The 115,343-nt window shown below is 70.3% G+C and carries 94 protein-coding genes (2 of these 94 running past the window's edge); 46 read left to right on the forward strand and 48 right to left on the reverse strand.

Annotated elements, in window-relative coordinates:
* The 3 genes in view from ACIBEI_RS18620 to ACIBEI_RS18630 are tightly spaced (each overlapping or abutting the next) and all read left to right on the forward strand, a layout consistent with a single transcriptional unit that may run on beyond the window.
* Positions 1-457 carry the end of an MFS transporter gene (locus ACIBEI_RS18620; RefSeq protein ID WP_398890001.1) on the forward strand. 746 nt of this gene lie to the left of the window's left edge, so only the last 457 of its 1,203 coding nucleotides appear in the window; the start codon falls outside the window, past its left edge; the stop codon is at positions 455-457.
* Positions 445-2,340, forward strand: a complete 1,896-nt coding sequence (locus tag ACIBEI_RS18625) for an IucA/IucC family protein (protein ID WP_398890003.1) — start codon at positions 445-447, stop codon at positions 2,338-2,340. The genes ACIBEI_RS18620 and ACIBEI_RS18625 overlap by 13 nt, the downstream gene beginning before the upstream one ends.
* The gene (locus tag ACIBEI_RS18630) at positions 2,337-3,599 is read left to right on the forward strand and encodes a type III PLP-dependent enzyme (protein ID WP_398890005.1); all 1,263 of its coding nucleotides are present in this window, start codon (positions 2,337-2,339) and stop codon (positions 3,597-3,599) included. Before ACIBEI_RS18625 ends, ACIBEI_RS18630 begins: the two co-directional genes overlap by 4 nt.
* 50 nt (positions 3,600-3,649) lie before the next feature.
* Here the strand turns inward: ACIBEI_RS18630 and ACIBEI_RS18635 are convergent, their stop codons facing one another.
* The 4 genes from ACIBEI_RS18635 to ACIBEI_RS18650 form a co-directional block, all read right to left on the reverse strand.
* Positions 3,650-4,147, reverse strand: a complete 498-nt coding sequence (locus ACIBEI_RS18635) for a hypothetical protein (RefSeq protein WP_055610485.1) — start codon at positions 4,145-4,147, stop codon at positions 3,650-3,652.
* Positions 4,148-4,408: 261 nt separating this feature from the next.
* Positions 4,409-7,474 carry an ATP-binding protein gene (locus ACIBEI_RS18640; RefSeq protein ID WP_398890007.1) on the reverse strand — a complete coding sequence of 1,022 codons (3,066 nt, stop codon included), beginning with the start codon at positions 7,472-7,474 and terminating at the stop codon, positions 4,409-4,411.
* A 110-nt stretch (positions 7,475-7,584) separates the two neighbouring features.
* The gene (locus ACIBEI_RS18645; protein WP_398890009.1) at positions 7,585-8,007 is read right to left on the reverse strand and encodes an ACT domain-containing protein; all 423 of its coding nucleotides are present in this window, start codon (positions 8,005-8,007) and stop codon (positions 7,585-7,587) included.
* A gap of 9 nt (positions 8,008-8,016) precedes the next feature.
* Positions 8,017-8,610 carry a CGNR zinc finger domain-containing protein gene (locus ACIBEI_RS18650; RefSeq protein ID WP_398890011.1) on the reverse strand — a complete coding sequence of 198 codons (594 nt, stop codon included), beginning with the start codon at positions 8,608-8,610 and terminating at the stop codon, positions 8,017-8,019.
* Between the two features lie 67 nt (positions 8,611-8,677).
* On the opposite strand from ACIBEI_RS18650, the gene ACIBEI_RS18655 reads away from it, so the two are divergent.
* The gene (locus ACIBEI_RS18655; protein WP_398890014.1) at positions 8,678-9,358 is read left to right on the forward strand and encodes a pyridoxal 5'-phosphate synthase; all 681 of its coding nucleotides are present in this window, start codon (positions 8,678-8,680) and stop codon (positions 9,356-9,358) included.
* A 217-nt stretch (positions 9,359-9,575) separates the two neighbouring features.
* Here ACIBEI_RS18655 and ACIBEI_RS18660 read toward each other — a convergent pair whose 3' ends face one another.
* The 5 genes from ACIBEI_RS18660 to ACIBEI_RS18680 form a co-directional block, all read right to left on the reverse strand.
* Positions 9,576-9,818 (reverse strand): DUF397 domain-containing protein, encoded by a 243-nt coding sequence (locus tag ACIBEI_RS18660; protein WP_055617755.1) that lies wholly within the window; start codon positions 9,816-9,818, stop codon positions 9,576-9,578.
* 83 nt (positions 9,819-9,901) lie between these two features.
* Positions 9,902-11,068 (reverse strand): thiolase domain-containing protein, encoded by a 1,167-nt coding sequence (locus tag ACIBEI_RS18665; protein ID WP_398890016.1) that lies wholly within the window; start codon positions 11,066-11,068, stop codon positions 9,902-9,904.
* Positions 11,065-12,129, reverse strand: a complete 1,065-nt coding sequence (locus ACIBEI_RS18670; protein WP_398890018.1) for a thiolase domain-containing protein — start codon at positions 12,127-12,129, stop codon at positions 11,065-11,067. The genes ACIBEI_RS18665 and ACIBEI_RS18670 overlap by 4 nt, the downstream gene beginning before the upstream one ends.
* Positions 12,130-13,071, reverse strand: coding sequence for a Zn-ribbon domain-containing OB-fold protein (locus ACIBEI_RS18675; protein ID WP_398890019.1), 942 nt, complete (start codon positions 13,069-13,071; stop codon positions 12,130-12,132).
* Positions 13,072-13,174: 103 nt separating this feature from the next.
* Complete coding sequence (locus tag ACIBEI_RS18680; RefSeq protein ID WP_398890021.1) at positions 13,175-13,975, reverse strand: crotonase/enoyl-CoA hydratase family protein; 801 nt, start codon at positions 13,973-13,975, stop codon at positions 13,175-13,177.
* A 187-nt stretch (positions 13,976-14,162) separates the two neighbouring features.
* Here ACIBEI_RS18680 and ACIBEI_RS18685 point away from each other — a divergent pair, with 187 nt between their 5' ends.
* Together ACIBEI_RS18685 and paaK are read left to right on the forward strand one after the other, a co-directional pair.
* Positions 14,163-15,785 (forward strand): acyl-CoA synthetase, encoded by a 1,623-nt coding sequence (locus ACIBEI_RS18685; RefSeq protein WP_398890023.1) that lies wholly within the window; start codon positions 14,163-14,165, stop codon positions 15,783-15,785.
* Positions 15,786-15,984: 199 nt separating this feature from the next.
* Positions 15,985-17,280, forward strand: coding sequence for a phenylacetate--CoA ligase PaaK (gene paaK, locus ACIBEI_RS18690; protein ID WP_398890024.1), 1,296 nt, complete (start codon positions 15,985-15,987; stop codon positions 17,278-17,280).
* A gap of 78 nt (positions 17,281-17,358) precedes the next feature.
* Here paaK and ACIBEI_RS18695 read toward each other — a convergent pair whose 3' ends face one another.
* Both ACIBEI_RS18695 and ACIBEI_RS18700 read right to left on the reverse strand, forming a co-directional pair.
* Positions 17,359-19,467, reverse strand: a complete 2,109-nt coding sequence (locus tag ACIBEI_RS18695) for a sulfatase (RefSeq protein ID WP_398890026.1) — start codon at positions 19,465-19,467, stop codon at positions 17,359-17,361.
* 166 nt (positions 19,468-19,633) lie between these two features.
* The gene (locus tag ACIBEI_RS18700; RefSeq protein WP_398890028.1) at positions 19,634-21,136 is read right to left on the reverse strand and encodes an acyl-CoA synthetase; all 1,503 of its coding nucleotides are present in this window, start codon (positions 21,134-21,136) and stop codon (positions 19,634-19,636) included.
* Between the two features lie 284 nt (positions 21,137-21,420).
* Between ACIBEI_RS18700 and ACIBEI_RS18705 the strand changes: the two genes are divergently transcribed.
* A complete protein-coding gene (locus ACIBEI_RS18705) occupies positions 21,421-22,755 on the forward strand; it encodes an acyltransferase family protein (RefSeq protein ID WP_398890030.1) in 1,335 nt (444 codons plus the stop codon).
* A gap of 48 nt (positions 22,756-22,803) precedes the next feature.
* Here the strand turns inward: ACIBEI_RS18705 and ACIBEI_RS18710 are convergent, their stop codons facing one another.
* On the reverse strand, positions 22,804-24,354 hold the full coding sequence (locus tag ACIBEI_RS18710) for an acyl-CoA synthetase (RefSeq protein WP_398890031.1): 1,551 nt from the start codon (positions 24,352-24,354) through the stop codon (positions 22,804-22,806).
* Complete coding sequence (locus ACIBEI_RS18715; RefSeq protein ID WP_398890033.1) at positions 24,351-25,460, reverse strand: NAD(P)H-dependent flavin oxidoreductase; 1,110 nt, start codon at positions 25,458-25,460, stop codon at positions 24,351-24,353. Before ACIBEI_RS18715 ends, ACIBEI_RS18710 begins: the two co-directional genes overlap by 4 nt.
* Before the next feature lie 208 nt (positions 25,461-25,668).
* On the opposite strand from ACIBEI_RS18715, the gene ACIBEI_RS18720 reads away from it, so the two are divergent.
* Entirely contained in the window at positions 25,669-27,456 is a 1,788-nt protein-coding gene (locus tag ACIBEI_RS18720) for a serine hydrolase (RefSeq protein ID WP_398890035.1), read from the forward strand.
* A 107-nt stretch (positions 27,457-27,563) separates the two neighbouring features.
* Here ACIBEI_RS18720 and ACIBEI_RS18725 read toward each other — a convergent pair whose 3' ends face one another.
* The 3 genes from ACIBEI_RS18725 to ACIBEI_RS18735 all read right to left on the reverse strand — a co-directional run bounded on the left by ACIBEI_RS18725 (position 27,564) and on the right by ACIBEI_RS18735 (position 34,336).
* Positions 27,564-29,129 carry a phytoene desaturase family protein gene (locus ACIBEI_RS18725; RefSeq protein ID WP_398890037.1) on the reverse strand — a complete coding sequence of 522 codons (1,566 nt, stop codon included), beginning with the start codon at positions 29,127-29,129 and terminating at the stop codon, positions 27,564-27,566.
* Positions 29,130-29,349: 220 nt separating this feature from the next.
* Positions 29,350-31,572 (reverse strand): tetratricopeptide repeat protein, encoded by a 2,223-nt coding sequence (locus ACIBEI_RS18730; protein ID WP_398890039.1) that lies wholly within the window; start codon positions 31,570-31,572, stop codon positions 29,350-29,352.
* A 556-nt stretch (positions 31,573-32,128) separates the two neighbouring features.
* A complete protein-coding gene (locus tag ACIBEI_RS18735) occupies positions 32,129-34,336 on the reverse strand; it encodes an MMPL family transporter (protein WP_398890041.1) in 2,208 nt (735 codons plus the stop codon).
* 210 nt (positions 34,337-34,546) lie between these two features.
* Between ACIBEI_RS18735 and ACIBEI_RS18740 the strand changes: the two genes are divergently transcribed.
* Both ACIBEI_RS18740 and ACIBEI_RS18745 read left to right on the forward strand, forming a co-directional pair.
* The gene (locus ACIBEI_RS18740) at positions 34,547-35,953 is read left to right on the forward strand and encodes a flavin monoamine oxidase family protein (RefSeq protein WP_398890043.1); all 1,407 of its coding nucleotides are present in this window, start codon (positions 34,547-34,549) and stop codon (positions 35,951-35,953) included.
* A 46-nt stretch (positions 35,954-35,999) separates the two neighbouring features.
* Entirely contained in the window at positions 36,000-36,485 is a 486-nt protein-coding gene (locus ACIBEI_RS18745; protein WP_398890045.1) for an SRPBCC family protein, read from the forward strand.
* Positions 36,486-36,560: 75 nt separating this feature from the next.
* Here the strand turns inward: ACIBEI_RS18745 and ACIBEI_RS18750 are convergent, their stop codons facing one another.
* Positions 36,561-37,184, reverse strand: coding sequence for a TetR/AcrR family transcriptional regulator (locus ACIBEI_RS18750; protein ID WP_398890047.1), 624 nt, complete (start codon positions 37,182-37,184; stop codon positions 36,561-36,563).
* Between the two features lie 235 nt (positions 37,185-37,419).
* Here ACIBEI_RS18750 and ACIBEI_RS18755 point away from each other — a divergent pair, with 235 nt between their 5' ends.
* The 15 genes from ACIBEI_RS18755 to ACIBEI_RS18825 all read left to right on the forward strand — a co-directional run bounded on the left by ACIBEI_RS18755 (position 37,420) and on the right by ACIBEI_RS18825 (position 53,786).
* Complete coding sequence (locus tag ACIBEI_RS18755) at positions 37,420-38,667, forward strand: MFS transporter (protein WP_398890049.1); 1,248 nt, start codon at positions 37,420-37,422, stop codon at positions 38,665-38,667.
* A gap of 141 nt (positions 38,668-38,808) precedes the next feature.
* The gene (locus ACIBEI_RS18760) at positions 38,809-39,966 is read left to right on the forward strand and encodes an ABC transporter substrate-binding protein (protein ID WP_398890051.1); all 1,158 of its coding nucleotides are present in this window, start codon (positions 38,809-38,811) and stop codon (positions 39,964-39,966) included.
* Positions 39,967-40,073: 107 nt separating this feature from the next.
* On the forward strand, positions 40,074-41,267 hold the full coding sequence (locus ACIBEI_RS18765) for a sensor histidine kinase (protein WP_398890053.1): 1,194 nt from the start codon (positions 40,074-40,076) through the stop codon (positions 41,265-41,267).
* On the forward strand, positions 41,264-41,938 hold the full coding sequence (locus ACIBEI_RS18770) for a response regulator (protein ID WP_398890055.1): 675 nt from the start codon (positions 41,264-41,266) through the stop codon (positions 41,936-41,938). Before ACIBEI_RS18765 ends, ACIBEI_RS18770 begins: the two co-directional genes overlap by 4 nt.
* A 433-nt stretch (positions 41,939-42,371) precedes the next feature.
* Positions 42,372-43,403 carry a hypothetical protein gene (locus tag ACIBEI_RS18775; protein WP_398890057.1) on the forward strand — a complete coding sequence of 344 codons (1,032 nt, stop codon included), beginning with the start codon at positions 42,372-42,374 and terminating at the stop codon, positions 43,401-43,403.
* A gap of 89 nt (positions 43,404-43,492) precedes the next feature.
* On the forward strand, positions 43,493-44,761 hold the full coding sequence (locus ACIBEI_RS18780; protein ID WP_398890059.1) for an FAD-dependent monooxygenase: 1,269 nt from the start codon (positions 43,493-43,495) through the stop codon (positions 44,759-44,761).
* A 112-nt stretch (positions 44,762-44,873) separates the two neighbouring features.
* Positions 44,874-46,271, forward strand: coding sequence for an MFS transporter (locus ACIBEI_RS18785; RefSeq protein WP_398890061.1), 1,398 nt, complete (start codon positions 44,874-44,876; stop codon positions 46,269-46,271).
* Between the two features lie 55 nt (positions 46,272-46,326).
* Positions 46,327-47,175 (forward strand): FAD binding domain-containing protein, encoded by an 849-nt coding sequence (locus ACIBEI_RS18790; RefSeq protein WP_398890063.1) that lies wholly within the window; start codon positions 46,327-46,329, stop codon positions 47,173-47,175.
* Positions 47,172-49,535 (forward strand): xanthine dehydrogenase family protein molybdopterin-binding subunit, encoded by a 2,364-nt coding sequence (locus tag ACIBEI_RS18795; protein ID WP_398890065.1) that lies wholly within the window; start codon positions 47,172-47,174, stop codon positions 49,533-49,535. Before ACIBEI_RS18790 ends, ACIBEI_RS18795 begins: the two co-directional genes overlap by 4 nt.
* Positions 49,532-50,098 carry a (2Fe-2S)-binding protein gene (locus ACIBEI_RS18800; protein WP_398890067.1) on the forward strand — a complete coding sequence of 189 codons (567 nt, stop codon included), beginning with the start codon at positions 49,532-49,534 and terminating at the stop codon, positions 50,096-50,098. Before ACIBEI_RS18795 ends, ACIBEI_RS18800 begins: the two co-directional genes overlap by 4 nt.
* Positions 50,099-50,101: 3 nt before the next feature.
* Positions 50,102-50,794, forward strand: a complete 693-nt coding sequence (locus ACIBEI_RS18805) for an SRPBCC family protein (protein WP_398890069.1) — start codon at positions 50,102-50,104, stop codon at positions 50,792-50,794.
* Positions 50,791-51,453 carry an isochorismatase family protein gene (locus ACIBEI_RS18810; RefSeq protein ID WP_398890071.1) on the forward strand — a complete coding sequence of 221 codons (663 nt, stop codon included), beginning with the start codon at positions 50,791-50,793 and terminating at the stop codon, positions 51,451-51,453. Before ACIBEI_RS18805 ends, ACIBEI_RS18810 begins: the two co-directional genes overlap by 4 nt.
* Before the next feature lie 54 nt (positions 51,454-51,507).
* On the forward strand, positions 51,508-52,362 hold the full coding sequence (locus tag ACIBEI_RS18815) for an alpha/beta fold hydrolase (RefSeq protein ID WP_398890073.1): 855 nt from the start codon (positions 51,508-51,510) through the stop codon (positions 52,360-52,362).
* 92 nt (positions 52,363-52,454) lie between these two features.
* The gene (locus ACIBEI_RS18820; RefSeq protein ID WP_398890075.1) at positions 52,455-52,937 is read left to right on the forward strand and encodes a MarR family winged helix-turn-helix transcriptional regulator; all 483 of its coding nucleotides are present in this window, start codon (positions 52,455-52,457) and stop codon (positions 52,935-52,937) included.
* Positions 52,938-53,015: 78 nt separating this feature from the next.
* A complete protein-coding gene (locus ACIBEI_RS18825; protein ID WP_398890077.1) occupies positions 53,016-53,786 on the forward strand; it encodes an aspartate/glutamate racemase family protein in 771 nt (256 codons plus the stop codon).
* Between the two features lie 26 nt (positions 53,787-53,812).
* Here ACIBEI_RS18825 and ACIBEI_RS18830 read toward each other — a convergent pair whose 3' ends face one another.
* Genes ACIBEI_RS18830 through ACIBEI_RS18840 form a run of 3 tightly spaced genes read right to left on the reverse strand, consistent with a single transcriptional unit; the run spans position 53,813 to position 57,198 of the window.
* Positions 53,813-54,679, reverse strand: a complete 867-nt coding sequence (locus ACIBEI_RS18830) for a carbohydrate ABC transporter permease (RefSeq protein ID WP_398890079.1) — start codon at positions 54,677-54,679, stop codon at positions 53,813-53,815.
* A gap of 26 nt (positions 54,680-54,705) precedes the next feature.
* Positions 54,706-55,701 (reverse strand): carbohydrate ABC transporter permease, encoded by a 996-nt coding sequence (locus ACIBEI_RS18835; RefSeq protein ID WP_398890082.1) that lies wholly within the window; start codon positions 55,699-55,701, stop codon positions 54,706-54,708.
* Positions 55,702-55,710: 9 nt separating this feature from the next.
* On the reverse strand, positions 55,711-57,198 hold the full coding sequence (locus ACIBEI_RS18840; RefSeq protein ID WP_398890084.1) for an ABC transporter substrate-binding protein: 1,488 nt from the start codon (positions 57,196-57,198) through the stop codon (positions 55,711-55,713).
* Positions 57,199-57,536: 338 nt separating this feature from the next.
* Here ACIBEI_RS18840 and ACIBEI_RS18845 point away from each other — a divergent pair, with 338 nt between their 5' ends.
* Together ACIBEI_RS18845 and ACIBEI_RS18850 are read left to right on the forward strand one after the other, a co-directional pair.
* Positions 57,537-58,574: a LacI family DNA-binding transcriptional regulator gene (locus tag ACIBEI_RS18845; RefSeq protein WP_398890086.1), complete on the forward strand. Its 1,038-nt coding sequence runs from the start codon at positions 57,537-57,539 to the stop codon at positions 58,572-58,574.
* Positions 58,571-60,532 (forward strand): DUF2264 domain-containing protein, encoded by a 1,962-nt coding sequence (locus tag ACIBEI_RS18850; protein WP_398890089.1) that lies wholly within the window; start codon positions 58,571-58,573, stop codon positions 60,530-60,532. Before ACIBEI_RS18845 ends, ACIBEI_RS18850 begins: the two co-directional genes overlap by 4 nt.
* Positions 60,533-60,679: 147 nt before the next feature.
* Here the strand turns inward: ACIBEI_RS18850 and ACIBEI_RS18855 are convergent, their stop codons facing one another.
* Both ACIBEI_RS18855 and ACIBEI_RS18860 read right to left on the reverse strand, forming a co-directional pair.
* A complete protein-coding gene (locus tag ACIBEI_RS18855) occupies positions 60,680-61,672 on the reverse strand; it encodes a glycoside hydrolase family 6 protein (protein WP_398890091.1) in 993 nt (330 codons plus the stop codon).
* 110 nt (positions 61,673-61,782) lie between these two features.
* Positions 61,783-64,026, reverse strand: coding sequence for a glycoside hydrolase family 9 protein (locus ACIBEI_RS18860; protein WP_398890093.1), 2,244 nt, complete (start codon positions 64,024-64,026; stop codon positions 61,783-61,785).
* A gap of 310 nt (positions 64,027-64,336) precedes the next feature.
* On the opposite strand from ACIBEI_RS18860, the gene ACIBEI_RS18865 reads away from it, so the two are divergent.
* Together ACIBEI_RS18865 and ACIBEI_RS18870 are read left to right on the forward strand one after the other, a co-directional pair.
* Positions 64,337-65,674 (forward strand): GH1 family beta-glucosidase, encoded by a 1,338-nt coding sequence (locus ACIBEI_RS18865; RefSeq protein WP_398890278.1) that lies wholly within the window; start codon positions 64,337-64,339, stop codon positions 65,672-65,674.
* A 97-nt stretch (positions 65,675-65,771) separates the two neighbouring features.
* Entirely contained in the window at positions 65,772-66,773 is a 1,002-nt protein-coding gene (locus ACIBEI_RS18870; RefSeq protein ID WP_398890094.1) for a LacI family DNA-binding transcriptional regulator, read from the forward strand.
* Between the two features lie 61 nt (positions 66,774-66,834).
* On the opposite strand, the gene ACIBEI_RS18875 is transcribed toward ACIBEI_RS18870, so the two are convergent.
* From ACIBEI_RS18875 to ACIBEI_RS18885, 3 genes are all read right to left on the reverse strand, one after another.
* The gene (locus tag ACIBEI_RS18875) at positions 66,835-67,506 is read right to left on the reverse strand and encodes a TetR/AcrR family transcriptional regulator (protein ID WP_398890096.1); all 672 of its coding nucleotides are present in this window, start codon (positions 67,504-67,506) and stop codon (positions 66,835-66,837) included.
* Positions 67,503-68,174 carry a DUF998 domain-containing protein gene (locus tag ACIBEI_RS18880; RefSeq protein ID WP_398890098.1) on the reverse strand — a complete coding sequence of 224 codons (672 nt, stop codon included), beginning with the start codon at positions 68,172-68,174 and terminating at the stop codon, positions 67,503-67,505. The genes ACIBEI_RS18875 and ACIBEI_RS18880 overlap by 4 nt, the downstream gene beginning before the upstream one ends.
* Before the next feature lie 249 nt (positions 68,175-68,423).
* Positions 68,424-69,113, reverse strand: coding sequence for a TetR/AcrR family transcriptional regulator (locus ACIBEI_RS18885; protein WP_398890100.1), 690 nt, complete (start codon positions 69,111-69,113; stop codon positions 68,424-68,426).
* A gap of 560 nt (positions 69,114-69,673) precedes the next feature.
* Between ACIBEI_RS18885 and ACIBEI_RS18890 the strand changes: the two genes are divergently transcribed.
* Entirely contained in the window at positions 69,674-70,969 is a 1,296-nt protein-coding gene (locus ACIBEI_RS18890) for an MFS transporter (protein ID WP_398890102.1), read from the forward strand.
* A 130-nt stretch (positions 70,970-71,099) separates the two neighbouring features.
* Here the strand turns inward: ACIBEI_RS18890 and ACIBEI_RS18895 are convergent, their stop codons facing one another.
* The 6 genes from ACIBEI_RS18895 to ACIBEI_RS18920 all read right to left on the reverse strand — a co-directional run bounded on the left by ACIBEI_RS18895 (position 71,100) and on the right by ACIBEI_RS18920 (position 75,603).
* On the reverse strand, positions 71,100-71,318 hold the full coding sequence (locus ACIBEI_RS18895; RefSeq protein WP_398890104.1) for a hypothetical protein: 219 nt from the start codon (positions 71,316-71,318) through the stop codon (positions 71,100-71,102).
* Positions 71,319-71,367: 49 nt separating this feature from the next.
* The gene (locus tag ACIBEI_RS18900; RefSeq protein WP_398890106.1) at positions 71,368-72,108 is read right to left on the reverse strand and encodes a hypothetical protein; all 741 of its coding nucleotides are present in this window, start codon (positions 72,106-72,108) and stop codon (positions 71,368-71,370) included.
* Between the two features lie 225 nt (positions 72,109-72,333).
* On the reverse strand, positions 72,334-73,311 hold the full coding sequence (locus ACIBEI_RS18905) for an NAD-dependent epimerase/dehydratase family protein (RefSeq protein WP_398890108.1): 978 nt from the start codon (positions 73,309-73,311) through the stop codon (positions 72,334-72,336).
* On the reverse strand, positions 73,281-73,886 hold the full coding sequence (locus ACIBEI_RS18910; RefSeq protein WP_398890110.1) for a dTDP-4-dehydrorhamnose 3,5-epimerase family protein: 606 nt from the start codon (positions 73,884-73,886) through the stop codon (positions 73,281-73,283). The genes ACIBEI_RS18905 and ACIBEI_RS18910 overlap by 31 nt, the downstream gene beginning before the upstream one ends.
* Positions 73,887-73,891: 5 nt before the next feature.
* Positions 73,892-75,412, reverse strand: coding sequence for an FAD-dependent monooxygenase (locus tag ACIBEI_RS18915; protein ID WP_398890112.1), 1,521 nt, complete (start codon positions 75,410-75,412; stop codon positions 73,892-73,894).
* Positions 75,409-75,603, reverse strand: a complete 195-nt coding sequence (locus ACIBEI_RS18920; RefSeq protein WP_398890115.1) for a hypothetical protein — start codon at positions 75,601-75,603, stop codon at positions 75,409-75,411. Before ACIBEI_RS18920 ends, ACIBEI_RS18915 begins: the two co-directional genes overlap by 4 nt.
* Positions 75,604-75,828: 225 nt before the next feature.
* Between ACIBEI_RS18920 and ACIBEI_RS18925 the strand changes: the two genes are divergently transcribed.
* The 5 genes from ACIBEI_RS18925 to ACIBEI_RS18945 all read left to right on the forward strand — a co-directional run bounded on the left by ACIBEI_RS18925 (position 75,829) and on the right by ACIBEI_RS18945 (position 81,015).
* Positions 75,829-77,475 carry an FAD-dependent monooxygenase gene (locus ACIBEI_RS18925; protein ID WP_398890117.1) on the forward strand — a complete coding sequence of 549 codons (1,647 nt, stop codon included), beginning with the start codon at positions 75,829-75,831 and terminating at the stop codon, positions 77,473-77,475.
* Positions 77,460-78,215 (forward strand): SDR family NAD(P)-dependent oxidoreductase, encoded by a 756-nt coding sequence (locus ACIBEI_RS18930; protein WP_398890119.1) that lies wholly within the window; start codon positions 77,460-77,462, stop codon positions 78,213-78,215. The genes ACIBEI_RS18925 and ACIBEI_RS18930 overlap by 16 nt, the downstream gene beginning before the upstream one ends.
* Positions 78,216-78,277: 62 nt before the next feature.
* On the forward strand, positions 78,278-79,216 hold the full coding sequence (locus ACIBEI_RS18935; protein WP_398890121.1) for an SRPBCC family protein: 939 nt from the start codon (positions 78,278-78,280) through the stop codon (positions 79,214-79,216).
* Positions 79,209-80,696 (forward strand): class I adenylate-forming enzyme family protein, encoded by a 1,488-nt coding sequence (locus tag ACIBEI_RS18940; protein WP_398890123.1) that lies wholly within the window; start codon positions 79,209-79,211, stop codon positions 80,694-80,696. The genes ACIBEI_RS18935 and ACIBEI_RS18940 overlap by 8 nt, the downstream gene beginning before the upstream one ends.
* A 34-nt stretch (positions 80,697-80,730) precedes the next feature.
* Positions 80,731-81,015: an antibiotic biosynthesis monooxygenase family protein gene (locus ACIBEI_RS18945; RefSeq protein WP_398890125.1), complete on the forward strand. Its 285-nt coding sequence runs from the start codon at positions 80,731-80,733 to the stop codon at positions 81,013-81,015.
* A 63-nt stretch (positions 81,016-81,078) separates the two neighbouring features.
* Here the strand turns inward: ACIBEI_RS18945 and ACIBEI_RS18950 are convergent, their stop codons facing one another.
* The 5 genes from ACIBEI_RS18950 to ACIBEI_RS18970 form a co-directional block, all read right to left on the reverse strand.
* Positions 81,079-81,531 (reverse strand): nuclear transport factor 2 family protein, encoded by a 453-nt coding sequence (locus ACIBEI_RS18950; RefSeq protein ID WP_398890127.1) that lies wholly within the window; start codon positions 81,529-81,531, stop codon positions 81,079-81,081.
* 146 nt (positions 81,532-81,677) lie between these two features.
* Positions 81,678-82,772, reverse strand: coding sequence for a methyltransferase (locus ACIBEI_RS18955; RefSeq protein ID WP_398890129.1), 1,095 nt, complete (start codon positions 82,770-82,772; stop codon positions 81,678-81,680).
* 5 nt (positions 82,773-82,777) lie between these two features.
* On the reverse strand, positions 82,778-83,563 hold the full coding sequence (locus ACIBEI_RS18960; RefSeq protein ID WP_398890131.1) for a cyclase family protein: 786 nt from the start codon (positions 83,561-83,563) through the stop codon (positions 82,778-82,780).
* 6 nt (positions 83,564-83,569) lie between these two features.
* Positions 83,570-84,793, reverse strand: coding sequence for an FAD-dependent monooxygenase (locus ACIBEI_RS18965; RefSeq protein WP_398890133.1), 1,224 nt, complete (start codon positions 84,791-84,793; stop codon positions 83,570-83,572).
* Between the two features lie 12 nt (positions 84,794-84,805).
* Positions 84,806-85,585, reverse strand: a complete 780-nt coding sequence (locus tag ACIBEI_RS18970; protein ID WP_398890135.1) for an SDR family oxidoreductase — start codon at positions 85,583-85,585, stop codon at positions 84,806-84,808.
* A gap of 251 nt (positions 85,586-85,836) precedes the next feature.
* On the opposite strand from ACIBEI_RS18970, the gene ACIBEI_RS18975 reads away from it, so the two are divergent.
* Positions 85,837-86,874 carry a methyltransferase gene (locus ACIBEI_RS18975; RefSeq protein ID WP_398890137.1) on the forward strand — a complete coding sequence of 346 codons (1,038 nt, stop codon included), beginning with the start codon at positions 85,837-85,839 and terminating at the stop codon, positions 86,872-86,874.
* 218 nt (positions 86,875-87,092) lie between these two features.
* Here ACIBEI_RS18975 and ACIBEI_RS18980 read toward each other — a convergent pair whose 3' ends face one another.
* The 9 genes from ACIBEI_RS18980 to ACIBEI_RS19020 form a co-directional block, all read right to left on the reverse strand.
* Positions 87,093-87,905, reverse strand: a complete 813-nt coding sequence (locus tag ACIBEI_RS18980) for a BTAD domain-containing putative transcriptional regulator (protein ID WP_398890139.1) — start codon at positions 87,903-87,905, stop codon at positions 87,093-87,095.
* 197 nt (positions 87,906-88,102) lie between these two features.
* The gene (gene rfbB, locus ACIBEI_RS18985) at positions 88,103-89,086 is read right to left on the reverse strand and encodes a dTDP-glucose 4,6-dehydratase (RefSeq protein WP_398890141.1); all 984 of its coding nucleotides are present in this window, start codon (positions 89,084-89,086) and stop codon (positions 88,103-88,105) included.
* A complete protein-coding gene (locus ACIBEI_RS18990; protein WP_398890143.1) occupies positions 89,083-90,147 on the reverse strand; it encodes a glucose-1-phosphate thymidylyltransferase in 1,065 nt (354 codons plus the stop codon). Before ACIBEI_RS18990 ends, rfbB begins: the two co-directional genes overlap by 4 nt.
* Before the next feature lie 14 nt (positions 90,148-90,161).
* Positions 90,162-91,577: an acetyl/propionyl/methylcrotonyl-CoA carboxylase subunit alpha gene (locus ACIBEI_RS18995; RefSeq protein WP_398890145.1), complete on the reverse strand. Its 1,416-nt coding sequence runs from the start codon at positions 91,575-91,577 to the stop codon at positions 90,162-90,164.
* A gap of 6 nt (positions 91,578-91,583) precedes the next feature.
* Complete coding sequence (locus ACIBEI_RS19000; protein WP_398890147.1) at positions 91,584-92,114, reverse strand: acetyl-CoA carboxylase biotin carboxyl carrier protein; 531 nt, start codon at positions 92,112-92,114, stop codon at positions 91,584-91,586.
* A gap of 4 nt (positions 92,115-92,118) precedes the next feature.
* On the reverse strand, positions 92,119-93,819 hold the full coding sequence (gene accA / locus ACIBEI_RS19005) for an acetyl-CoA carboxylase carboxyl transferase subunit alpha (RefSeq protein WP_398890149.1): 1,701 nt from the start codon (positions 93,817-93,819) through the stop codon (positions 92,119-92,121).
* Positions 93,816-94,073, reverse strand: coding sequence for an acyl carrier protein (locus ACIBEI_RS19010; RefSeq protein ID WP_398890151.1), 258 nt, complete (start codon positions 94,071-94,073; stop codon positions 93,816-93,818). The genes accA and ACIBEI_RS19010 overlap by 4 nt, the downstream gene beginning before the upstream one ends.
* Positions 94,074-94,110: 37 nt before the next feature.
* Complete coding sequence (locus tag ACIBEI_RS19015) at positions 94,111-95,334, reverse strand: ketosynthase chain-length factor (RefSeq protein WP_398890153.1); 1,224 nt, start codon at positions 95,332-95,334, stop codon at positions 94,111-94,113.
* Positions 95,331-96,599 (reverse strand): beta-ketoacyl-[acyl-carrier-protein] synthase family protein, encoded by a 1,269-nt coding sequence (locus tag ACIBEI_RS19020; RefSeq protein WP_398890154.1) that lies wholly within the window; start codon positions 96,597-96,599, stop codon positions 95,331-95,333. Before ACIBEI_RS19020 ends, ACIBEI_RS19015 begins: the two co-directional genes overlap by 4 nt.
* 209 nt (positions 96,600-96,808) lie before the next feature.
* On the opposite strand from ACIBEI_RS19020, the gene ACIBEI_RS19025 reads away from it, so the two are divergent.
* Genes ACIBEI_RS19025 through ACIBEI_RS19060 form a run of 8 tightly spaced genes read left to right on the forward strand, consistent with a single transcriptional unit; the run spans position 96,809 to position 109,982 of the window.
* Positions 96,809-97,852, forward strand: a complete 1,044-nt coding sequence (locus ACIBEI_RS19025) for a methyltransferase (protein WP_398890156.1) — start codon at positions 96,809-96,811, stop codon at positions 97,850-97,852.
* Positions 97,853-97,906: 54 nt separating this feature from the next.
* Positions 97,907-98,938 (forward strand): ketoacyl-ACP synthase III family protein, encoded by a 1,032-nt coding sequence (locus ACIBEI_RS19030; protein WP_398890158.1) that lies wholly within the window; start codon positions 97,907-97,909, stop codon positions 98,936-98,938.
* Positions 98,935-104,157 (forward strand): type I polyketide synthase, encoded by a 5,223-nt coding sequence (locus ACIBEI_RS19035; RefSeq protein WP_398890159.1) that lies wholly within the window; start codon positions 98,935-98,937, stop codon positions 104,155-104,157. The genes ACIBEI_RS19030 and ACIBEI_RS19035 overlap by 4 nt, the downstream gene beginning before the upstream one ends.
* Positions 104,154-105,827 carry a (2,3-dihydroxybenzoyl)adenylate synthase gene (locus tag ACIBEI_RS19040; protein WP_398890160.1) on the forward strand — a complete coding sequence of 558 codons (1,674 nt, stop codon included), beginning with the start codon at positions 104,154-104,156 and terminating at the stop codon, positions 105,825-105,827. Before ACIBEI_RS19035 ends, ACIBEI_RS19040 begins: the two co-directional genes overlap by 4 nt.
* 4 nt (positions 105,828-105,831) lie before the next feature.
* The gene (locus tag ACIBEI_RS19045) at positions 105,832-107,262 is read left to right on the forward strand and encodes an NDP-hexose 2,3-dehydratase family protein (RefSeq protein ID WP_398890162.1); all 1,431 of its coding nucleotides are present in this window, start codon (positions 105,832-105,834) and stop codon (positions 107,260-107,262) included.
* On the forward strand, positions 107,241-108,272 hold the full coding sequence (locus tag ACIBEI_RS19050; protein WP_398890164.1) for a Gfo/Idh/MocA family protein: 1,032 nt from the start codon (positions 107,241-107,243) through the stop codon (positions 108,270-108,272). The genes ACIBEI_RS19045 and ACIBEI_RS19050 overlap by 22 nt, the downstream gene beginning before the upstream one ends.
* Positions 108,269-108,898, forward strand: coding sequence for a flavin reductase family protein (locus ACIBEI_RS19055; RefSeq protein ID WP_398890166.1), 630 nt, complete (start codon positions 108,269-108,271; stop codon positions 108,896-108,898). The genes ACIBEI_RS19050 and ACIBEI_RS19055 overlap by 4 nt, the downstream gene beginning before the upstream one ends.
* A complete protein-coding gene (locus ACIBEI_RS19060) occupies positions 108,795-109,982 on the forward strand; it encodes an acyl-CoA dehydrogenase family protein (RefSeq protein WP_398890168.1) in 1,188 nt (395 codons plus the stop codon). Before ACIBEI_RS19055 ends, ACIBEI_RS19060 begins: the two co-directional genes overlap by 104 nt.
* A gap of 58 nt (positions 109,983-110,040) precedes the next feature.
* On the opposite strand, the gene rfbH is transcribed toward ACIBEI_RS19060, so the two are convergent.
* From rfbH to ACIBEI_RS19075, 3 genes are read right to left on the reverse strand one after another with little or no spacing between them, the layout of a single operon-like run.
* A complete protein-coding gene (rfbH, locus tag ACIBEI_RS19065) occupies positions 110,041-111,336 on the reverse strand; it encodes a lipopolysaccharide biosynthesis protein RfbH (protein WP_398890170.1) in 1,296 nt (431 codons plus the stop codon).
* 4 nt (positions 111,337-111,340) lie between these two features.
* Positions 111,341-112,273 carry an NAD-dependent epimerase/dehydratase family protein gene (locus ACIBEI_RS19070; protein ID WP_398890172.1) on the reverse strand — a complete coding sequence of 311 codons (933 nt, stop codon included), beginning with the start codon at positions 112,271-112,273 and terminating at the stop codon, positions 111,341-111,343.
* Between the two features lie 11 nt (positions 112,274-112,284).
* Entirely contained in the window at positions 112,285-113,478 is a 1,194-nt protein-coding gene (locus ACIBEI_RS19075; protein WP_398890174.1) for a nucleotide disphospho-sugar-binding domain-containing protein, read from the reverse strand.
* Positions 113,479-113,711: 233 nt separating this feature from the next.
* Between ACIBEI_RS19075 and ACIBEI_RS19080 the strand changes: the two genes are divergently transcribed.
* Both ACIBEI_RS19080 and ACIBEI_RS19085 read left to right on the forward strand, forming a co-directional pair.
* Positions 113,712-114,644 (forward strand): ATP-binding cassette domain-containing protein, encoded by a 933-nt coding sequence (locus ACIBEI_RS19080; RefSeq protein WP_398890176.1) that lies wholly within the window; start codon positions 113,712-113,714, stop codon positions 114,642-114,644.
* Positions 114,641-115,343, forward strand: the 5' portion of a protein-coding gene (locus tag ACIBEI_RS19085) for an ABC transporter permease (protein ID WP_398890178.1). It continues 107 nt past the right edge of the window; only the first 703 of its 810 coding nucleotides appear in the window; the start codon lies at positions 114,641-114,643; the stop codon falls past the right edge of the window. Before ACIBEI_RS19080 ends, ACIBEI_RS19085 begins: the two co-directional genes overlap by 4 nt.

Consider the following 115,343-nt stretch of genomic DNA (forward strand, 5'->3'; position numbering starts at 1 on the left):
GACGCTGGCGGGCGTGCTGTTCGCCGTGCCCCACCTCTGTTACCTCATGGCCGCCATGCCCGTACACACCGCCTTCCGGGACCGCGCCCGGGCCGGGATCGTGTTCGGATTCGTCTGCGTCGCGATCGGACTGGCCGGTCACAGTGTGGCCGACTCCCTCCCCACTCTCATCGGCGTACGGCTGATCCTCGGTGTGGGCCTGACGCTCGGCCTGGTGTGTCTGTCGGTGCTGACCGCCGACTGTGTCAAGGGCCGTTCCCCCGGCGGGCTGTTCGGCTCGCTGGAGTTCTTCTCCAAGGCCGGCGCGGTCGCCGCCGGCGTGGCCGCGGCGGCGGGCAGCGCCCGCTACGGCCCGACCGCACCGTTACTCACCGGCGCGGCCGTCGCACTGATCACCGTATGCGCGACCATCCTCCGCTCTCTTTGCACCCGCTGGAGCCACACATGCCCTCGCTGACCGAGTCGCTCGGTAGCACCCGCGCCTCCACCACCGCGCCCGCCTCCCGGGCCGAACTCCCGTCCCCGGACGAGGCCGTGGCGCACACCCTCCTCAACTGTCTGCTGCGCGAGGTGACGGCGCCCGAGCGCCAGACCGCCCTCACCGATGGCCGTCTGCTGCTGCGGCTCCCCCGCCGCGGTGTGCTGCTGCGCGTCGCCCTGCGCCGTACGTCGCTGCTCGGCGCGCACCGCTTCGCCGGCCCGGTGAGCGAGCGGACGGCCGACGGTGGCTGGCACGTGGTCGGCTGGCGGCGGCTGGCCGAGTACACGCGGGACGAGCTGTCCCTGCGTACCGGTGTGCGCAACGAGGAGTTCCTCGAACAGATCGACTCCAGCCACCGGACCATCGCCGCCTCTCTAGCCGTACGGGCCGGGAACGGCCCCCGTCCTCTCTCCGCGCAGGCCGGGCCCGGCGCGAACTCGCTCGCCGCCGTGCAGGTAGCGGTCGACCCGAGCGCGATCCCCGTACGGGCGGATGCGGACTCGCTGTCGGCTGACACGCCCGTCGCCGCCTACCTCGCGTCCGAGCAGTCGCTGCTGTTCGGGCACCGCTTCCACCCCACGCCCAAGGCGCGCACCGGAGACGCGGACTCCTGGCTCGCCTACTCGCCGGAGGCCGGCGCGGCCTTCCCCCTGCGCCACCTGGCCGTACGCGAGCACCTGATCGCCGAAGAGGCCACGGAGCCCGGTGCCCTCGATGCGCTCGACGCGCTCGACCGGCGGGACCGGCAGGGCCGTAGGAGCGGAACAGACGTGCCCGACGGCTTCCGGCTGCTGCCCGCCCACCCCTGGCAGTACGCGATGCTCCGCGAGCACCCCGCACTGCGCGCGGCCCTCGGGCGCGGGGACATCCTCGACCTCGGCCCGGGCGGCAGGCCCTTCGCCGCCACGGCGTCCGTACGGACGCTGTACGACGGCGAGTCGTTCCTGAAGTTCAGCCTGAACGTCCGGATCACCAACTGCCTGCGCAAGAACGCGAGTTACGAGTTGTCCGGGGCCGTCGCACTCACCCGTGCCCTGGACCCGGCCCTGGCCGACCTGGCCGAGCGTTTCCCCGGCAGCGCGGTGCTCCGCGAGCCCGCGTACCGCAGCCTCGCCCTGCCCGGACCGGACGGCACCCCGGACCGCGAGCTGCTCGAAGGCTTCGGCGTCATCGTCCGCGAGGGCCTGACCCGGCACCTTCTGCCCGGCACGACCCCGCTGCTCGCGGCGGCCGTCGCGGACGAGTACCCGACGAGTCCCGCACACGTCTCCCACCTTCTCGACGCGGCTGGTCCGCATGCCGCGCTCGACTGGTGGTCGGCCTATCTCAGGCTGCTCGTGCCGCCGGTCCTCGCCGCCTACTTCGACCACGGTCTGGTGCTGGAACCCCATCTGCAGAACGTGCTGATCTGCGTCGACGGCGACGGCATGCCGGCCCAGGTCCTCTTCCGCGACCTGGAGGGCACCAAGCTCGTGCCCGAGCACCACGCCGAGACCCTCGCCGCGCTGCCGCCCGAGGTCGCGGGCCCGATGACGTACGACGCGCAGCGCGGCTGGGACCGGGTCGTCTACTGCCTGCTCGTGAACCACATCGCCGAGCTGCTCGCCGCGCTCGCCGATCTGCACCCCCATGCCGAGGCCGCGCTGTGGGCCGAGGTCCGCCTCACGCTCCAGAAGTACGCCGACCGGCACGGCTGCCCGCCGCCGCTGGCCGCTCTGCTCGCCGGAGTACCGCTGCCCGCCAAGGCGAACCTCCTCACCCGCTGGGAGCGCAAGGCCGACCGCGAGGCCGGATACGTCCGCCTGCCCTCTCCGCTCGGCGAGGACATCCTCCGCCACACGACCGGGAGCACTCGATGACCAACCCCACCACCGACGTACGGGACCGCGTGCTCTCCCTGCCTTCCGGCGAACTCCCCGCCTACGTCTACGATTTGGCGGCACTGCGCGAACACGCCGCGACCGTGCGGGCCGCCCTGCCCGAGCGGGTCGAGCTGTATTACGCGGCCAAGGCCAACCCTGAGCCGGAGATCCTGGCCGCGCTGGGCCCGTACGTGGACGGCTACGAGGTCGCTTCGGGCGGCGAACTCGACCATGTCGCCAAGGCGGTTCCGGGCCGCTCGCTGGCCTTCGGTGGTCCGGGCAAGACGCCCGACGAGATCACGGCCGCGCTGGAGCTGGGCGTGGAGCGTTTCCATGTGGAGAGCGAGTACGAGCTGCACATGCTGGCCGAACTGGCCCGGCGGGCCGCGCCCGGCAGCCGGGTCGCGGTCCTGCCGCGCTTCAACCTCCCCGTGGCGTCCGGCTCGTTGGCCGCCGGCTCGCTGGCGATGGGCGGCCGTCCCACGCCCTTCGGCCTCGACCCGTCAGAGGCGGACTCGGTGATGCGTCTGCTCACCGACGGCACGTATCCGCACCTCGAACTCCGGGGCATTCACGCCCACTTGGCCAGTGGGCTCCGGGCTGCGGAGCAGCTCGCGGTGGCCGAGTCCATCGTGAAGTGGGCCGTGGGGCTGGCTGAACGGCACGACGGGGTGCGGCTCGCCGAGGTGAATGTCGGCGGGGGCATGACGGTCGACTACGCCGCTCCGGAGGAGCGATTCGACTGGGTCACGTACGGCGAGGGGCTCGCCGAACTCGTCTCCCGGTACCCGGATCTGACGTTGCGTATCGAGCCGGGGCGGGCGCTGACCGCTTACTGCGGCTGGTACGCCACCGAGGTGCTGGACGTGAAGCAGAGCCACGGGGAGGAGTTCGCCGTGGTGCGCGGTGGCACGCACCACATGCGCACGCCCGCGACCAAGGGGCACGACCAGCCCTGCACCGTGCTCGCGGTGCAGGACTGGGCTCATCCTTGGCCGCGGTCGGCCGCGAGACGCGAACTCGTCACGCTCACGGGCCAGTTGTGCACCCCGAAGGACGTGTTGGCCCGGAACGTCCGGGCGCCGGGGCTGAGGGCGGGCGACCGTGTGGCGTTCGCGCTGGCCGGCGCCTACGCGTGGAACATCTCCCACCACGACTTCCTCATGCACCCTCGGCCCGGGTTCCACTTCCTGGACGACGTGGATACCGAATCGGCCGGGGGTGAGGGGGCGCAGGGCGAGGGGTTCGCGCATTGAACGTGGTCTCGCCGTCCGCCGGCGGTTCGGTTCGCCGCGGGCGGCGGGGTTCAGCCCTGCTGGAAGAGCTCCGCGGGCAGGGGCTTCAGGAGCGCGTAGAGATCGTCGGTGATGGGGCGGTCCCAGGCGGCGATCGTCACCAGGACGTTGTCGCTGCGGTCGAACTGGACGCAGGAGATCCGCGTCTCGGAGAGCTTGAGGCGGCGCACGATGAGGAGGTTGTCGCCCTGCATCACCGGCATGTCCTCGGCCCCGACGACCGTGACCTCTTCCTCGTTCTCCAGGGCCAGCAGCAGCTGCGCGACCTCGAACGGGACCTCTCCCTCGGCGACGTCCCGGGCCGGTGAGCCCTCCGGCAGATTGCCGATGATCATCGCGGGGCCGCGGCCGCCGAACAGGTCGTAGCGCAGGAACACGCCCTGGCAGCTTCCATCGGGCGCGGGCAGCAGGCCCGCGCCGAGATTGCCGGGCCAGTCGCCCGGGTCCATGGCCAGAACGTCGAATTCAGGCCCGGCGGGAGTGGCGCTGCGGCGGCGGAGGAAGGACATGCCGCAATGGTACGTGCCCCGAGGGGTGGACGGGCGTGGGGTCGACGGCCGTTGGCCAGCGAACGTTGGCCATCACGCGTTGACTGGGGCCGGTCCACCGACGGGCGTTGACCATCGCATGGCGACTTCGAGCCGTTTCCGTCACCGACTGTTTGCCAACGCTCGTTGCCCCGGCCCCGGCGCACACCACCGAGCACTTGCCAACAAGCGTTTGCTTTGCCTCCGCCTGTTGCCCCACACCCGTGGGCCCACACCCGTTGACTAGCCCTTCGCCCCCGCTTCCGATCCCTCTCCCCCCGTCTCCGCGCTCTCCGCTGCCCCCACCTCGTCCAGCGCCGCCCGCAGCCCCGCCCGGTCCGTGCCCACCTTCCGGTACACCGCCGACAGCAGTCGCACCACCGCCGGCTCCTCGGTGTGCAGCTCCTCGGCGACACCCGCCAGGGTGCGACCGCGCACGGTGAGTGCCGCGGCCGCGCGTTCGCGGGCGGTGAGCGTGTCCGTCTCGGTGCTGTGGAGACGGCGCGGCCGCAACCCGGCGGCGGCCAGTTCGTCGCGCGCGGTCTCGACAAGCCCGTCGGCGCCGCACTGCACCGCCGCCTCCAGCCCCTGGTAGAGGCGCTCGGCGGCTTCCTTCGGGCGGCCCGCGTGCCGCAGCTCCGTGCCGAGGGCGACGAGGGCACAGGCCAGTTCGTACGCGGCCGGGGAGCGTTCCAGGTGGCCGACGGACTCTTCGAGGAGTTTCACGCGGGTCGAGCCCGAGGAGACGTCGGCCGCGGCACGCAGTGCCTGGCCGATCGCCGACGGGGCACCGAAGAGCCGGGCCCGGCCCACTGCCTCGAACGCCGTGGCCACGGCCCGCTCCGGCGCGTCGTGGCTCTCAGCGCGGGCGAGGTGCAGCTGCCAGGGGCACCAGGACGGATTCCGCATACCGCGCGGGTCGAGGCGGCGCCCGGCGGCGGCGAGTTCGACGGCGGCGTCCTTCGTCAGCCCCCTGGCCAGCAGCAGCTCGCCGTGCACGGTCTGGGCGTCCGGAAAGACGACGGCGGCGGGGAACGGTTCCCCGAAGGCGTACTCCTCGGCGGTCCGGGTGGCCTCGGTGATCCGGCCCCGGGCGAGGAGGATCTCGATGAGGGTGCCGACGGCGTACCAGTGGGCGGGCGTGCCGGGCCCGACGCGTTCGGCCAGCCGGAGCCCCGCGCGTACGAAGTCCTCGGCCTCGGCGAGACGGCCGCGGCGGAAGCGTACGTACGCGAGGAGGGTGTAGCCGAAGGACAGGTGGGCCCCGTGCCAGCCCTGCCGTTCGAAGTCGGCGATCCCGGCGGCGAAGAGTTCCTCGGTGCGCCCTGGCCGGTCCGCGTACATGAAGGTGAGGGCGACCAGGACGGGGACCTCGAAGCCGCGGTCGGCCTCGGCCCAGCCGAAGCCGCCGGCGAGGGCGCGTTCGGCGTGCCGGACCGCGATGTGGGCGGGTTCGCCGCGCAGGGTGGCGTCCCAGGCCCGCAGGCCGATCACATAGCGCTCGGTGAGGTCGCGGCCGGTCAGCCGGTCGGCGAGCCGGGTGAGGCGGCGGGAGCGGGCCGGTGAGTCGGGCTCGTCGGCGCGGAAGGCGTCCCACATGAACTGCTCGGACTGCATGCGCAGCCGTACGCGGGCGTCGCCGGTCACCTTGATCTCGCGGGAGAGCGCGTCGGAGGCCTCGGCGAGGCGGTCGCTGTGGGCGAGGACCTGGGAGAGCCGGTAGACGATGTTGTGCCGCAGTTCGGTGTCGGCGATGGGCTCTTCGAGGGCGGCCCGCAGGTGGTTGACGGTGGTCGCGGGTTCGGTGAGCAGGGAGGCGCTGCCGAGTTCGTACAGCACGGCGGCCCGTTCCCCGGCGGGCGGGGGTTCGCGCAGCGCCCGGGCGAGGTGGCGGCGGGCGGCGTCGGGGGCTCCGGCGCGCAGGGTCTCGCGGGCGGCGGCGCGCAGCTGCTGGACGACCCAGACGTCGCCGTCGGGGTGGGTCTCCATGAGGTGCCGGGCAGCGGCGGCGGAGCCGAGGCCGGCGTCGACGACGCACCAGGCGGCCTGGCCGTGCAGGGCCACCCGTACTCCCCGGGGAATGGCCCGGTAGACGGCGGTGGCGATGAGCGGGTGGACGAATTCCAGGGTGTCCGCGCCGGTGAGGATGCGGGCGCCGCGCAGGGCGTCCGCCGCGTCGGCGGCCTCCTCCGAGCCGAGGCCCGCCACGGCCGCGGCCAGCGCCGGAGGGATCTCGGTGCCGAGGACGGCGCAGGCCCAGGCGAAGCGGACGGTGGAGGTGCCGAGGCGTTCGAGGCGGGCGACGAGTCCGCTGCCCTTGACCGCGGCGGCCAGGTCGCGCAGCAGATGTGCCCCGGCCTCGGTGGGGGTCAGACCGCGGTCGCGTACCTTCGCGGTGAGTTCGACGGCCTCGAACGGGTTGCCCGCGGTCACGGCCCAGCATTCGCGGCAGAACGCGTCGTCCGCCTGGGTGCCCAGAGTCTCGCGCACCAGATGGGCGACGGCGACCGCGCTGAGCGGTTCCAGGTCCAGGGGGCGCCCGCCTGCGCGGCCGGGCAGGTCCCTGAACGGCTCGGCGTGGTCCGGGAGTTCGTCGGGACGGTAGGCGACGACGAGCAGCAGGGGCAGTTCCTCGGCGCGGGGTGCGAACGCGGCGAGCCACTGCAGTGACTCGGCGTCGGCCCAGTGCGCGTCGTCGAGGACGAGCACCATCGGGGCGCGCCGGATCGCGAGGTGCGTGAGCACCCAGTCGAGGCCGTCGCGCAGGCCCTGTTGGTCGGGCGGCGCGCCCTCGGCGGGGGCGCACAGGCCCAGTGCGGGCCCGACGATGGCGTACCAACTGCCCAGCGAGGCACGGAGTTCGGCCTCCGGGACGCCCGCGAGCTGGGGCTGCAGAAGCTGGCGTGCGACGTGGAAGGCGACACGCTGCTCCTGTTCGCCGCCGCGCGCGGACAGCACCGTGCAGCCCATGGTGGTGGCGCGACGGCGTACTTCGGCGAGAAGGGTGGTCTTGCCGATTCCGGCGCGTCCGGCGAAGGCGAGCAGGCCCCCGCGGGGCCGGTCGTACGGTTCGGTGAGGTCCTGACCGGGCCCGATGCCGCCCCGACGAGAGTCGGCGACGTCTCGACGAGGGCCAGTGGCGTCTCGACGAAGGCCAGTGGCGTCCCGACGAGGCCCGGTGCCGTCCGAAAGCGGGCGTCCGCCGTCCGTTCCCAGCCCGGTGACTTCGGCCAACGCCTCGTCCACAGCCGCGAGTTCACTCTCGCGCTCGAAGAGTGTCCTTCTGCTCCGCATGCCGCGCTGACCCATGCCGCACCCCCTGCCACGGTGGTGCGACCGGCGCGGGGAGACGGTGCGCTCCGTGACCTACAGGCACCTCAGCGTACGCCCGGAGCCAGTGGCGTGGACCCGTTCGGCCGTTACCGACCGGAGCGGTCGGCCAGCCGTTCCAACAGGGCCACGGCCTCGGCGGCGCGCTCGTGCGGCACGAAGAGGTGATCGTGGTGGAAGCCCGCGACGACGTTGCAACTCAGACCCGCTTCGGCCAGTGCCTGGGCCACGGCGGCAGTGAGGCCGACGGCGTCCAGCGCTGAGTGGATGCGCAGGGTGATCCAGCCGGCCACGAAGTCGTACGTCAGACGCGCGGCGTCGGCGTCCTCCTGCTCGACGACGAGAGTGAGGCCCTCGTCCTCGACGACGGTGACGACCGGTGAGAGTCCTGGGGGCGCGGTGGTCCCTGGAACGGTGGTGAAGACGAAGCGGCCGGGATGCAGGGCGGGTGCCATACCGCTCAGCAGTCGACCGAGATCACGTTCTGCGCTCTTACCGCCAGGACCGCCCATACGCGAAGGCTATGCCGTTTTCTTGTGTCGTTCGTGGTGGCGGGCGACACGGGCACGGTTGCCGCACGAGGGCTTGCACCACTCCTGACGGGGGTGGTCCTTGAGGAAGTAGCGCACACAGCGCGGCGCGTGGCAGGCGCGCAGCCGCTGCCGGTCGGGGCTCGCGAGGAAGGCGATGGCCGCGCGGGCGAGGGCCGCGGTGAGCTCGGCGTCGCCGTGCGCGGGTTGCTGGCGTACGACGGGGTCGGCGCCCTCCGTCCACGACAGGACGGGGACGGTCGGAGTCAGGGCCGCGCGGGTGTTGAGCCGCTCGACGGCGTCCCGTACGGGCATGAGCCGGGCGGCGTCGGCCGGGCTCGGTTCACCGGGAAGTACGGCGCGGGCGAACAGGGCACGCACGGCGGCGCGCACATCCCGTACCGCGGCCAGGTCCGTGTCGTCGGCGTCGAACCCGTGGGCGCCGGTCTCCGGACGCTCGCGCACCCAGGCGGTGAGGCCCTCCGCGGTGGCGAGGTCGTCGGCGACTCCGCCGTGGCCGTCGTGGCGGATGGTGAGAGCGAGGTCCAGGGCGAGGCGGGCGTCCGCGCCGATCGAGACGTTCATGGGCTAATGATACGGTCAACCGCATCCATTAGCGCACGGGCACTCTCCTTGGCGCCCGAGCGCGTCCATGAGCGCCCGAGCGGGGAGTGTGCCGGTGGAGGATCTGCATCAACTGCTGCGCGGCCTGGAAGTGTTCGCGGGCGAGCTGCCCGTGTTCGACCCGTCCGAGGCCCCGGACACGCCGACGGAGCTGTTCGCCGAGTGGCTGCTCGCCGCCGTGGACGCCGGGGTGCGCGAGCCGCACGCCATGACGGTCTCCACGGCCGGTGCCGACGGGAATCCCACGGCGCGGACCCTGATCCTCAAGGGGCTCGGTCCGGACGGCTGGCGGTTCGCGTCGGACGGCGGCAGCCTCAAGGCCCGGAATCTGGCGGAACGGCCCTACGCGGCGCTCACCTTCTACTGGTCGCGGCTCGCACGACAGATCCGGGTACGTGGACCGGTCGCGCCGGAGAGTTCCGAGGACAGTGCGGCCGACTTCCTGGCACGGAGTGCCGGTGCCCGCGCGGAGGCTCTGCTCGGCCGTCAGTCGCAGCCTCTCGCGGACCTCGCCGAGCGCGACACGGCGGTGAAGGAGTCGCTGGCCCGGCTGGAGGCCGAGCCGGATCTCGTGGCGCCCGGCTGGACCCTGCACTCGGTACGCCCCGAGTCCGTCGAGTTCTGGCAGGGCGACAAGGAGCGACGGCACACACGGCTGGTGTACGTGCGCTCCGGGGAGGGCTGGGACAAGCAGTTGCTGTGGCCCTGAAGGATGGCCGTGAAGGAGGCGGCTGCCGCGCAGCCGTGACGAGACGGCCTGCGTACGGCCGTGACCGGGCCGAACGCCCGCGAACGGCCCGTCGGCGACCTCGGTTTCCCGGGGTCGGCCTCGCTCAGGCCTCACCCCGGGAAACAGCCGAAGATCGCGTGCCCGGACAGAGGAGAAGGAACGCCCCGCCTGTCGGGTCAGGCTCCCCCACGTCCTCTCACGTGAGGTCGAACTCCCCTTCCCGCGCCCCCGACACGAACGCGCCCCATTCCGCGGGCGTGAAGATCAAGGAGGGGCTTTCCGGGCGGCCACTGTTGCGCATCGCGATGAAGCCTTCGACAAAGGCGATCTGGACATCCCCCTGTCCGCGGCTGCTGGAATGCCAGTCGGCGCTGCTGAGGTCAAGCTCCGGCTTGTCCCAGCCCGCGAGCGGGTGCTGCTGGATGGTGCTCTCGGCCACGTCCGTGCTCCTCCCGGTTCGTCGTCCGCGGCCAGCCTAGCTTTCGGTCCCTGCCGCGCACAGGCCACGTGAGGGGGACAGCTTCAGGAGGTGGGCGGCGTGGCTCCGACCAGCCACATCGAGAAGAACTGGGACCCGCCGCCGTAGGCGTGTCCGAGGACCCGGCGGGCGCCGTCGACCTGGTGATCCCCGGCCTGTCCACGCACCTGAAGTGCGGCTTCCGCGAACCGGATCATCCCGGAGGCCCCGATCGGGTTGGTGGAGAGCACCCCGCCCGACATGTTCACCGGCAGGTCCCCGTCCAGTTCCGTGACGCCGGATTCGGTGAGTTTCCATCCCTCGCCCTCGGCGGCGAAGCCCAGGTTCTCCAGCCACATGGGCTCGTACCAGGAGAACGGGACGTACATTTCCACCGCGTCGATCTCGCGGCGGGGGTCGGCGATGCCGGCCTGCCGGTACACGTCGGCCGCGCAGTCCTTGCCGGCCTGTGGCGAGACGAAGTCCTTGCCCGCGAAGAGCGTCGGCTCGCTGCGCATCGCGCCGCCGTGCATCCAGGCGGGCGGGCGCGGCGAACGGGCCGCTCCCGCGCGGTCGGTGAGGATCATCGCGCAGGCGCCGTCGGAGGACGGGCAGGTCTCCGAGTAGCGGATCGGGTCCCAGAGCATGGGCGAGGCCTGGACCTTCTCCAGGGTGATGTCGTGCTCGTGGAGATGCGCGTAGGGGTTCTTGAGCGCGTTGCGGCGGTCCTTGTACGCCACGAGGGAGCCGACCCCGTCGGGGGCGCCGGTGCGCCGCATGTAGGCGCGCACGTGCGGGGCGAAGAAGCCGCCCGCGCCGGCGAGCAGGGGCTGCTGGAAGGGGATCGGCAGGGACAGGCCCCACATGGCGTTCGACTCGGACTGCTTCTCGTAGGCGAGGGTCAGTACGGTGCCGTGGACGCGTCCCGCGATCAGGTTCGTGGCGACGAGCGCGGTGGATCCGCCGACCGAGCCCGCTGTGTGGACGCGCAGCATGGGTTTGCCGACCGCGCCGAGGGCGTCGGCGAGGTAGAGCTCGGGCATCATGACGCCCTCGAAGAAGTCGGGCGCCTTGCCGATGACGACGGCGTCGATGTCCGCCCACGTCAACTCGGCGTCCGCGAGCGCGCGTTGGGCTGCCTCGCGGACAAGTCCCGCGATCGACACGTCCCTTCGGGCCGCGACGTGCTTGGTCTGGCCGATCCCGACGACGGCCACGGGCTCCTTGCTCATCGCGGGTCTCCCTCCAGTACGGCGACCAGGTTCTGCTGCAGACACGGACCCGAAGTGGCGTGCGCCAACGCCCTGTTGGAGTCTCCGCGCTGGATCCGGGCGGCCGCCTCACCGATGCGGATGAGTCCCGCGGCCATGATGGGGTTGGCGGCGAGCGGTCCCCCGGACGGGTTGACGTCGACGCTGTCGTCCAGCCGCAGGGCCTTGCGCAGCACCACTTCCTGCGAGGTGAACGGGGCGTGCAACTCGGCGGTGTCGACGGGCCGTTCGAAGGCCCCGGCCCGTTCCGCCGCCAGTCGCGAGGACGGCGAGTCGGTCAGGTCCCGCACGCCGAGACCGTGTGCCTCGATGCGGTGGTCGATGCCCCGGATCCAGGCGGGCCGCTCGCACAGGTCACGGGCCCGCTCCCCCGCGGCGAGGATCACCGCGGCGGCCCCGTCGCCGATGGGCGGGCAGTCGCCGGTACGCAGGGGACGTACGGCGTAGTCGCCCCGCGGCACCGAACCCCTCAGCTGGGCATGGGAGTTGTCGGCGGCCGAGGCGCGGTTGCGGGTGGCGACGGCGGCCAGCGCGGGCTCGTCCGTGTCACCCGCGTCGATGAGGGCCTGAGCCTGCAGAGCGGCCAGGGCTATGGAGTCGGGCCACAGGGGCGCCACGTAGTAGGGGTCGAGTTGCCGCGTCAGCACGTCCCTCACCGACCCGGGGGACGACTTGCCGTACGCGTACACGAGGGCGGTGTCGGCCTCGCCGGTGAGGAGCTTCGTCCAGGCCTCGTACAGCGCCCACGCCCCGTCCATCTCCACGTGCGACTCGGAGATCGGCGGCCAGGCGCCGACGCCGTCGAGTGCCATCGTGAAGGAGAAGGCGCGGCCCGCCAGATAGTCGGTGGAGCCGGAGCAGGTGAAGCCGATGTCACTGGTCTTCAGCCCGGTCCGCTCCATCACCTCGTGCAGGACGGGCATGAGCATCTCCACCTCGGAGAGCTCGTCGGAGGTGCGCAGATGGTCGGTCTGGGCGAAGGCGACGACGGCGATGTCCCTCAGCGGCCTCGGCGCGGACATCTACACCAGCTCCTTGTACGTGTCGTAGTCCGCGTCGGGTTCGCCGGTGGGCCGGTAGTGGTCGGGGAAGCGGCCCCCGTCCGTCCACACCGGCTCGACGCGCAGGCCCATTCGCACCTGGTCGTAGGGGATACCGCCGATGCGGCCGTGCAGGGCGAGGTCGGCGCCGTCCAGGGCGATGTGCCCGTAGACGTAGGGCACTTCGATGTCGAGGTTCTTCGCCTTGATGTTGACGATGCAGTACGTGGTGAGTGTGCCGCGCGGTCCCACCTCGACCTGCTCCGATGTGGCCACACCACATGTGGGGCACGCACCCCTCGGCGGGACGTACACCTTGCGGCAGGACGGGCACCGCTCGCCGACGGCCCGCCGGTCCGAGAGCGCGTTGATGTAGCCGGACTGGGCTCGGCCGGGCGAGTAGGTGTAGTCGAGGCGGGCGGGTGCGACAATGCCGGTCACCATGTCCTCGAACCGGCCGTCGCTGCCGGTGAGTTCGGCGCTGTCCCCGTCGTACGGTTCGAAGCAGGCGATGTCCGTGATGGCCCCCGAACGCTCCTCGGCCCAGCGGACCCGGACCCGCATCCCGGTGTGTACGGCGGCGGGGCCCGGGGCGTCGAGAGCGTGCAACAGGCCGGTGTCGGCGCCGTCCAGTTTCACCAGGACCCAGGCGAACGGCCTGTCCAGCGGCTGGCCCCGGCGGGGTTCGTGGTTCCAGGCCCACGTGGTGACGGTCCCGGTGGACCCGACCTCGACCAGCTCACCGATCTCTTCCGAGGTGACGGGGTCGTACTCGACGGGCGGCACCAGGGTCCGCCCGTCCCGGGTCTTCACCGCGAGCACGACCCGCTCACGCAGCCCGGTGAGAAACGCGCTCTGGACGGGACCGAGGGATCGGGTGAAGGGAAATTCGACAACCAGGGGTGCTTTGAGGACTTCGGGCACGGGTTCTCCTCACAGGACAGGGGGCTGCGCCCCGTGAGGGGCGCGGGGAACTGCGCGACCAGCCGCAACGAGCCCGCAGCTTCAAACCGGCCGCACGCGGAGCTCACTCCCTCCGAAACACCGGCGGACGCCGCTCCGCAAAGGCCCTCGCTCCCTCCTTCGCATCGGCCGTATCGAAGACCGGCCACCCCCTCTTCAGCTCGGCCGCGAGCCCGTCGGCCTCGCTCATCTCGGCGGTCTCGTACACGGACGCCTTGACGGCCTCGACGGCGAGCGGACCGCAGTCGTTGATCTGCCCGGCGATCGCGAGGGCCTTCTCCAGAGCCGTCCCGTCGGGGACGACATGCCCGATCAGGCCGATGTCGGCGGCTTCCCGGGCCGAGTAGGGACGGCCGGTGAGCAGCATCTCCAGCGCGTGCGTCCGCGGAATCTGCCGCTGGAGACGGACCGTCGAACCGCCGATCGGGAACAGCCCTCGCTTCACCTCGAAGAGCCCGAACGTGGCGGACTCCCCCGCGACCCGGATGTCGGTCCCCTGAAGGATCTCGGTACCGCCGGCCACGCAGTAGCCCTCGACGGCGGCGATCACGGGTTTGCGGGGCCGGTGATGCCGCAGCATCGCCTTCCAGTGCAGATCCGGGTCGGCCTTGAGGCGGTCCCGGTACTGCTGGCCCTCCATCCCCTTGCCCGCGAGGGCCTTGAGGTCCATGCCGGCGCAGAACGCGCCGCCCGCACCGGTGAGGATGATCGAGCGGATGGCGTCGTCCGCGTCGGCCCCGACCCAGCCGTCGTACAGGCCGACCAGCATCGGCAGCGAGAGCGCGTTCTTGGCCTCGGGCCTGTTGAGCGTGAGCACCAGTGTGGCGCCTTCGCGCTGCACGGTGAGGTGTTCCGTCCCACCCATTGCCGTCCTCCCGTCTCAGGAACGAGAACAGGTTGCAGGAGCGGAGGGGCCAGTTCAAGAGTTTTCTGACAGCCAGTCAGATTTCTTCTGCGCGGACCCTTCACAGTTGTGGCGGGCTTTGCTCTGATGACCGGCGAAGCGATGACGCACGTCCAATCGTCGAAGCTTGCCGGGGTCAGGAGGAGCGGTGGAGTACAACCTTGCCGACCTGTTCGAGTCGGTCGTCGACGTGGTCCCCGACCGCGAGGCGCTCGTCTACATCGACCACCCCGGTACGGGTGCGGAGCGCCGGCTCACCTACGCGGAGCTGGACGCGGCGGCCAACCGCGTCGCCCACCACCTGATCGACAGCGGCATACGCCCCGGCGAGCATCTCGGGCTGCACCTCTACAACGGCATCGAGTACCTGCAGACCGTCCTCGGCTGCCTCAAGGCCCGGATCGTGCCGGTCAACGTCAACTACCGGTACGTGGAAGAGGAGTTGGTCTACCTCTACCGGGACGCGGATCTGGCGGCACTGGTCTTCGACACGGAGTTCACCGAACGGGTCGCGGCGGCCCTGCCGCGCACGCCGGCGCTGCGGCATCTCGTACGGGTGGGCGCTCCGGCCCCTGACGCACCCGCGCTGCCGACGGTGGTGGACTTCGCCGACATCGAAGCTTCCGGATCGTCCGGGCGCGGCTTCCCGCCCCGCTCCCCCGACGACCAGTTCATCATCTACACCGGCGGCACGACCGGGATGCCCAAGGGTGTGATGTGGCGTCAGGAGGACCTGTTCTTCTCGGGGTTGGGCGGTGGCGCTCCGACCGGTGAGCCGGTGAAGACGCCGGAGGAGGTCGCCGAGCGGGTCGCGGCCGGCGGCGAGGGGATCACCTTCTTCCCCACGCCCCCGCTGATGCACGGCACCTCGACCCTGACCGCCTTCATCGGCTTCAACTTCGGCCAACGCATCGTGATCCACCGCAAGTTCGTGCCCGAGGAGGTGCTGCGGACCATCGAGAAGGAGAAGGTCACCAGCGTGTCGCTGGTCGGCGACGCGATGCTGCGGCCCCTCATCGACGCGCTGAACGGGCCCATGAAGGGCACCGACACCTCGTCCATGTTCAGCGTCTCCTCCTCCGGCGCGATCATGTCGGAGACGGTGCGCGCGCAGTTCCAGGCGCTCATTCCGAACGTGATGCTGCTCAACAACTTCGGCTCCTCCGAGTCCGGCTTCAACGGCACGGCCACGGAGGACTCCGGCCCCGACCGCGGGTTCCGGATCCGCGTCAACTCCCGTACGCAGGTGGTGGATCCGGCGACGTACGAGCCGGTCCCCGTCGGCGAGGTGGGGCGCGTCGCCCAGCGCGGCCATGTGCCCCTCGGCTACTACAACGACCCCAAGAAGACCGCCGAGACCTTCTTCGAGAAGGACGGCGCGCGATGGGTGCTGCTCGGCGACATGGCGACCGTCGACGAGGAGGGGGTCGTCACCGTCCTCGGGCGCGGTTCGCAGTGCATCAACACCGGCGGCGAGAAGGTGTACCCGGAGGAGGTCGAGCAGGCGCTCAAGTCGCATCCCGATGTGTACGACGCGCTGGTCGCCGGAGTGCCCGACGAGAAGTGGGGCAACCACGTGGCAGCCGTGGTCCAGCTGCGTACAGGCGCCGGACGGCCGTCCCTGGACGACATCCAGACGCACTGCCGCACCCATCTCGCGGGCTACAAGATCCCGCGCCAGCTGGTGATCACGGACTCCATCCAGCGCTCCCCGAGCGGCAAGGCCGACTATCGATGGGCACGCTCGGTGGCCGCGGAGGCCGCCCGCTAGAGCTGCCGAAACAAACAGCGCAACAGGACGGTACGGCGGCCGCTCCCTCCGCCGTACCGCCGCGCACAGGACCCACCTGTCCCTACCCTGTGGCCGCCGCATGCCTTGACGACGGCCCGTACCCCTGAATTACTGATCCAGAGCAGAGCGACCGAATGATCGGTCGCCTGGAATGGCACGTTTGGTGAGGGAGCTCCCCATGGCGGATTCGACGGACCTGCTGGACGAGGGCGAGCGGCTCGACGCGGAGGGGCTGCGCGCACTCCAGCTGGAGCGGCTGAGGGCATCGCTGCGGCACGCCTACGAGAACGTGCCCTTCTACCGGGACTCCTTCGACAAGGCGGGGCTCCGGCCCGAGGACTGCCACTCGCTCGCCGATCTGGCACGCTTCCCGTTCACCACGAAGGCGGACCTGCGCGAGAACTATCCGTACGGGATGTTCGCCGTGCCGCAGGACCGTATCCGCCGCATCCACGCGTCGAGCGGTACCACCGGGCGGCCCACGGTCGTCGGCTACACCGAGAACGACCTTTCCATGTGGTCCGACATGGTGGCGCGCTCGCTCCGCGCGGCCGGCGCCCGGCCCGGTGACACGGTGCATGTGGCGTACGGCTACGGGCTGTTCACCGGCGGGCTCGGCGCCCACTACGGCGCCGAACGGCTCGGCTGTACGGTCATTCCGGCGTCCGGCGGCATGACCGCCCGCCAGGTGCAGCTGATCCAGGATCTGAAGCCCGGGATCATCATGGTGACGCCCTCCTACATGCTGACGCTCCTCGACGAGTTCGAGCGGCAGGGCGTGGATCCGCGGGGCACCTCCCTCCGGGTGGGCGTCTTCGGTGCCGAGCCCTGGACCGAGGAGATGCGCCGGGAGATCGAGGAGCGCTTCGCGATCGACGCGGTCGACATATACGGGCTGTCGGAGGTGATCGGCCCGGGAGTGGCCCAGGAGTGCGTCGAGACGAAGGACGGCCTGCACATCTGGGAGGACCACTTCTACCCGGAGATCGTGGACCCGATCACCGGCGAGCTGCTGCCGGACGGCGAGGAGGGCGAGCTGGTCTTCACCTCGCTCACCAAGGAAGCCATGCCCGTGATCCGCTACCGGACCCGGGACCTCACACGGCTGCTGCCCGGCACGGCCCGGAACTTCCGCCGGATGCAGAAGATCACCGGGCGCAGTGACGACATGGTCATCCTGCGCGGTGTGAACCTCTTCCCCACCCAGATCGAGGAGATCGTCCTGCGCACACCGGGCGTCGCCCCGCACTTCCAGCTGCGGCTGACCCGCGACGGCCGCCTCGACGCGCTCACCGTGCGCGCCGAGGCCCGGGCCGGCGCCACGCCCGAGATCCGCGACGAGGCCGCGCGCTCCATCACGGCGGCCGTGAAGGACGGCATCGGCGTCTCGGTCACCGTCGAGATCGTCGAACCGGAGTCACTGGAGCGGTCGGTGGGGAAGATCAAGCGGATCATGGACCTGCGCCCGCGCTAGACCTGCCGCCCGCACCGGCAATGGCACTGGCACAGGCCCCGCGGTCCGGGACCTGTGCCTGTGCCGACGGCAACCCCGCTACCGCTTGGCGGGCGTCGAACCGTACGCGGTCAGGAAGCGGTCGCGGAACGAGTCCATCCGCCACACCGGTGCCGACTTGTCGGGCTTGATGCCGTCCGTCCAGCCCCAGTCGTCGATCTTGTCGAGCACGGACTTGTCGTGGGCGACGATCGAGACGGGCACGTCCCGGCTGGCGTTGCTGCCGCTGACGCTGGCCAGCGGCTGGTGGTCGCCCAGGAAGACGAGCACGGTGTTCTTGCTGCCGTACTTCACCACGTAGTCGATGAGGGAGTTCACCGAGTACTGGATGGACTTGCCGTACTCCTCCTTGACCTTCTTGGAGTCGTAGAACACGTCCGCGGGGTCCTTGCCGGCCTTCTGGATGCCCTCGTAGACCGAGCCGTCGCCGACCTGGTCCCAGGGGATCATCTTGGGGATCGGGGCCCAGGGCTGGTGGCTGGAGGTCAGGATGATCTCCGACATCAGCGGCTTGTCGCGCTTCTTGCCGTGCTCCAGACGCTCGAAGGCGCTCAGGGCGTACTGGTCGGGCATGGTCGACCAGCTGAACTTCGGTCCCTCGTAGCCGAGTTCACGGGAGTCGTAGACGTTGTCGAGGCCGTAGAACTTGCCCTCCGGCCAGTTCTTCTGGATGCCCGGCATGACGCCCACGGTCCGCCAGGCACCGGTGCGCTGGAAGGCGCCGGTGAGGGTCAGGTGCTCGCCCGCGGTGACGGTGCGATAGCGGTTCTGGTTGTTGATCCACAGGCCCGACAGGAAGGTCGAGTGGCCGAGCCAGCTGCTGCCGCCGTACGTCGCCGAGGTGAGCCAGCCGCTCTTGGCGGAGTAGCCGGCCTTGGTCAGTGCCTCGTTCTTGGCAGTGAGCGTCGCGTCGACGCCCGCGGCGGTCGCCTCGTCCTCGATCGCGCTGCGGCCGTAGCTCTCGATGAAGGCGATCATCACGTCCTTGCCGCGCAGGTCGGTGAGGAGCTGGTCGCCCGGAGTGCCGCCGAAGGCGTCCTTCTTTGCCTCCTTGGCGAACGCCGCCTCGTCCTTGAGGGTCGCCTGCACCCTGTTCACGCGGTCCTCGACTCGGGCGACCGTGGTCCTGGCCGCGATCCCGGGACCGGACAGCTGCAGGCCGAGCGCCGCGCAGGTGACCCAGGCGGTGCCGACCACCAGGGTGACGCGGCTGGCCGCGTCGCGGTTGCGGGTCATGACGTTGCTCACTCGGAGCACCGCCAGGGTCATCAGGACCAGCACGATGAGGACGAGGGCCACGACCGCGATCACGGCGCCGATCGCGCCGCCGTTGCCCATCGTGTCCTTGAGGTAGGACTGCGCGTCGTCGAACAGGACCCAGTCGAGGACCACGTTGAATCCACGGCCGAGGAACATGTTGAAGCCGACGTCGAGGAGGTTCAGGACGGTCAGTACGCCGAGGATCGCGCCGGACAGGATCGCCACCGCTATCCGTGGCCTGCGCGGCAGGACGATGAGGACGGCGGCGCCGAGGACCGCCTCCACCGGGATGCGCAGGAACACGCCGGGCGTGAACTTGGGGGCGGAGGTCGGCATGAGGAGCGCGAAGCAGACGAGCAGGAGGGACAGGCCCGTGACGGTCCATCCCACGTTGCGTGCGGCAACCGGGTGCCGGTCCCGCCACTTGCGGGGAGCGACGGGCTCGTCCGGGGGCTCGACGGGGCCGTCACCGGCGGAGGTGTCTTCGTCGGTTCCGGTGTCGCCCTCGTCTACGGGGTCCATCTCGGCGGCCGGGCTCTCTTCGACCGCGGGGTCCTTCGCGGCGGCCTTGCTCTCCTCGACTGCAGGAGCCTCCCCGGAGGGCGTCTCCTTCTCCCCCGCGGAAGCCTCTTCGGCAGGCGCCTCCCCCGCAGCCCCCTCTTCGGCGGCGGTGGCCTCCTCGGCCCCGTCCCTCTCAGAGCTCTCAGAGCTCTCAGAGGAAACGGCGTGCTCGGCCGCAACACCCTTTGCGGGGGCGGCCTCTTCGAGAGGGGTGCTGTGCTGGATGTCGTCGGGCGTGTCCGCCGGGGAGGCCTCCGGCGTCACGTCGGGCTCCGGGGTTGTCCGGTCCATGTCCGGCAGCTGGCGAGAGTTCGTGGTGCGCGACAACCCGAAGGTCCTTCCGTGCGAAACCCGGTGGTGATGCGGCGGGCCTGGCTCGGGTAGCCGGGCCGCCGTTACTGGTACGGCTCACCGGCGGATTCAGTTCACCGACCGAGGATCCGACCACCAGGGATTCAACCACCGGGAGTGCAACCGTCGCGCCCGGCCAAGGTCAAGCCTCTCCCAACCGGTCCCGCAGCTCCCGCTTGAGGATCTTCCCGCTGGCGTTGCGGGGCAGTTCGTCCACGAACAGCACCCGCTTGGGTGCCTTGAAGTGGGCGAGGTTCTCGCGCGCGTGGGCGACCAGTTCGTCCTCCGTGACCGTGCCGCGGGGGACGACCACCGCCGTCACGGCCTCGATCCAGCGGTCGTCCGGCAGCCCGATCACAGCGACCTCGGCCACCCCGGGATGCGTGTAGAGCGCGTCCTCGACCTGCCGTGAAGCGACCAGGACGCCACCGGAGTTGATGACGTCCTTCACCCGGTCGACGACGGTGAAGTACCCCTGGGCGTCCCGCACCACGAGATCGCCGGAGTGGAACCAGCCGTCCCGGAAGGCCTCGGCCGTCTCCTCGGGCTTGTCCCAGTAGCCCTCGCACAACTGCGGTGACCGGTAGACGACTTCGCCGGAGGTGCCGTCGGGCACGTCCTTGCCGTTCTCGTCGACCACTCTGGCGTCCACGAACAGCACCGGCCGACCGCAGGAGTCCAGGCGTGCCTTCCGGTGCTCGTTCGGCGCGAGGACCATCGACAGGGGGCCGATCTCGCTCTGGCCGAAACAGTTGTAGAAGGCCAGCTTGGGAAGCCGTTCCCGCAGCCGTTCGAGGATGGGCACCGGCATGATCGACGCCCCGTAGTACGCCTTGCGCAGCCCGCTCAGGTCGCGGGTCGCGAAGTCGGGGCGGTTCGACAGGCCGATCCACACGGTGGGCGGTGCGAACAGGCTGTCCGCGCGGCCGGCCTCGATCAGGTCGAAGAGCTGCTCGGCGTCGGGTGCGTCGAGGATGGTGTTCCGCGCGCCGACCGCGAGATACGGCAGCAGGAACACATGCATCTGCGCCGAGTGGTACAGCGGCAACGAGTGCACGGGCAGGTCGCCCGCACTCAGATCGAGCGCGGTGATCGCACTCAGGTACTCGTGCACGAGCGCGCGGTGCGTCATCATCGCGCCCTTGGGCAGGGCCGTCGTACCGGAGGTGTAGAGCAACTGCACCAGATCCTCGGTACGCGGCTCCGGACCGTCGTACGGAGGTGTCGACTCCAGCCGCGCGAGCAGCGAGTCGTCGGCGTCGCGCAGCGCCATCACCCGTACGCCGTCGGGGAGTCGGTCCGCGAGGTCGGGGTCGGCCAGGACGAGCGCGCTGCCGGACTGGCCGACGATGTACGAGAGGTCGTCGCCCGTCAGGTTCTGGTTGACCGGCACGTGCACGAGCCCGGCCCGGGAGCAGGCCAGGAAGCCGATGAGGTACGCGTCCGAGTTGTGGCCGTAGGCGCCGACGCGGTCGCCGGGGGCCAGGCCCGAGGAGGTCAGCACCCGCGCCGCGCGGGAGACGGCCTCGTCGAGTTCGGCGTAGGTCCAGGAGCGGTCGCGGTAGGTGACCGCCGTGCGCTCGGGGGTACGTCGGGCACTGCGCCGCAGCACCCCGTCGACCGTGCTGCCGTGTCCAGGCGTCATGACCATGATCCTCGTTCCGTTCCGCGAGCGGGGTCAAGTCCCGTACCAGGAGGTCAGACCCAAAGCGCGGGCCCGGCGTACACCGTTGTCACGCTCGACCGCCCTCGAGTCGCGGGACCACACGCGTGCGCACCCGCCCCGAGCCGTCGTTGACCAGCAGCGACAAAGGGCGCGTAATGGTATTTATGGACATCAGGCCCGCAATCCGGCCTTCAACCCTGGAACGGTCACCCTCCGTATCCGAACCACTACCCACACCTCGGACATCGGCCGGTCCACCACGGTTGGCCTGGCTGGACGCGCTGCGTGGCATCGCGGCACTCGTCGTGGTGTTCGAGCACGCGTCGTACTCCTTCATGGCGGAGTTCCGGCAGGAACTGATGCCGCAGTTCAACACCGGCCGGTACGGAATCCTGGTGTTCTTCCTGGTCAGCGGCTACATCATCCCCGCGTCGCTGGAGCGCCGTGGCTGCGTCCGGACGTTCTGGATCGGGCGGGTGTTCCGCATGTACCCGCTGTGGGCGACCGCCGTCGCCGCCGTCCTCGCCGTCAATCTTCTGGGCCTCTCGAACATGCGCGACTTCGGTGGCCAGGGCGCGGCCACGGTGTCCGTCGCCCATGCCGGACTGCTTCAGGAGTTGCTGGGGACGCCCAGTGTGCTGCTCGTCCTGTGGACGCTCTCGTACGAGATGGCCTTCTATCTGCTGGTCGTCGCGCTCTTCACGGTCCAGCTGCACCAGCGGTCGGCGGCGGTCGCCGTCACCCTGGCCGTGCTGGCCGCCGTGAGCGTGGCGGCAGGAGTCACGCTGCCGGCCTCCGCCTTGTCCGGCCTGGTCGGCACTGGCCTGTTGATCGGACTGGCCTCGGGCGCCCTGGTCGTCGCGATCTGCTGCGCCAGTTCCGGGTCACCCGCGCTTCGCGTGTTCGGCGGGGTGCTGGGCGGTGTGCTGGCGCTCGTCCTGGTCCCGTTCAACGGCACGGTTCCGCCGTGGGAGGGCCTGATCATCCTCGCCGTGATGTTCCTCGGCACCGCCGTCCACCGGGCCGAGAAGGGGCAGAGTTCCTGGTGGTGGGCGGGCTGCACGGCCGCGGTGGTGGTCGCCTGCGCCGTGGTCAGCGCCTACTGGAACAGCGACGAGGCCCCCTTCACCCGGCAGGGCTGGATCCTGGCGTTCCTGCTGGCCGTGCTCACCTTCGGTGTCGCGCTGGCCTCGCGCCACCGGCGCATCCCGCGCGGGCTGATCTGGCTGGGCCTGATCAGCTACTCGGTCTATCTGCTCCACCCGGTGCTGCTGGCGGTGAGCGACGGCACGATCGGCCGGTGGCCGCGCGACAATCCCGTACTCGTGCTGGCGTTCTTTGCCGTGCTCCTGCCGCTGTGCGCGCTGACCTATCGGTACATCGAGGCTCCGAGCCAGGCATGGGGCCGGAAGCTGGCCCGCCGCGTCGCCCCGTCACGACGGGCACCCGTCGAGCACGTACACCCCAAGAAGCCGCAGGTACGTCCCGAGAACTCGACCGTTCCCGAGACCGAGGCAGCACCTGAGACCGAGGCAGCACCTGCGGCCGAAGCAGCGCCAAAGACCGAGGCCGAGGCCGAGACGCACGCGCCGGTCTGAAGGCGCTCGCTTCCCGGCCCGACCCACGTACCGTCCGGCCCGCCCGCCTCACACGGGCCGGGTCCGCCCCTCCCAGTACGGGTCCCGCAGTCGCCGCTTGTACAGCTTCCCGTTGGGATCGCGTGGCATCGCCTCGATGAAGTCGACACTCCGGGGCCGTTTGTACCCGGCCAGCTGCTGCTCGCAGTGCTCCAGGATCGCGGCGGCCAGGGCCTCGCCCGCCTCGAAGCCGGGGGCCGGTTCGACGACGGCCTTGACCGCCTCGCCCCAGTCGTCGTGCGGAATCCCGAAGGCGGCGGCGTCGGCGACGGCGGGGTGGGTGAGCAGCGCGGCCTCGATCTCGGCGGGGTAGATGTTGACCCCACCCGAGATGATCATGTCGATCTTGCGGTCGCGGAGGAAGAGATAGCCGTCCTCGTCGAGATATCCCAGGTCACCGACGGTGAAGAAGTCCCCGATGCGGTTCTTCTTCGTCTTGCTCGCGTCCTTGTGGTACGAGAATCCGCCCGTGCTCATCTTCATGTAGACGGTGCCCAGTTCACCGGGCGGCAGCCTGTTTCCGTCGTCGTCGAAGACGGCCAGCTCGCTGATGGGCCAGGCCTTTCCGACCGTGCCGGGCTTCTTCAGCCAGTCCTCGGCGGTCGCGAAGGCACCGCCGCCCTCACTGGCCGCGTAGTACTCCTCGACACTGTGGCCCCACCACTCGATCATGGCCCGTTTCACGTGGTCGGGGCACGGGGCGGCGCCATGGATGGCGTGCCGCATGGACGACACGTCATAGGCCGCCCTCGTTCGGTCCGGCAAGGCGAGCAGGCGGTGGAACTGGGTCGGGACCATATGGGTGTGCGTGCACCGATGGGCGTCGATGAGCCGGAGCATCTCCTCGGGCGTCCACTTGTCCATCAGCACCAGTCGGTGCCCGATGTGCAGGGACGCGCCCGCGAACTGGAGGACCGCCGTGTGGTAGAGCGGCGAGCACACCAGATGCACGTTGTCGTCGAACGGCTTGATGCCGAAGATGCCGAGGAAGCCCCCGAGGTAAGTCTCCTCGGGGAGCTTGCCGGAGAGGGGTCGCCGGATGCCGCGCGGGCGGCCGGTGGTCCCGGAGGTGTAGTTCATGACCCAGCCGAGCGTGCGGTCCTCGGGCACCGAATCGGGCTGCCCGTCGAGGAGTTCGACGTACGGCCGGAAGCCCTGAACCGCACCGACCGCGTACCGCCGCTCCTCGGGGAGCTTCGCCTCGTCGGCCGCGTGGCGTGCCGCGTCGGCGAACCGCTCGTGGGCGACGAGCACCTTGGCACCGGAGTCGGAGACGATCCAGGCGATCTCGGGGCCGACGAGATGGTGGTTGACGGGCACGAGGTAGAAGCCGGCCTGCGAGGCGGCGAGGTACGCGGTGAAGAACTCGACGCCGTTGGGCAGCACGACGGCGAACGCGTCGCCGCGTTCGAGCCCGGCGGCGCGCAGTCCGTGCACCAGCCGGTTGGTCTCGGCGTGCAGGCGTCCGGCGGTCCACTCCTCCCCGTCCGTAGCGATGAGCACCGTGCGCTCGGGGTCGGCGGTGGCCTGGGCCCAGAAGCCGTTGGGGGGCTGGCTCACTCGGGGCTCCTTCCGGCGATGCGGTTGAGTCGGTCGACGGCCTTCTCGAAGTCGCGGGTGAGGTCGTCGACGACTTCCTGGACGCTGCGTTCGCTGTTCATCCGGCCCACGATCTGTCCCACGGGGGTCCCGAGCAGCGGTTCGACCTCGTGCCGCTGGATCCGCGAGACCGCGTCGGCGACCAGCAGCCCCTGCAGGGGCATGGGGAGGGTGCCGGGCCCGTTGGGGTCGTCCCAGGCGTCGGTCCATTCGGTACGCAGCTGGCGCGCGGGTTTCCCGGTCAGCGCGCGCGAGCGGACCGTGTCGCCCGACCCGGCGGCGAGCAGCTTCCGGGTCAGGGCACGCGAGTGCATGTCCGCCTCGGTGACGGTCAGCCATATGGAGCCGAGCCACACACCCTGGGCGCCGAGAGTGAGCGCGGCGGCCATCTGCTGCCCGCTGCCGATGCCGCCCGCCGCGAGCACGGGCAATGGGTCCACGGCCTCGACGACTTCGGGCGTCAGGACCATCGAGGCGATGTCACCGGTGTGGCCGCCGGCCTCGTAGCCCTGCGCGACGACGATGTCGATGCCCGCGTCGGCGTGCTTGCGCGCGTGCCGGGCGCTGCCGGCGAGCGCGGCGACGAGCACGTTCTGGTCGTGGGCGCGCTGGATCACGTCGGCGGGCGGTGAGCCGAGCGCGTTGGCCAGCAGCTTGATCGGATAGTCGAAGGCGACGTCCAGCTGGGTGCGGGCCACCTGTTCCATCCAGCCCGTGATGCGCCAGCCGGAGGCCTCGCCCTCGGCGAGTTCGGGCACGCCGTACTTGGCCAGGGTGTCCTTGACGTACTGGCGGTGCCCCTCGGGGATCATCGCCTCCACGTCCGCCTCGGTCACGCCCTCGACCTTCTTGGCGGGCATGACGACGTCCAGTCCGTACGGCATTCCGTCCACGTGCGACTCGATCCAGTCGAGGTCGCGTTTGAGGTCGTCGGGGGCGGTGTAGCGGACCGCACCGAGCACGCCGAACCCGCCCGCCCGGCTGATGGCAGCGGCGACGGCGGGGAACGGCGTGAAGCCGAAGAGGGCGTGCTCGACTCCCAGTTTCTTGCTCAGCTCCGTCTGCATGGGCGCAGGATGCCGCAGTCCTCCGGACGAGGGAAGACCTTTTCTGATGGACCGTCAGTTTCCAGCGGTTTTCTCGAACCGGGACCGGTCCGGACGGCACCGTTGACACGTCCCCCGTCCGACACAAAAGTTTCACCGAGCACGGCGAACTCCGAAAGATACTTTCAGGCGGCCAAAGCGGCACAGCGTCTCAACGGAAGGCTCCTCGATGACGGACAGAGCGGGCGGCGGGCCGACCCGACGTCAACTGGGCCGGGGTTTGACGGCGTTGGGCGGCGCGCTGATCCTTGCGCCCCTCCCCGCGGCGTCGGCGGCACCCGGCGCAGACGCGAGCAACGGCGACGCCCACCGCCGCCCGACCCTGCGGCACGGCTCCGCCGAACGCGCCGGACTGCTCCCCGCCCAGCTGCGCCAACTCGTCACCGACGCCGAGGCGTTCCTCGGCCCCTCCCCCAAGTACCCCTGGTACGCGGGCGCCGTGCTGCTCGCGGGACGCGGCGGCACGGTCGCGCTGCACCATCCGATCGGCAAGGCGGTGCGCTACTCGGCGTACGACGAGAAGACCGACACCGCCGTCGAGTTCCCCGCCGACCAGCAGATCGCGATGGCCAAGGACACGGTCTTCGACCTGGCTTCGGTGTCGAAGCTGTTCACATCGATCCTCGCCGTGCAGCAGATCGAGCGCGGCGAGTTGGAACTGGAGGGGAAGGTCGCCTCCTACCTCCCGGACTTCGGCGGCGCGGGCAAGCAGGACATCACGATCCGTCAACTGCTCACGCACACCTCGGGGTTCCGCGCCTGGATCCCGCTCTACAGCGCGCCGACGTACGAGGAGAAGCTCCAGCTCATCTGGAAGGAGGCGCCACTCAACCCGCCGGGCACCAGGTACCTCTACTCGGACCTCAATCTGATCTCGCTCCAGCTCGTCCTGGAGAAGATCACCGGTCGCGCCCTGGACACCCTGCTGCGCAGCGAGATCACCGACCCGCTCGGGATGCGCCGCACCCGCTTCAACCCGCCCGCCTCCTGGAAGCCGAGGATCGCCGCCACCGAGGACGCCCGCAAACCGTGGTCGGGGCTCGACCGCGGCCTCGTATGGGGCGAGGTGCACGACGAGAACGCGTACAGCCTCGGCGGTGTGGCGGGCCACGCCGGGGTCTTCTCCACGGCGTGGGACCTGGCGGTCCTCGGCCGGACGCTGCTCAACGGCGGTGTGTACGGCAGGGCGCGCATCCTGGAACCCGAGTCCGTGGAGTTGATGTTCACCGACTTCAACACGGCCTTCCCCGGCGACGAGCACGGCCTCGGCTTCGAGCTCTACCAGCACTGGTACATGGGCGCGATGGCCACACCGCGCACCGCGGGCCACACCGGCTTCACCGGCACCTCGCTCGTCCTCGACCCGACGACCGACTCGTTCCTCATCGTGCTCGGCAACTCCGTTCATCCCGTGCGCAGTTGGCGGTCGGGATCCGCCCCTCGGGTGGCCGCCGCCAACAACCTGGCCCGCGCCGTGCCGGTCCGGCCCGCGCGAGGACGTACGGCCTGGTTCTCCGGCATGGCGACCGCCACGTCCGCCACGCTGACGCTGCCCGCGCTGGACCCCGGCACGGGAGGCCGTCTCCACTGTGCACTGTGGTGGGACACCGAACCGCAGGCGGACGCGCTCTTCCTGGAGTCCTCGACGGACGGCGGCACGACGTGGCGGCCGGTGCCGTTCACCACCGTCCGGCACGGCGGGGCCGCCCAGGACCATCCCGCAGGTTCCGTCACCGGCTGGTCGGGCCGGGCCTGGCACCGGCTCTCCGCGGATCTCCCCGAGGCCCGCCAACTCGTCCTGCGCTGGCGGTACACGACGGACCGGCTCTACGTCGGCCGAGGCGCGTACGTGGACGCGCAACGCGTCGCGGACGACGACCGGATCGTGTTCGACGAGGCCAGGCCCACGGACGCGGCACGGATCGAGGCGGCGGGCTGGACGCCGGCCAAGGACTGATCGGCGCCGCGGACAACGGCGACGGCGACGGCGACGGCGACGGCGACGGCGTGAACGAGCCGTCGCCGGGCGCTACTTGGCGGCCACTGAGACGGTCACGGAGAGGGTCACGGAGACGCCTCCAGCAGCGCCATGGCCGCATTGTGTCCCGGCACCCCGCTCACCCCTCCGCCGCGCACCGCGCCCGCGCCGCACAGCAGGACGTTGGCGTGCGCGGTCTCCACGCCCCAGCGGCCCGTGCCCTCCTGCGCGTAGGGGAAGGCGAGGTCGCGGTGGAAGATGTTGCCGCCGGGCAGCCGCAGGTCGCGCTCCAGGTCCAGCGGTGTCTTGGCCTCGATGCAGGGGCGGCCGTCCGCGTCGGTCGCCAGGCAGTCGGCGAGCGGTTCGGCGAGATGCGCGTCCAGTTGCGCGAGCGTCGACTTGAGCAGTTCCTCGCGTACGCCGTCGTTGTCGTGGGCGAAGAGCCGGGCGGGAGTGTGCAGACCGAAGAGGGTGAGCGTGTGATAGCCCTGCTGCACCAGGTCCGGGCCGAGGATCGTCGGATCGGTGAGCGAGTGGCAGTAGATCTCGGAGGGCGGCGCCTCGGGCAGCGCACCGGCCTCTGCCTGGGCATGTGCGGTCGCCAACTGCTCGTATCCCTCGGCGATGTGGAAGGTCCCGGAGAAGGCCTCGCGCGGATCGACGGACGTGTCCCGCAGCCTGGGCAGCCGCTTCAGCAGCATGTTCACCTTGAGCTGGGCGCCCTCGGCCGGGGCGGGCGGCTCGTCGCCGGTGAGCCGGGCGAGCTCCTGCGGGGAGGCGTTGACGAGGACGTGCCGGGCCGAGATCGTCCGCTCGCCGTCCGCGGTCCGGTAGGTGACCTCGGCGGCCCGTCCGTCGGTCTCCACGCGGACCGCCTCGTGGCCGGTGGCGACGACCGCGCCGGCGGCACGCGCGGCTCCGGCGATCGCGTCGGTGAGCGCGCCCATGCCACCGACCGGCACGTCCCACGCACCCGTCCCACCACCGATGACGTGGTAGAGGAAGCAGCGGTTCTGCCGCAGGGACGGGTCGTGGGCGTCGGCGAAGGTGCCGATGAGCGCGTCGGTGAGGACGACGCCGCGTACGAGATCGTCGCTGAAGTTGTCCTCGACGGTCACCCCGAGCGGCTCCTCGAAGAGGATCTTCCACGCCTCCTCGTCGTCAATGCGGCGGCGCAGCTCGTCGCGGGTGGGCAGCGGTTCGGTGAGGGTGGGGAACACCTTCTTGGCGACGCGGCCGGTCATCCCGTAGAAGCGCTGCCATGCCTGGTACTCGCAGGCGGACCCGGTCAGCCTGGCGAAGGCCTCCCGGGTGCGCCGTTCGCCGCCTCCGACGAGCAGTCCGGTCGGCCGTCCGTCACGTTCTGTGGGGGTGTACGAGGACACGGTGCGGCCGCGGACCCGGAAGTCCAGGCCGAGGTCCCGCACGATCTTCCGGGGCAGCAGGCTGACCAGGTACGAGTACCGCGACAGCCGGGCGTCGACACCGGCGAACGGCCGGGTCGACACGGCCGCCCCACCGGTGACCCCCAGTCGCTCCAGAACCAGCACGGACTTCCCGGCCCGCGCCAGATAGGCGGCGGCGACCAGCCCGTTGTGCCCCCCACCAACGATGACGACGTCCTTCTCCCGGTGTCCCTCGTATGCGCCCATGCTTCTTGGTAACACGCAACGATCTAGGTCAGCCAGACACACGCGGCAACCGGCCCCGTAAGGGACGCGGGCCACGAGCGGGCCGAGCCCCCGTAAGGGGGCCGAGGCCCCGTAAGGGGCGCGGGGAACTGCGCGCCCAGCCACGGCCGACCTGCAGCCGAAGAGCAACCGGGATCCGGGGCACAGCCCCGGTCTCGAACCCGCGCACCCCAGCGGAGCGTCACCGCTGGCGCAAAGCCGCCACCCTCCGATACAACTCCACCGCCTCCGCCCCCCGCCCGAGCTGCTCCAGGCAGTGCGCCTCGTCGTTGCGGCTGGCCAGCGCGTCGGGGTGGTCGGGGCCCAGCACACGCTCGCGCGCGGCGGCCACCTGGCGGTACTCGGTGAGCGCGTCGGCCCACCGGCCGAGCCAGCCGAGCCCGACGGCGACCTCGCGTCGGCTGACCAGGGTGTCCGGGTGGTCGGGGCCGAGCACGCGCTCGCGGATCGCGCACACGTCACGGGACTCGGCCAGCGCCTCTTCCCACCGGCCGAGCCGGCCGAGGTTGACGCCGAGTCCGTGCCGGGCGCGCAGGGTCTCGGGGTGGGCGGGGCCGTGGACACGGGTGCGGTCGTCGATCAGGGCGCGGTACAGCTCCAGTGCCTGGGCGCTGCGCCCGAGCCGGCCGAGGCTGATGCCGACCTCGTAGCGCGCGGCGAGCGTGTCGGGGTGGTCGGGGCCGAGGGCCTGCGCCCGCGCCTCGGCGACCTCCTGGTACGTCTGCAGTGCCTCCGGCCAGCGGCCCAACTGCCCGAGCGCGTACGCGACTTCGTACCGGGTGACGAGGGTGTCGGGATGGTTCGGGCCGAGCACCCGGGCGCGGGACGCGGCCACCTCGCTCGCCATCCGGTACGAGTCCTCCAGGCGCCCGAGTCTGCTGAGGTTGAAGGCGAGGTTGTGGCGGCAGCGCAGGGTGTCGGGGTGCTCGGGCCCCATGGCGCGTTCCCGGGCCGCCAGTACGGCCGTGTAGACCTGGTGTGCTTCGAAGTGGCGGCCCAACTGGCCCAGTACATAGGCCATTTCCTGGCGGGCGGCCAGGGTGTCCGGGTGGTCGGGGCCGAACACGTGCTCCCTGGCCTGGGCCACGTGCCCGTACTCGCGCAGCGCGTCGGCGGGCCGGCCGGTGCGGCTGAGGGTGAAGCCGACCTCGTAGCGGCTGGCCAGCGTGTCGGGGTGGTCGGGGCCGAGGGCGTGTTCACGTTCGGCGGCGACCGCGCGGTGCACCTCGCCCGCCTCCGCCCAGCGGCCGAGCCGCCCCAGGCTCAGTCCCGCGTTGTGCCTGCCGGTGAGGGTGGTGACCAACTCCGGTGAGGGTGTGGGCCGTTCGGCGGGAGCCGGATCCGGGGTGCCGCGCGTGTCGGTGCGGGCGATCCAGTCGCCGGTGAGGCCCGCGGCGGCGTCGGGCGGTGTGGTGCGCAGGCCCGCGCCGGTCGCCTTGTGACCGGTGGTCATGCCGCGGGTCCAGGAGGGCAGCCGCTCCTCGCGGGCGGCGGGCCGCTCCGGCGCCGCGGGCCGCACCGGGGGCGACACCACGGTCGGCACGTACGCCGGAGCCGTGCGGCCCGCGCCGATGCGGCGGCCCAGCTCACGGGCGTCGTGCGGCCGCTGCTCGGGTTCCTTGGCCAGCAGGTCAAGGATGATCCGGTCCAGGAACTCGGGGAGTTCGGCGCGATGGCGGCGCGGCGGCTCGGGGGCCGTGTCCCGGTGGCCGACCAGGACCGCCCACGCGTCGTCGAGGTCGAACGGCGGGGCCCCGGTGGCGATCTCGTACAGCACGCAGCCGAAGGAGTAGAGGTCGCTGCGGTGGTCGACGTGGTCGCCGCCGATCTGCTCCGGCGACATGTAGTGCGGGGTGCCCATGGCGATGCCGGTGCCGGTGAGTCTGGAGGTGAAGCCGATGTCGTGCCCGAGGCGGGCTATGCCGAAGTCGCAGATCTTCACCGTGCCGTCGCCGAGCCGCATGATGTTCGCGGGCTTCAGGTCCCGGTGCACGATGCCCTGTTGGTGGGTGTACGCGAGGGCGGCAGCCGCCTGTTCGCCGATCTCCACGATGTCTGCGACGGGCAGCGGATGCTGTTTGTTGTCCTCCAGGAGCTGGCTGAGGTTGCGCCCGTCCAGCAACTCCATCACCAGATAGAGCACACCGTCCGACTCGCCGAAGTCGTGGACGACCGTCACCCCGCGGTGCTGGAGGGCCGCCGCCACCCGCGCCTCGCGGCGAAACCGCTCCCGCAGGACACGGGTGAACGAGTTGTCGTGGTGCTGTCCCAACGGTTTGAGGCACTTCACGGCGACCTGTCTGCCCAGCGACTCGTCCCGGGCACGCCACACCTCACCCATCCCCCCTCGACCGATCAGGTCGAGCAACCGGTACCGGCCCTGGATCAGCCTGGTGTCCCCCATCTGCTGCGATCGCCCCCGTCGTTCGGCCCCGCCCTCCCCTGGCCCGTCCAGTATGGCGAGCTGTCGTCCGACTTTGTACGGGGCCGCGCGCGAGCCGGGTCCGAGCCGTGACATCGCGCGGATAATGTGTTTGGGCTGCAGTTGCCGACGTAGACGTGCGGGAACGCAGTGCAACACGGTGCCGGTGAGTCGCGGTCGCCGCGTCGCCGCGTCGGGCGACCGTACGGATCTTCCGTACAACTCATGGGCATACGGCGGCAGTGAGGCGTACGTCCGCTGCGCCACCCGCCGCCACATCGGCGCACGCTGCGGGACGAGCGGCGGATGACGGGTCGGCCGCCGGTGCGGGGTGTCGTCGATGTCCCGCGTTTCCGCGCGTCGATCCGGTGCCTCGGTCCCGTGCCGGGGCCGGTCGCCGTGAGCATCGTGTGAATCTTCCGCACGCGTGCACCGACTTCCTCAACGGCCTCCCGCGTCCCGTACGTACGTGGTGGTGCCGGCGCGGTGTGCGGCCGCACACCGTCCCGCGGGTGTGCGGCCGCTCGCACTGTCGGGCTCAGGAGACGGGCTCGAGTTCCTCGCGGTCCGCCGGTGCCGCCTTCTGGAGGCTGCTTCCCTCGACGTCGAGGTCGGGCAGGAACCTGTCCAGCCAGCCGGGCAGCCACCAGGCGCCCCGGCCGGCGAGAGCGAGTACCGCCGGTACGAGTGTCATGCGGACGGCGAAGGCGTCGATGGCCACGCCGACGGCCAGGGCAAACGCGATGGGTTTGATGAGGGAGTCGTCCAGCGGGAAGAACCCGGCGAAGACGGTGAACATGATCAGGGCGGCGGCGGTGACGACCCGCACGCTGTGGCGGGCTCCGTCGACGACCGACTGGCGGGCCCGGCCGGTGTGGGCCCATTCCTCGCGCATCCCGGACACGAGGAACACCTCGTAGTCCATGGCGAGTCCGAACAGAACGCCGATCAGGATGATCGGCAGGAAGCTGACGACAGGACCGCTGTGGGGCACCCCCAGGACGTCGGCCAGCCAGCCCCACTGGAAGACGGCGACGACCAGGCCGAGCGAGGCGCCCACCGAGAGCAGGAAGCCGACGGCGGCCTTGACGGGGATGACCAGGGACCGGAACACGACCATCAGCAGGAGCAGGCTGAGACCGACGACGATGGCGACGAAGGGCAGCAGGGAGTCGCTGAGGCGGTTGGAGACGTCGATGTTGACGGCGGTGGTGCCGGTGACCGCGACCGTGGCACCGGTGGTGCCGCGGAGGCCGGTCGCGGCCTCGCGGATGTCGCGGACGAGGCGGTCGGTGCGGACACTGTCGGGGCCGGAGGCGGGCAGGACCGTGATGACGCTCTGCGTCGGGTCGCTGGTGGACTGGGGCGGCAGGACGGCCTTGACGTTCTTGAGAGTGCGCAGTTCCTCGGCCACCTGGGCGCCGGCCCGCGAACTCGTGGCAGCCGTACCGTTGTCGGTCTCGGCCAGTACGAGCAGTGGGCCGTTGAAGCCGGGCCCGAACTTGTCGCTGATGGTGTCGTAGGCCTTGCGTTCGGTGGCGGTGTGCGGGGCGGAGCCGTTGTCGGGAAGCGCCAGGCGCAGGTCCGTGACAGGCAGCGTGAGAGTCACCAGGACGCCCGCGACGGCGAGCACGGTCAGCAGCGGCTTGGCGATGACCCACTTGGTCCAGCCGGTGCCCATGGTGGTGCGGCCGGTGGCCCCCTCGGCGTCGGCGGCCCGCCGGGCGGCGCGGCTGCCGGGCTTGGGGGCGAGTCGCGAGCCGGCGAATCCGGCGACGGCGGGGACGAGGGTGATCGCGGCCAGTACGGCGACGAGGACGGCTCCGGCGGCCCCCAGACCCATCGTGGTCAGGAACGGGATGCCGATGACGCTCAGCGCGGCGAGCGCGATGATCACGGTGACACCCGCGAACACCACGGCGCTTCCGGCGGTACCGACGGCCAGTGCGACGGATTCCTTCGGGTCGGCACCACGGGCGAGTTGCTGTCGGTGGCGCGAGAGGATGAACAGGACGTAGTCGATGCCGACGGCCAGGCCCAGCATCAGGGCGAGCGTGACGGCCGTGGAGGAGATGTCGGCCGCGGGCGTGAGAGCGAGCAGCCCGGTCAGACCGACTGCCACGCCGATCAGCGCGGGCAGCAGTGCCATGCCGGAGGCCAGCAGCGACCCGAACGTGACGACGAGGACGAGCAGCGCCACGGCCACGCCGATGATCTCCGAGGGACCGACGTGGACGCCCTTGCTGCTGTAGACGGAACCACCCACCGACGTCCGCAGGCCGTCCTGCTCCGCCGCCCGGGCCGCGTCCTCGATCGCGTCCACGGATGACGTACGGACCTGCGCGTTCTGCACGGGGTAGTGGACCTGGACGATCGCCGTCGTCCGGTCGCCCGAGACGGCGCCGGAGGACCGGGGGTCGAGGACCTCGGTGACCTGGGGCGCCTTCTCGGCCTCCGCCACGGTCCGGGCGATGGCCGCTGTGTAGGGGGCCTCGGTGACCCGGTGACCCTCGGGCGCGGTGAAGACGATCTGGGCGCTCGCGCCGGAGGCTTCCGGAAGGGTCTTGCTCAGGCTGTCCAGCGCCCGCTGCGACTCGGTGCCCGGCACCGAGAAACGGTCGTCGAGCCTGCCGCCGAAGACGCTGACGCACGTGATGAGTGCGGCCAGGACGAAGAGCCATATACCCAGGACGAGCTTGCGGTGTCGGTAGGCGCTGTGGCCCAGCCGGTGGAGCAGGACGGCCATGACGAACTCCCTCGAACGGTTTCGATGAGGCGACTTTATCATCTGCTCAAGTCGATCGAACGAGTCAGCCGACCTCAACCTCCCAAGTAGCACCATAAGCGCAGCTCAAGAGGTGTATGCGGACGATAAAATCGCTCGACCTTGTCGGTTGACAATGTCACGTGTACGTTGTTCATCGACCGCTTCGCCGTCGGCAGCCAGGGAGTGACCATGAGCAGCACGCACAGCACGCAGACCGCCGAAAGGCGCTGGAGTCGCGAGGCCGACGTCGTCGTCATCGGCGCGGGACTGGCCGGACTGACCGCGGCGCGCGAACTCGTCGCGGCAGACAAGTCCGTGGCTGTCCTGGAAGCCCGTGACCGGGTCGGCGGACGGCTGCTCAACCACGACCTCGGTGACGGCCGAGTGACCGAGATCGGGGGGCAGTTCGTCGGCCCGACCCAGGACCGCGTCCTGGCGCTGGCCAAGGAGGTCGGCGTGGCCACGTACGAGGCCGCCGTTCCCGGGGACCGGGTCTACGTCCGCGACGGCAGGGCCAGGCGGTTCTCCGGGCACACGCCCCCGGACCTGCTGGCGTTGCCCGACATGGGCATCGCCCTGGCCCGGATAGGCCAGGCGGCCGGCAAGGTGCCCCCGGCGGCGCCGTGGCGGGCCCCGAACGCCCGTGACCTGGACGGAATGACGTACGAGACCTGGTTGCGCAAGGCCGAAATCACCGGCGACGCCGTCGACTTGATCAACATCTTCCTCAACTCCGCCTACGGCGGGGAGGCGCGCGACGCTTCGGCCCTGTTCAGCCTCTGGTACGTCTCGACCTTCGGTGACGAGACCCACCCGGGCACCATGGAGCGCGGTACCGGTACCTCCGGCGGCGCCCAGGACAGCCGGTTCGTCGGCGGTTCACAGCTGGTCGCGACACGGCTGGCCGAGGAACTCGACGGCCGTGTCCATCTGTCGGCCCCGGTGCGCCGCATCAGCCAGGACGCGGGCGGGGTCACCGTGGTCTCCGACGCCGGCGACTGGCGGGCCGACCGGGTGATCGTCGCCGTACCGCCGCTCGTGGCCTCGCGGATCGTCTGGGACCCGCTGCTGCCGCCGCAGCAGGACCAGCTGTTCCAGCGGCTGCCCTTCGGCACACTCATGAAGTGCGTGGCGGTCTACGACACCCCGTTCTGGCGGGCCGAGGGGCTGTCCGGCATGGGCCTGCTGAAGGGCGGGTCGCCGATCCGCGAGGTGTTCGACAACAGCCCGCCCGACGGTGGACCGGGCGTGCTCATGGGATTCCTCGGCGGCAAGGAGTGGCGCAAGTGGGCTCACCGCCCCGCGGGCGAACGCCGTGGCGCGGTGCTGCGCTCCTTCGCCCAGGTCGTCGGGGAACGGGCCTACGACACCGTCGACTACGTCGAGCAGGACTGGACCGCCGAGCAGTGGACCCGGGGCGGGCCCACGTCCGTCGCCGCCCCCGGAGTGCTGACCGAGTACGGGGAGTGGCTGGGCCGGACGTTCGGGCGCGTGCACTGGGCCGGGTCCGAGTTCTCCCCGTACTGGAACGGCTTCATGGACGGCGCGGTCCGCTCCGGCGAGCACGCCGCCACCGAACTCCTGCACCGGAACTGAGCGGACACAGAACGAACTGAACAGACACAGAAGAGGAGAACCAGCCATGACCAGCTTCCACGTCACCGAACACGCCGTCATCGACGCTCCCGTCGAGCGGGTCTGGGAGATCGTCTCCCGCACCGACCGGTACGCCGAATGGGTCGCCGGCGCGATCGAGGTCACCGACCACCACGGCATCGCCACCGTGGGCAGGACCTACGCCGAACGCAACCGCACCCTCGGCCCGCTGCGCACCGACTCGGTGTGGACCGTGGTGGAGATCGATCCGCTGATCCGTCGCGTCGACACCGGGGTCGGGTTCGCCCCGCTGAAGGCGGTGACCAGCATCTTCGAGTTCCAGCCGGTCAGGGGCGCAGAAGGGAGGGACGCGACGCGGATGACGTACAAGGTGGAATACGCCATCGGCCTCGGCCCCGTCGGGCTCGTGCTCGACCGGATACAGCGACCGGGCATGCGCGCGAACATGCGCACCTCGATGGCCAACCTGAACACCTTGATCCGCTCCGAGACTCTCAACGCGCGACACTGACCACGGCCGCTGGTCACGGGTGCCGACAACGGTGCGGGGCGCACTCGTCACGTACGAGTGCGCCCCGCGCTGTTGTCAGTTCGCGGGTACGGGCACCAGGTCCAGCCGCCCGCCGGCCATGGCCACGACGGCGGACACGAGGGCCTGGAGGCAGGTGCGCTCGGCCTCCTCGGCGGGGAGCGAGAGGTGTTGCAGCGTGAGCCCGTCGAAACCGGCGAGGAAGAACCGCGCGATCGTCTCCACGGGCTGGGCCAGGGGCCGGCCCGTACGCTCGGCCGCCTCGGTGATCAGCCTCGCGGTCACCTCGGTCACGCCACGGTAGTGGGCTTCGAGGGCCTCGCCGAGGGCTGGGGAGCGGAGTGCGAACATGGTCAGTTCCGTGAGGAGTTGATGGCTCGCGGGCTGTTCACGCACCGTCCGCCAGAGCGCGGCCGCCAGAGCGCCGACCGTCTCCTCGAAACCGCCGTCGGCCGGCGCGGCCGCTTCGACCTGCGCCAGCAGATCCTGCGTGAGCTGCTCCATGACGGCGCGGTACAGGCCTTCCTTCGTGCCGAAGGTGTAGTGCACCGTGGCCTGGGCCACCCCCAGTTCGGCGGCGATCGCCCGCGTACTGCCGGCCGCGACTCCCTCCCTCGTCATGAAGTCGATGGCCGCTTTGATCAGCTGAGGACGGCGCTCGGCCGCGGAGACATGAGCCATGACTCCATCATACCGACTGAGTCTCACGAACAAGTCGTCCGAACAAGTCAGGCTTCACGGAGACCGGTTCCGAGGTTGCGCGGCCCCCGAGGTCCGGCCCCGGCCCTGCGGGCGTAACCGGCACGGGCATGACCCTTCGCACGGGCATGACCGTTCGCGCGGCTGGCCCCCGAAGTCCCCTGTGCGGCCCTTCGCGTCCTGCGTCGACCCTGTCACGCCTGGCTACGTTGTGGGCATGACCTTCAGCGCTCCAGGCCGGGCGGGGGCCGGGCGCCCCGCCGCCAGGGCCGGCGCCCGAAGGGTGACGACCCTCGCGTTCGCCGCGCAGGGTGTGGCCGTGGCCGCCGTGTACACGACCGTCCCCGCAGTCACCGAACACCTGAGGCTCTCTCCCCTCCTGACGACCACCCTGATGGTCACGGTGGCGCTGACGGCCGGGGGCGGCAGCTTCCTCGGGCTGGTCGCGGTCCGTCGCGCCGGTCCCGTGGCCACGATGCGCGGGGCCCTGCTGACGGCCGCCGCCGCGCTGACGCTGATCGGGTGGGCCCCCGGCCAGGCTGCCGTCGGCTGCGCGTACATCCTCTTCGGGATCGCTGTCGGCGCCCTCGACGTCGGGGTCAACACCCGGGCAGCGGCGATCGAACGCGCCTACGGCCGCAGTGTCTTCGGCTTCTTCTACACGGCGTGGAGCGTGGGTGGTGTCGTCGCGGCCCTGCTCACCGCCGGGGCGGCCCGGCTGGAGTGGCCGGTGGCGGACGGACTGAACCTTCAGGCGGGCATCCTGCTCGTCCTGGCCCTCTGTATCCGCACGCACGCCCTGCCCGCCTCCTCCGAAGAGCCGTCGGACACTCCGGCGGAGCCGCCGCTGGGGCGCCGTGTGTGGATCCGGCTCCTTCCCTTCGGCCTGGTCCTCCTCGTCGTCTACGTCGTGGACTCCACCGTCTCGGCCTGGTCGGCGGTCTATCTGCGCCAGACCCTCGCCGCGTCACTCACGGTCGCGCCGATGGCGTACGCGGCCTACCAGGCGGGCACGGTCGTCGGCCGCGCCGCCACCGACCGGCTCGTGCAGAGGATCGGAGCGGTCGCCGTCGTCCGCATCGCCGCACTGTTGGTCGCGGGCGCCCTGGCGGGCATGGCGGCGGCGCCGAGCTGGCCGTTCGCCGTGTTCTCGGCCGGGGTGGTGGGCCTGGGGGCCTCCGTCCTGGCGCCGCTGTGTCTGGCCTCCGCCGCACGGCTGCGTCCCGCTGCCTCGGAGGCGATCCTGGCCCGTCTGAACCTCTTCAACTACGCGGGCGTGGTGACCGGTGGGGCGGTGAGCGGGCTCCTGGGCTCCACCGGCGATTTCCGTCTCGCCTACGCGGCACCGGCCGCCCTGGCGGTTCTTGTCCTCGCCTGCGCCCGCCATTTCACCCGGCCGCCGAGCCCGGTCCGTACCGATTGTTCTCCGCAGGCCGCAAGGAGCGCCGTTCCACCGAAGGGTTGAACGGGGTGCGTGCTTATGGGCGATGCGTCGGCACGCGCCGCGGCCGGAGACTCGTCTCGTCCGCGGTCGCCCCGGATCGAAGCCGGGGCCGCGACGTGCGAGACCCACGCCCAGCAGGCGGAGAAAGGACCCACCCCACTCATGTCCAGCAACATCAGCAGGCGCAACGTTCTCGCGGTCGGTGCCGGAGCGACACTGGCCGCAGCGACCGGGGCCGCCACGGCGAGCGCCGCGGAGACCGGGCGCGGCAACAGCGCCCGGTCGTCCTCCGGCGCCTCCGGCCGCGAGGAGACCCGTTCGCTCGACCAGCTGTACGAGGCCGCTCTCGCCGAGGGCGGAAAACTCGTCGTCTACGCGGGCGGTGACGTCGACGACCAGCTGGCCGGCGTCAGGGCAGGGTTCAGGAGCAGGTTCCCCGACATCGATCTGACGATCGTCGTGGACTACAGCAAGTTCCACGACGTACGGATCGACAACCAGCTCGCCACGGGCACCCTGGTCCCGGATGTCGTCCAGCTCCAGACCTTGCAGGACTTCACCCGCTGGACCCGGCAGGGCGAACTGCTGCCCTACAAGCCCGCCGGGTTCTCCGCCGTCCACTCGAAGTTCAAGGACCCGGGCGGTGCCTGGACGGCGGTCATGGCGGTCGCCTTCAGCTTCGTCTACAACGTGGCGGCGGTCGGCGCCGACGTGCCCCGTACACCGCTGGACTTCGTCGACCCGCGGTGGAAGGGCGCCATCGCCTCCTCGTACCCGCACGACGACGACGCGGTGCTCTATCTGTTCTCGCTCTACGTGCGGAAGTACGGCTGGGAGTGGGTCGCGAAGTTCGCCGGGCAGCAGCCGCAGTTCGCCCGCGGCTCCCACAAGGCGGGCGTCGCGGTGGGCGCCGGGCAGAAGAGCGTCGGCGTCGGTTCGTCGGGCAGCCTGCTCGCCACCGGCGGGGCGTCGCGGTGGGCTCTTCCCAGCGAGGGTCACCCGTTCATGGCGTGGGGCCAGCGGGCCGCGATCCTGCGGCAGGGCGCCCACCCCACGGCCGCCAAGCTGTACCTGAACTGGATGCTGTCCCCCGAGGTCCAGGGGTCGTCGTACAGCGGCTGGTCGGTCCGTACGGATGTCCCGCTGAAGAGCGGTCTCAGGCCGATCTGGGAGTACAAGGACGCCAACCTCGACGGGTTCCCGGTGTTCATGGAGGACCGCGCGAGGGTCGAACAGCTCAAGCAGACCTTCGCGCTGTACTTCGGCGAGGTCCAGGGCGCCCCCTCCCCCGGGGTCCTCGGCCTGCACCCGGGCCGCTGACGCGGATGGCCTCCTGCGGCTCCCTGCCGGTTTACGCCGGTCACACACAGGTTCGGGTTAAAGTCTGCCGCCCTGTCATGACCGTCACCCAGCAGGGAGCCGCTGCCGTGTCCCCCTCTCGTTCCGCCCTGCGCAGGCTGTCCCTGTCGGCGTGGCACCTTCCGCACCTGGTCTTCCTGACCGTCGTCGTCGGCACCCTCGCCCGGCTCTTCGCCGTGCACACGTGGCTGTGCTGGATCGTCGCCCCGCCCATCGTGCTGCTGGCCCTGGCGTACGTGGGCGGGCTGGCGCGATGGGACCGGCTCGGCACCCGGGGCAGGCCCGCCTGGCTGGGCCTGCTCCTGCTGCTGTGGGGGTACGTCTGCTGGGCCCTTCCGTCCGGACTCGCCACCGGGTACGTCTGGTTGGCCGTCCCCCTGGCCGTCGTCGCACAGCGCATGCCCGGACGCCGGCTGCCTCTCGCGGGGCTCTGGCTGACGACCGCGCTGCTCGTGGCGACGCTCACCAGGACCGGCGGCGGGTTCGACCTCGAACTCGTCGCACCGCCGACCGCGGCCATCTGGGCGACCGTGGCCCTGCACCGCGCCCAGGACCGGCTGATGCGCGAACTGACCGCCACCAGAGGCGAGTTGGCGGCACGACAGCGCGAGGCCGGGCGCCTTGCCGAGCGGGCCCGCCTGGCCCGCGACCTGCACGACACCCTGGCCCAGGAGATCGCCGGGAGCCGCATGCTGCTCCAGGCCGCCGACCGGGACTGGGAACGCCGGCCGGACGCGGCCAGGCGACAGGTGCGGACCGTTGTCGACGCGCTCGGCACGCATCTCGCGGAGACCCGCGGCATCATCCACGACCTCACCCCGCCCGGCCTGGAACGCGACGGCCTGGAGACGGCACTGCACGACCTCTGCGCTCGCGCCGACGCGGCTCCGGGAGCTCCCGCGGTCTCCGTCTGCACACGGGGTGAGGCCGGTCCCGTACCCGCCGACCGGGCCGTCGCCCTCCTGCGCGTGACCCGCGGGCTGCTGGCGAACGCGTGCGAGCACGCCCGCGCCACGCATGTCCGGGTCACGCTTCACCACGCGGACGGGGCCGTGGCGGTCGAGGTGAGCGACGACGGAACGGGTTTCGACCCGGCGGCCACGCTCCCCGGAAGGGAGGGGCGTGGATTCGGACTGACCGCCGCACGCGACCGGCTGGCCGAGCTGGAAGGCACGCTCACCGTCGACGGAGTGCCCGGCCGCGGGACCCGGGCCAGAGCCACCGTCCCGGTGCGGGCGCGCGTCACCGCGGGCGCGGCGTGAGCGAGGCTCCCGCGGTCGGGGTACGGATCCTGATCGTGGACGACCATGCCGTGGTACGAGCCGGTCTGCGGGCCCTGCTGGAGGGCGAGCCCGGTTTCGACGTGATCGACGAGACGGGCGACGGCGAGCAGGCCGTGCTTCTCGCCGGCCGGCACCGGCCCGACGTGGTCCTGATGGACCTGCGGCTGACGCAGGACGGCGGCACGGGTTCCGACGCCGAGGTGGGCGGCATCACCGCGACACGCCGGATCACGGCCGCCGTTCCCGGCGCGAACGTCGTCGTCCTGACCAGCTACGGCAACAGAGGCGACGTCGTCCGTGCCATGGAGGCCGGCGCCCGTGGCTATGTCCTCAAGGCGGGCCCGCCCGAGGAACTCTTCCGGGCGGTACGCGCCGCCGCGGCCGGAGGCATGGGCCTGGCCCCGGAGGCCACCGCTCAGCTGATCGGCGGGACGATGAGCGGCGGCCCGGTGCTGAGTGAGCGGGAACTCGGGGTCATCAGGCTTCTCGCCCAGGGACACAGCAACCGGGCCATCGCGGGAGCCCTGCACCTCTCCGAGGCCACGGTCAAGACGCATCTCGTCCGCATCTACCGCAAGCTCGGCACCGAGAATCGGGCCGGCACGGTGTCGGAGGCCGTCCGGCGCGGACTGCTCGAAATCGGCGGATGAGGCGTCCGGCCGTCGCCCCCACACGCCCGCCCGCACAAGCCCTCCCTCAGTCGACCGGGGCGTGACGAGCACCCGGGAACCGTGCGCGAGCGAAGCCGAGGCTGAGCCGGAAATGCCGGATTTACCTGACGGGCCGTCATGAAATAACCGTGTTAACTCGGCGCGCGACCCCTTGCCAAGCCGAGATAGTACGTGTTCGGATTATCTCTGTCGGGCGGCACCCCACCGTCCCGAAACCGCTGCTCAACTCATGCGCAGCAGGGTCTGTCCCCCCTGCCTCCGCTCCCCGTCTCCCCTTTTTCGCTCTCCCTTTCCGTCCTCTCCCCGACTGTCGCTCTCCCCTTCCGTCGCCGTGCCCGGAGCGTGTCTGCGCCATGCCCGCAGCCCGCAGTGGACGCGATCGGAACCCCCCAGCGAACCCCGGAGGAAGCCCGTGTTCGATCTTTCGTCCGTCGATCTGCTCGACGCCTTCACCCGCGAGCTGAAGCTGTGCAAGGTGCGCAGCGGCGAGCACGTCGTGGTGCTGTCCGAGCCCGGCAGCCGCGGTGACTACATCGCGGCCGCCTTCGGCGCCGCCAAGGCGTGCGGGGCGCATGTCATCTCCGCGACCGTGCCCGGCGGCAGCCCCGCGCCGATGCCCAGCACCCACACCGGTGCGGGTCCGGGCCTGGTCTCCGTACTCAACGACACCACCGCGCAGGATCTGCTGAAGTCGGCCGACCTGGTCGTCGACCTGACCCGCGAGGGCTTCATCCACGCGCCGGTCCAGCAGGAGATCCTGCGCGCCGGCACCCGCATCATCTTCGTCTGCGACGCCCCCGACGTGCTGATCCGCAACCTCCCCAAGGAGGGCGACAAGGCCGAGGTGCTGGAGGGCGTCGACCTGCTGAAGCGGTCGTCCGTCATGCGGGTCACCTCTGACGCGGGCACCGACCTGACCGTTCAACTCGCCGGATCCAAGCCGGAGTTCCAGTGCGGCTTCGCCGACGACCCGGGCCGCTGGGACCACTGGCCCAGCACCATGGTGCTGTGCTGGCCGGAGATCTCCGACGGGCAGATCGTGCTCGCCGAGGGCGACATCCTGCTGCCGTTCAAGGAGTACGTCCGATCCCCCGTCACCCTGCAGATCGCGGGCGGGCACATCGAGAAGGTGTCCGGCGGCGCCGAGGCCGAGCTGCTGTCGACCTTCTTCGAGGACGCCCAGGACGAATGGGCGCGCAGCCTCTCCCACATGGGGTGGGGTCTGATGCGTACGGCCGACTGGTTCGCCACGGCGATGTACGGCAAGGACGACCTGATGGGCATGGACGCCCGCGCCTTCGCCGGGAACTTCCTGTGGTCGACGGGCCCGCATCCGGTCCTCGGGCGTGAGTCGTACGCCCACCTCGACATCGCGATGCGCGGCTGCACCGTCACCGTCGACGACGTCGAGGTCGTCACCGGCGGAAAGCTCACCGACGGCTGACCGCGCCCACCCTCGCGCCGGCCCTCACGGTCGCCGCGCGACCGGACCGCGCACGAACCACCCGTACACGCCCGCCAGTTGGAGGAAGAGTGGCGTCCAGTCAGTCGTACGAAGTCACCGTCGTCGGGGGAGGTCTCGGCGGGCTCACCGCCGCGCTGGCCCTTCGGCAGCGGGGCCTGCGGGTCACCGTCCTGGAGCAGGCGGCCGAACTCGGCGAGGTCGGCGCGGGCATCCAGACGGCACCCAACGCGAGCCGGGTGCTGATGGGGCTGGGGCTGCGCCGGCAGATGGAGGCCATCCACACCGAGCCGCTCGATCAGGTGCGGCGGCGGTGGAAGGACGGCGGCATCGTCGGCCTGACCTCGCTGGGGCAGCGCGTCAAGGAGCAGTTCAACGCGCCGTACTGGCACTACCACCGGGCCGATCTCCACCGCATCCTGCTGGACGCGTGCGTCGACCCCGCCGGCCCCGGCCCCGTCGTGGAGGTGCACACCGCCAGCAAGGTCGTCGAGCTGGACCGCACGGACCCCGAGCGTCCCGTGGCGATCACCGACGACGGGCGCCGCCACGTCGGCGACGCGCTCATCGGCGCCGACGGCATCCGCTCACAGACACGTGACCTGATGGGCCTCCCCGACACCCTGGAGTTCTCCGGCGAGATGGCCTTCCGGGCGCTGATCCCCGGCGATCTGATCGCCGCCGACCCGGCGACGCGCTGGCTCATGGACCGCTTCCAGAGCACCATCTGGTACGGGCCCGACCGGCACCTCGTGCACTACGTGATCCGCGGCGGCGAGTACCTCAACGTCGTGGCGTGCGTGCCCTGCACGGACGAGGTCGCCGAGAAGTGGAGCGTGTCCGCGACCGCGCAGGATCTCGTGGACGCCTTCCCCGGCTGGGACGACCGCGTACCGGCCATGCTGTCCAAGGCGAAGGAGGACGTCTCCGCCTTCGCGCTCCACCACCGGCGCCGTGACCCGGTGTGGATGGACGGCCGGGTCGCCCTCCTCGGCGACGCCTGCCACGCGATGCTCCCCTACCAGGCACAGGGCGCCTCGCAGGCCATGGAGGACGCCGCCGTGCTGGCCGAGGAACTCGGCGCGGTCACGGCCGCCGGCATCGAGGGAGCGCTGCGCCGCTATGTCGACCGGCGCGCCAAGCACGCCGGAATGGTCCAGGAGGCGTCGCTGCGGAACAAGGCCTTCTACCACCTGCCCGACGGCCCCGAGCAGCGGGCCAGGGACGAGAAGCTCAAGAACTTCGACGGGGAGTCGGACCTGTCCTACGACTGGCTGTGGTCGGGCACCCCGCTCAACGACCCGGATCTCGGCGCGTTCTCCTACCAGTTCGCCCGCTGAGGCCCTAGGAACCGCCACCCCCCTCACCATCCGGTCCGCACGCCGGAGCCCCGCGAAAGACGCGTCCGCAATCGTGCGGCACGTACCAGACACGCAACACCGTGGAGCGAACGTGAAAACAGGCGATCAGATAGTTCAGGAACTCCCCTGGAAATGGCCCGTCCAGGGAAAGATCTTCATCATCGGCGGCCTCGGCTACCTGTTCGACGCGTACGACATCGCCCTGAACGGCTTCCTCATGCCGCTCGTGGGTGAGCAGTTCGACCTCTCGCTGAGCGATCGCGGGCTCGTCGCGACCGCCAACCTCGTCGGCATGGCCGTGGGCGCCATCGCCTGGGGCTCGGTCGCGGACCGGATCGGCCGGAAGAAGGCCTTCAGCATCACATTGCTGATCTTCGCCCTGTTCTCCGTCCTCGGTGCCCTCTCGCCCACGTACCCCGTCTTCCTCGCACTGCGTTTCCTCGCGGGCATCGGCCTCGGCGGCTGTATCCCCGTGGACTACGCGCTGGTCAGCGAGTTCTCGCCGCGCAAGTACCGGGGCCGGATACTCACCGGGCTCGACGTGTGGTGGCCGGTGGGCGTCACGCTGTGCGGGTTCGTGTCGACGGCGCTGCTGACGGTCGACGGGAACTGGCGGTGGATGCTCGCGACGATGGTCCTGCCCGCGCTGCTGCTGTTCTGGGCGCGCCGTGGCATCCCGGAGTCGCCCATCTACCTGACGAAGAAGGGCCGCGAGGTCGAGGCCCGGAAGGTCATCGACGACCTGGTCGCCCGCACCGGCGCCCCGGTCGTGCCGTACACGATTCCGGAGCCCCCCGCCGAGACCGGGCCACGCGGGGTGGCCGCCGCGGCCGAGCAGCTGCGCCGCATCTGGAGCTTCAGCCCGCGCATCACCTCCGCGGCCTGGGCGCTGTTCGCCACCATCATGCTGGTCTACTACGCGGCCCTGAGCTGGATGCCGACCATCCTGCGGGAAGAGGGTCTCGGTGACACGGCGGCCTTCATGAAGACCACCCTCATGAGCGGGGTCGGCATCGTCGGTGTGCTGGTGTCCACGGCCCTCGTCGACATCGTCGGCCGCAAGTGGATCATCGGGATCTCGGCACCGGTCGCGTCCCTCGCGCTGGTCGTGTTCGCCCTGGTCATGGAGATGCCGACCGGGTCCGTCGTGGCGATCGCCGTCTTCGGCTTCCTGATCCAGCTCACGATTCCCGTCCTGTACGCGTACGCCTCGGAGCTGTATCCCACCGAACTGCGGGCCAGCGGCTTCGGCTGGGCCTCGTCGGTCAGCCGGGCCCTCACCGGATTCGCCCCGATGATCTTCGGATCGCTCATGTGGCCCCTGCTGGGGCTGCCGATGACCTTCGCGGTACTGGGGATCGCGGTGCTGCTGGCCGTCGTCTGGATGGCGTTCGCGGCACCGGAGACGAAGGGCCGGGTCCTCGACGCCGACGAGGAGGAGACGCCGGCCGCCACGGCCCAGGCCGTCCCCGAGCAGGCGGCGATCTGAACCGTCCGGGACAGCGCCCGCGCTCGGGTACGACGGAACGTACGACAGGAGGACCATGAAGCCCGCCCCCTTCCAGTACCACCGGGCCCGTGACGTCGACGGAGCGGCGCGGCTGCTGGCCGAGCTCGGCGACGACGCCAAGGTCATCGCCGGCGGACAGAGTCTCGTCGCGATGATGAACTACCGGCTGGCCCGGCCGCGCCACCTCGTCGACATCGGCGGGCTGCGGGAACTGGACCGGATGCGCCGGGACGCCGACGGCGGACTGCGCATCGGGGCGCTCACCACCCATCACACGGTGGAGACCGACCCGGCCGGGGTGCTGGGGGCGGGCTTCGAGGTCCTCAGGAAGGCCATGCCCTGGATCGGGCACCTGCCGATCCGCACCCGAGGCACGGTCGGCGGCAGCATGGCGCATGGCGACGCCACCGCCGAGTGGTGTCTGCTCGCGATGACACTCGGCGCGGAGTTCGTGGCACGCGGGCCGCGGGGAGAGCGTGTGATCCCGGCCGGGGACTTCTTCCTGGGCTACTACACAACCGCCCTCGACCCGGACGAGCTGCTCGTCGAGGTCGTCTTCCCCCGTCCCGCGCCGCACGCCGCGCTCACCGAATTCGCCGAGCGACGCGGGGACTTCGCCCTCGTGGCCGCCGCCGTGGACCTCGATGTGGAGGACGGCGAGGTGCGGTCGGGCCGGGTGGCGCTCGGCGGGGTGGCGTCCGCTGCCGTCCGTGTGCCGGAGGCGGAGGCCGTACTGGCCGAGGGCGGCTCCTTCGAGGCGTGCGCGTCCGCCGCGGCCGAGGCGGTCGAGCCTCCCGCCGACGCGTCCGGCAGTACGCATTACCGCAAGCAACTCGTGCGGACCCTGGTCCGGCGCGCCTGTGAGGAGGCCACGACCTCATGAACGAACGGAAGTTGGTGGGCAGGGCGGTTCGCCGTCGCGAGGATCCGCGCCTGCTCGCCGGGCGCGGCCGGTTCGTCGACGACATCGCGCTGCCCGGCATGCTGCACGCCCAGTTCGTACGCAGCACGGTCGCGCACGCCGAGCTGGCCTCGGTGGACGTGTCGGCTGTGCTCGAAGTCCCGGGCGTCGTCGCGGCGTTCACGGCCGAGGATCTGGAGCTGGGCGACATCGTCGCTCAACTGGGGCGCCCGCTCTCGGAGTTCGTCCCGACCGCGATGCCGGTCCTGGCCCGCGACAAGGTCCGTTACGTCGGGGAGCCGATCGCGATCGTCGTGGCCCGCGACGCGTACGCGGCGGAGGACGGTCTGGAGGCGGCGAAGGTCTCGTACGCCACGCTGCCCCCGGTGATGTCCGAGGAGGCGGCGTTCGCGGACGGCGCTCCGCTCGTCCACGCCGACGCGGCGCACAACACCCTGGTGGACGTCTCGCTCTTCGCGACGGACGGCATCGACCGGATCTTCGACTCGGCCGCCTGTGTCGTCGAGGTCGACGCGAGGACCGGACGGCAGAACGCGCTGCCGCTGGAGACGCGGGGCGCCGTGGCGGACTGGGACGACCGCGAGGAGCAGCTCGTCCTGCACACCTGCACCCAGATCCCGCACCAGGTGAGGACGGTGGCGTCCCGCTGCCTGCGCCTCGACGAGCGTGCCGTCCGGGTCGTTGTGCCGGACATGGGCGGCGGGTTCGGCCAGAAGTGCGTCGTGGGCCGCGAGGAGATCGCCGCAGCCGCTGCCGCCCTGCGACTGCGTCGACCGGTCAAGTGGATCGAGGACCGCAAGGACGCCCTGACCGCGTCCTTCCTGGCCCGCGAACAGCACTACCGGGCGCGCGCGGCCTTCGACGCCGAGGGCAGGATCCTCGCGCTCGACACGGACGTGGTCTGCGACATGGGCGCGTACTCCTGCTACCCCTTCACGGCCGGCATCGAGCCGCTGATGGCGTCCGCCGAGATGCCCGGCGTCTACAAGGTGCCCGCGTACCGGGTGCGGGGCCGGGCGGTCACCACCAACAAGGCGCCCACCGGGCCGTATCGGGGGGTGAGCCGGCCGCAGTACGTCATGGTCATGGAGCGGCTCTTCGAGCGCGCCGCCCGCGAACTGGCCCTGGATCCGGTCGAGATCCGCCGCCGCAACGTCATCACCGACTTCCCGTACACGGGCGTCAACAGCATCACCTACGACCCGGGCTCCTATCTGGAGTCGCTCAATCTGTGCGAGCTGCTCGTCCGGGAGGAGGGCTGGTACGAGAAGCAGGCAGCGGCGGCGGCCGAGGGCCGGCACCTCGGCATCGGCTACTCGTGCTTCAGCGAGCGCACCGGGTACGGCTCGGCGGCCTTCGCGCAGCGCAAGATGAAGGTGGTGCCCGGCTTCGACATCTCCGAGGTACGGATGGACACCAGCGGCACGGTCACCTTCACCACTGGCACCATGAACCACGGACAGAGCCACGAGACGACGATGGCGCAGATCGTCGCCGACGAACTCGGCCTGGACATCGCCAAGGTGAGGCTCCATCAGGGCGACACCGACCGCATCACCTACGGCTTCGGCACCTTCGCCAGCCGGTCCATCACCATCGGCGGCAGCGCGGTACGCCTGGGCGCTGCGAAGCTCGGCGACAAGCTGCGCGCGATCGCCGCCTCTCGCTGGGGAGTTGCCCCGGACGAGGTGGAGCTGGCGGACGGCGCCGCCCGTCGCCGCAACGCGGCCGACGTCCTCACCTACGAGGAGATCGCCGACATCGCCTATCTCCAGGCCCACTTGCTGCCGAAGGACATCGAGCCGGGCCTGTCGGTCACGGCCACCTTCGACGTCTTCAACGACGGGACCTTCTCCAACGCCACCCACGCCTGTGTCGTCGAACTCCACGCGGACACCGGGCAGGTGGAGATCCTGCGGTACGTGTGCGTCGAGGACTGCGGGGTCGCCATCAACCCGCAGGTGGTGGAGGGGCAGTGCCGGGGCGGCATCGCGCAGGGCATCGCGGGTGCGCTGTTCGAGCAGGTGACGTACGACGCCCAGGGCGAACCGTCGGCGACCGGCTTCATGGACTACAAGGTGCCGACCGCGCACGAGATCCCCGACGTGCTGATCCATCACCTGGAGACGCCCTGCGCGTTCACCGAGACCGGCGCGAAGGGGGCCGGCGAGGGCGGCACGATCGGGGCGCCCGCCGCCGTACTCAACGCAGTCAACGACGCCCTGCGCCCGACCGGCGTCGAGCTCGACCACACGCCGATCACCCCCGAGACCGTGCACCGCGCCCTCAACAGCGCCCCGATCCTGGAGTTGTCCTCATGAACACCGACCCCGTGGTGACCCACCCGGACCTCCAGCTCATCACTCTCGACGTCAACGGCGAGCGGCACGACGTGGTCACCGAACCCCGCCGCACCCTGGTCGACGTACTGCGGCACGACCTGCGGCTGACCGGGACGCACGTCGGATGCGAGCACGGCATCTGCGGCGCCTGCACGGTGCTGGTCGACGACAGGCCCGTCCGCGCCTGCCTGATGTTCGCGGCGCAGGCCGAAGGGGCGCGGATCCGCACGGTCGAGTCATTGTCAGCGGGCGGCGACGGTGATGGCGGTGATGGCGGTGAACTCAACGATCTGCAACGGGCGTTCAGCGAGCACCACGCGCTGCAGTGCGGGTTCTGCACTCCCGGGTTCCTGATGCTCGCCGAAGGGTTCCTCGCCGAGCATCCCGAGGCGGACAAGGAGGAGATCCGCGAAGTGGTCGCCTCGAATCTGTGCCGGTGCACCGGCTACCAGACCATCGTCGAGGCGATCGACGCCTGCGCGACGGCCCGCCGCGGGGCCTGCGCCAACCTCTGTGACAGCTCTGCCACCAAGGAGCACTGACGCATGCAGCTCACCAACACAGTGCCGATCAAGGCCTCCCCCGACGACGTCTTCGCCCTGCTGAACGACGTCGAACGGGTCGCGTCCTGCATGCCGGGCGCCACGCTCGACGGGCAGGACGGCGACACCTGGCGGGGCCGGGTGAAGATCCGGGTCGGTCCCATCAGCGCGTCCTACGCGGGCACCGTCCGCTTCCTGGGGACCGACGCCGAGAAGCGGCGCCTGCGGGTGCACGCCCGCGGTACGGACACCCATGGCAGCGGGGACGCGGAGGCGGAGGTCGCTCTCGAGATCCTCGCGGCGCCCGAGGGAGCGCTGCTCCAGCTCTCCACGGACCTGGTGATCCGGGGCAAGATCGTCCAGTTCGGCAAGGGCGCGATCGTCACGGTGTCGGACCGCATCCTCCAGCAGTTCGCGCGGAACCTGGGGAGCCTGCTGGACCAGGACCGGGCCGTCGGAGCCGCCTCGCCAAGTGCCTCACCACCCACGACGGCATCTTCATCCGCTCCCGCCGCCGCGCAGCCGGCCCTCGCGCAGGACTCCGACCTCGACGGCCTGGCGATGTTGCTCGGCCCGCGAGCCGCCAAGTACGGCCTGGTGGCCGGGGCGTTCGCCTTCGGTGTCCTGGAGGGCTGGCTGCTCGGTCGACTGGGCGCCCAGGCACGGGAGTTGCGAGCCCTACGGAGGACGTCATGAGCGACGCCCAGTACGGGCAGGAGACGGAACGGACCTACGAGCGGGCCGGGTTCGGAGCACCCGTGCGTCGCGGGAGCCGTCCCGCGGTCATCGTCGTCGACCTCACGCGCGGCTTCACCGAACCGGGGTTCCCCTCGGGAGCCGACCTCACTGAAGTCGTCGGCGCCACGGGCGAGTTGATCGCGGCGGCGCGTCCCGCCGGCGTACCGGTGGTGTTCACCGCGATCGCCTACACACCTGCCGAGGCAGCGGGCGACGCTGTCACCTGGCTGCAGAAGGCACAGGGCATGCGGAGCCTCGTAGAAGGCAGCGAGGAGGTCGCTCTCGACCCGAGGCTGCCCCGGGCACCGCAGGACCATCTGATCGTGAAGAAGGGTGCCTCCGCGTTCTTCGGCACATCCCTGGCCGCCCTGCTGACCGGACTCGGCTGCGACACGGTGCTGGTGTGCGGGGCGACGACGAGCGGCTGCGTACGGGCCACCGCCGTGGACGCCGTGCAGTCCGGTTTCTCGGTGCTGGTGCCGAGGGAGTGCGTCGGCGACCGTGCCCCCGGTCCGCACGAGGCGAACCTCTTCGACATCCAGGCCAAGTACGGCGACGTCATCGGCCTCAAGGACGCCGTCGGCTACCTCGACGGGCTGCCGAGGACAGCCTCGTAGTCCCGTCTGCCCCCCCCCTTTCTCCCGCACCACACCTCGACGGAGGACCACCGCATGCCCCCACCCCCGCCCACCCGCCTGCTGGCGCAGTCCGCGCTGGCCGATCTCGCGGACGTCCCCGCCACCAGCCGTTGGGTTCTCTCCGGCGGCACACGCCTGCACGTCCTGGACTACGGCGGTGACGGCGTCCCGCTGGTCGTGCTGCCGGGCATCACCAGCCCGGCCGTCGCGATGGACTTCGTGGCCCGTGAACTGACCTCTCTCGTAAGGCCGTTGGTGGTCGACGTCCGTGGGCGCGGGCTGTCCGACGGCGGTGGCTCGTACGGGCTGGAGGAGTACGCCGAGGACACCGAGGCCGTCGTCGCGGGCCTCGGCCTCCACCAGCCGGTCCTCTTCGGGCACTCCATGGGCGCTCGGATCGCGGCCGTGACCGCCGTCCGGGCCAAGGTGGGGCTGCGGGGCACCGTGCTGGGCGATCCACCGATGAGCGGCCCCGGACGCGGGCCCTATCCCACTCCGCTGGACGCCTTCCTCGACCAGCTGGCGCAGGCGAGGCGCGGTACCGACGCGGACGAGGTGGCCCGGTCCTGGCCGCGCTGGCCGCGCCGCGAGCAGGAGTTGCGGGCGCGCTGGCTGGCAAGCTGTGACACCGAGGCCGTCACGGCCACGCACCGCGGCTTCGAGAGCGAGGACTTCTTCGACTGGTGGCCGTCCGTGCCCGGACCCACGGCGCTGTTGTACGGCGCGGACAGCCCCGTCGTCACCGCGGAGGGCGCGGCGGAGGCGGCCCGGCTGCTGCCGTCGGCCGTACTGACCGAGATCCCGGACGCCGGCCACATGCTGTTCTGGGACAACCAGACCGCCGCACTCACGGCCCTGCGCCAGGTACTGCGCCCGATGCTGGCATGACATCGGTGCGCGGGTTCACATCTGCGCGTGGGTTCCCGAAGACCGCAGGTCCGGCTAACGACTCGATCAAGTGCCGTGCTTAAGTGGGCTCCATGGGTGACGAAACCTCAACCCCGACGTCCACGCCTCCCGGACCTCCGCCCGCGCTCACCGCCGCGCCCGGCTACCAGGTCCGCCGCCTCTACCAGGCGTATCTCGCGGCCTGGATCCGTGCCGTCGATCCGACGCTCACGGGCCCGCAGTTCGCGGTGCTCCAGGCTGTCGAAGCGGCGCCGGGGAGCGACCAGCGCTCCATGGCGTCCGCGGTCTCCCTGGACACGTCGACGATGGCGGACGTCGCCCGGCGGCTGGAGAACCGGGGCCTGATCGTGCGCAGGACGGCCGCCGACGACGGCCGCCGCAAGCTGCTCCATCTGACGGAGGAGGGCGAGCGGACGCTCCAAGGCGCGAACCACCGCGCGCGCCAGCTCGACGAACGCCTTCTCGGACCGTTCGGGCCCGAGCGGCGCGAAGAAGTCATGCATCTGCTCACGTCCCTCGCCGACCACTGGGAGGGACTGGCCGAGGACTCGTAACCCGCCGCCGCGGACAGCGGTTCCCCGGTCGCCGACCACCGTACGTATCCCACGTACGCCGGACACCCGGAGGACCCTGTGACCGACCACCGCATCGGCATGATCGTGCCCAGCTCGAACCTGACCATGGAGACGGAGCTGCCGCGCATGATGCGGCAGCGCGAGTCCGCGGTTCCGGAGGACCGGTTCGTCTTCCACAGCAGCCGCATGCGGATGCGGCACGTCACTCCCGAGCAGCTGCGCGCCATGAACGCGCAGACCGGGCGTGCGGCGCTGGAGCTGGCCGACGCCCGGCCCGACGTGGTCGCCACGGCCTGCCTCGTCGCGATCATGGCGCAGGGGTCGGGGTACCACTGCACGGCCGAGGACGAGATCACCGGTGTGCTGCGCGCCGAGGGCTCCCAGGCCCCCGTGGTGTCGAGCGCCGGCGCCCTGCTCGACGGCATCAAGGCCCTGGGCGCCGGGCGGGTCGCGATCGTCACGCCGTACCTGAAGCCGCTGACACAGCTGGTCGCGGACTACATCGAGGACGCGGGTGTCGAGGTCGTGGACGCGCTGAGCCTGGAGGTGCCGGACAACCTGGCCGTCGCCCGTCTCGACCCGGCCGATCTGCGCGAGCACTGGAAGCGGCTCGACCTGTCACGGGCCGACGCGCTCGTCCTGTCCGCCTGTGTCCAGATGCCTTCGCTGCCGTCGATCCAGCCGGTGGAGGACGCGGCGGGGCTGCCGGTGCTCTCGGCGGCCACCGCCACGGCGTACCGCATCCTCGTCGAACTGGGTCTGCCCACGGTCGTTCCCGGCGCGGGCAGCCTGCTCGGCGGCCAGGTCCCCGGCCCGGCGGGCGCCTGAGCCGATACGGGACATCGTCCTCGCTCCTACTTGACCGCCCCGGCCAGCCCGTTGATGAAGAACCGCTGCAGTACGACGAAGATCAGCACGATGGGCAGCAGGGTGATGACCGATCCCGCGCACACCAGGGTCCAGGCGGTGGAGTTCTGGCCGATGAAGTTGAACATGCCCACCGACAGTGTGTGCAGTTCGGGGCGGGAGAGGGTGAAGACCAGCGGGATGAAGAAGCTGTTCCAGGCGGTGATGCAGGCGAACAGGCCCACGGTCGCCAGCATCGGCCCGGACAGCGGCAGCATGATCCGCCAGAAGATCTGGTGGAAGCTCGCCCCGTCCACGCGAGCCGCGTCCTCCAGGCCCCGGTCGATCGTCGTGAAGTAGCCCATGAAGAGGAAGGTGCCGAAGACCATCCCGCCCGCCGACTGGACGATGATCACCGACCAGAGGGTGTTGAGGAGATGGAGCCGCTGGATCAGGTCGAAGACCGGGATGATCGTGTAGCCGTGCGGCAGGAAGAGGGTGACTCCGACCAGGCCCAGCCAGATCTTCTTGCCGGGGAAGTCGGTGCGGGCCAGGACGTAGCCCGCCATGGAGGTGGCGAGGAGCGTGACGACGACCGTACCCATGGCGAACAGGACCGTGTTGACGAAGAAGCGGCTGAAGTCCGCCTGCGTCCACGCCTCGCTGTAGTTGGACCAGTGGAACTCGGAGGGGATCGGGTTCAGTCCGCCGGAGAAGAAGCCGTCGGTGCTCTTGAGCGAGCTGCCCAGCGCCCACAGGAACGGGTAGAGCCAGATGACTCCGCCGCCGAGCAGCGCGAGATAGAGCAGGCCGCGCCGGCCCTGGCGCAGGCTCGGCCGCGTTCGCGGGTGTGGACGCGTGGACAGTGTGGTCATCGACGGAACCCCTTCACTGGACCCCTTCACTGATGGGCGGCCGTGCGCCGACGGCTGATCTGGCGCAGGGCGAGGACCTGCAGCGCGGAGAAGACGATGAGCAGCAGTCCGTAGAGGAACGAGGCCGCGGAGGCCAGGCCGATGTCGGGTTGGGCGGCGGAGCCCGGGGAACCGCCGAAGGCCAGGTGGTAGATGTACGTGTTGACGACCTCGGTGGCGAAGTACGGGCCGCCGCCGGTGAGGACCTGCACCAGGTCGAAGACCTGGAAGCTGCCGATGAAGGCCAACACCACGATGACGACGCCGACTTGGCGCAGCATCGGGACGGTGATGCGGAAGAAGGACTGGACGGGGCCGCAGCCGTCGAGCTTCGCCGCCTCGTACAGCTCCGCCGGGATGGTCTGCAGTCCGGCGAGGAAGTAGACGAGGTTGTAGCCGAGGGTGTGCCAGATCCCGATCGCGATGATCACGGCCAGGGCGGTGTTCGGGTCGCCGAGCCAGTCGACGCGCCCGTTGGTCACCCCGGTCTTGGCCAGCAGACTGCCCGCCGAGTCACCGAAGTTGGCGAGCATGAGCTGGATGACCACGCCGACGACCGCGGCCGAGGTGACGACGGGGATGAAGTAGACGGTCCGGAAGAACAGCGCGAACTTGAGCTTCGGGTTGTTCAGTACCAGTGCGAGCGCCAGCGCCATCACCAGTTGCACCGGGACGAGCACGAACGCGTAGACGAAGGTGTGCTTGACGGCGCCCCAGAAGATGCCGTCGTGCAGGATCTGCCGGAAGTTGGCCAGGCCCACATAGTCGCCCGGTGAGCCGATGCCGTTCCAGCGGTAGAAGGTGTAGCCGAAGGACGCGAAGATCGGGTAGATCACGAAGGCCAGCAGCAGCACGGCCATCGGGGCGAGATAGAGGTACGACCACTTGGCGGCGCGGATGCGCTGCCAGAGGCTCCTCCGGGCGGCGGCCGGCGGTGCGGTCGGGGGCGTTCGCCGACGCTCTCGGGTTTCGAGGAGTGACATCGTGGCTGCTCACGCCTTCTTCGTGGTGTACGGCTTGGTGGGGTCCCAGTCCGCGAAGACGTAGTCGGACGTGCTGACCTTCTTGCCCTTCTTGGCCGCCGCGGCGACCGCGTCCGAGAGGATCTGGAACTTCTTGTCGGCCAGGCTGCTCAACGCGCCCTGGACGTCCTTGATCTGGCCGGTGTAGATGCCGGTGACCACATCGGTGATGTCCGGCTTGGGCGCGCCGGGTGCGACGCCGGCCAGCTCCGGGTTGCGTACGAGGGGCACCGGACCGGACAGCACCTGCTCGGTCATGCCGACGAAAGCGGCGAAGGGCTTGGAGTCGATGCCGTCCGGGTTGTTGTTGGCGGGGTGGGCGGAGACGCCGTTGAGGTCCTCGACCCAGCGGCGCCCGGCGGCGGGGGACGTCAGCGCGTCCAGCCACTGGAAGGCCTCGCGGGCCTTCTTGCTCTTGGCGGAGACCGCGGCGAAGGCGCCGTTGCCGACCGGGTCCGCGTAGTAGTACCCCTTCGGGGTCGCGGTGGGCGAGGGCAGCGTGACCAGGCTGTAGTCGGTGAACTTGTGCTGGGTCCACTCGGGCTGGTTCCAGACACCGCCGACGGTCATACCGAACTTGCCGCGCTCGAAGAAGGCGCGGGCCGCCTCGTCGGAGAGGCTGACGGAGTTGGGGTGGAAGAAGCCGCGCTTCTTCCATTCGACGAACAGCTCCAGGAAGTCGGCGTACGCCCGGTCACTGCCGTAGGTCCACTTGCCGACGCGGTAGTCCATGCCGGTGGCCGCACCGGTCAGGGCGCCTCCGGGGGCTCCGGCGCCGCGGACGAACAGGTCCAGCCACCAGGCGAGGACGCCGATGCCGTCGGCGTTGCCGAAGCCGAAGCCGTACGACTTGCCGCCGCTCTTCTTGGTGATCGTCTGGGCGGCGCTGGTCACCTCGTCCCAGGTCCTGGGTATTTTGACGCTGCCGTCACCGTTCGTCAGTCCGGCGGACTTGAAGACGCCGTGGTGGATGTAGAGCTGAAGCTGCGGGCCCGAGCCCTTCAGCGGGGCCGAGTAGACCTTGCCGTCGAAGACGTTGGCGCCTTCCAGGAAGGTGCCCTCGGGGAAGCGTGACTGCCACTTGGGGGTGGCCCACTCGTCGAGCGGCATCAGCCAGCCCTTGGCGACCTGTTCGGCGACGGTGGGCACCTGCGGGATCATGAAGACGTCCGGCGGGTTGCCGCTGCGGTTGGCGAGCGCGACCAAGTCCGCGTATTTGGCGTTCTGTTGGGTGGTCTTCTTGACGCTGACGCCGCTGTGGCCCTTCTCGTAGAGCTCGATCTCCCTGTCGACCCAGGGGGCCTGGGTGACGTACCAGTCCCAGTAGGTGAGTGCGTCCGCCGACGCGGAGGGGGAGCCGGAGCCGCATGCGCTCAGGCCGCCGCCCAATGCCATGGTTCCGGCGCCCAGTGCGGCGGTGCGCAGGAGGCCGCGTCTGGAGACGTTCGACGAAGTCATCTGGTGTTCCTCCGAGGCGGAGAAGAGGGATGCGAAGAGGCATGCAGAGGGATGCGGTGGGATGCCGAGCCGCATGTAACGTTCACTGAACCGTTTACAGTAACCGGGACGTTAAGGCGGCGTCTCACGGCCGTCAAGAGGTTCGACGAGGCTTTACGGGACGATTTCCGCGACCGCGGCAAGCGCGGCAGACCCGACCTCTGCCTGGGCGTAGAGAAACCCGGGCCAGTTGTGTAACTTTTTCATCGGTGTTACTCACATCGGCTGTTCACCGGGGCAAGGAGAAGCAGAGCATGGCTCAAGGTCGGGGTTCCGCAGGTCGGGCGACGATTCGTGACGTGGCGTCGCGCGCGGGAGTGTCCGTCGCCACCGTCTCGCGGATCCTCAGCGGGGCGTACACCGCTCCCCCGGCGACGCACGAGCGGGTCATGCAGGCCGTTCAGGACCTCGACTACGTGGTCAACGCCAACGCCCGCTCCCTCAACACCGCTTCGGGGATGGTGGCGATGGTGGTCAACGACATCACCTCGCCGTTCTTCATGAACGTCGCCTCCGGGGTGGAGGAGCAGGCCGTCGCCGACGGGCGGGTCTGCCTCGTCTGTTCCACCCAGGGCGTCCCGGAGCGCGAGCTGTCGGTGATAGACCTGATGCGCCAGCGGGGTGCGGAGGCGATCATCCTGGTCGGCGGCATGGCCGAGACCGAGGAGCACCTTGCCCAACTCACCGCCGCCGCCGAGGGGTTGGACCGAGCCGGCGCCCGTCTGGTGCTCTGCGCCCGGCCGTGGAAGGGCGGCGCGAAGGCACCGGTGGACGTGGTGGAGTGCGACATGGAGAGCGGCGCCTTCGCCGCCACCAGCCATCTGCTCTCCGCCGGTCACACCCGGGTGGCCCATCTGGCGGGTCCGCACGAGTTCAGCGTGGCGGGCCAGCGCCTCGAAGGGTACGAGCGTGCCCTGCGCGCGCACGGCGTCAAGCCCGATCCGGCGCTCGTCGCCGAGAGCGACATGACACGCGAGTCCGGCTACGAGGCGGCCTGCCGACTCCTGACCGACACGGACGCCACCGCGATCTTCTGCGCGAGCGACATGAGCGCGGCCGGCGCCATCGCCGCCGCCCGTGACCTGGGCCGCTCGGTCCCCGACGACCTCTCCGTGGTCGGCTTCGACGACATCCCGCTCGCCGAGGACCTCTACCCCCGGCTGACCACGGTGCACGTCCCCCAGCAGGAGCTCGGCCGCTCCGCGACCCGCCTCGCCCTGCATCGCCGCCCCACCGATCCGCCGAGCCGCCGTGTGGTGCTCGGCTCGCACGTCGTCGTACGCCAGTCGGTGTCGCCCCCGGCCCGCCTCAACACCGTTGGAAAGGTGGACAGTTGATACCTGAGGACCGGCTCCTCTCCCCGTACACCGGCTGGACGCGTACGCACTGGGAGGGGCTGGCCGACGCGCAACTGGCCGCCGTCCGCCCGTACGCCACCGACCGGCACGCCCTGCTCCATCTGCCCGGCCCCGCCAGCCGCAACGGCCGGCACAGCGACGGCCTCGAAGGCTTCGCCCGTACCTTCCTGCTCGCCGGCTTCCGCCTGGCCCAGTCCGGCGACACCGACCCTCGCGGTCATGCCGACTGGTACGCCGAGGGCCTGGCCGCCGGCACCGACCCGGACTCCCCTGAACATTGGCCGAGCATGCGCGAGTGCGGGCAGGCCAAGGTGGAGTGCGCGTCGGTGGCGATCGCGCTGCACGAGACGCGGCCCTGGATCTGGGACCGGCTGGACGACGGCGTACGGCAGCGGATCGTCGCCTGGATGACGGACCTGCTCGGCAGCGAGGTCTCCGACAACAACTGGGTCTGGTTCAGGGCGATCACGTCGGCGTTCCTGCGCTCGGTCGGCGCCCCGTGGAGCGCGCCCGACATCGACCACGCGATCGCGCGGACGGAGGACTGGTACGCGGGCGACGGCTGGTACTCCGACGGGAACGGCACGGGCGGCCCGCTGCGGCACTTCGACCACTACTCGGGCTGGGCCATGCAGTACTACCCGCTCTGGTACTGCCGCATCTCCGGCGCCGACGCCGACCCCGCACTGCTCCCCCGCTACCGGGCCCGGTTGCGCCGCTACCTGGACGACGCCCAGCACCTCGTGGCGGCCGACGGCGCCCCGCTGTACCAGGGCCGCTCGCTCACGTACCGCTACGCGACACTCTGCCCGCTGTGGACCGGCGCCGTCTTCGACGCCACTCCCCTGCCGGCGGGCCGCACCCGCCGTCTCGCGAGCGGAGTCCTACGACACTTCACCGAGGCCGGCTGCTTCGACGAACGCGGGCTCCAACCGCTGGGCTGGCACGGGGAGTTCGCGGCGATCCGGCAGCCGTACTCCGGGCCCGGTTCCCCGTACTGGTCGAGCAAGGGCTTCGCCGGACTGGTGCTGCCCGCCGAGCATCCGGTGTGGACGGACAAGGAGGAGCCGCTGCCGATCGAGACCCGGGACGTGCGGCGAACGCTGACCGCCCCGGGGTGGCTCGTCTCCGGCACTGCCGCGGACGGGGTCGTACGCGTCGTCAACCACGGCAGCGACCACGCCTACGGCGACGGCGTCGCCCCCGAGGCGGACGACCCGGTCTACAGCCGCCTCGCCTACGGCTCCCACGCCGCCCCCGACAGCACGGAAGCGAGTCTCAACGACCCGCTCGACTCGCACATCGCCCTGCTCGACGCCGGCGGACGCCCTTCCCACCGCCGTCCGCTGACCAGGTTGCACCTCGGTGTGCGCACCGCCGTCTCCCGCCACCGCGCCCACTGGCCGCTCGGCCCGGTGCCTGCCCCGTACGCCCACGACCCCGCGCCCTCCTTCCGTACGGGTCCGTGGATCACGACGGCGTCGGTGCTGAACGGGCCGCTGGAGCTCCGGCTGACCCGGGTCGACGGCCTGGTTCAGGAACCGCTGCGGCTGCGGCTCGGCGGCTACTGCCTGGCCGCCGCCGAGCCCCCGTTCACGCACGAAGAGACCGGGCCCGGCGCCTGGGTGCGCCGCCCGGACGGCCTGTTCAGCACGGTGGCCGCGCTGCGCGGTTTCGACGAGGCGGGCATCGCCACCGCACAGGATGCCAATGCCCTCGGCCCGCACTCGGCGACACCCTGGCTCGCCACGACGGCCGAGGTCCAACTGGGCACGGTGTACGCCGCGTTGGTCTGCCTCTCCGGAGTGGTCGAGGGACCGGCCGCGGCCGACGGCGTCTGCCTGGAAGTCTCCTACGACGGCGACGGGACCGCCCTCGCCTCCGTCACCTGGCCCGACGGCACCAAGGACACGGTCCGCCTGGAGTCGCCGCGCTGACGAGCCTGACGAGCCCGACGAGTGGGTACGGTGTGAGGCGCGGGTGTCAGGGGCCCGCGCCCCACACCGGGATCAGGTGCCGTACGCCGCGATCGGCGACCAACGCCGGAATCAGGCGACGCCGGAATCAGGCGACGTACGCCGCAATCACGTGCCGTCGATGAGCCGGACGGCGATCGCGGGGCTGAACTGTCCGGCGGGGACGGTCGGGGCTATGCCGCACTGCCCGTCGGAGTTGCCCGGTGTCTTGACCCACAGCAGCAGGTCCTCGCCCCCGCCCACTCGCGGGGTGACGCCGAGTTTGCGCCCGGCCGGGTTGCACCACTCGCCGTTGGAACCGTTGCCGTTGCGGCTGGTGTCCACGACGAAGTGGGACCCGCCGCCCAGCGACGAGTTGATCGAGTTGCCGTAGGTCTCCGAGGACCCGGTGGAGTAGAAGTTCGAGACGTTCAGGGAGTAGCCGCGAATGTTGCGCACGCCCGCGGAGTTCAGCCGGCTCGCCATGGTCGCCGGGGCGACCCAGTTGGTGTGTCCGGCGTCCAGATAGGCCCAGGTGTTGGGTGCCTTCTGCTGGAACATCTGGGTGGCGTACGCGAGCATCGCCAGACGGTCGCTGACCTGCGCGCTGCTCAGACAGCTGAAGTCCGACAACGCGTCCGGCTCGATGACGACCACGGCGGGGCGGGTACCCACCGCCGCCGCGAAGGTAGAGATCCAGGTGCGGTACTCGGCCACACTGCCCGCGCCGCCCGACGAGTGTCCGCCGCACGCGTCCCGGAGCGGGATGTTGTACGCGACGAGGACCGGCAGCTTGTCGCGGCTGTCGGCGGCGCCGACGTAGTTGGCCACGGCCGGCCCGATCCCTCCGCTCTCACCGCCGGTGTACCAACGGGCGATCGCCTGGGACGCGATGGACGACTGGATGCGCGCGGCGCGCGCGTCGGAGGGATTGTTCCGGACCCAGACGGCCGGGCCGGAGTCGGGGTTGGAGTAGAAGCCGCTGGTCAGGGAGATCGGACTGGCGGCGGCCGCAGGACCGGCCGTCGCGAACGACAGCGGCAGGGCGACCAGACAGATCAGAGCGACTCTGGGCAGAGCGGTCTTGAACAGGGCAGTCCTGAACAGGGCGTTCCATCGCATGGCGAGTCCCTTTTCTGTGGGGGCGGGGCTGCCGCGGGCCCCTCGGCTCGGCTCCCGCCCGCGCTCGTCCGGCGCGGGCGGGGCCACGGCGGTGCTGCGGAGACCGGCTCTCAGCGCGCGGAGTCAGTGGCGAAGGCCGCCACCCAGGCGAGTGCGGAGTTCCAGTTGATGGCGATCTCGTTGGTCGAGTACGAGTAGATGTCGTCGATGTAGCAGGTGGCGGGGGCGCAGCCGACGAGGTTCTGTTGCGCGACCGGATCCTGGAGGGCGGAGTCGGGGCCGCCGGCCAGCGAACCGGGCGGCGGGGTCGGCAACTTGGGGTCGATCTGATGGGCCCAGATGCGGTTGTGCTGGTTGTGGCTGTCCTGGGTGCCGTATCCGGTGACGAAGGACTGGTTGAGGGCGTTGCGGCCGAAGAGGTAGTCCAGCGACTCCAGCACGGCACCGCGGTAGACGTCGCGGTGGGTTAGGTCGTAGGCGGTCGCGATGACCAGGGCGTTGTTCGCGGTGACGCTGTTGGAGCCCCAGACGTAGACGCCGTCGGCGGGCAGGCTGGGGTTCGGGTAGCCCTGCGACCGCTGGTCCCGTACGAAGCCGTCCGCGACGGCCAGGACCCGCTTGCGCGCGGCGGCGACCATCGGGGCGGGGAACCGGCTCGGCAGGCGGACGACGGTGAGGTCGGCCAGCGCGCCGGTGTCCCGCCAGGAGAACCCGGCCGAGGTGATCTTCGTGTCGATGCGGGACAGATAGGCACGGTCGTGCGTGGTGGCGTACAGCTCCGTGGCGGCCCATGAGAACTCGTCGGTGACGTCCGTGTCGGCGTACGCTCCCCCGCCGACACTGCTGCTGCTCGGGGCGTACACGTCGGGACGGGCGAGTGCGGCCTTCCAGGCGGTCTCGGCGGCGGTCAGGCAGGTGCGTGCGAAGACCTCGTCGTAGCGGGCCCACACCCGGGCGCACTGGGCGCCCGCGGCGGCGAGGTTGAGGGTGGCGGCCGTGGACGGCGGGTGCAGATAGCGGGGCTGGGAGTCCTTCTCGGGCTGGGTGGGCAGGGCGGTCCAGGCCAGGTCGTGGATCTTGTGGTGGGCCATGCCTGCCAGCGGTTCACCCTCCGGTACCTGCATGCTCAGCAGGAACTCCGTCTCCCAGCGCGACTCGTCGAGCACGTCCGGGACGCCGTTGTCGTTCTCGGGGATGCTCAGCAGTCCGTCGCGCAGCCCGGCGGCGTCGCCCTGGCCGCGGGAGCGTTCGTAGGAGTCCATCAACTGCCAGGCGGCGATGGCGCCGTTGACGACGTACTTGCCCTGGTCGCCCGCGTCGTACCAACCGCCCCGGACGTCCAGCGAGTAGTCGCAGGTGCCGGGCAGGCAGGGCACGTCCGTGTCGCCCTTGTTGGGTGCCACGCCGACGTGTCCGGCGGGCCGGGCGTAGGCGTCACCGGCGTACCGGGCCTCGATGGGCGTGCCGCTGCGGACGGCGTAGAAGTAGTCGAGCGCGTCCTTGCGCAGGGCCGAGTACGGGTTGTCCGCGATGGCGAACGGGAAGCTCGACGCGTCGCCGACCGCGAGCGTGTAGCCCGTACCGGCCTTGCGCACCGAACTGAAGTCGGCGATGTGCACATGGTCGCCCGAGGCGGTGTCCTTGCCCTGGACATCGGTGCGTCCGGTCTTCACGACCGCGCCCGAGGCATCGAGCAGGCGCCAACGCACGGGCTTCGTCGAGGAGTTGACGATGGACGCCTTCTTGGGGCCGTGGACGGCGTAACCGTACTGATTCGTGCGCACCGGGGAGCCGAAGTCGCGCCCGCCGCCAGGGGGTATCGCGCCGCCGGTGAGGGAGACGTCGTCGAGACACAGGGTGAACGGCTGGGCGGCGCCGCCCTGTTGGAACTGCAGCTGTGCGTGCAGGCCGACGGTCGTGGAAGTCCCGGTGAACTGGAAGGACTTGGGCGTGGTGGTGACGGCGACGGTCTTGTTCAACGTGGCCGGAGCGGCGGGCAGTTGCACCACGGCGCGGATGGACACGTCCCGGGTGGCGGAGGCGGTGAAACGCAGCGTGTAGGGCTGGCCGGCCTCCAGCGGGATGTCGTTCTGGCCGATCATCGAGTCCCATGGGTTGACGGTCCCCGCGGGCACGTCGGCGCACAGGCGGCCCAGACTGACGGCGGACGGCGAGTTGCCGCTGCTCCACCAGGGGCTCTTCACGGTGTCGAACGTGCCGTTGAGCACTCGTTCGTACGCCGGTTCCGCTGCCGGTTCCGCTGCTGCTTGCGCGGTGTGCGCGGGCGTCGCGCCCAGGGCGACGGTCAGGACGGGTGCGAGGAAGACTGCACCCCATCTGGCTCTGTGGGACATGCCGGGCCCTTCTCGGTGGCAGGGTTCCCGGCTCTGTGCGGCGTCAGTGCCAGATGTTCGGCGTGGGCATCGTGGCTGTCAAGCCTTCACGCACATCAGTCTTTTCTGCGTCCGAACCCTTCACAGATTGAACGCCGCACTTCTAGTCTGCGACCGTAAGCGCTTCCAGTTTTGATCCGAACCATCACGCAGAGACCGGCCGAGCTGCGGCGTCAACCCAGTTCACCAGCGATATTCGAATCAAGGACGAGAGCATTCCGATTGTTAGCGCTCTCGGAAATCCCACCGGTGGAGGTTCAACTCAGTGAGCATGTTCGATCCCGGCTTCCTGTGGGGCGCCGCCACATCGGCCTACCAGATCGAGGGCGCGGTCGCCGAGGACGGCCGGGGTGCCTCCATCTGGGACACCTTCGCGGCGACTCCTGGCGCCATCCAGGGCGGTGACACCGGAGCCGTCGCGGCCGACCACTACCACCGCTTCCCCGGGGACGTGGCGCTGATGGCCGAACTCGGCCTGCGCGCCTACCGGCTCTCTCTCGCCTGGCCCCGGATCCAGCCCACCGGCTCCGGGCCGGTCAACCAGCGCGGCCTCGACTTCTACCGCCGTCTCACCGACACCCTGCTCGACCGGGGCATCCAGCCCTGGCCGACCCTCTATCACTGGGACCTGCCCCAGCCGTTGGAGGACCGGGGCGGCTGGCCCGCCCGGGACACCGCCGAGCGGTTCGCCGAGTACGCCGCCCTCGTCCACGAGGCGCTGGGCGACCGCGTCACCCACTGGACCACCCTCAACGAACCGTGGTGCTCGGCGTTCCTCGGCTACGCCACGGGCCGCCACGCCCCCGGCCGCCGCGAACCCGCCGCCGCCGTACGCGCCGCCCACCACCTGCTGCTCGGCCACGGCCTGGCGGCGGAGGCGATACGGGGCGACGACTCGCACGTCGGCATCACCCTCAACCTCACCCACGTCACCCCGGTCAGCAGCGAACCCGCCGACCTGGACGCGGCCCGCCGCATCGACGGCATGCAGAACCGCCTCTTCCTCGACCCGCTGCTGCGTGGCGCGTACCCCGACGACGTACTCGCCGACCTCCGCGAGGTAACCGGCTTCGGGCACATCCATGACGGTGACCTGAAGCGGATCGGGGCACCGCTGGACCACCTCGGCGTCAACTACTACGCGCCCATGCTGGTCGCCGGCAGCACGACACCGACCCAATCCGCTTATGTGGGCTCGCCGTTGGTGCGTGTCGCCGACGGTGGCCGGCCGAGGACCGCGATGGGCTGGGAGATCGACGAGAGGGGACTCCTGGAACTTCTCCTTCGCCTCAAGGACGACTATCCGGCCGTACCCCTCTACATCACGGAGAACGGGGCGGCCTTCGACGACGTGGTGGAGCACGACGGCGTGCACGACACGCACCGCGTTGCCTACCTGGACGGCCATCTCCGCTCCTGCGCCCGGGCGATCGGCCACGGTGTGCCGCTCAAGGGCTACTTCGTCTGGTCGCTCCTCGACAACTTCGAGTGGTCCTTCGGCTACGGGCCCCGCTTCGGCATCGTGCACGTCGACTACGCGACCCAGCACCGCACGCCCAAGGACAGCGCCCGCTGGTACGCCGAGGTCATCCGGCGCGGCGGCCTGTGACGACGCCAGCTCCGTTCGCGCTTACAGTGCTGCTACTGCCCACCCCATCCGTACGCACTATGCCCACTCCATCCGTACGAATCAGGAGCCGCCCCACATGACCAGACGGCCACCGACGCTCGACGAGGTGGCGCTGCGCGCCGGGGTGTCCGTCGGAACCGTCTCGCGGGTGATCAACAACCGTCAGCACGTCAGCAAGAAGGCGCGGCAGGCGGTGGAGAGTGCCGTGGCGGAGCTGGGCTATGTGCCCAACGTGGCGGCCCGTTCGCTCGCCTCGCAGCGGCGCGGCGCGGTGGTGCTGGCGATCTCCAGCGACGATCCCGCGCTGTTCGCCAACCTCTTCTTCGCCGAGGTGATCACCGGCGTCAACGCGGTCATCGAGGAGACGGACCTCGAACTGCTGCTGGTCCTGGCCGCCTCCGAGCGGGGCCGGGCCCGGCTGGCCCGCATCCTCCAGTCCCGGGGCGCGGACGGCGTCATGCTGCTGGCCCTGCGCGAGAACGATCCGCTGGCGAAGGTGGCCGAGGCCGGAGGCGTGCCCGTGGTGCACGGAGGCCGCCCCCTGGACCGGGCCCCGCGCTGGTACGTGGACGCCGACAACCGCGGCGGGGCCCGCCAGGCCGTGGATTACCTGATCTCGACGGGCCGCCGCGCCATCGGTACCGTCACCGGCCCGCAGGACATGCACGCGGGTGTCTCCCGCTACCTGGGCTTCCGGGAGGCGGTCGCACTGGCCGGGCTGAAGGACCATCGCGTGGCCCACGCCGACTTCAGCGAGGCGGGCGGCGCGGCGGCGACCGCCCGCCTGCTCGACGAACACCCGGACCTGGACGCGGTGTTCGTCGCCTCGGACGCCATGGCGGCCGGCGCCCTGCGCGTCCTGCGCGAGCGCGGCCGCGCCGTCCCGGAGGACGTCGCGGTCGTCGGGTTCAACGACATCCTCACCGCCCGGCACACCCAGCCGTCCCTGACGACGATCCACCAGCCCATCGTGGCTCTCGGCCGCGAGATGACCCGCATGCTGGTGCGCGTGCTGGGCGGTGAGGAGCCGACGCCCCTCATCCTGCCGACGGATCTGGTGATCAGGGAGTCCGCGTAGCGCGACCGTGCGACCGTGGGTGGCACGCTCAGCCTTGCGCCTACCGCGCTCGGCCCTGTGCCTACGCCTCCCCGGCGTCACCCGGCGGCAGCGCGGACGGCACCGGCCAGGTCCGGCGAATCTGGCCGTCGGTCATCGAGGACGTGTGCTCCGCCGGGCCCTGTTCCAGGCCGAAGCCCATCAGCAGGGCCTCGGCGTAGCGGCGCCAGGCCTCGGGGGCGATGTCCTCGGTGCGGTCGGCGATGGCGCCGATCATGTGGAGGAAGGCGTACACGTCGGGACTGGCGAAGTCCGCGCGGACGGCGCCCGCTGCGACCGCGCCTTCCACCAGGCCGTCCACGTGGCGGCCGAGGTCGTCGCGCATCCGGGCGATGGACCTGTCGTCCATGCTCGCGTGGGCGAGGATGACGTCGAGGGCCCGGTCGCGGGCCCGCCACTGGGCCGCCGCGAGCAGGTAGTGGCGCAGAGCCTGTCCCGGGTCCGGTTGCTGCTCGGCGTCCGTCGCGAGCTGCAGGAAGGTGGTGAACCGTTCGGTGAACAGGGCGTCGATCAACACTTGCAGGTCCGGGAAGCGTCGATAGACCGTGGCGACTCCGACCCCGGCCTCGCGCGCGATCTCGTTGAGGGTGACGGCGGAGCCGCGCTGGGCGAACATCCGGTCGGCCGTCTCCATGATCAGCCTGCGGTTTCGTTCGGCGTCCGCGCGCAGCGGGCGTTGCGTTTCCCGGGTCACGCCGAGACATTCTCCACCACGGCGGGGCGGCGCACGTACTTGGCCAGGATCAGGACTCCCGTCACGACGCTCCAGAGCAGCCAGGAGTAGACACTGCCCCGCTCGAACACCCCGGCCATGCTCGCCGAGACGCCCACGGCTGCCACGCTCACCATGCCCAGGACGCCGACCGTGACGCTGAAGACGCGGTACTCCGAGGGAAGACCGAGGCTGCGAAGCGACCCCGCCAGGATCGCCAGCGTGTTCGCGCAGAGGATGCCCACCCCGGCTCCCCCGACATGAGCGGCGAGTCCGAGAGACGGGCCGCCCTCGGAGCCGTGGAACAGGCCGACCAGCACCATCCCCACGCCGTGCGCGACCGCGAGGGCGATGACCACACGACGTGCGCGGCCCTCCACCAGCCGGGCCAGCAGCAGTACACCCGTCGCGAACAGGATCCCCTCGAGCATGAACGACGTGTTCATCAGCGCATGGTCCGGGGAGCAGATGTCGCGGCCCTGGAACCGAGTGCCGCAGTCGGGTACGCCGAGGTCGCTGATGTAGTTCCGGGCGTAGCTGTAGGGCGGACTGGTCCAGGCGGCCGCGGTGATCGCCTCTGCGACGACCCATTGCACCGCGTTCACCACGAGGATCACTGCTCCCAGCGGAATCCACGTTCTGCGAGACATCGGGAACCCCTCTCACGACGCCGTGTGGCGACGTCGACGGATACCAACGTAGCAGCAAGTGGATAGATCTATCCAGTTATCGAATGTGGCCATCTTCCCCCGGCCCGACATCAGGTCACCTGCCATCACCCCCCGGACCGAGAACCGTGACCCCTGCGATCACGCCGAACATCGTGGACGCAGCCGTGCGAGCACTATGTGGAGAAAGTATCTCCACATAGTGCCGATGGCAATGGCCGTGCGGGACCGCTACTCCTGGGCCGTGGCGGGCCTGGCGGCCAGGCCCATCAGCTCCTCCACCGTCTCGTTGCCCAGGCTCTCCGTCGTCAGCGCCCGGTTGCCGGGGCGCTGCCGGAGGCCGTCCAGCAGGATCTCGATGTAGCGGCGCCAGATTTCGGGCCGCCTGCCCTGCGTGAACTGGACGGCCGCGCTGAGCATCTGCTGGATGACGGGGATGTCGGAGGGAGTCACCTCCGCACGGAGGTCTCCGCTCTCCTGGGCGCGGTGGATCAGGGCCTCCAGGAAGGGGAGCATGCCGCCCCGAGCCGTCTCGATGGGTCCGGAACTATGGCTCCCCAGCATGATCACTTCATGGAGGCCGCGGTTCTCGGCGAGGTCGGCCGTCATCTCCATCAGGAAGTCGACGAACCCCTGCCATGGGTCGGGGTGCGCGAGTGCCCTCCGCGCGGAGAGCTGCCGCAGCTCGAGATCCTGCTCGAACAAGGCCCGTACGAGGGCTTCCTTGGTGGGGAAACGGCGGTACACCGTACCGACGCCGACTCCGGCCTCGTGGGCCACGTCGTCGAGCGTGACCCCCAGCCCGCGCCGACCGAAGATCTCGCGCGCGGCGCGCAGGATCCTCTCCCGGTTGAGCGCGGCATCGCGCCTCAGGGGACGGCCACCGCCCTTGTCGCCCATGGACCGGGAACCGTCATTCATGGCCCCAGAGTAGCCCCGTTGATCACCTGGACGGTTCGGGACGGCAGGGGCGGACGCGGTCGCGCACAGTGCGCCGAGCACGTTCCGGGGCCTGCTCGTCGAGGTCCGGCGGCCACCTCGGCGAGTCGAAGTGCGCATGAATTTCCACCCGTTCCGCCCTCTTGACACGGGTTGCGGGGCTGCCTTTACTTACCAACCATCAAACGACCAATCGTTCGGTCGGTACTCCTGGGGCGACAGCAGCCGTGCGGCCCGAGGGGTCTGCGCCGACGCGAGGTACGGCCTGGTCGTCGTGCTCATCCCACCTGCGCGCAAGCCCGTCCGGAGGCCGGCCCCACCCTGCCCGCCGACAGGACCCCCGTCGTGAGCTGAGGCAAGGAAGACAAGGAAGAACTGCCTCGATCCGTACGCCAACCCGTACGTCATCCCGTACGTCATCCCGCACGCCAACCCGTACGTCAACCAAGCGCGGATGTCCCCCGGTTCACTCAGGCATGTCTCCGTTCGCCATGCCTCGATGAGAGCTGCGACCGCGTCATCCACCCTGTCAGGAGACAGCAGTGACCATCGATCGAAATCTCTCCACGGCCCCCGCTCAGAAGCGGGTTCGCCCGATGCGAGTCGCTACGGCCAGCTTCATCGGCACCGCAATCGAGTGGTACGACTACTTCATCTACGGCATGGCCGCGGCCATCGCGTTCGGGCCGCTGTTCTTCCCTTCCGTCTCCCCGGCCGCGGGGACGCTGGCGGCGTTCGCCACGTATTCGGTCGGATTCGCGGCCCGCCCCATCGGCGGAATCATCATGGGGCACTTCGGTGACCGGGTGGGCCGCAAGTCCATGCTGGTGATCTCGCTGCTCACCATGGGGCTCGCCACCGTGGGGATCGGGCTGCTTCCGACGTACGAGACCGTCGGTGTCTGGGCACCGGTTCTGCTGGTGACCCTTCGGTTCGTCCAAGGACTCGGGGTCGGTGGGGAGTGGGGCGGGGCGGTGCTCATGGCGGTCGAGCATGCCCCGGACCGGAAGAAGGCCTTCTACGGCAGCTTTCCGCAGATGGGTGTGCCGGGCGGGCTCATCGTCGCCAACCTGGTGTTCCTGGCCCTCACGAACAATCTCAGCAACGAGGCGTTCCTGGCGTGGGGTTGGCGCATTCCGTTCCTGGCGAGCGCCGTCATGGTCGTGGCGGGCCTCGTCATTCGTCTCACCGTCACGGAGAGCCCCGAATTCCAGGAGGTCAAGAAGGCGGACTCCGGGCAACGGATGCCGATCGTCACCGTATTGCGCGAGAGCTGGAAAGAAGTCCTCCTGTCCGCCGGGGCCTTCATCGGCATCAACGCGGTCGGCTACATCTTCATGGCCTACCTGCTGTCCTACACAACCGCCGTACTCGGACTGAGCAGGAACCTCATCCTCACCTTCACCCTGATCGCGTCCACGGTGTGGCTCGCGGTCATCCCCTGGGCCTCCGCCCTGTCGGACCGGCACGGCCGACGCAAGGTGCTCATGGTCGGCTCCACGGGTCTCGTCGCCTCCACGCTCCTGCTGTTCCCCATGATCAACACCGCCGACTCGGCCCTGATCCTGATCGCACTCCTGATAACGGCGGTGTTCATGGGCATCGTCTACGGGCCGATCGCGGCGCTGTTCTCCGAACTCTTCAAGGCCGAAGTGCGCTACAGCGGGGCCTCGCTCGGCTACCAGCTCGGATCGATCCTCGGTGGCGGCATCGCCCCGACCGTGGCGACAGGTCTCTACACGAGCTGGGAATCGACCGTACCCATCAGCCTCTATCTCACGGGGGTGACGCTGGTCAGCCTCGTGTGCGTGTGGCTGGTCACCCGCCGGACGGGCTGACGTTCCCAGGGGGTGCCGCCCCTGGCGGAGGCGCGCGGGTTCTCGGATTCCTGGGTTCGGGAACGAGTGAACCCGCAACGCCCGCCCGGGCGATGACCGTCGCGCACGCGGAATCGGCTGCGTCTGCTTCCTACTTGCTCTCGCCGGGCTTGCCGACGTGTTCGCCGTCGCCCGGTGTGTCGTCGCCGGGCTTGGCCTGGTCGGGATCGGCCGGGGCGGTGGAGCCGGGCTCGGTGTGGTTGCCGCCGTCTCCGGATTTGCCGGTGGTGCCGGAAAGGTTGAGCTGGAAGGCGAAGAGAAGGGCGGCCACGGCGAGAGTGGCGGTGATCCAGATGGTGATGCGTCGCATGGGGTTCTCCTACAGATGGGCAATTCGAACCGGCGGGTGACAGGTGCGTCTACCAGGCGAACTCCTCGGTGTGGACGTGATCCCGGTGCGCCCCGGCGCCGCGTGCGGCCCTGCGGACAGCGGTGATCCAGGCGGGCGGGCCGCAGACGTAGATGTCGCAGCGGGCGATGTCAGGTACGAGGTTCCTGAGGACGTGGGCGTCGTCGTCGAGGTGGGCGGGGCCTGCGGCCTGCCAGGAGGTGTCGGCGCGGCGCGGCCCCGGCAGGAAGTTCAGCTCGACGCCGCGGTCGGCGGCGATCGCCCGGAGTTCGTCGGCGAACACGGCGTGCTGCTCCTCGCTGTAGCGGTAGATGAGCGTCGTCTCGCCGGTGGCGTAGGCGGTGTCTTCGATGAGGGCGCGCATGGGCGTGATGCCGATGCCCGCGGCGATCAGGAGCATGCGGGGCTGGGTGCGCCGCCGGGCGGTGAGGGTGCCGTACGGGCCCTCGATCAGAGCGCGCGTGCCCGGGGCGAGGCGGGCGGCGCGTGCGCTGCCGTCGCCGGCGGCCTTGATGGTAATGCGCAGACGGTCGCGGGTGGGGGCGGCGGAGAGGGTGTACGGGTTGCCGCGGGTCCAGCCCGGGCCGTCGAGGAAGCGCCAGACGAAGAACTGGCCGGAGGAGGTCTTCATCCTGTCCAGGCGGTGGCCTTTGAGTGTGCCCGATACCGTGCCGGGTGCCTCGGTGATGACGAACTTGGCGCGCAGACGGTGGTGGAGGGAACGCCAGGCGGGTAGGCCGATGCGGTACATGAGGGTGGCGACGAACGCGAGGCCGTCACGTCGACGGAGACCAACTCGGCGAAGCAGGCGCGCAGTTCGGTGCGCAACCGCTGCTGCTCCGGCGTGCATTCGAGATGAACGGCACCTCCTGACTCCCACTGGCCCGCTCGTTCGGCCACCAGGACCTGACGGCGCACACCGCAGAACGTGTTCCAGAAATAACGTGTTCCAGAAATTAGGAATGCCGGTGACACGTCAGCAAGGTGGACGGTCAGGGGACTCCGTGCGCACGGTCTCCCACAGCGCCCGCATGGACGCGTCCAGCGAGTACAGCGGGCTCCAGCCGAGCAGCCGTTGGGCGCGTGTTCCGTCCACCCGGATCCAGTCGGCGCCGGGGCCGCGGATGGCGCCCGGGTGCCCGCGAACGGACTCCGGAGGGCGTCCGGCCGCGCGGACCAGTGCGTCGACCAGGGTCCGGATGTCCAGCGCCCGGCCGGTCCCGATGTTGAACACACCGTGGGCGGAGGGGTTTTCGGCCGCGCGCACCACCGCGTCGGCAGCGTCGCGGGAGTCGACGTAGTCGCGGTGCGCCTCGGCGATGGTCAGATCAATGGTGTCCCGGTCGTCACGCAGGCGCGCGGCAAGGGAGCCGAAGAAGCTCTCGGAGGCGGGGTGCGGGCCAATGGTGTTGGTCAGGCGCAGCACCACGCCGTCCACATCCCCCGCTCGCGTGGCGTCCAGCACCAACCCCGCGGCGATCAGCTTCGAGACGGGATAGGGCTGTTGCGGGTGGGGCGGCACCTTCTCATCGATGGAGGTGCCCCACGGCACCGGACCGTATTCGTGGATCGTGCCGAGGTGCACCAGGCGCGGTGAACCCGGCGTCCTCTTCAGGGCGTCCACCAGTCGCTCGGCCAACTGGACGTTGGTGGCGTGCAGTTCGTCGCCCCAGCCGAGTGTGGCGTTGACCACCGCGTCCACCCGCTCCTCGGCCAGCAGCTGGACGAGCTGCTCGCTCGACGTGTGCGCGGCGTCGAGCGCCAGGAAGCGGTGGGCGGCCACATGGCTTGTGTACCGGCGGGCGATCGCGACGACCTCCGTGCCGCGGGCAGCGAACGCACCGGCGATCTGACGTCCCATGCAGCCGGTGGCTCCGATGACAGCGACCCGGCGCACGGTGGGCGGGCCGGGCCCCTCACGGCTCACCGGCCGGGGTCCGAATCCGCGGGCCACTGGCGGCAGTCCTCGTACCGCGGCAGCATCCCCCGGGCCTGTGCCTCGGCGACACCGATGGCGACCGTGTCGCGCTCGGACATGAGGAACCGCATGTCGTACGGCCATGGCAGACCGAGCGCCGGGTCGAGCGGGTTGATCGCCTGCTCGAGATCGGCCCGGTAGGCGGAGGACACCAGATACGACATCACCGTGTCGTCATCGAGCGCGAGGAAGGCGTGTCCCACCCCGTCGGGGATGTACACGGCACGATAGGAGACGGCGTCCATCTCGACGACATCCCACTTACCGAAGGTCGGCGAGCCAAGCCGGATGTCGACGACCGCATCCAGCGCACGCCCCTGGGCGCAGTACACGTACTTGGCCTGTCCGGGCGGTGTGGTCGTGAAGTGCAGTCCGCGCAGCACGCCCCGCGCGGAACGGCTGTGGTTGGTCTGTGCGGTGACGAACCGTTCCCCGACCGCCTCGACGAACGCCTCCTCCTGGAGGGGCGAGACAAACAGTCCTCGTGCGTCCCTGTGGATGTCGGGGGTGAACTCGAAACCGCCGACGACGGCGAGCCTGCGTGTACGCATCGCGATCACCCGCTCGTGACGTCTAGGGCCCGGCGGGCGATCTTGTGACCGGAGGCGCCGAACCACTGCCGCAGAGTGTCCTCCAACTCCAGCAGCACATCCTTGCGCGGCACGCCATCACCCGGATCCACCCAGGCCACGTGGCCGTCGGGACGCAGCAGCAGCCCCGGCCCGTCCCCGGTCCGGACCGTACACAGGCGGTGCGACCAGTCGGCGGCAAGAGCGGCCGCCTCTTCCGCCGGGCCGTCCGGCAGAAGGAGCACACCGCGCCCGGTTCGCAGGCCCCGACGCACCTCGTCGCCGACGGCCTGCTCCAGCGGCGGGCAGGGGCGGCCCAGCAGATCGTGTTCGTACCGGCCGGAGGGCAGGGCGTACCGCACGTCCAGGCCCGTCATCTCGTGTGCCAGACGGCTGTTGACCTCGGGCAGTCCGAGGAGTTCCGAGAACATCTCACGCAGCGGGTCGACCTTGGGATCGGGGGCCATGAGCATGAGCTGCACCCGTGTCTCCCGCAGCACGCGCTCGGCGACCGGGCGGCGCTCGGTGCCGTAGGTGTCGAGCAGGCCCGGCGGTGCCCAGCCTACGAGGGTCCCGGCCAGCTTCCAGCCGAGGTTGACGGCGTCCTGAAGGCCGAGGTTGAGTCCCTGCGCCCCGATCGGGAAGTGCACATGGGCGGCGTCTCCGGCGAGGAGCACCCGGCCCCGGCGGTAGGTGTCCGCGAGCCGGGTGGTGTCGGTGAAGCGGGACAGCCAGCGCGGCCGGTCCATGCTGACGTCGATTCCGGTGATGCGGCGTACCGTCGCGCTCAGTTCGTCCAGGGTCACAGGCGTGCGTTCGGCTCCGGGCTCCGGTGGCGCGAACTCCGTTGTGAGCACCCGGGTCACACCGGGCTGAAGCGAGATCGCCATCAGCAGACCACGAGGGGTCCGCATGGTTCCGGGTACCCCGTTGGGCAGTTGTCCGGGGTCGGCCAGCTCCACGTCTGCCAGGAGCGCCCGCACGGTGGGTTGCGAGCCGCTGAAGCCGATCCCGGCGAGCTTTCTGACAGTGCTGCGCCCGCCGTCGCAGCCGACCACGTAGGAGGAGCCGATCCGGTACGTCCCCTTGGGCAAGGAAACGTCGCAGACGACGGCGGCCGGTGTGGCCTCGATCCCGGTAACCGTGTGCCCGCGGCGGATCTCGACACCGCACGACAGGGCGTGTTTCTCCAGGAGCTCCTCCGTACGCGCCTGCGGGATGAGTAGCGCGTACGGATGCTCGTTGCACAGGTACCCGAAGTCGAGCAGTGGTTCCAGGCCGGCGAAATGTGCCTTGGGCCAGGTGCGGTTGCCCTCCATGAAATGGCCAAGCAGCCCCCGCTGGTCCAGTACGTCCAGCATCCGGGCTTGCATGCGGAAGGCCCTGGAGTGTCCGCTCGGCTCCGTCAGCCGCTCCAGGAGGACCACGCGGGCGCCCCCGAGCCGCAGTTCGGCGGCGAGCATCAGGCCGACCGGACCGCCTCCCACCACGACGACATCGGTGTTCATCGAACCTCCTTGTCCCTTTGCGGCGTAAGCCGGTTGCCCCCGTATGTCAGCGTGCGCGGCTGGTCGTCGAGCAGGGTCGGGTCCGGTGCCACCGGACCACTGACCAGACAGAGGCCCGCCAGCCGTTCGCACAGGCCCCGTCCGAAGCGGCGGCCGAGCGCGCGGGCGAAGTCGTACCTAGCGCTGCGCATGGCTCTCACCCTTCCCGGGGCTCCTCGAGGCCGAGTGGAGGACCCGTCGATCAGCCGGGCGGGGCGTCGACCGCGAGTCGAGGAGGGCTCCAGGACGGTGCACGAGCCTGAGGCCGGACCGGAGCCCCGCGTCCGAGGCCGGGGTTCCGGCACAGGCTCAGTCCCTCCCCACGGGCCGGCCGCCCGTGGGGCAGACCGCCGGCAGCAGAGGATCCGATGACAGTGATGAGAGGAACCCGCACCCCCGAGGTACTTGTGGCGGGGGCCGGCCCGGTGGGGCTTGCCCTGGCGCACGAACTCGCCCGTCGTGGCGTCCCGTTGCGTCTCATCGACGCCAAGGACGCGCCCGCGACCACCAGTCGCGCCGTCGCCACGCACCCGCGCACGCTGGAGGTGTACGACCAGATGGGCCTGGTCGAGGAGATGCTCGAGCGGGGCCGGGAGATCAGGGCCTTCACGCTGTTCCAGGACGGCCGTCGGCTCGCCCGGCTGGACGCCGACTACTCGACGATGCCGACCCGCTACCCGTTCACGCTGGCCATCGAGCAGACGGCGACGGAGGACGTCTTCCGCACCGCTCTCGCCGGCCTCGGCGTGGTCCCGGAGTGGGGCACCCGCCTGGAGCGGATCGTACGCGACGACGACGCTGTGACGGTCGAACTGAGCCATGCCGACGGCCGCCGGGAGACCGTCCGTACCCCGTGGCTGGTCGGCTGCGACGGCGGTCACAGCACCGTGCGCCGATCCCTCGATCTCCCGCTGATCGGCGAGGCGAACCAGACATGGCTCCTCGCCGACGCCCCCATGAAGAGCGAGTTGCCTCCCAACAGCATCTACTGGGTGCGCTCCCGAGGTGGCACGCTGATGGCAGTCCCGCTCGCCGACGACCGGTGGCGGCTGCTCGACACCGCCGAGACCGACTACGACGGCGACCCCGACCGTCTCGCGGCGCGCTTCGAGCGCAAGCTCAGCCAGGGCGTCGGGCACCAGGTGCGCATCGGCACACCCACGTGGGTGTCGGTCTTCACGGCCCAGCAGCGCATGGTCCCCGGCATGCGGGTCGGCCGGTGCCTGGTCGCGGGCGACGCCGCCCATGTGCACAGCCCGGCCTCCGGACAGGGCATGAACACCGGCATCCAGGAGGCCGTCAACCTCGCCTGGAAGCTGACAATGGTGATAGACGGCCATGCCCGCGAAGAACTGCTCGACAGCTACACGAGCGAGCGGGTGCCGGTGGGCGAAGCGCTCCTGGAGTCCACCAGGAAGGCCACTCAAATGATCGAGCTGCGCAGCCGGTTCACGGACCTGGCGCTGCCCGTGATCTTCGGAGTGGTCAGCCACGTAGCCCCCGTCCGCAAGCGGATGCAACGGGAGATGCTCGGCGGGATGTCCGGCCTGCTGCTCTCGTACGCGGATCGCGCACTGACCGCGCCGGACGGGCAGGGCGGTGCGGGCCCCCGCCCGGGAACACGGCTCACCGAGGTCACCGATTCCGATCTGACGGGCGCCGGCTGGCCGGCGCTTCTCGCCGCACTGCGCCGACCCCGCTGGCTGCTGCTGTCGGCCCCGGCGCCGGACGATCCGGCCGTCGAGGAGACCGTCCGTCGGGCGCGGGACCATCATGGGGCCTGGCTGTCGGTCCTCAGCGTCATCGAAGCGACGTCGGCCACGGACTCGGAGGTGATTCCCGACGACGACGGGCGGGTCGCGGACCGGCTGGGGCTGGCCCCCGGAGGCTGGCTCCTGGTTCGTCCCGACGGATATGTCCTCGCCCGGGGGCCCGCCCTGTCGACCGCCGCGCTGTCCACCGCACTCGGGCGGCTGCCGCTCGCCTCTCCGCCTGAGGAGGAGCAGCGATGGATCTCGGACTGACCGACCGGGTCGCCCTCGTCACCGGGGGAACCCGCGGAATCGGCGAGGCCACCGTGCGCGCCTTCGCCGCCGAAGGCTCCCGAGTCGCGCTGACGTACACCGAATCGAAGGACAGAGCGGCGGCCCTCGTACGCGAACTCGGCGGCCCGGACCGGGCGTTGGCCGTCCGCTACGACCTGTCCGACCGCGGCGACGTGGACGCACTCGTGCCCACCGTGGAGCAGCACTTCGGTGCCGTCGACGTGCTTGTCGCCAACGCCGTGCGCAGGCCCGCGGGACGTCCCGAACCCGGCTTCGAGGACCTCGACCCGATGGTCTGGGCCGCTCTCCTCGACAACAACCTCACCGCGACGCTGCGCACCGTGCAGACCGCGCTTCCCGGAATGCGCGGGCGCGGCCACGGCCGGATCGCGCTGATCTCCTCGCATCTGGCGGCCAAGGGGCAGGCGGGGCAGGAGGTCTACACGGCGGCCAAGGCGGCACTTCACGGCTTCGCGCTCAGCCTGGCCCGCGCCGCCGGACCTGACGGTGTCCTGGTCAACGTGGTCAGCCCGGGGCTCACCACCACCGAGGGCGCTCTGCACCACCTTCCCGTGGCCGTCCTGGAGAAGGCGGCCGCCGCGATGCCCACCGGCCGTCTCGGCAGCCCGGAAGAGGTCGCCAGGACTGTCGTCTTCTACTGCTCAGCGGCCAACGAGAACATCACCGGCGAGCTGATCTCCCTGGTCGGACGCGGGTGACCCACCTGCGTCCATGTCTCGCCGCGGGCCGCCCGCCCGCACTCACCGTGGAAGGAACACCAGTGGTCAACTCCCAAGCCCCCGTGGGCGAGTCTGTCGTCGTCGACGCCCCGGCCGAGGTCGTCCTCGGCCTGATCGCCGACCCCGATCCGCTCCACTATCTCTCCCCCACGATCGTGTACGCCGAGCGGAACACCACCAGCCCGGCGTTCCCGGCGCAGGACTCCGTGACGGTGTGGACCATCACCGGGGACGAGCAGGTGTGGTCCCGCACACAGCGCCGCACCCTCGACCCCGACGGCCTGCGGGTCGTCTTCGAGGACACGTCCGAGTCCGGCCTGGCCGGGGTGCGCGGCGAGTGGGTGCTGCGTGCGGTCTCGGACGACAAGACCGAGATCGAGCTGAAGCAGGACACGAGCACGCTCACCACCCCCGAGGCCGTCGCCCGGGCCGAGGGCTCGCGCTCTGATCTGCTGTCCACGGTGGCGTACGCGGCCGCGAACGGGCAGGAGCTGTCGGACCTGGTCGTCGACTTCCGCGACCCGCTGTTCGCCGCGGGGTCCCCGGAGGACGCGTACAAGATCCTCTACGAGGCCGACCGCTGGCCCGAGCGGCTCGCCCACGTCTCCCGGATCGACATGACGGAGGACGTGCCGGGCATCCAATTCTTCGACATGGACACCACGACGTCCGAAGGTGCCCCGCACACCACGCGCTCGGTGCGGATCTGCTTCCCGCACTCGAAGATCGTCTACAAGCAGATCGGGCTGCCCGCGCTGCTGGACGCGCACACCGGGCACTGGCTGTTCACCCCCACGCGTGAGGGGATCGTCGTCGAGTCACGGCACGTCGCCGTCATCAAGCCCTCGGCGCTGTCGATCCTCGGGGAGGGCACGACGGTCGACGACGCCCGCCGCTATCTGCGCCGGGTGCTCAGCACCAACTCCATGACCAATCTGCGGCTCGCCAAGGAGTTCGCCGAGGAGCAGTCGCGTGCGTGAGCCCGTCGCACGTCTGGACGACCTCACACGCCGGGCCGCCGCGGCCGATCCGGACGGTGTGGCGGTCCGGACGGACCGCGGCGACGCGCTGACCTTCGCCGAGCTGGAACGCCGCGTGAACGGCTGCGCGGCACGGATCCGGAGCCTGGCGGGCGGACCCGGTGTGGTCGTCGCGGTCACCTCCGTCCTCCACCCCGACTTCGCGGTGGCGTACTTTGGGACGCTGCGCGCGGGCAATATCGTCGTGCCGGTCAATCCCCTGCTGCGCGCGGAGGGTTTGGCCCGGCTCGTCGCCGCGAGCGGGGCCAGGCTGGTGCTCACCACACCGGAGATCGCGGAGCAGTTGGACGACGGGGTGCCTACGCTCGACCTCGGCGACCGGGCATTGTGGAACGCCGAGCCGCCGGCGGACGTAGTGGCGGTCGGTCCGGACGACATCGCCTCCGTGCACTTCACCAGCGGCACGACCGGCGACCCGAAGGGCGTGCGGCAGACACACCACAACCTGGCCGTCAACGCGGCGCAGACGGTGTACGCGCACGGTCTGGACAGCGGCTCGGTGACGCTCAACCACCTGCCCACCTACCATCCGATGCACCTCAACTCGGCGCTCTTCGCGGGCGCCGAGCAGGTCCTGGCCACCGATCCGGACCTGGTCGCGTCGCTGCGGACGGCGAACGAGGCTCGGGCCACGCGGTACTACAGCCTGCCGATGCGGCTCAGCCGTCTCGCGGTGCGGCCGGATCTTCCGGACCTGCGGCTGGAGACCGTGGAAGCCGTCTTCTCCGGCGGCTCCGCGCTGCCCGTCCCGGCGGCGCGAACGCTCAGTGAGCACTTCGGAGTGCCGGTGCTCCAGGGGTACGGGCTCGCGGAGACCGCGCCGATGACGCACTGTGGCAGCCGTACTCGTCCCAAGGAGGGCTCCTGCGGGCCGCCGGTGCCCCTCACCGAGTGCCGGATCGTGGACCTCGCCTCGGGCAAAGCGCTCGGGCCCGGCGAGCGGGGCGAGATCCAGGTCCGCGGCCCGCAGCTGATGCGGGGCTACCTTGGCGAGCCCGACGGCGCGGCCCTGGATGCCGAGGGCTGGTTCGCCACCGGTGACGTCGGCCAGGTCGACGAGGACGGCTGCCTGTTCGTCGTCGACCGCATCAAGGACGTCTTCAAGTGCGACAACTGGCTGGTGTCGCCCCAGGAGATCGAGCGTGTGCTGCTCGGCCACCCGGACGTCACGGACTGTGTGGTCGTCGACCACCCGGACGAGTTCAGCGGTGCCGTGGCGGCCGCCCTTGTGGTGCCCCGGAGCGGCAAGGGGCAGGAGGCGCTCGACGCGATCGCCGCGGACGTCAACTCCGGCCTGCCGCACTACCAGCACATCCGGCACATCCGGGCGGTCGGCGAGATCGCCCGGTCCGGCGGCGGCAAGGTCCGCCGCCAGGATCTGCGCCGGCTCTTGGAGCACCTGCTCGCGACGAGCGACTGATCCCCGCCCGCAACGACCAACGGAGGAGTACGACATGGTGACCCTGATCAACAAGTTCACGGTGACCGGCGAGGTCGACGCGTTCCGCCGCGCCATCGCCGAGGTCAGCGCCTATATGCAGGTGCAACCGGGCTTCATCAGCCATGAGGTGTACCGCTCGGTCAACAAGCCGAACATCTTCGTGGAGACCGCCCATTGGGACGACGCCGACTCGCACAAGAAGGCCGTACAGAGCGAGGAGTTCCGCAACCGCGTACGCGGTCTGGCGGGCCTGGCCACGCCGGACGCCGACCTCTACAGCGCGGTCGAGGAACACTGACGTCATCACCGAGAGGGGCCCGGGAGAAGTTCTCCCGGGCCCCTCTCGGCATGCCGTCCTCTCTCACACGGGCGCGCTCACCCCGTCCTTGGTGACACGCCGACGGCTGACCTTGAGCTCGCCGGCATCACGGACGAGGACGTCCTCGCAGACGCAGCTCATCCTCACCTGCGGGTCGCCTCCCACCACCGTGCCGATGATGAGCGCGTAACACCGCACGTGCAGCGAACCGTCGGCCGCGGTTTCCACGGCGACCATGCCGTGCCAGTGCCGGCGTACCTCGCCCGCAGCCACCAGTGCCTCGTGGGTGGAGCGCACGGCCCTGGCAAGGGCGGCCCGTCCGACGACGGGTTCGGGCCGGTGTTCGGGAGCGAACTCCCCGTCCTCGGTGAAGGTCTGGGCCCACTCGTCGGCCCTGCCGCTGTCGAGGAGCTGCATGTGGCGGGCGTAGAACTGCTGCACTTCCGCGTAGAGCGCATCCTGTGCGGGCGTCGCGTCGAGGGTGGTGTCGGTCATGCGGTCCTGCCTTCTTGATCGGGGTGCCGACGGAGTTCTTGAGCGGGGACTCGGAGCGATTGCGCAGGGGTCTCACGGTTCTTGGGGTTCCTCAGCGGGTGCCTCAAGGTTCGTGAGCGTGAGCGACCGTCTCCGGCGGGGCAGTGTCAGTTGGGCCGACACTCCAGAACCGCCCAGTCGCCGACGGCCGGCACGCAGTCCAGTTCGAATCCGCCGGCACTGAGCAGCGCCCGCCACTCGTCGAGGTTGCGCTCGCGGCCACCCATCACCACCAGCATGTCCACGTCCAGGAACTTGGCGGTGTCCCAGGTGTTGCCAGGCGCCACCACCTGTTCGAGGACGAGCAACCGCCCCTCGGAGCTGCCGATCGCCTCACGCACTCGGCGCAGGATCGCCACGGCCTTCTCGTCGGGCCAGTCGTGCAGCACAGTCTTGAGGACGTACGCGTCGCAGCCGGCCGGGACCGGATCGGTGAAGAAGTCGCCGCCGATGACATCGACGCGGTCGGCCACCTCGCGTTCCGTGAGCAACTCCCCGGCTGTGCCGGTGACCTGGGGACGGTCGAACAGCACGCCCCGCATGCCCGGGTTGCGGCGGAGGATCTCGGCGAGAAAGTAGCCACGGCCGCCGCCGACATCGGCGAGGACCGGGAACCGCGAGAAGTCCACACGGTCGAGGTAGATGCCGCCCAGTCGGCGGCTGATCGTGGTCATGGCGTCGTCGAAAACCGCGCCGGCCTCCGGGTCTCCCTGGAGGTACTCCCAGAAGGACATTCCATTCGCCGCGTCAAAGCCGGGGTGGCCGGTCCGCGCCGAGTGCAGGATCGACCCGAACGCGCCCCAGAAGAAGCCGGATCCGTCAAGCAGGACGGCGTCCCTCACCCCGTCGGGCAGATCGGTGCGCAGCCCTTCAGCGAGGGGCGTGAGCGTGAACTGCAGTCCGTCGAGCTCCCGGAACACGCCGAGGAGCGCGGCACAGCGCAGCATCCGGTAGAGCGCGGCCTCGTCGGCGCCGACCGCGTCGGCGATTTCCCCGACCGTGCGGGGCCCCTTGATCAGTTGGTCGGCGACGTTCAGTTCGGCCAGCGCGTAGACGACCGCGGAGAATCGCTGGCCATTGGCGAGGAGCATGAGCCGCTGCCGGAGCGAAATGCCGGACTGGTCGACGAAGGAGTACGCCGCTCCGGTCCCGTCGGCGCTCTCCCTACGTTCGTCGGTGCGAGCCTGTGTCTCGTGGGTCATGTCCCTCAGCCCTCGTTGTCGTCGATGAAAGCGACCGCTCGGGTCCAGCCGGCCCCGGCCCCGGCGATCTTCACCGGGAAGCACGACACGGTGAAGCCGTGCCGGGGCAGCCGGTCCAGATTGGCGAGGCGCTCGATCTGGCAGAACTCGCGGTCGCGCCCGGCGAAGTGGGCGGGCCACAGCACCGACCGGTCGTTGGTCTGCTGGTAGCGGCGCAGGATGTCGCCGAAGGGTGCGTCCAGGCTGAACGCGTCGGTGCCGATGACCTTCACTCCGAGGTCGAGGAGCAGATGTACGGCAGGACCGTCGAGGCCGACGAAGTTCGTGAAGTACTTCTCCGTACCGGCCCACTGGTCGGCTCCGGTGTGCAGGAGCACGATGTCCAACGGCTCCAACTCGGCACCGGTACGGTTCAGTTCGGCCCGCACCCGGTCGGCGCCGACCACGCCGGATTCCACGTCCGTGAGGTCGAGGAGGACCGCTGGGCGATGGAACCACTCGAGGGGGAGCTCGTCGATGGTGCGCGGCGGTCCCTCGCGGTAGGAGGCGCGGGTTCCGTAGTGGGCGGGCGCGTCGATGTGCGTTCCGGTGTGGGTGGTGAGCCGCAGGGTGTCGATCGACAGCAGTTCACCGTCGTCGAGGACGCTCGGGTCGAAATCGATGCCGAAGTGCTCGCGCATCTCCTCGGCCATGTGCCGGGCGCCCTCGGCCGGCGTGGTCACCTCGTGGGTCACCGGTTCGGGTTCCCACCCCCGGGCGTCGACGGGAGACGACAGGTCGACCAGTCTCATCGGCGATCACTCTTTCTGGTTGACGGTGAAGAGATTGCTGGCGACGCGGATGCCGGGGGCTCCGAAAGCGATCCGCTGGGTGAACTTGGCGCCGATCGGGGTGTGCATGACGACACGGGCGAGCTTGGGGCGCAGGAAGGTGGCCAGGCTGTCGGCGGAGAGCATCATCCGGCTCTGGACGGCCTGGAACTTCATCACCGCGTTGATGTGCGGCCGGCGGATCTCCTCGAACTCACCGAGCCGTGCGGCACTCGTGTCGCCGTCCGCGATGGCGGCGAGCAGGATCGGGTGGAGCAGGGCCGCGTCCTGCACCGCGAGGTTGATGCCCTGGGCGCCGAGCGGACCGTGCGTGTGCGCGGCGTCGCCGATGAGGACGAGTCCGTCGTCGGTCCACCGCTGCGCGGAGGCGCCGAACACATCGAGCAACGAGACGTCAGCGAAGCTGCGCAGCGCCTGCTCCACCCGGTCCGCGAACTGCGGGGTCGCCGCGGAGATACGTCGGCGCACCTCCCCGATGCCCAGTGGGGCGAGCCGCTTCCACTCCCCCTTGGGCAGGGTCCAGCCCATCTGAAGGGCACCCGGGTGCGAGTCGTAGGCGAGCACGGGGTTGCCGCCCGCGCGGTTCACCATGACCTCGCCGAGGCGCTCCTCGCCGGGCAGCCGGAACCAGACCACGTCCTGGTCGAAGACGTCCTGGCGAACGTGGTCGATCCCCGCGAGCCGGCGGACCTGGGAATGCCGTCCGTCGGCCGCCACCACACAGGCGGCGTGCACGGTGTGCGTCAGGTCCTGGTCTTTGGCCCGGACGCCGCAGATCACGCCGCCCTCACGGACCAGTCCGTTGACCCGTGCCACGCGGTAGCGGAAACCCGGGAATTCGTGGCACCTGTCGAGGAGTTCGGCGAGGAGGTGGGCCTGCGGCAGGCTCAGCAGATAGTTGTACGGCGGGGGCAGTTTGCGGTAGTCGAAGGACATCAGCGCCCGGCCGCGCTCCACGAGCCGAAACCGCTCCAGAACGTGTGCGCCGCGGTCCGTCGCGCCCTTGAGGACGCCGATCTCGTCGAGCACGGCGAGGCCGCCGGGCTGCAGGATCTCGCCGCGGTATTCACGGCTGAGGGAGGAGCTGCGTTCCACGACGGTCACGCGTGCTCCGGACCGCAGCAGCAGAAGGGCGAGTGTCATCCCCGCCGGGCCGCCGCCGACCACACAGACGTCCGTTGACTCTTCCATATCGGTCTCCTGTCAGGCCAGCAGGCTGAGGCCGCCGTCGGCCGAGACCACGTGGCCAGTGATCCACTGGGCTTCGGGCAGACAGAGCAGCGCCACGACGTCCGCGACGTCCTTGGGGGTCGCGAGCCGCCCGGCGGGGGTGCGCGCACCGATCGCGCGGGCCACCTCCGGGCGTGTGGTCCCCGCTCCCTTGTCGAGCTTGGAGGCGGACACCGCGTTGACCGTCACACCTCGGTCGGCCAGTTCCACCCCCACGAACCGGACCAGGCTCTCCAGGGCGGCCTTGGCCACGCCCAGGCTGACCAGATGGGGAGCCACGCCGCGGGCGACACTGGCCGAGACGACGATGATCCGGCCGCCCGCGGGCATCAGGTCCGCGGCCGGTCCCGCGGACGCCGCGAGCGGCACGAGCGCGGTCGCGGTGTCGGCGTACACATCGGTCAGACGCATACCGAGCGTCGGCATGGGGTGCGCCGAGGCGACCGAGTGCACGAGGACATCGAGGCGACCGTGCCGCTCGCGCACCTCGCGCATCAGCTCGGGCAGGGTCGAGGCACGGCGTGCGTCGCCACGCACCGTGGCAAGGCTTCCCGGGGTGTCCTTCAGGGCGGCGAGGAGTGCCTCGGCGTCCGGCACCGAATGGGCGTACGTGGCGATGACGTCGCAGCCGGACGCGGCGAGCTTCTCGGTGACGGCGCGGCCGACGCCCCGGGTGCCGCCGATGACGAGGGCACTCTTGCCCTTCAGGCCTGGCAGAGGCTGGACTTCGCTGCTCGTGTGCGGTTCCGACACGGTGCTCTTCCCCTCGGTGTCCGGGCCGCCGCGGGCCGCTTACCACACATGGGCCGGGCGGATGAGTCGAGTCCCGTCACCGTGCCGCAGGACGGTCGATCGCTGCTGGAGCGGGGCCGGAGCGCGCGGCGAGATGGTTCTCGGTCGCAGGAGTGTCCCGCCGGCCCCACGGCTCGTAGCCGGTCCCGGGCTATGGGCGCTTTCGACCGGCGGTCCAGCTGCAGTCCAGGGGAGTTGTCGATGCTTCGGTCATGACAGCTCCCACTCTCGAAGCCGTGACGAACCTCCGCCGACTCGCCCTCGCCGCCGGCCATGCGGCCGCGCTCCGCGCCGCGGCGCAGCTGGGTCTCGCCGACGCGCTCGGCGAGGAACCCGCCTCCGCCGCCCAGCTGGCGCGCGCGGTCAACGCCGAACCCGGCACGCTGGACCGGCTGTTGCGCGCTCTCAGTTCACAGGATGTCTTCGCCGCCCAGGGCGACGGTTACGCGCACACGCCGGTCTCCCGACTGCTGCGCACCGACACCCCGCGTAGCCTGCGGGACATGGTCCTGTGGGCCACCGAGCCCTGGACATGGACCGTGTGGCCGCGTCTGGCCGATGCCGTGCGCACCGGCAAGGGAGGCTTCAGCGAGGTGCACGGCAAGGACTTCTTCACCTACCTCTACGAGGACGCGCCGGAGTCGGCCGAGGTCTTCAACCGAGCCATGACGCAGGCCAGCCGGCTCTCGTCGGCGGCCATCGCGGAAGCGCTCGACCTGCGCGGCGAGCTCACAGTGGTGGATGTCGCGGGCGGTCACGGCGACCTCATCGCGACGGTCCTGGAGCGCGACCCGTCGCTCCGCGGCGCCCTGTTCGATCTGCCGGGTGTGCTCACCGACGTCGATCCGCGGCTGCGTGACGGCGGTGCGCTCGACGACCGCTGCCGACTGGTGGCGGGCGACTGCCGCGAGTCGGTGCCGGTCGAGGCTGACGTCTTCATCCTCAAGAACGTCCTGGAGTGGGACGACGCCAACACCGTGGCCGCGCTGCGCAACGTGGCCGCTTCGGCCCGTCCGGGCGGGCGGGTCGTCGTGGTGGAGAACCTGGTCGACGGGAGCCCGGAGACCGGCTTCACCACGGCGATGGATCTCCTGCTGCTGCTCAACGTCGACGGCAGGAAGCATCTGCGGCAGAGTCTGCTGCGCTTGGTGCAGGAGGCGGGTCTCACCGTGACCGACGTGCGGCCGGTGGGCCCTTATCTGCACATGATCGACAGCCGTCTGCCCGAGCGTCCCGGCACTGCCCGCTGACAGTGCCGGGACGCGAACCGTCCACCTCCGTCCGGGGTTTCCGTTCCCGGACGGAGTGCGTAAGACGCGCCTTCCCTGCGTTCGAGCAGGAAGTCCGAGCGCATGATCCACAAGCCTGATAAAGCACGTACAGGCACAATTCCGGAAATCATCCGAGATCCGTATGCGACCTGTTTCACCGGGTTTGCTGCTCGCCGTCGGCCCCCTTCAGGAAAAATTCACTGGGGAACACCGGATGCGACGCGATCGAGAATCGCCAGCGAGTCGGCCATCGGGTCGAAGCAGAGCATCGCCTGCTGAAGACCCCGGATCCGTGGGGACGGCTCGAGCCCCAGGTCCGTCACCAACCGGTGCCGGTACTGGTGGAACGAGTCGAGCGCGGCGGACAGCCGACCAGCTCTGAACAGGGCCAGCATGTGCTTGACGCGGATCCCCTCATGGAGGGGGTAGCTGCCCACCAGAACGGTCAGTTCGCTCTGCACCTCACGGTGCCGGCCGAGCCGCAGGTTGGCTTCGATGCGCATCTCCGTCGCCGCCAGACGACTCTCCTCCAGCCCGCACACCTGCGGGTACAGCAGCGGTCCGGGGCGAACGTCGCTCAACGGGGCACCCCGCCAGAGTTCAAGCGCATGCGAGAGGAGTCCCTCGGCTCGCTCGTTGTCACCCTGCTCCAGGAACTTCTGGCCCTGCTCGACCAGCGCCTCGTACGCGCTGAGGTCGTGTTCGGTGTGGTCTGCCTGCAGCAGATACCCCGGAACCCTCGTGACGAGCGCGTCCGACGGGGGCTCTCCACCCGTCCGTGAGATGTCGCGGAACATGCGACGCAGTTGCAGAACGTACGTCTGGAGCGTCGTGGACGCGCTGCGCGGTGGGCGCTCGTCCCAAAGCTCCTGGATCAGCGACGCCGTGGACACCGCACGGCCGGGCTCGAGCATCAGCATCGCCAGGACACTGCGAGGCTTGGGTGCCGTCAGGATTTCTGCCACTTCGACATCATTGATCGTTAAAGTGCCGAGAACGCCGAGCTTCACTTGCTACCCCCAGGATGGCCAAAAACAACTTACCCCCGCAGTCAGTGCTGCTAAGGCAATCCGAGTCGATTAACATTATCACAGGAAGGCAACAAATTCCGCGCCTTGCCCATGTTTTTACGATCAACATGCACAGATGAATACGCGTCGCCTAATTGACACCGCGTCAACCTTCGGGGTGACCACTGCCTTTTACGCTAGTAGTCCCTTTTTTGACCGGCACTTGGGCTGATGCGCCACTCGGCGTGATCCGCGTACCAGCGAATCGTCTCGGCCAATCCTTCGTCGAAGGAGATCCGAGGCGCGAAGCCGAGCCCGCGCAGCTTGCTGTCGTCGAGGCTGTATCGGCGGTCGTGCCCTTTGCGATCCGCGACGTACTCGACCATGTCCCAGTCACGGCCGCACGCCCTCAGGAGACGTTCCGTCAGCTCACGATTGGTCAGTTCAGCGGTGCCGGCGATGTGGTAGACCTCGCCCGGCTCCCCGCGCTCGGCGACGAGTTGCACGCCACGGCAGTGGTCCTCCACGTGCACCCAGTCGCGTACGTTGCCCCCGTCCCCGTAGAGCGGCACCTTCCTGCCCTCCAGCAACCGGGTGATGAAGAGCGGGATGACCTTCTCGGGGAACTGCCGGGGGCCGTAGTTGTTTCCGCAACGGGTGATCGAGACGGGCAGGCTGTGGGTGATCGCGTAGGCACGGGCCACCAGGTCGCCGCCGGCCTTGGACGCCGCATACGGCGAGCGGGGCCTGAGCGCGGCGTCCTCGTCCCACGATCCGGAATCGATCGTGCCGTACACCTCGTCCGTGGAGACCTGCACGATGCGCGAGGTACCCGCCTCCAAACAGGCCTGCAGCAGGGTCTGAACACCGAGCACATTGGTCCGTACGAAATCCGCGGCGCCGGCGATTGATCGGTCGACGTGCGATTCCGCCGCGAAATTGACGACCAGGTCATGACCGGGCACCACTTTGGCCAGCAGCTCGGGATCGCACAGGTCTCCCCAGACGAACTCACAGCGCATATCTGCCAGATTAGCTGGGTTTCCTGCGTAGGTGAGCTTGTCGAGAACCGTCACCTCCGCATCTGCATAAGCGGAATAATCACCCGCCAGAACGGCGCGCACATAGTGCGAGCCGATGAATCCGGCGCCGCCCGTGACGAGGACCCGCCGGCCGCTCATGAGGCGATCTGCACTTGGCTGCGGTCCCCGAGGACCAGGCGGTGGGCGCCCGGCGGCTCGGGTGTGCGGGTGATCTCCACGTCCTGCCCGATCAGTGAGGACTCCAAGGGCCGTACTCCGGTGATCGAGGCACGGGGCATGACGATCGAGTCGCGGATCCAGCTGTCGGCGATCCGGCAGTCCTCGGCGATCGAAGTGCTGGGACCGATGCGGGAGTTGGTGACGGTCGTACCGGCGCCGATGACCGCAGGGCCGACGATTGCGGAACCGGTCACCCGGGCGCCCGGGCCGATCACGACCTGGCCGCTGATCTCGCTGTCCAGGACGAGCCCTGCGCAGGACGGCTCCAGGGACCGCAGTACCAGACGGTTGACCTCCAGCATGTCCGGCACGTTGCCGGTGTCCTTCCAGTAGCCGGTCATGACGCCGGCGTCCGTGCGCAGGTCATGATCGATGAGCCACTGGATCGCGTCGGTGATCTCCAGTTCGCCACGGGCCGAGGGCTCGATCTCGACGACCGCCTTGTGGACGGCCGCGCTGAAGAGATAGACGCCGACCACGGCGAGATCGCTTCGGGGGTGGCGGGGCTTTTCCTGAAGTCCCGTCACCCTTCCGTCGGCGGAGACCTCGGCCACCCCGAACTGGCGAGGGTCGTCGACCCTGGCCAGCATGATCTGCGCGGCGGGTCGGTACTCCCGGAAACGCTCCACGAAGTCGGTGATGCCGTCGAAGACGACGTTGTCGCCCAGGTACATCACGAAGTCGTCGTCCCCGAGGAAATCGCGGGCCGTCTTCACGGCGTGGGCCAGACCGAGCGGCTCTCGCTGCCACACGTAGGTGACGTCCAGCCCGAACCGGGATCCGTCGCCGACGGCGGCCTCGATCTGGGCACGGGTGTCGCCCACTACGATGCCGGTCTCGGTCACCCCCGCGGCGGCAATCGCTTCCAGGCCGTGGAACAGCACGGGCTTGTTGCCCACCGGCACGAGTTGTTTGGCCAGCGTGTGGGTGATCGGCCGCAGCCGGGTTCCTGAACCGCCGGAAAGCACGAGCGCTTTCATGAGCTGAACCTTCCCTACGAGGCTTTCGGTGGCTGTCGCACCTGCGAAGGAGCCGTGACGCGGGCCCCTCCGGCAGCCGGTGCCGACTCCAGGAGCCGGCCGACGAGCCCGGTGTCGTGCCGGGCCGTGCTGAACTCACCGCTGTCGATGACTGAACGAAGGAAGTCCGCCGTGGTCCGCAAGCCCCTGCCCTCGACACGGATCTCGTCCAGCGCCCGGCCCATGCGGGCCAGCGCGCGCTTCCGGTCGGGTGCCCAGACGGTGACCTTGGCGAGCAACGGATCGTAGAAGACGGAGATACGGGAGCCCTGGCGCACGTGGGTGTCCACGCGTACGAACGGGCCCGAAGGCAGGGCGAGTTCGTCGATGAGCCCGGGGGTCGGGACGAACTCGCGGTCGGCGTCCTCGGCGTTGATGCGGCATTCGACCGCACAGCCGCGGGGCACGACGTCCTGCCGGCCGACCCGCAGCGGATGGCCCGCGGCGATCCACAGCTGCTCGTGAACCAGGTCGACACCCGTAACCAGTTCTGTCACCGGATGCTCCACCTGGATCCGGCAGTTGACCTCCATGAAGTAGAACCGGCCACTGCCGTCGTAGAGGAACTCGAAGGTGCCCGCGCCCACGTATCCAGCCGCCTTTGCTCCCTGGACGGCGTGCTCCGCCATCGCGGCGACGACGCCCTCGTCCAGACCGGGCGCCGGGGCCTCCTCGATCAGCTTCTGGTGGCGGCGTTGCACCGAGCAGTCGCGCTCGCCGAGGTGGATCACGTTGCCGAACCGGTCGGCGAGCACCTGGATCTCGACGTGCCGCGCGGACTCGAGGTAGCGCTCCAGATAGACCCGCCCGTCCCCGAAGACGGCGGCCGCGTGGCGACGGGTCTCCCGGTAGACGGCGGGGAACTCGGCGGCGCTGTACGCCACTCCGATACCGCGGCCGCCGCCGCCCGCGACCGCCTTGACGACCACGGGGAAACCGATATCGGCAGCGAGCGCCTCGGCCTTGCGGGGCGAGGAGACGGGATCCAGCGTGCCCGGGAGCAGGGGCAGACCGGCGTCCGCCATGAGAGCGCGGCAGGTGGACTTGTCGCCGAGCGCCTCCATCACGTCCGGCGGCGGACCGATGAAGGTGATGCCCTCGGCGGCGCACACCTCTGCGAAGTCGGCGTTCTCGGAGAGGAACCCGTAGCCGGGGTGGATGGCGTCAGCACCGGTGCGTCGGGCGGCCTCGATGACCGCCGGGATGCTGAGGTAGCTGGCCTGCGCCGCGCCGGGCCCGATCCGGACCGCCTCGTCGGCGTACCGTACGACCTCGCTGTCCGTGTCCTCGGTGGAGTACACCGCCACGACTCGGATGCCCAGTTCCCGGCAGGCGCGCGCGACACGCAGGGCTATCTCACCCCGGTTGGCGATCAGGACGGTGCGGAACACGGCGCCTCACCGCCCGTCGGCCGGGACGAGGGAGCACAGCGGATCGCCGTACTCGACCAGAGCGCCGTTGGGCTGCAGGAACTCGTCGATGGTGCCGTGCCGGTCCGACTCGACGGGGATCATCAGCTTCATCGCCTCGATGAGGCCCACCTGTTGGCCGGGCACGACCGTGTCGCCCTCGCTCACGAACGGCTTGGCGCCGGGCTCGGGCGCCCGGTAGAAGACCCCCACCGTGGGGGCGTGGACGTGGTCGAGGACAGGCCCGTTGCCCGGCCCCGCCGCAGCCTTCGCCGTCGGCGCGGGCGCCAGCGGGGCGCGTGCTTCGGGTGGCGTGCCCGCTTCGGGCGCGGCACCCGGCCAGTCCATCTCGATGGTGACCGGGCCGACGGTGACGCGGACCGCTGCCGGCGGGACCGGAGCCTGGGACAACAGCTCGATCATGCTGGTCTTGGCGGCCTCCAGGACGGCCGGAAGCGTGTCGGGGCGTCCGTCGTTCATCAGGCCGTCGAGTGTGGCAACGCTGTCGGGCGTGGACATCTCCCTACCTCTCTGGCACCGGGCGGTGGGCGGTGGGCTGCCCACCGAACCTGCGGAACCGGGCTCGCCGTTGAGCCAGCAGTTGATCGGCGGTCAGTTCTCTCAGTTCGTCCAGCAGGGGCCGTACGGCAGCCGCGAGGCGCTCGGCCATCTCCTGGTGGTCGCTCTGCGCTCCGTCACCGGGCTCGGGGACGACTCCGTCAACGACCCCTCGGGCGAGCAGCGCGCGTGCGTGCAGCCCGAGTTCACGAGCGGCGCGGGGCGCGGCCTCGGGATCACGCCACAGGATGGCTGCGCATCCCTCGGGGCTGATCACGGAGTACACAGCGTTGCTGAGTGCGAGTACCCGATCGGCCACGGCGAGCCCGAGGGCGCCGCCGCTGCCGCCCTCGGAGACGATCACGGACACGATCGGCACGGGCAGCCCGGACATCAGCCGTAGGTTCTCCGCGATGGCGACGGCCTGGCCGCCGCGTTCCGCTTCGACCCCCGGGTACGCGCCGCTGGTGTCGACCAGCGTCAGTACCGGGATGCCCGCCTTGGCCGCGAGACGCATCAGCCGGGCGGCCTTGCGGTAGCCGGCGGGCACCGGCATGCCGAAGTTCCGTTCCCGCAGCGCGGCCGCGGTGTGTCCTTTCTGCTGTCCGATGACCATCACGGGCCGGCCCCCGAGAGTGCCGACTCCGCCGACCGTGGCCGGACAGTCGGCGCCGATGCGGTCGCCGCGCAGTTCCTGGAAGTCCTCGACGAGGAGGTCGACGTAGTCGAGCGTGGTGGGGCGGTCGAGGTTCCTGGCGAGCCGGACGGCCTGCCAGGGGTCCAGGTCGGGTACCTCGTCCGCGTCGGTGAGCAGGACGGAGTCCCGCCCGCCGGATTCCGCTCCCTTCCGCTCCCCGGGCGCCAGCGCGCTCAGCAACCGCCCCAGTGTGGCGCGCAGTTCACCTCGCGGCGCGACCACGTCGACCTGCCCGTGCTCCAGCAGGAACTCCGCGCGCTGGAAGTTCTCCGGAAGCCGCTCGCCGATGGTGCGCTCGATCACGCGGGGGCCGGCGAAGCCCATCCGGGCGCCGGGCTCGGCCACGATCACGTCGCAGAGCGTGGCGAACGAGGCCGCCACTCCCCCGTACACCGGATCGGTGATCACGGAGACGGTGACGATGCCCGCCTCGTCGAGGGCAAGCAGGGCCTGACTGGTCTTCGCCATCTGCATCAGCGAGACCAGCCCCTCCTGCATGCGTGCGCCTCCGGACGCGCAGACGACGATCAACGGTCGCCGCTCGGCCAGGGCCATCTCCGCGGTGAACGTGATGAGTTCGCCCACGCCTCCGCTGAGGCTGCCGCCCATGAAGCCGAACTCCATGGCGACGATCGCGACGTCCGTGCCGACGACGCGGCCGCGCGCCGCGATCGCCGCGTCGTCGAGGCCGGTGCGGTCGCGTGCCTCGGCCAGCCGCTCTCGGTAGGGCCGGGTGTCGACGAAGCTGTGTACGTCGGCCGTGACGTGCGGCATGCGGAGGGGCTCGGCCGAGCCCGGATCGAGGAGCTGGTCGAGGCGTTCGTGGGCCGACAGCCGCCGGTGGTGACCGCACTCCGGGCAGACGCCGCCGGTGCGGGCGAGTCGCTTCGCGTAGACGGGGCGCCGGCAGTGGTCACACAGCCACCAGTCGGTGGAGACCGGGGTCGTGTCTGCCAGGGCGGCGGTCATGAGATTGCGGCGATCTGCCGCCTGGCGAGTTCGAGGAGCCGTCCCGGCGTACCGCTCTCGGCGACCTCTTCGTCGGTCAGCTCGACGCCGTAGTCCTGCTTCAGCCGTGCGGCCGTCTCCAGGACCGCCAGTGAGTCGTAGCCGAGGTCGGCGAAGGGCAGCTTCGCGAACTCGCCCTCAAGGTCGGCGCTCTCGCCTTCACCCGCGCACTCGCGCAGGATGCGGGCAAGCTCGTCCAGAGTCAGGTCAGGCATGGCGATGTCTCCTAGGGATTGCTGAGAGGAGTACGGCTCAGTGGGACCCGCCCACGACCATCGCGGAGTTGAATCCGCCGAGGCCGCGAGCGACGACCAGCACAGCGCGCATACGGAGCGCGAGCGGCCGGTCGACGACCACGTTCAAGTCGTACCGGGGTGACGGACGGGTGTGCGCCGCGGGGGGAAGGACACCGTCGCGCAGCGCCAACAGGGCGGTGGCGACGTCGAGCGGTCCCGCTCCCGCACACAGCCGGCCGGTCAGGGTCTTGGGGACGGCGACCGGAAGCTCGCGTTCGCCGAAGACCCCGGTCAGCGCGGCGACCTCTGCCCGGTCGAGGTCGGGGACGCCGGCCGCGTCGGCGAAGACGGCATCGATGTCACCGGGGTCGGCGCCGGCGTCGGCCAGGGCGAGTTCGATCGCCCTTCGCAGTGCCGACGCGTCGTCCGGGGGTACGGTGCCCGGCTTCGGGCCGAAGGTGGCGGCGTATCCCAGGAGCCTGCCGCGGACCTGCGGGGCGCCGCGCTTGCGGGCCGCCGCCTCATCCTCCACGACAAGGATCGCGCCACCCTCGCCGGGTACGAAGCCCGCGGCCTCCTCGTCGAAGGGGCGGTAGGCGAGCGCCGGGTCCTCGGCGGCGCTCAGCTGTCCGGTGGCGGTCTGGGCGATCCAGCCCCACGGGCACAGAGAGCCGTCCACGGCACCGGTGACCACGGCGTTCAGACCGCGGCGCAGCAGCCGTCGGGCCTGGGCCAGGGCGTCGAGACCGCCCGCTTCGTCAGCGACCAGCACTCCGCTGGGTCCGCGCAGACCGTGCCGGATGGAGATCTGGCCGGTGTTGACCGCGTAGAACCAGGCGAACGACTGGTACGCGCTGACGTACTCGGGGCCCTTGCGCCACAGGTTGTCGAGTTCCTGGTGGCCGAACTCGAAACCGCCCGCGCTGTTGGCGGTCACCACACCGACGCCGTACTCGGGCAGTTTCCCTGTGTCCAGGCCGGCGTCGCGGATGGCCTCGTCGGCGGCGACGAGCGAGAGCCGGGTGGAGTGGTCGGTCTGCGGGACGAGCCGACTGGGCAGATGAGCGGCGGGGTCGAACCCGCGGATCTCGCCGGCCAGCGTGGCGCGGTAGCCGTCGGCAGCGAAGCGGGTGATGCGTCCGATACCAGAGCGTGCCGCCAGGGCGGCGTTCCAGTACTCCTCGGTGCTCATGCCGTTCGGCGCGACGACTCCGATGCCCGTGACGACGACTGCGTTCACCGCTCCGCCCGACCGGGCCCGGTGAGCACCATCGCGCTCTGGAAGCCGCCGAATCCGCTGCCTACGCTGAGGACGACGTCGAGCTGCGCCTGCCGTGCGATCAGGGGTACATAGTCGAGGTCGCATTCCGGGTCGGGCTCGTGCAGGTTCGCCGTCGGCGGGACCGCGCCGTTCTCGATGGCGAGCGCGCAGGCCGCGAGTTCGACGGAGCCGATCGCGCCGAGCGAGTGGCCGATCATCGACTTGATGGAGCTGACCGGCGTGCGACGGGCGTGTTCACCGAGCGCCTTCTTGAACGCGGCGGTCTCGTGCCGGTCGTTCTGCTTGGTGCCGGAACCGTGTGCGTTGATGTAACTCACCTCATCGGCCGCCACCCGCGCCTCCGCGAGCGCGGTCTCGATGGCGGCGGCCATCTCCTTGCCGTCCGGGCGCAGCCCCGTCATGTGGAAGGCGTTGCACCGGGAGGCGAACCCGCCGACGCCCGCGTAGACATGGGCGCCGCGGGCTCGTGCGCGCTCCCGCTCCTCCAGCACGAAGACCGCGCAGCCCTCACCGAGCACGAAGCCGTTGCGACTGCGGTCGAACGGGCGGGAGGCGGTGGCCGGTTCGTCGTTGCGGGGCGTCGTCGCCCTGATCGCGTCGAAGCAGGCGACCGTGATGGGCGAGATGGGGGCATCGGTGCCTCCCGCGATCATGACGTCCGCCGAGCCCTCCTCGATGAGCCGTACGGCGTGGCCGACCGCATCGAGCCCGGAGGTACAGCCTGTGGAGACCACAGAACACGGGCCTTGTGCGCCGATGGTCCAGGCCACCTCCGCCGCCATCGAGCTGGGTACGTAGTAGTCGTAGAGGTGCGGGACCGCGAGGTCCGGGTCGACGAGCCAGTCGCGGCCGCCGTGGCTTGCGACGACGTACTCCCGTTCCAGACTCGTGGTGCAGCCCACCGCACTGCCGATGGTGACGCCCGTGCGGTAAGGATCGATCTTCTCCGCGTCGAGGCCGCTGTCGCTCGCCGCCTCCCGGGTCGCCACCAGCGCGAACTGAGTGGCCCGGTCGAGCCGGCCGGCCTCCTCGGTCGTCAGGCCTTCCGCCTCCGCGTCGAAGTCGCACTCGGCGGCGACGGTCGAGCGGAAGGGCGAGGCGTCGAAGTGGGTGATGGTACGCGTCGCGGTACGGCCGGAGACGAGCAGGTCCCAGAACGGTTTGCTGCCGATGCCTCCCGGAGCGACCACGCCGACACCGGTTATCACTACTTCACGCGCCATCCTGTTCATCCCCCGATATCTGAAGCTGATCCGGCATTCAATGCCGCGCCCCGAAGCATTCGTGGCACCACTTGAGGCGACCTCGAACGCAAGTTGAAGGCCGAACCGCCAGTTCGATTCGAGTTGGCGTCGAGGCGCGCGCTAGACCCCTTTGCGACGGTGTGGCCCGCGAGCGCCCGCTCGCCTTCCACACGTCGGAAGGGACATCCATGGCCAGCGGCACCATCACCGTCACGGAAGCCGACTACCTCCGAATCATCATTCACGGCACGACCGCGTTCGAACTTCTGCGGACGGGGCTCGAGTTCGACCTCTTCGAGCGCTTGGAGGCAGCCGAGGGCATGGACATCGAGCAGGTCGCCGAGACGATCGACGTCGAGCCACAGCCCGCCCGCATTCTGCTCCTCGGCCTCGCTTCGCTGCGTCTCCTGGAGAAGGAGGGCGACAAGTACGTCAACAGCGAGTTGGTACGGCGCAAGCTGCTCAGGGCGAACCCGCGGTTTCTGGGCCCTCTGGTGGACATCCAGGCCGACATCATCAACCAGGCGATGGGCGACTTCGCGGAGTCGATGCGGCAGAACACCAACGTTGGCCTGCGCCACATCCAAGGCCCTGGGACCACCTTGTACGAGCGACTCACAGTCCACCCCGAGCTGCAGGAGGTGTTCTACCGGAACATGGGCGACGCCTCGAAGAAGGCCTTCGCGCAGATCCTCGACCGGTACGACTTCTCCGGGATACGCCATGTCATCGACATCGGCGGTGGCGACGGGACCAACAGCATTGAACTGGCACGACGTTACCCCCAGTTGGAGGTAACGGTCTTCGACCAGGAGAGCGTTACGCAGATCGCGGCCCAGCGCACGGAGGACGCCGAGCTGAGCAAACGGATGCACTTCCATCCGGGCGACCTGTTCACGGACGCGCTGCCCGAGGGTGCCGACGCGATCATGTTCTTCCACATCTTCGAGATCTGGTCGCTGGAGCGGAACACCCAGCTGCTGCGCAAGTGCTACGAGGCCCTGCCGCCCGGCGGTGTCTGCCTGGTCTACAACTTCGTGTCGAACGACGAAGGCACCGGCTCGATGAGCGGCGGCCTGGTCTCGCCCTACTTTCTCGCCCTCGCCTCCGGCGAAGGCATGACGTATGCCCCCAAGGACATGAACAAGGCCATCCGGGACGCCGGCTTCTCCCGAGTCGAGCGTTACGACGGTCTCGGCTTCAGCCACTCCCTGGTCGTCGGGCACAAGTAGGTGCACCCTCCGGGCTCGCAGCAGCCCATGGGCTCATAGGAGAAGGAGAGTTCAGTGCCAGGACAAGACCTGTACGTGAGGTCACTCGGGGTTCACCTGCCGGAGCCGGTAAGCACCGAGCAGGCCGTGGCCGAGGGGCGCCTCGACGCCGAGGACGTGGCGGGCGGCGAGCTGACGGGCGTGCGGGTCGCCGGTGACGTGCCCGCCCCGGAGCTCGCGGTGCGGGCGGCACGCCAGTTGTTCGAGCGCGTCGGCGTCGACCCGTCGGTGGTCGATCTGATCCTGTACGCGAGTGTGTGGCACCAGGGTCCGGACGGCTGGGGCCCTCAGTCGTATGTGCAGCGCCACCTCGGCGGCGAGGCCCTCGCGGTGGAGCTGCGGCATGGCTGCACCGGCGTGTTCAGTGCCCTGGAGCTCGCCTCCGGCTTTCTGCGCGGCAATCCGCAGTCCTCGGACGCGCTGCTGCTGGGTGCGGAGAACTTCGGTACCCCGCTGATCGACCGGTGGCGGGCCACCGGCGGAGGCATGCTCGTCGGGGACGGCGCGAGCGCACTGCTGCTGGGCAAGGAGCCCGGCTTCGCGAAGCTGCTGTGGGTCGACTGCATCGCCGTCCCCGATCTCGAGGCGATGCACCGCAGTGGCGAGCCGATGTTCCCGCCGGGTGCCACCATCGGGCGTCAACTCGACTTCTCCCTGCGCAATCAGCACTTCCTCAAGCACGAGGGCGAGCAGATGCGACCGCTGCTCATGAAGGCCCACCAGGACTTGTACGACCGGTGGACAGCCGCGACCGGGCTGGGCGTCGAGGACGTCACATATCTGAGCTACATGAACACCTCGCGCACCACGATCGAGAAGCGGCTGCTGCCGTTGCTGGGGCTGCCTGCGGAGCGCACCACCTGGGACGTCGGCCGCGACATCGGGCACTTGGGCGTCAGTGACCAGCTTGTCGCCCTCGACCGGCTGCTCCAGGACGGCAGGATCGGCCCGGGTGACCACTACCTCATGTACGGGCTCGGCCCGGGCATGACCGTAGCGGGTGCGATGTTCGAGATCACCGACGTGCCTTCGTGGACACGGCGATGACGGCGCCCGAACCCATCGCGGTGGTGGGCCTCGCGTGCCGGTTCGCCGGCGGTATCGACTCGCCCGAGAAGTTCTGGTCGCTGCTTCGCGAGGGCCGTGACGCCATCGGTGAGGTGCCCGACAACCGCTGGGAGTGGTACAGCACCCTCGACCGCGAGAGTGCGGCGGCGGTGAGCGGTGTGACCCGGTACGGTGCGTTCCTCGACGACATCAAGGGCTTCGACGCCGACTTCTTCGAGGTGACCCCGCGCGAGGCGGCGCTCATGGACCCGCAGCAGCGCATCATCCTGGAACTGGCCTGGGAGGCGCTGGAGCACGCCGGTATCCCCCCGCGAGATCTCGCGGGCAGCGACGCCGGGGTGTTCATGGGCGTCGGCTCCGACGACTACGGGCGCCGAATGCTGGAGGATCTGCCCCATATCGAAGCGTGGACCGGCATCGGCGGCGCCTACTGTGGGGTCGCCAACCGGGTCTCGTACGTGCTGGACCTGCACGGGCCGAGCATCGCAGTGGACACTGCGTGCTCGTCCTCGCTCGTGTCCATTCATCTGGCGGTCCAGAGCCTGCACGCCCATGAATGCCCGGTGGCGCTTGCCGGTGGTGTACTCGTGATGGCGTCGCCCGGTCTGTCGCTGGTGCTGGACGCCGCCGGGGCAACGGCACCCGACGGACGCTGCAAGTCATTCGACGCGAGCGGCGACGGCTACGGCCGCGGTGAGGGCGGCGGAGTCGTCGTCCTGAAGCGGCTGTCGGACGCCCGGCGCGACGGCGACCGGATCCTCGCCCTGATACGGGGCAGTGCGGTACACCAGGACGGGAAGACCAGCGGCATCATGGCGCCCAACGGTGAGGCGCAGGCTCACCTGATGCGCAAGGCGTACGAGCGTGCCGGTCTCGACCCGGCCACGGTCGGCTACGTGGAGGCGCACGGCACGGGCACCCGCGCGGGCGATCCGCTGGAGGCGGGGGCGATGGCCTCGGTCTTCGGTGTGGACCGGCCGCGCGACCGGCCCTGCTTGATCGGGTCCGTGAAGCCAAACATCGGCCATCTGGAGGCGGGCGCGGGCGTCGCCGGAGTGATCAAAGCGATCCTGGCGCTCCAGCACGCCGAGATCCCGCCGAGTCTCAACTTCCACGAGCCCAATCCCGCCGTCCCCTGGGCAACCTCCGGCCTGCGGGTGGTCACCGAACCGACGCAATGGCCCGAGACGGGCAGCGGTCCCCGGCGGGCGGGGGTCTCCGGGTACGGCTACGGCGGCACGATCGCGCACGTCGTACTGGAGCAGGCACCGGACATCGAGCTCCCGGATCGGCCGCGGCACGACGAGGTGCTGGAAGGCCGGCAGGTGGGGCCTGCTCTGTACCCGCTGTCCGGCGCGAGCGAGGCCGCCGTACGGGAATACGCGGGGAATCTCGCCGACCGGCTCGAGGTACCGGCAACCGTCTCCGAGGTGGGCTACACGCTGGCGCGGCGGCGTTCCCATCTGCCGAACCGTGCCGCTGTGGTGGCTGCCAACCGAGTACAACTTGCCGCGCGCTTGAGGGAGTTCGCCAACACGGGCGGCGCACCGGGGCTGAGTACCGGCTCGGTGCTGCCGGCTGCCGGGCGCGGTCTGGTCTGGGTGTTCTCCGGACACGGTTCGCAGTGGACCGGTATGGCGCGCGAGCTGCTCTCCGAGGAGCCGGTGTTCGCGGAGGCCGTCGACCGGCTGGTGCCCGTGTTCCTGGAAGAGTTGGGCGTCTCCCCCAGGGCGGCACTCCTCGACGACGCCCCGCAGCCCGTCGACGTGGTCCAGCCGCTGATCTTCGCCGTGCAGACCGCGCTGAGTGCCCTCTGGCGGGCGCGGGGGCTACGGCCCAGCGCCGTTCTCGGCCACTCCGTCGGTGAGATCGCGGCCGCCGTGACTGCCGGAATGCTGACGCTGGAGCAGGGCGCACGGCTGGTGTGCCGACGTTCGCTGCTCCTGCGCAGGGTGGCCGGGAAGGGTGCCATGGCGATGGTGAGCCTGACCGCCGAGGAGGCCGAACTCCGTCTGGGCGGGCGCCGGGACGTGACCGTGGCGATAACCGCGTCACCGGGTTCCACCGTGATCTCCGGGGATATTCCTGCGGTCGCGGAAGTCGGCGAGCAGTGGCGTGCCGACGGGGTCGCGGTCCGGGCGGTCGACTCCGACGTGGCGTTCCACAGTCCGCACATGGACCCGCTGCTGGATGATCTGGCGGCCGCGGCTGCGGACCTCACGCCGTCCCCCGCCACGATCCCCGTCTACGGGACGGCCCTGGACGACCCCAGGGACACCGCGCCGCGCGACGGCCGCTATTGGGCGGCCAACCTCGGTGGCCGAGTGCGGTTCCAGCAGGCCGTCCGGGCTGCCGTCGAGGACGGCTACCGGCTCTTCCTTGAGGTATCCCCGCACCCGGTGGTCGAGCACTCGGTCAATGAGACGTTGGACCACCTCGGCGTCGAGGATGCCTTCGCCACCCACTCGCTGCGCCGCCGCCGTCCCGAACGCGAGACCCTGCTGGCCAGCCTCGGCCAGCTGTACTGCCACGGCGCCACCGTGAACTGGTCGCGCTCCTGGCCCGACGCCGCTGTGGCCGAGCTGCCAGGCGTCGCCTGGCAGCGCCGGCCGCACTGGCTTCAGGAGCCGCCTCCCCGCTCGGCCACAGCCGACCGCCACGACGTCACCGGCCACACGCTGCTGGGCAGGCGGACCACCGTGAACGGCACGACCCCGGCACAGAGCTGGCGGACGTATCTCGACCGCGACAGCCGCCCCTACCCCGGCGACCACCCGGTCCGCGAGGTGGAGATCATCCCTGCGGCGGTCCTGCTCAACACCTTCCTCACCGCCGCCGCATGGGGCGGCACTCTGCCGGATCTCACGGATGTGGCGCTGCGGGTGCCCGTGTCCGTGACACAGCCGCGCGAGGTCCAGGTCGTCAGCCAGGACGGCACGATCCGGCTCACCTCCCGCCTCGTCGGCGAACCGGGCGACGACAAGGGTCTGATCACCCACACCACGGCGACCGTCGAGCCGCACAGCGCGCTCGGCGAGGCGGCACCGGTCGCCACCCACGCGGAACTGCCGACCGGGCAGATCGTGGACCGCCTCGCAGAACTCGGTGTCGCTGCCATGGGCTTCCCCTGGCGAATCAGCGAACTTCGGTGCGGAGAAGGCACCTTGGCCGCCGTGGTCCGTGCGGACCCGGAGTCCGACGAGGCACCGGCGACCTGGGCTTCGGTCTTGGACGCCGCCCTGTCGACCGCGTCGGTGGTGTTCCCCGGACCGCCGGTGCTGCGCATGCCCGCGCACATCAAGCGGGTCACCCTCGATGGACCGTCCCCCGCGCGGGCCCGGATAACCGTGCGCGTCACCGGCGAGAGTGTCGTCGACGTGGAGATCAGTGACATGGGCGGCGCCCTCCTGGGCCGGCTCACGGGACTGCGGTACGGCCTGCTGGAGGGCGACACGGTCACCGGCGCCGGCCCGCGCCGACTCGTCCACCGCATGGAGTGGCGGCCGCTCGAGCGGACGGACCCCGGCTCGCATCCGACTGTGGTGCTCGTCGGCGACGACCGTGACCTGGTGAAGCGGCTGAGTCGGCGCCTGGTCGGCGAGGCCGTGCCACACCGGATCGCCTTCGCTCCCGAGGAACTGCGTGCGAGTGAGCTGACGAACGGCCACACCGTGGTCGTCGTACCGGCGCGCGGCCTGCCCGGTGAGCCCGTCGGCAGGGCGTCCGTACGGGCCTCATGGCTGCTCGCGCGGACTGCCCAACGGCTCGCCGCGGCCCCCGCGGCGAGCCCGCCCAGGCTGTGGTGCGTGACCCAGGGCGTACGTGAGAGTGCGGACGAAGCCTCCCTCGCCCACGCGCCGTTGTGGGGCCTGGGTCGCATCATCGCCGGAGAGCACCCGGACCTGTGGGGCGGGCTGGTGGACATCGGATCCTCGCCCCGCGATGTCGCCGGGTTCATCGACCTCCTCGGCACGACGCACGGCGAGGACATCCTGGCCATACGCGAAGGAAAGCCCGAGGTCGCGAGGCTGGCCCTGTTGGAGGACGAGCCGGTACGCCCACCGATGACCTGCCGCCCCGACAGCACGTACCTGATCACGGGTGGTCTCGGCGCCCTCGGACTGGAGGTGGCCCACTGGCTGGCCGGGCGCGGCGCGCGCCGGATCGTCCTGTCCGGGCGGCGGGCGCTGCCGTCGCGGGACCAGTGGGACGAGGTCACCGATCCGCACGTGCTGGCCCAGGTGGAGGCAGTCAAGTCCCTTGAACGGCTGGGCACCACGGTCGCCACGGTCGCGCTGGACGTCTCCGACGCCGACGCCGCGGAGAAACTGCTCGCGCCCGCCGCACTCGGCCTGCCGCCCATCCGGGGTGTCGTGCACGCGGCGGGTGTGTTGGACGACCGTCCGCTGCGCTCGCTCGACCAGGCCTCTCTGCGCACGGTACTCAGGCCGAAGACCGAGGGCGCCTGGGTGCTGCACGGCCTCTTCCCGCCCGGCAGCTTGGACTTCCTGGTGCTGTTCTCATCCTGCGGGCAACTGCTCGGTCTGCCTGGACAGTCCAGCTATGCGGCGGGCAACGCCTTCCTCGACGCGCTCGCGGCCCACCGCCGCGCCATCGGGGACACCGGCACCGTCAGCTTCGGCTGGACATCATGGCGGGGCCTGGGCATGTCGACCTCCTCGGAAGTCATCGACGCGGAACTGGCCGCGCACGGCACCGCCGACGTGACAGCCTCCGAGGCCTTCGCTTCCTGGGAGCTGGCCGAGCGCTACGACCTCGCATACGCCGCAGTTCTGCGCACGCTCCCGCCGGAGCCGGGACAGCAGCGGCCCCCACTCCTGAGCGAGGTGCCGACGGACACTCCCGACGGCGAGTTCGTTGAAGAGACCGAAACCCCCTGGGCCGGCCTCGCGGGCGACGAACTGCGCGCGTTCCTCACCTCCGAGGTGAGCCGCCAGGTCGCCGCCGAGACCCGCCTGTCCGCGTCCGAGGTCGATCCGCACCGGGCGCTGGCCGAGATGGGCCTCGACTCGGTGATGACCGTACGCATCCGGCGAGCTCTGGAACGGCAGTTCAGGATGCCGCTGCCGGCGACACTCTTCTGGGACCGGCCCACCGTCCAGGCGGTCGCGGACCTGCTCACCCAGCGCGTCGACGCCCCCGGCCCCGCTCTGGTCGACGAAGGGAGCACACCGTGAGGCTCGAAGGGACGGCACACCCGGCGAAGCGCGAGGGATTCGTGCCCTGGCCCGCCGACATGGCGCGCCGCTACACGGAGGCGGGCTGCTGGCGCGGCCGCCCGCTGGGCTCGCTGATGTGGGACTGGGCCGACGCCTGGGGCGACCGCACCGCGATCGTCGATGGCGAACACCGGCTTGGTTACGCGGAACTGGCCGCCTCGGCAGACGCTCTGGCCGAGCTGCTGGCCGACCGGGGCCTGGCCAACGGCGACACGGTTCTCGTACAGCTGCCCAACTGCTGGGAGTTCGTCGTGGTCATGCTGGCCTGCTTCCGGCTCGGTGTGGCTCCGGTGATGATGTTGCTGCCGCACCGCACGTACGAACTGGCCTCCATCGGCGCTCATGTGGACGCCAAGGCCCTGATCGTGCCGGACGAATGGCGCGGCTACGACCACCAGGACCTTGCCCATCGGGTTGCCGGCGAACTGCCGGGCGAGCCGCTGGTGCTGGTCGTGGGTGATGACGTACGACCCGGCAGCTCCGACGTACGCGCCCTGCTGCGGCCGGACGGCGACACGGCCGCCCGACGCGAGCGACTGGACGAGCGGGCTCCGGACGCCGCGGACGTGGCCCTGTTCCTGCTCTCCGGCGGCACCACGGGTCTGCCCAAGGTGATCGGCCGGACCCACAACGACTACGAGTACAACATCCGGCAGTCCGCCGCGGCCTGCGACATCACGGCAGAGACCGTGTACCTTGCGGTCCTGCCCGCAGGGCACAACTACCCCCTCGCCAGTCCAGGAATTCTCGGGACGCTGTCGGCCGGGGGGCGAGTCGTTCTGCTGCCCTCACCTCGGCCCGAAGCCGTGTTCGAGGAGATCGAGCGAGAGGGCGTCACCACCACATCGGCGGTTCCGGCGGTCGCCCTCAAGTGGACGGAGGCGGCGTCCGGTTGCGGGCGTGATCTGTCCTCGCTGCGCCATGTGCACGTGGGCGGGTCGGTGCTGTCGCCGGAGCTTGCCGCCCGGATCGGACCCGCACTGAGCTGCCGAGTACAGCAGGTGTACGGGATGGCCGAGGGACTCATCTGCTATACCGCTCCGGACGCCCCGGACGAGGTGGCGCACGGCACACAGGGCGCGCCGATCAGCGCGTACGACGAACTGCTCGTCGTCGGTCCGGACGGTGAGCCCGTGGACCCGGGTGAGATCGGCGAGTTACTCACTCGCGGCCCCTACACACCGCGCGGCTACTACGGCGTGCCGGACCAGAACGCCCTGTCTTACACGCCCGACGGTTGGTATCGCACCGGCGACCAGGTGCGAATCACCCCGAACGGTCATGTCGTGGTCTGCGGCCGGGTCAAGGACCTGATCAACCGGGGCGGCGAGAAAATCGCGGCTGGAGAGATAGAGACCCTGGTGCAGGAGATGCCCCAGGTCGCCGAGGTGGCCGCCGTACCGGCACCTGATCCCGACATCGGGGAGCGGGTCTGTCTGTTCGTCCGCGTTCGCGAGGGCCACACGCTCGCTCTGGAGGACGTCTCCGCGGCGCTCACCGCGCGCGGTCTTGCCGCCTTCAAGATCCCCGAGAGGCTGGAGATCCTCGACGACCTGCCGCACACGCCCGTCGGCAAGCCCGACAAGAAGGTGCTGCGGAACATGCTCGTTACCCCGACCGTGAGGTGATCCCATGGCCATCGACCGCCTGCTCACGACGGACGGTCCAGGCCCGTCCGCACGATTCACCGAATCGGGCGCGGCCGGCGAGGACCGCTCGTCCGTCAAAGCCGCACTGGACTGGCTGACCGAGCGCAGGGACGCACACACCTTCGACGTGACACGGGTCCCGTTCGACGCCCTCGATGAGTGGTCCTTCCAGCCGGACACCGGCGATCTGGCCCACCGCAGCGGCCGGTTCTTCACGGTCGAGGGCCACCGAGTGCACTCCGACTACGGGATGGTGCCCCGCTGGGACCAACCCATCATCAACCAGCCTGAGATCGGCATGCTCGGTTTCGTCGTCAAGGAGTTCGACGGCGTCCTGCACTGTCTGACGCAGGCCAAGATGGAGCCCGGCAACGTGAACGTCGTCCAACTCTCGCCGACCGTGCAGGCCACCCGGAGCAACCAGAAACGAGTACACCGCGGTTCGCGCGTCCGGTATCTGGAGTACTTCACCGATCCTGGACGGTCCGAGGTCCTCATCGACGTTCTCCAGTCCGAGCAGGGCTCCTGGTTCCGCGGCAAGCGCAACCGCAATATCGTGGTCGAGACGACCGAGGACGTGCCGCCGCACGACGACTACCGCTGGATGACCATCGGCGAGATTCAGGAACTCCTCCGGCTGAACAACATGGTGAATATGGACGCCAGGACGGTACTGGCCTGCATGCCGTTCGCCCGTCCGACCGGGGTACCTTCGCCGGGGCCGCACCGGGAATTCCGTGCGGGTCTGCGCCGCTCCATGGCGCCGGGCGAAGGAAGCCTGCACACCATGGGGTCGGTGCTGAGCTGGTTCACCGACACCACCGCCCGCCACGAATTGCGCACCGAGCGCATCCCGTTGGACCGGGTCGAAGGCTGGCACCGCACCGCGGACGCGATCAGCCACACGGAGGGGCGGCACTTCTCGATCATCGGTGCCCGGGTGACGGCCGGCAGTCGCGAGGTACTCAACTGGACGCAGCCGCTGCTGGCACCGCACGGTCTCGGCCTGGCCGCGCTGCTGGTGAAGAACATCGGCGGGGTGCTCCACATTCTGCTGCACGCCCGGCCCGAAGGCGGCCACCCGCACGGTGTTGAACTGGCTCCCACCGTGCAGTGCACTCCGGACAGCTACCGGGGCCTGCCCGACGACCACTGGCCGCTGTTTCTGGACTTCGTCACCAGCGTCCCGCAGGAGCGGGTGCGCTTCGACGCAGTGCAGTCCGAGGAAGGCGGCCGCTTCCACCACGCGGAGTGCCGCTACGCGGTGATCGAGGTAGAGGAGGACTTCCCAGTTGAAGAGCCGCCAGGCCACCATTGGTTGACTGTGGATCAGGTAACGCGCCTGCTGCGGCACGGTCACTACCTCAACGTCCAAGCGCGCAGCCTCGTGGCATGCCTGCACAGCCTGTGGTGACCGGGCGCGGGGCACCGCTGCGGATCGGGATCCTCGGGTGCGGCGGCATCGCCATGCGCCGGATGCTGCCCGCGATGGCGCGGACCCCGGCGGTGGAGATCGCCGCGGTCGCCAGCCGCGACAAGGCCCGTGCCGAGGCGGCGGCAAAGCGGTTCGGCGGAAAAGCGGTGCACGGCTATGAGCGGCTGCTGGACCGCGACGACATCGCCGCGGTCTACGTGCCGCTGCCTCCCTCGCTGCACAAGCCGTGGACGGCGAGGGCATTGAAGGCGGGCAAGCACGCCCTGGTTGAGAAGCCCATGGTGACCGGAGCCCGGGAGGCGCGGGATCTGGCGGAACTCGCCGAGCAGGGGCGGCTGGTGCTGATGGAGAGTTTCATGTTCCTCCACCACTCCCAGCACGCCACCGTCACCGCTCTCTTGGAGCGTGGTGACATCGGCGAACTCCGCGGGGTGAGCACCGAGTTCGGATTTCCGCCGTTGTCCCCGCAGGACATCCGGTACCGGCCGGAGCTCGGCGGGGGCTCTTTGCTCGACGCCGGCGTCTACGCCCTTCGGGTCAGCCAACTGCTGTTGGGCAGCTCCTTGACGGTAATCGGCGCGACGCTGGAAACCGACGACGAGACCGGTGTCGACGTCGCCGGTGACGCATTGCTGAGGGGCGAGCGCGGGGTCACGTCCCATGTCTCCTTCGGCTTCCGGCACGCCTACCGCGCGGCCTACACTCTGTGGGGCAGCGCCGGACGGATCATCCTCGACCGTGCGTTCACTCCTCCACCCGAGCACCGTCCCGTACTCCGGATCGAACGGCAGGACCGCGTCGAGGAGTTGACGCTTGCGGCCGACGACCAGTTCGCCAACATCGCCGCCCGGTTCGCGTCACTGGTCAGAGGCGGCGGGGACCCGACTGAAGAACGTGTGGCCGCTGTGCGGCAGGCGGAGCTGGTCGACTCGGTGCGTGCGGCCGCCTTACGGCAGGCAGGCCCGGCCGGTCCGGGAGGTGCGCCGTGACCACCGCGCCCACCGGCGTCGACAGGAACCTGCTGCGCGACTCCCTGTCCCAGTGGCCGAGCGGAGTCGCCGTCGTGACCACGATGGACTCCGGCGGAGTGCGGCGCGGGTTTACCGCCACAGCCTTCTCATCCCTTTCGATGGATCCGCCGCTGGTGCTGGTGTGTCTGGACCGCGGGGCCGACTGTCGTCCGGCCTTCGCAACAGCGGACGCGATGGCCGTTCACCTCCTGCGTGACGATCAGGCACAGCTGGCCCGGCGGTTCGCCACCAAGAACATCGACAAGTACGACGGTCTGCCGACCTCCGAGGGCCTGTGCGGGGTGCCGCTACTGGGTGGCGTGCTCGCCCGCATCGAATGCGTACTGGACCGCCGGATCGACGCCGGGGACCACGTGATCCTTGTCGGCCTGGTGCACCGCTGCGAGGTCTTCGCGGGACGGCCGCTGGTCTATTTCGCCCGCGCGTTCCACGGTCTGCAGACCGGAGCCCATAGCAGTCAGGCCAGAAAGGCGGATACCCATGCCCACGACGAACGCGACGCCCACAACTCCGTCGGCGCACGCGACGGTCGGCGTACCACCGACGGACACCACGCTGGCGGCGGCCGCGGGCAAGACAGCTGAACTAGCCGCCGAGTCCGCGGCGGCCGCGGACTCCGACAACCGGCTCTCGCCCGCCGTCGCCGAGGCGCTGGTGAACGCCGGATTCGCCCGGCACCTGGTGGGCGAGAAGTGGGGCGGCTCGGCCGCCCGGCCGGGTGCGGTACAGGATCTCGCGCGGGCACTTGCCACGGTGGGCGCAGGCTGCATGTCAGCCGCCTGGTGCGGCGGGGTGCTCGCGGCCGTGGGACGTATGTGCTCGCATCTTCCCGAGGAGGGGCAGCACGAGCTGTGGGGCGACGGACCCGATGTGCCGCTCGCCGGGTCCCTGGCTCCCTTGGGGGTCGTTCGTGAGGTACCGGGCGGCTGGCGGCTGAGCGGCACGTGGGACTTCGCCAGCGGGGTGGATCACGCGCACTGGACAATGGTGGGCGCTATGGTCCGCAGGGCGGACGGCCCTCCCGCACTGCGCCACTTCGTGCTGCCTCGCCGCGACTACACGGTGTTCGACACCTGGCGCAACGTCGGACTGCGCGGCACCGGCAGCAACAGCCTGCTCGTCGACGACGTCTTTGTGCCCGCGCACCGCAGCCTCGAACACCACGCCGTACTGACGGGCGAGCCGGACGCCTCCGCCCCGCGCCTGCATCGCGTACCGCTCAAGCTGATCAACGGACTGTTCTTCGTGGCACCCGGGATCGGCGCCGTCGAGGGGGCGCTCGGCGCGTGGACGGAGTGGACCGCGAACCGCGTCGAGATAAGCGGCGTCAAGACCAGCTCACGGCCCGGCGTCCGCCTGACCCTCGCCCGGGCGGCGGCGAGCGTGGACGCGGCCCGGCTGCTCGTCGAGCGCGCCGCCACCGAAGCCGACGACGCCGAGGTCACCCCCGGCCTGACGCTCAGCACCACGCGCGACTACTCGACCGCGGTGGACCTTCTCCTCAACGCCGTGAACGGGCTGCTGCGGATGAGCGGCGCCCGGGGCCAGGCCCAGTCGAGCCCGATCCAGCGCGTGTGGCGGGATGTGCACTGCATGGCAGGGCACGCCGCGCTGCAGCCGGACGTGAACGCGGATGCGTGGGCGAAACACGCGCTCGGCGAGGAGTGACTCCCGCGCACGTGGAAGGGAGCGGCCGGCGGCCGCTCCCTTCCACGTGCCCGCTCGGTCAGGCCGCGGCTACGAACTCCCGTATCGACGCAACCATGTAGTCCACCATCTCCGGGGCGATGCCGGGGTACACCCCGATCCAGAACGTCGCCTCGGTGGTGACGTCGCTGTTGGTCAGCTCGCCGACGACACGGAAGTTCCGCCCCTCGTACGCGGGATGACGGGTGAGATTGCCCGCGAAGAGGCGGCGGGTCCTGATCTTCCGGTCCTCCAGAAAGGTCACCAGGGCGCTGCGCGTGAACGGCGCGTCGGGCAGCACGGTGAGGACGAAACCGAACCAGCTCGGGTCGCTGCCCGGCGTCGCCTCGGGCAGCAGCAGTCCCGGCACATCCTGGAGCCCCTCGCGTAGCCGCTGCCAGTTGCGCCGTCGCGCCGCGCCGAAATCCTCCAGGTGGCGCAACTGGCTCAGACCGAGTGCCGCCTGTACGTCGGTCGTCTTGAGGTTGTAACCGACGTGCGAGAACACGTACTTGTGGTCGTATCCCTGAGGCAGCGTGCCGAAACTGTAGTCGAATCGGCGCAGGCAACGGTTGTCCTCGCCCGGCTCGCACCAGCAGTCACGCCCCCAGTCCCGCATGGACTCGACGATCCGCGCGAGCGCCAGACTGCCGGTCAGCACACAGCCGCCCTCACCCATCGTGATGTGGTGGGCGGGATAGAAGCTGACGGTCGACAGGTCGCCAAAGGTGCCTGTGAGGCGCCCCCGGTAGTACGAACCGACGGCGTCGCAGTTGTCCTCGACGAGGAACAGGTCGTGCTGGGAGGCGAGTTCGGCGATCTCGGCCGCCTGGAACGGGTTGCCGAGCGCGTGCGCGACCATAATGGCTCGAGTGCGCGGACCGATGGCTTCCTCGATCCGCTCCAACGTTGTGTTGTAAGTGCCCAGTTCGATGTCGACGAAGACGGGCACCAGGCCGTTCTGCAGCACCGGGTTGACGGTCGTGGGGAAGCCCGTGGCGACCGTGATCACCTCGTCACCGGGGACCAGGCGCGCGTCTTCCAACTGCGGCGAGGTAAGGGCGCTGAGGGCGAGGAGGTTGGCCGAGGAGCCGGAGTTGGTCAGATGCGCCTTCCGTACCTTCATCGCTCGGGCGAACCGGCTCTCGAAGGTGCGCGCCCGCGCTCCGGCGGCGATCGTCATGTCCAGGGCCGCCCCGACGAAGGCGACCCGGTCCTCCTCGTCGAGCACCGCGCCCGAGGTGAGGATGTCCGTCTGGCCCGGCACGAAGCTGTCCTCGGTCTGCTCCTGGTGGAATTTCCGGGTCAGTTCCAGCAGTGCGCTGCGTATGTCCATCGGCTCAGTCAGGCCCTTCCTCGGCGTTGGTGGTGGCCTCGCTCCACATGGCCCGGACTGTCGAGGCCAGGCTGTGCCGGGGGCACCAGCCGAGCATCCGCTCCGCGAGCCCGGTGTTCACAGCAAGCCAGTCGACCCCGGCACTGCGCCCGGTCGAGGTGTCCTCCTCGACGATCGTGGCCTGCACGCCGCTCACGGAGACCAGCAGGTCCACCAGTCGGCGTACGCTCACTGCCGAGCCGCTGCCGATGTTGACGGTCCGTCCGACGACGGGGACGGTCGCGGCAGCGACCACGGCAGCGGCGAGGTCACGGCAGTCAACGAAGTCACGTTCCGCGGTCAGTGGCGCGAGCCGGATCACCGCGGCCTTGCCGCGTATGGCGGCGTCGCGCAGTTCCGCCACCGTCCGGCCCAGCAGGCTGGAGGACGGCAGTCCGGGCCCGGCACAGCTCGTCGCGCGCAGCACCACTCCGTCCAGCAGGCCCGCCCGTGTGGCGTCGAGAACGATCTCGCTTCCCCGCAGCTTGCTCCTGCCATACGCGGTCGATGGGTTTGGCGGAGCGTCCTCGGTGAGGTGCCGTCCCGGCGCGGGCATCGCGTACTCGAAGACCGAGCCGAGCTGCACCACGCGAACCTGGTGCGGCACCTTGGCCACCGCGTCCCGCAGCCGTTCCACGAGCCGGACGTTGGACTCCTCGAGTGCTTGCTCGTCGTACCCCCAGACCGCTCCGGCCGCGTTCACCAGAACGGTTGTGCCGTGTTCGATGAACAGGTCGGCCAGGGTGGCCGAAGCTTCGTCAACCACGTTGATCCGCGCGGAGGGTATGCCGGGCGCAGGCCGACGGGCAAGCGATAGGACGCGAGCGCCGCGGGCCTGGAGCGCTGCGCAGATGTGCCGCCCGAGGAAGCCGCTCCCACCGACAACGACAGCGTTCATGGCATCGCGCCCTACCACTGCGCGAGCTCGTCCGCCAGAGCGCTCGGAGACGGCAGCCCTGCCGTCTCCGAGCGCACCCTCCCGGCGGCCTCGCGGTAGGCATCGGGCGCCGCGAGCATGTCAGTGGCCGTCTTCAGTAGCAGTTCGCTGCTGTCGAGCCGGTCGAGCATCACACCCACGCCGGCACGTACGACGCCGTGGCCGATCTCCGTGCAGATCGGGGACGGCGGCACGACGAGCTGCGGTACGCCGAGGACGGCCGCGGTGAGAGCCGTGCCCGCGCCGCCGTGGTGAACCACGAGGTCACAGGTCGGCAACAGCATGCGGAAGGGCACCCCACGGGCGATCCGCACATTGGCCGGTAGCTCTTCCTCGGCGACCGGCCCTCCGGGCGCCAGGACGACCTCTGCGTCCGTGGCAGCCAGCGACTCCAGGGTCAGCGTGAGGACGTCGGGTCCACCTGGATCGCGGTAGCGCGCTCCGGCGACCCCGGCGGTCACGCACACCCGTCGGGGTCGGCCACGCTCGGCGAGCCAACCGGGGTTGTGGCCAGAGCCGTTGTACGGCACGCACCGCACGGGCAGCCGCCGCACGGGCGGTCCGTCCGGGGGCCGCACGCACGGCGGGCACGGATCGACCCAGCCGATCGGATCGGTGACCTCGTCTGCGTACCGCTCGAAGAGTTCACGGTAGGCGGGCAGCGGCTCCGCGTCGCAGTTCCCGGTCGGCGGGTGCAGCGTGCTGCCGATCTCCCAGCCGTGGCCGACGGCGGGCACCTTGAGCACGGCGGCGAGCACGGGCCCCGCCATGGAGAGCACGTCGTGGACGACCAGGTCCGGACGCCACCAGCGGCCGAAGGCGATCAGGTCGCCGAGCATCAACTCCGCGACGGCGCACTGCTTCTCGTACAGGGCGCGGATCACCCGGCGCCGGTCGGCGTCCAGCAGGTCGAGGTGTGCTGACCAGCCGCTGGGCCAGCGGGCCGGGCGGCCCCAGGCCGCGAGTTCCGGCGGCTTGGGCAACGCGGCGAGGGCCTCCTGGTTTCCGGCGCTCACAGCGCAGAGTCCCGCCTGGACGATGGCGTCCTGGCAGGACGGCGGGCCCGCGACCCGAACCTCGTGCCCGGAGGCCTGGAACGCCCAGGCCAGCGGGACCATCGGGAACAAGTGCCCCGGTGCCGCCCAGGTCGTGAACAGCACGCGCATACGTTCTCACCTCGCCCGGAGCCTGTGGCGCCCGGTCGGCGCCTGATGTCCTGACCAAGCTTCGTCGGCGGGGCTCAAGCGGGACTGGAACGTCGATCCAGGACCGGCCCTCACACTCACCCCTGATGCGTGTCAGCGCGCTGTCAGCGACGTGCCAGTGCCTGTTCCTAGCATCCAACCGATCCCGTCCGAACCGGGACGTCCGGTTCGGGAGGAGAGAGAAGGGGAATTCTGTGACATCCGCGATCCAGGCTCATGGCCTGGCAAAACGCTTCGGTGAGACGGCCGCGCTCACCTCCGTGGACCTCGACGTCGAGGCAGGCAGCGTGCTCGGGCTACTCGGTCCCAACGGCGCGGGCAAGACCACGGCTGTCCGTATCCTCGCCACCCTTCTGCGGCCCGATGCCGGGCAGGCATTCATCCACGGCCACGACGTGGTCAGGTCGCCCGACCGGGTGCGCGAGATCATCGGTCTCACAGGCCAGTTCGCCGCCGTCGACGACAATCTGACCGGCGTCGAGAACCTGCTCTTCCTGGGCCGACTGCTCGGCAAGTCCCGCGCGGACTCCCGCAGTACGGCCCTGAACCTGCTCGGGCGGTTCGGGCTGTCCGACGCGGCCGACCGCCCTGCCAAGACGTACTCGGGCGGCATGCGCAGGCGCCTCGACCTCGCGGCATGCCTGGTCGGCGAGCCCAAGGTGATCTTCCTGGACGAACCGACCACAGGGCTGGACCCAAATGCCCGCGATCAGTTGTGGGAGATCATCCGCGGCGAGGTGCGGCGCGGGGTGACGGTGCTGCTGACCACGCAGTACCTGGAGGAGGCCGACCAGCTGGCCGACGACATCGTGGTCATCGACCACGGCTCCGTCGTGGCTCAAGGCACCCCACAGACGCTGAAGCGTGAGGTCGGCCGACCCACACTCCAGGTACGTCCACTGGACGGCGCCGAGTTGGAGCGCGTGGCTGCGCTGGTGACCGAGGTGATCGGCGAGCACACAATCGACGGCCGGCTGGTCAAGGCACGCGTACAGGACACGGCGACCCTGTCCACAGTCGTACGACGTCTCGACGACGCCGGGATCGAGGTCGCCGAACTCTCCATCAGGGAACCGAGTCTCGACGAGGTCTTCAAGCAGCTGACAGTGACGGGAGCACCGGTATGACGGCCATCGCCACCCCTCACGAGGCGCCGCCCGGGCGGCGCCGCGGCCCCGGGTTCGCCTTGCGGCAGAGTGCCACCGTGGCCTGGCGGCAGCTGGTGCAGATCAAGCACAGCCCGGAGACGCTGGTGGAGGTCGGCATCCAGCCCGTCATCTTCGTCTTCCTCTTCGCCTTCGTGCTCGCGGGCCAGATGGCCGGCTCACGCCACGCCTATCTGCAGTTCGTGGTCCCCGGGCTGATCGTGCAGAGCACCGTTCTTGTGACCGCGCGCACGGCGATCGGGATGAACGCGGATGTCACCAAGGGACTCTTCGACCGCTTCCGCAGTCTGCCGATCTCCCGCACGGCGCCGTTGGTCGGCCGGATCTTCGCGGACTACGTGATGCTGGTGTGGTCGGTGGTCCTGCTGCTGGCCTGCGGGATGCTCCTGAGCTTCCGGATAGAGACCAATTGGGGTCAGCTGATCCCGATGTTCCTGCTCCTCCTGGTGTTCTCCTTCGCTCTGTCCTGGGCCTCGGTGCTGGCCGGGCTGCTCGCCAAGGACCCGGAGAACGTACAGGCTCTCGCCTTCGGCCTGATGCTCCCGCTTACCTTCATCAGCGACGCCTTCGTCCGGGTGGAGACCATGCCGGGATGGCTCCAGGCGGTCGTCAAACTCAACCCTGTGTCCATGCTGGCCGATTCGATCCGCGGACTGCTGG

Source organism: Streptomyces sp. NPDC050988 (genome assembly GCF_044456225.1).
In the GTDB taxonomy this organism is placed as follows: Bacteria; Actinomycetota; Actinomycetes; order Streptomycetales; family Streptomycetaceae; genus Streptomyces.

Excerpts from the sequence above, each read along its gene's own strand:
- ACIBEI_RS18625 (WP_398890003.1), top strand. The coding sequence starts at position 445 with ATGCCCTCGCTGACCGAGTCGCTCGGTAGCACCCGCGCCTCCACCACC.
- ACIBEI_RS18630 (WP_398890005.1), top strand. The coding sequence starts at position 2,337 with ATGACCAACCCCACCACCGACGTACGGGACCGCGTGCTCTCCCTGCCT.
- ACIBEI_RS18635 (WP_055610485.1), bottom strand. The coding sequence starts at position 4,147 with ATGTCCTTCCTCCGCCGCCGCAGCGCCACTCCCGCCGGGCCTGAATTC.
- ACIBEI_RS18640 (WP_398890007.1), bottom strand. The coding sequence starts at position 7,474 with ATGGGTCAGCGCGGCATGCGGAGCAGAAGGACACTCTTCGAGCGCGAG.
- ACIBEI_RS18645 (WP_398890009.1), bottom strand. The coding sequence starts at position 8,007 with ATGGGCGGTCCTGGCGGTAAGAGCGCAGAACGTGATCTCGGTCGACTG.
- ACIBEI_RS18650 (WP_398890011.1), bottom strand. The coding sequence starts at position 8,610 with ATGAACGTCTCGATCGGCGCGGACGCCCGCCTCGCCCTGGACCTCGCT.
- ACIBEI_RS18655 (WP_398890014.1), top strand. The coding sequence starts at position 8,678 with ATGAGCGCCCGAGCGGGGAGTGTGCCGGTGGAGGATCTGCATCAACTG.
- ACIBEI_RS18665 (WP_398890016.1), bottom strand. The coding sequence starts at position 11,068 with ATGAGCAAGGAGCCCGTGGCCGTCGTCGGGATCGGCCAGACCAAGCAC.
- ACIBEI_RS18670 (WP_398890018.1), bottom strand. The coding sequence starts at position 12,129 with ATGTCCGCGCCGAGGCCGCTGAGGGACATCGCCGTCGTCGCCTTCGCC.
- ACIBEI_RS18680 (WP_398890021.1), bottom strand. The coding sequence starts at position 13,975 with ATGGGTGGGACGGAACACCTCACCGTGCAGCGCGAAGGCGCCACACTG.
- paaK (WP_398890024.1), top strand. The coding sequence starts at position 15,985 with ATGGCGGATTCGACGGACCTGCTGGACGAGGGCGAGCGGCTCGACGCG.
- ACIBEI_RS18700 (WP_398890028.1), bottom strand. The coding sequence starts at position 21,136 with ATGACGCCTGGACACGGCAGCACGGTCGACGGGGTGCTGCGGCGCAGT.
- ACIBEI_RS18715 (WP_398890033.1), bottom strand. The coding sequence starts at position 25,460 with ATGCAGACGGAGCTGAGCAAGAAACTGGGAGTCGAGCACGCCCTCTTC.
- ACIBEI_RS18720 (WP_398890035.1), top strand. The coding sequence starts at position 25,669 with ATGACGGACAGAGCGGGCGGCGGGCCGACCCGACGTCAACTGGGCCGG.
- ACIBEI_RS18725 (WP_398890037.1), bottom strand. The coding sequence starts at position 29,129 with ATGGGCGCATACGAGGGACACCGGGAGAAGGACGTCGTCATCGTTGGT.
- ACIBEI_RS18730 (WP_398890039.1), bottom strand. The coding sequence starts at position 31,572 with ATGGGGGACACCAGGCTGATCCAGGGCCGGTACCGGTTGCTCGACCTG.
- ACIBEI_RS18735 (WP_398890041.1), bottom strand. The coding sequence starts at position 34,336 with ATGGCCGTCCTGCTCCACCGGCTGGGCCACAGCGCCTACCGACACCGC.
- ACIBEI_RS18740 (WP_398890043.1), top strand. The coding sequence starts at position 34,547 with ATGAGCAGCACGCACAGCACGCAGACCGCCGAAAGGCGCTGGAGTCGC.
- ACIBEI_RS18745 (WP_398890045.1), top strand. The coding sequence starts at position 36,000 with ATGACCAGCTTCCACGTCACCGAACACGCCGTCATCGACGCTCCCGTC.
- ACIBEI_RS18750 (WP_398890047.1), bottom strand. The coding sequence starts at position 37,184 with ATGGCTCATGTCTCCGCGGCCGAGCGCCGTCCTCAGCTGATCAAAGCG.
- ACIBEI_RS18755 (WP_398890049.1), top strand. The coding sequence starts at position 37,420 with ATGACCTTCAGCGCTCCAGGCCGGGCGGGGGCCGGGCGCCCCGCCGCC.
- ACIBEI_RS18760 (WP_398890051.1), top strand. The coding sequence starts at position 38,809 with ATGTCCAGCAACATCAGCAGGCGCAACGTTCTCGCGGTCGGTGCCGGA.
- ACIBEI_RS18790 (WP_398890063.1), top strand. The coding sequence starts at position 46,327 with ATGAAGCCCGCCCCCTTCCAGTACCACCGGGCCCGTGACGTCGACGGA.
- ACIBEI_RS18795 (WP_398890065.1), top strand. The coding sequence starts at position 47,172 with ATGAACGAACGGAAGTTGGTGGGCAGGGCGGTTCGCCGTCGCGAGGAT.
- ACIBEI_RS18800 (WP_398890067.1), top strand. The coding sequence starts at position 49,532 with ATGAACACCGACCCCGTGGTGACCCACCCGGACCTCCAGCTCATCACT.
- ACIBEI_RS18805 (WP_398890069.1), top strand. The coding sequence starts at position 50,102 with ATGCAGCTCACCAACACAGTGCCGATCAAGGCCTCCCCCGACGACGTC.
- ACIBEI_RS18810 (WP_398890071.1), top strand. The coding sequence starts at position 50,791 with ATGAGCGACGCCCAGTACGGGCAGGAGACGGAACGGACCTACGAGCGG.
- ACIBEI_RS18815 (WP_398890073.1), top strand. The coding sequence starts at position 51,508 with ATGCCCCCACCCCCGCCCACCCGCCTGCTGGCGCAGTCCGCGCTGGCC.
- ACIBEI_RS18820 (WP_398890075.1), top strand. The coding sequence starts at position 52,455 with ATGGGTGACGAAACCTCAACCCCGACGTCCACGCCTCCCGGACCTCCG.
- ACIBEI_RS18830 (WP_398890079.1), bottom strand. The coding sequence starts at position 54,679 with ATGACCACACTGTCCACGCGTCCACACCCGCGAACGCGGCCGAGCCTG.
- ACIBEI_RS18835 (WP_398890082.1), bottom strand. The coding sequence starts at position 55,701 with ATGTCACTCCTCGAAACCCGAGAGCGTCGGCGAACGCCCCCGACCGCA.
- ACIBEI_RS18840 (WP_398890084.1), bottom strand. The coding sequence starts at position 57,198 with ATGACTTCGTCGAACGTCTCCAGACGCGGCCTCCTGCGCACCGCCGCA.
- ACIBEI_RS18855 (WP_398890091.1), bottom strand. The coding sequence starts at position 61,672 with ATGCGATGGAACGCCCTGTTCAGGACTGCCCTGTTCAAGACCGCTCTG.
- ACIBEI_RS18860 (WP_398890093.1), bottom strand. The coding sequence starts at position 64,026 with ATGTCCCACAGAGCCAGATGGGGTGCAGTCTTCCTCGCACCCGTCCTG.
- ACIBEI_RS18865 (WP_398890278.1), top strand. The coding sequence starts at position 64,337 with ATGTTCGATCCCGGCTTCCTGTGGGGCGCCGCCACATCGGCCTACCAG.
- ACIBEI_RS18870 (WP_398890094.1), top strand. The coding sequence starts at position 65,772 with ATGACCAGACGGCCACCGACGCTCGACGAGGTGGCGCTGCGCGCCGGG.
- ACIBEI_RS18880 (WP_398890098.1), bottom strand. The coding sequence starts at position 68,174 with ATGTCTCGCAGAACGTGGATTCCGCTGGGAGCAGTGATCCTCGTGGTG.
- ACIBEI_RS18885 (WP_398890100.1), bottom strand. The coding sequence starts at position 69,113 with ATGAATGACGGTTCCCGGTCCATGGGCGACAAGGGCGGTGGCCGTCCC.
- ACIBEI_RS18895 (WP_398890104.1), bottom strand. The coding sequence starts at position 71,318 with ATGCGACGCATCACCATCTGGATCACCGCCACTCTCGCCGTGGCCGCC.
- ACIBEI_RS18900 (WP_398890106.1), bottom strand. The coding sequence starts at position 72,108 with ATGTACCGCATCGGCCTACCCGCCTGGCGTTCCCTCCACCACCGTCTG.
- ACIBEI_RS18910 (WP_398890110.1), bottom strand. The coding sequence starts at position 73,886 with ATGCGTACACGCAGGCTCGCCGTCGTCGGCGGTTTCGAGTTCACCCCC.
- ACIBEI_RS18915 (WP_398890112.1), bottom strand. The coding sequence starts at position 75,412 with ATGAACACCGATGTCGTCGTGGTGGGAGGCGGTCCGGTCGGCCTGATG.
- ACIBEI_RS18920 (WP_398890115.1), bottom strand. The coding sequence starts at position 75,603 with ATGCGCAGCGCTAGGTACGACTTCGCCCGCGCGCTCGGCCGCCGCTTC.
- ACIBEI_RS18925 (WP_398890117.1), top strand. The coding sequence starts at position 75,829 with ATGAGAGGAACCCGCACCCCCGAGGTACTTGTGGCGGGGGCCGGCCCG.
- ACIBEI_RS18930 (WP_398890119.1), top strand. The coding sequence starts at position 77,460 with ATGGATCTCGGACTGACCGACCGGGTCGCCCTCGTCACCGGGGGAACC.
- ACIBEI_RS18945 (WP_398890125.1), top strand. The coding sequence starts at position 80,731 with ATGGTGACCCTGATCAACAAGTTCACGGTGACCGGCGAGGTCGACGCG.
- ACIBEI_RS18950 (WP_398890127.1), bottom strand. The coding sequence starts at position 81,531 with ATGACCGACACCACCCTCGACGCGACGCCCGCACAGGATGCGCTCTAC.
- ACIBEI_RS18955 (WP_398890129.1), bottom strand. The coding sequence starts at position 82,772 with ATGACCCACGAGACACAGGCTCGCACCGACGAACGTAGGGAGAGCGCC.
- ACIBEI_RS18960 (WP_398890131.1), bottom strand. The coding sequence starts at position 83,563 with ATGAGACTGGTCGACCTGTCGTCTCCCGTCGACGCCCGGGGGTGGGAA.
- ACIBEI_RS18965 (WP_398890133.1), bottom strand. The coding sequence starts at position 84,793 with ATGGAAGAGTCAACGGACGTCTGTGTGGTCGGCGGCGGCCCGGCGGGG.
- ACIBEI_RS18975 (WP_398890137.1), top strand. The coding sequence starts at position 85,837 with ATGACAGCTCCCACTCTCGAAGCCGTGACGAACCTCCGCCGACTCGCC.
- rfbB (WP_398890141.1), bottom strand. The coding sequence starts at position 89,086 with ATGAGCGGCCGGCGGGTCCTCGTCACGGGCGGCGCCGGATTCATCGGC.
- ACIBEI_RS18990 (WP_398890143.1), bottom strand. The coding sequence starts at position 90,147 with ATGAAAGCGCTCGTGCTTTCCGGCGGTTCAGGAACCCGGCTGCGGCCG.
- ACIBEI_RS19000 (WP_398890147.1), bottom strand. The coding sequence starts at position 92,114 with ATGTCCACGCCCGACAGCGTTGCCACACTCGACGGCCTGATGAACGAC.
- accA (WP_398890149.1), bottom strand. The coding sequence starts at position 93,819 with ATGACCGCCGCCCTGGCAGACACGACCCCGGTCTCCACCGACTGGTGG.
- ACIBEI_RS19010 (WP_398890151.1), bottom strand. The coding sequence starts at position 94,073 with ATGCCTGACCTGACTCTGGACGAGCTTGCCCGCATCCTGCGCGAGTGC.
- ACIBEI_RS19020 (WP_398890154.1), bottom strand. The coding sequence starts at position 96,599 with ATGGCGCGTGAAGTAGTGATAACCGGTGTCGGCGTGGTCGCTCCGGGA.
- ACIBEI_RS19025 (WP_398890156.1), top strand. The coding sequence starts at position 96,809 with ATGGCCAGCGGCACCATCACCGTCACGGAAGCCGACTACCTCCGAATC.
- ACIBEI_RS19035 (WP_398890159.1), top strand. The coding sequence starts at position 98,935 with ATGACGGCGCCCGAACCCATCGCGGTGGTGGGCCTCGCGTGCCGGTTC.
- ACIBEI_RS19045 (WP_398890162.1), top strand. The coding sequence starts at position 105,832 with ATGGCCATCGACCGCCTGCTCACGACGGACGGTCCAGGCCCGTCCGCA.
- ACIBEI_RS19050 (WP_398890164.1), top strand. The coding sequence starts at position 107,241 with ATGCCTGCACAGCCTGTGGTGACCGGGCGCGGGGCACCGCTGCGGATC.
- ACIBEI_RS19060 (WP_398890168.1), top strand. The coding sequence starts at position 108,795 with ATGCCCACGACGAACGCGACGCCCACAACTCCGTCGGCGCACGCGACG.
- rfbH (WP_398890170.1), bottom strand. The coding sequence starts at position 111,336 with ATGGACATACGCAGCGCACTGCTGGAACTGACCCGGAAATTCCACCAG.
- ACIBEI_RS19070 (WP_398890172.1), bottom strand. The coding sequence starts at position 112,273 with ATGAACGCTGTCGTTGTCGGTGGGAGCGGCTTCCTCGGGCGGCACATC.
- ACIBEI_RS19075 (WP_398890174.1), bottom strand. The coding sequence starts at position 113,478 with ATGCGCGTGCTGTTCACGACCTGGGCGGCACCGGGGCACTTGTTCCCG.